Source organism: Ancylobacter tetraedralis, assembly GCF_014195655.1.
In the GTDB taxonomy this organism is placed as follows: domain Bacteria; phylum Pseudomonadota; class Alphaproteobacteria; order Rhizobiales; family Xanthobacteraceae; genus Ancylobacter; species Ancylobacter tetraedralis.
Map to the genome: position 1 here is coordinate 1 of NZ_JACICD010000005.1, position 113,286 is coordinate 113,286.

Consider the following 113,286-nt stretch of genomic DNA (forward strand, 5'->3'; position numbering starts at 1 on the left):
CTCCCCCCCCCCCCCCTCGGCGGCGGGTGGGGGTGGGGCTCGGGCCCCCCCCCCCGCCCCCCCGGGGGGCGCGCCCCCCCCCCCCCCCCCCCCCCCCCCCCCCCGACGCGCTACGACGATGGAGCGCGCGCCCCCCTCACCCCAGCCCTCTCCCCCTCGGGGAGAGGGAGCATGTCCTTCTCCCTCGCAGCCTCCCTCACAGCGCATCGAACGCCCCCGTCTTCTTGGCGAGGGTCAGGAACAGCGCCATGACGAGGATCGGCACCAGCGAGAAGGCGGCCGCCAGCGGGATGTTCCCGGCCGTGCCCTGCTGCATGTAGACCGCCTGCCCCAGCACCAGCGCCGAGGTGCCGATGATCTGCGGCACGATGTAATCGCCCAGCGTCAGCGAGAAGGTGAAGATCGCCCCCGCCACCACGCCGGGCATGGCGAGCGGCAGGATCACCGTGCGGAACACCAGCCCGGGCGCGGCACCCAGATCCCCCGCCGCCTCGATGAGATGGGCCGGCACCCGCTCCAGCGCCGCCTGCAGGGGCAGGATCATGAAGGGCAGCCAGAGATAGGTGAAGGTCAGCACCATCCCGGTATAGGAGACCGAGAGCGAGGGCCCTCCGACCACCGGCAGCGCAAGCCACGCCTCCAGCGCGCCCGCGAGGCCGAGCCGTCCGGCGAACCAGCCGATCGCCCCTTCCTTGGCCAGCAGCAGCTTCCAGCCATAGACCTTGACGAGGTAGCTCGACCAGAGCGGCATCATCACCGCGAGGTAGAACGCCGCCTTGGCCCGTGGCCCGGCATAGCGGGCGGCATAATAGGCGATGGGAAAGGCCAGCAGGACGCAGAGCAGCGTGACCGCGCCCGCCACGGCGACGGTGCGCAGCACGATGTCGAAATTGGCCGGGCGGAACAGTTCGAGCAGCGTCGCCGTCGTCGGCTCGCGAATGAGCGTGCCGGCGAACTCGTCGACCGAGAAGATCGACTGGCCGAGGAAAACGAACAGGCTGCCGAGATAGACGATGCCGAGCCAGAGCAGCGGCGGCACGAGGAGAAGCAGCGCCAGCAGCTTCGCCCGGCGCACCAGGAGGTCGGACAGGCGGCGCAGCCGGCCCTCGCGCGGCGGGGCGAGTTCGAGAGTGGCGAGGCTCATGCCGGAACCCTCCCCGCCGTCCGGTCAGAGGCCGCCATCCCGGCCGTCGCGACGCGTCGCGACGGGATCGCCCGCGACCCGGCACGCCTTCGCCGGCCCACGATCACGGATCGCGTCGCCGACGCGCCCGGAATGACGACGCCTGAGGAAAGACGGACGATGGAAGCTCTCATCCCTCGTCCTCCATCGGGTGGAGCGCGGCGCGGGGAATGGCGAGCCGCACCGCCTCCCCCACCGTCGCCGAGCTGGCACTGGCCGGCACCGCGGCGACCAGCTGGAGACCGGCGGATGCGCGCACTGCCACCCGGCGAACCGGCCCCTGATAGGACACGTCCTCGACGATGCCCTCGACCACGGCCGCTCCCGTCGGCGCCGGCGCCCCGCCGGCCAGCAGCAGGATCTTCTCCGGCCGCAGGCTCGAGGGCCGCTCCGCCCCGCCAAGTGCCGCCGCCTGCGCCGCACCCAGCACATTGGCCGAGCCGACGAAGCGCGCCACGAAGCGCGTGGCCGGGCGCTCATAGACCTCCTCGGGAGGCCCCACCTGCACGATCCGCCCTTCGTTGAACACGGCGACGCGGTCCGCCATGGACAGCGCCTCGCCCTGGTCGTGGGTGACGAACACGAAGGTGAGGCCGAGCGCCCGCTGCAGGCTCTTCAGCTCCACCTGCATCTCCTCGCGCAGCTTGAGGTCCAGCGCGCCGAGCGGCTCGTCCAGCAGCAGCACCTTGGGCCGCACCACCAGCGCGCGGGCCAGCGCGACGCGCTGGCGCTGGCCGCCGGAGAGCTGGGCGGGTCGGCGCGCCGCCAGCCCCGCCAGCTTCACCATGGCGAGCGCCTCGCGCGCCAGCCGGTCGCGCTCCGCCCGCCCCACGCCGCGCACGCGCAGGCCGTAAGCCACATTGTCGCCGACCGAGAGGTGCGGAAACAGCGCGTAGTCCTGGAACACGGTGTTCACCGCGCGCCGATAGGGCGGCAGGCCTTCCACGCTCTCACCGAAAATCGCGATATGGCCGGCATCGGGCTGCTCGAAGCCGGCAATGAGGCGCAGGCACGTCGTCTTGCCCGAGCCGGAGGGTCCGAGCATGGCAAAGAACTCGCCGGGCGCGATGGACAGGTCCACCCCATCGACGGCCCGCACCGCCCCGAAATGCCGGGTCACGCCGGCAAAGCGGACGGCGGAGATGACGGGCGCGGGGGTGGAGGAGGGCATGAAACGGCAATCCGAGGATTAGTCAGCGAAGGGATAAGGACGCTGCGCGGATTCGTGCGCTGGGTCCCGGATCGGCGCTGCGCTCTGCGCAGCTTGTCCGGGAAACAGCGTGACGTCGTGTCCCGGACCAGCGACGCCAACGGCGGAGCGCCGATCCGGGACCCAGCGCAAAGCTGCGCCGCAGGCGCCCTCACCCCACCCCTCTCCCGCTGGCGGTAGTGGGAACCCGTGGCGCGGGGCGCGGCTATCGCCCGCCGAGCACGGCGATGTAATCCGACACCCAGCGGTAATAGGGCACGCAGCCGGCGGCTTGGGTGGCGCATTTGGCCACCGGGGTGCGCCAGAACTTGATCTTCTCGAACTCCTCGGCGCCGTTGGTCTTGCAGCCATCGGCCCCGAGCAGCTCATTGCCCTTGCACGCCGCGGGAACCGAGGGCACCGAGCCGAACCAGGCCGCGAGGTCACCCTGCACCTTGGGCGAGAGCGAATGCTCCATCCACATATAGGCGCAGTTCGGGTTCTTGGCGTCGACATGCATCATGGTGCTGTCGGCCCAGCCGGTGGCACCTTCGCTGGGAATGGTCGAGGCGATCGGCTTCTTCTGGCTGACCAGCAGGTTGACCTGAAACGGCCAGGAGGACGAGGCGACCACGCCCTCATTGGTGAAGTCGTCCACCTGGATCATCGCGTCGTGCCAGTAGCGCTGCACGATCTTGCGCTGGCCGCGCAGCAGGTCGAGCGCCGCCTTGTACTGCTCCTCGGTCAACTCATAGGGATCCTTGATGCCGAGTTCGGGCTTGTGCGCCATCAGATAGAGCGCGGCGTCGGCGATGTAGATCGGCCCGTCGAAGGCCTGCACCCGCCCCTTGTTGGACTTGCCGTCCGGCAGGGTCTGCTCCTCGAACACCACGTTCCAGCTCTTGGGCGCCACGCCCTTGAAGGCCTCGGTATTGTACATCAGCACATTGGAGCCCCACTGGTAGGGCACGCCGTAATTCACGCCGTTCACCGTGTGCCAGGGCGCGTTCTGCAGGCGGTCGTCGACGGTCTCCCAGCTCGGGATCAGCTTGGTGTTGATGGGCGCGACCTTCTTGCCGGCGATGAGGCGCAGCGAGGCGTCGCCGGAGGCGGTGACGAGGTCGAAGCCGCCCTCGTTCATCAGCGCCACCATCTCGTCCGAGGTGCCAGCGGTCTTCACATTGACCTTGCAGCCGGTCTTCTTCTCGAAATCGGAGACCCAGTCATAGGCCTTGTCGGTCTCGCCGCGTTCGATATAGCCGGGCCAGGCGACGATATCGACCTGCCCCTCGCCCGGGCCGATCGCGGTCATCTCCGCGGCGAGCGCGGGCTGGAGGGTGAGCGAGGCGCAGGCGACCAGCGCCGGCAGATGCAGATAGCGGCTGTGCATGTTCTGTCCCTCTGTTCTGCGGGCGCTTTCGGCCCTTTGAAAACGAGTGTGCCGCTGCGTCCGGTATCGCGCCACACCAAAGATCAGAAGCGAGCCATCGGAAAAAGCGATGAGTAAAAGATCAGCGTCTCGCACCGCGAAATGTCGGTTGATTATACCACCAAAAGTAGCATCCTCAGGCTTGAACTACCTTTCGCAGGGAAGCGACCATGTCTTTCGAGCGCCAGATCCATATCCAGATCGACGACATGGCCGCCGTCCGTATCACCGCCGCGTTCACCGAAAGCGACCGCCAACCCGATGATTTCTCGATAACCGTGCGCGATGTGCGCGGGTACGAGCCGGCTTATGTGGCGCGGTGGACGCTCCAGCAGGTGGACGGCACCTTCACCCTCGTTCCCGCGATGGGGATCGGTACGGGATTGTGCCTTGCCGGCTGCTTCGCCGATGTGGTCACCGGCGACCTGGTCGGCTGCCTGGCCGCGGCGCGCAGCCGCGCCGACGCGCGGGCCTGCATCTCCCAGCATGGCTTCGGGCAAGCCTTGAAGTCGCTGGCCTGCGTGCTCGGATGCCTCGGCATCGTTTGACTCACCGCCCCCGTCCGCCATGCCGGGTCGCGGCGACGGAGACGAAGCCGGCCGCGGCCGGGGATAGCGGCGAGCCGCGCCGCCAGGCGGTCGCCACCTCCACCGCCGGCACGTCGTCGATCAATGTGCGGGCCTCGATCTTGTCGCCTTCCAGCGACCACGGCCGATAGGTCAGGTCCGGCAGCACGGCGACGCCCGCCCCGGTCGCCACCAGCGAGCGCACCGCCTCCACCGAGCGAGTGCGGAACGCCACGGGCGGGCGGATGCCGAGCCGGCGCCAGACGATCTCGGAGGCCTCGGCAATCTCGTCAATGGTGAGCAGCACATGCGGCTCGCCCGAGAGATTGGTGAGGCTCACCCGCTCCTCGGCGAGCGCGGGATGGCCGAGCGGCAACCATACGCGATAGGGCGAGACCTCCACCGCCTCGGTCTGCAGCGCCGCCGAGCGCCGCCCCGGCGGCAGCACCATCACCGCCACGTCGAGTTCGCCGCCGACCAGCAGGTGCTCCAGATAATCCGCCGCGTCCTCCACCGCCTCCACGGCGACGCCGGGAAAGGCGCGGCGGAAGCGGGCCATGAGGTCGGAATAGATGTAGCCGGCGACCAGCGGCGTCACCCCGACCGAGAGCCGGCCGGTCAGCGCCGTCGCCTCGGTGCCGGTCAGCGCACGGCGGGCATCGGCGACATCGGACAGGATCTTGCGCGCGTGGCGCAGGAAATGATGACCCTTGAGGGTGAGGTCGACCCCGCGCGCATGCCGCTCCAGCAGCTGGAAGCCGAGATCGAGTTCCAGCTGGCGCAGCGCCTCGGTCACGGTCGATTGCGAGATGGACAGCGTCTGCGCCGCCGAGGACACCGAGCCATTCTCGGCGACGGCCACGAAATACTGAAGCTGGCGGAGCGAGAAGGCCATCGGGAGATCCGTGATGAGACGGGTTTTCCGATGATAGCACGAGCGAGGACGCCGGCGAGGGCTTGGCGGCGGCTACGCCTGCCAGCGCGAACCTTTCCGCCGTGTCCCGGCCCAGCGGGGCGAAGCCGGAGCGCCGAGCCGGGAAACGCGGTGGCCTGCGGGGGCCCTATCGTCCCAGCAGGCTCTTCAGCTCGAAGCTCTCGTCGCCCGCCTGCTCGGGGGTGAGAACAGGTGTGCCGGCGAGAAGGCGGCGGCCGAGCATGTGGTCGGCCGGGCGGTTGACGCTCTCGATCGCCGTCAGCACACCGTCGCGGAAGCGGAACACCGAGAAGCGCCGCGTGGCCGGATCGCCGCGCAGCACGGCGCTGTCGGTCGGCCCGGCGAGACCCACCATCTGCAGCTTGAGGTCGCCCTGGTCGCTCCAGAACCACGGCACCGCCTCGAACGGCGCCGACTTGCCGGTGAGCCGCGCGGCGAGGCAGCGCGCCTGGTCCACCGCGTTCTGCACCGATTCCAGCCGCACCATTGCGGGTTCATCTTGGCCGCCGGCGAAACGGCTGGGATAGGCCACCGCGTCGCCCAGCGCCGAGATCGCGGGGTCGCGGGTGGCGAGATGATCGTCGACCACGATGCCGTTCGCCACCTCGAGCCCCGCCTCGGCCGCGAGTTCCACATTCGGCACCACGCCGATGCCGACCAGCACGAAATCGGCCTTGTGCACCACGCCGTCCGTCGTCTTCACGCCGGTGACGCGGCCGTCCACGCCCTCCAGCCCGACGACGCCGGCCCCCAGCAGCAGGGTCGTGCCCATGTCGCGATGCGCCTGCGCGAAGAAGGCGGACATTTCCGGCGACACGGCGCGCCCCAGCGGGCGGGCGGCGGCCTCGATCACCGTCACCTCGTGCCCGAGCGCGCGCGCGACGGCGGCGAATTCCAGCCCGATGAAGCCGGCGCCGATCACCACGACATGGCGCGCGCACGCCAGCGTCGCCTTCAGCGCGTCGGCATCCGCGCGGGTGCGCAGGTAATAGACGCCCGAAAGTTCCCGTCCCGGCACGGGGAGCGGGCGGTTGCGCGCGCCGGTGGCAAGGATGAGATGGGCGTAGCCAAGGCGCGCCCCGCCTTCCAGCATGAGGTGCCGGGTGGCGCGGTCGATGCCGGTGGCGCGCGCCTCGATGAGCTCGATGCGGTGGTCGGCATAGAAGGCGGCGGGGCGCAGTTCGATCTGCTCGATGCCGGCATCGCCCTTCATATAGGCCTTGGAGAGCGGCGGGCGCTGATAGGGCAGGCCCGGCTCGTCGCCCACCAGCGTCAGCGGCCCGGTGAAGCCGGCTTCGCGCAGCGAGGCGGCGGCCTGAAAGCCCCCCTGGCCCGCGCCGAGAATGACGATACGCTCTTCCGCTCTCTCGTTCATGCCGTCCTCGGGTTCCTGCTCACGACGCCCTGCGGGCCTTGGCGACCAGCCGGTCGCGCTCGTCATAGATCGCCTCGCGGATGCGCGCCATGAACTCGGCATCCGGCAGGCCGGGTGGGATGGGGCGCAGGAAGGAGACGTTGATGGTGCCGGGGCGGATGAGGAAGCTCTTGGCCAGCCAGAACAGGCCGGCATTGTGCACCATCGGCACGACCGGCACGCCCAGCGCCTTGTAGAGCAACAGCACGCCGCGATGAAATTCCGCCCGCTGGTCCACCGGCTGGCGCGTACCCTCGGGGAAGATGAGCAGGCTGCGCCCTTCCGCCACCGCGGCGCGGCCCTCGCGGAACATCTTCTTCATCGCCGCCCCGCCCCCCGCGCGGTCGATGGCGATCATCGGCGAATGCCGGAGGAACCAGCCGAACACCGGGATGCGGTACAGCTCCTCCTTCAGCACGATGGCGACGTCCGGCACCAGCGTGGCGGCGGCGATGGTCTCGAAGGTGGACTGGTGGTTGGCGACATAAAGCGCGGCCCCCGCCGGCCGGTTGCCCTCGCCCATGGTGCGGCAGGCCACGCCCACGAGGCGCAGCAGCGCCAGCACCCCGCCAGCCCACATCCGCGAGAAACGACGCGTCGCCCTCGGCTCCTTGCGCAGCGCGTAATAGGGGATCGTCAGCGCCAGCAGCGCCGTCCACAGGACCAGCAGGAAGAGGAAGAGGGAGGAGCGCAGGCGGGACATCGGGGCGTGGATCTGGGAGCAGCGGAGAACAGGGGCGAGACAGTGGGGAGGATCTAGCAGATCCGCGCGCGCTCAGGGAGAGCCCGCCAAAGGAGAGCCCGCCAATGCCCGACAGCGGGCCGCGAACCCCTGAGCGGCGGCACGCTCAGCCGCTGCGCCCCGGCGAGCCCTGCGGCTCCAGCAGGGCGAAATGATCGACATCGAACATGCCGAAATCGGTGATCTTGAGGTGCGGGATCACCGGCAGCGGCAGGAAGGCGACCTGCAGGAAGGGCTCCGCCAGCACCACGCCCAGCGCCTTCGCCGCCGCGCGCAGCGGGATCAGCGCGTCATGCACCTCCTCGAAACTGCCGGTGGACATCAGGCCGGCGACGGGCAGCGCCAGTTCCGCCGTTACCTTGCCGCCCTCGGCGACGACGAAGCCGCCCTTCAGCTCGATCAGCCGATTGACCGCCACCGCCATGTCGGCGTCGTCGGCGCCGACCACGCAGATATTGTGACTGTCATGGCCGACCGAGGAGGCGATGGCGCCGCGCTTCATGCCGAACCCGTGCACGAAGCCGCGCCCGATATTGCGGTTCTTGCCGTGGCGCGCGACCACGCAGACCTTCACCGCGTCCTTGTCGAGATCCACCCGCTTCTCGCCATCGACGATCGCGAGGTCCAACGCGACGTCCTCGGTGATGATGCGGCCGGGCACCACGCCCATCACCCGCGTCGCGCTCGACGTGGCGGGGATGCGGAAGTCCGACGCCGCGACCGGTTCGGCCTTCATCGATTCCAGCCCCACCGGCGCGATGGCGGTGCGCGTGGCGAAGAGTTCCTCTGTGACCAGCCGCCCGGCCGAAATGACATGGCGGACCGAGCAGGCCTCGAGATTGTCGAGCAGCACGATATCCGCCCGCCGGCCGGGCGCCACCAGCCCGCGATCGGTGAGCCCGAAGGCGTTCGCCGCCGACCAGCTGGCCACGCGATAGACATGATGCAGCGGCGCGCCATGGGCGATCGCGGTGCGGATCATGAAATCGAGATGACCTTCCTCGGCGATGTCGAGCGGGTTGCGGTCGTCCGTGCAGAAGGCGAGGAAGGCGGAGGTGTCGGGCGTGATCAGCGGGATCAGCGCGTGCAGGTCCTTGGAGACCGAGCCCTCGCGGATCAGCACGGTCATGCCCTTCATCAGCTTCTCGCGCGCCTCGGGCAGCGTCGTCGCCTCGTGCTCGGTGCGGATGCCGGCGCTGATGTAGCCGTTGAGGTCGCGCCCGACGAGCAAGGGCGCGTGGCCATCGATATGCCCGTCGGAGAAGGCTTCGAGCTTCTCGAGGCAGCCCTCGTCCTTGAACAGCACGCCGGGAAAATTCATGAACTCGGCAAGGCCGATCCCGGAGGGGTGGCCACGCAAGGCGACGAGGTCGGCCGCGCTCAGCTCGGCCCCGGAGGTCTCGAACGCGGTGGCCGGCACGCAGGAAGAGAGCTGCACGCGCAGGTCCATGATGGTCTGCTCGGCGCAGCGCTGAAAATACGCGATGCCCTCCGCGCCCAGCACATTGGCGATCTCGTGAGGGTCGCAGATCGCCGTGGTCACGCCATGCGGCAGCACGCAGCGGTCGAATTCCAGCGGGGTGACGAGCGAGGATTCGACATGCAGATGCGTGTCGATGAAGCCCGGCACGGCGAACAGCCCCGTGCCGTCGATTTCGCGCGCGCCCTCATAGCGACCATAGGTGCCGACGATGCGCGGACCCACCATGGCGATATCGGTCTCGGTGATCGTGCCGGTGATCACATCGAGCAGCTTCACGTTCTTGACGACGAGGTCCGCCGCGGCGACGCCGCGCCCCGCGTCGATGTAGCGGCCGAGGGTCTCAGCGTCGATGGTCATGGCGAAACTCCGGTGAGGCGCGGGCGCGCCCTTTATGGCAGGCGGACGGGCCGCGCCGCCACCCCCAATTTCCCGCTCACAGCAGCACCCCGTCCACCGGACGCGGCAGGTCGGGCAGGTTGGTTTCGCCCAGGGCTTCGCGCAGGTTGATCTCGATCATGCCGGCGATGGCGCCGATCGGCACGGCGCTGGAATGCAGGCTGAACGGCTCTTCCATCTCGTCGCCCAGCGCGTCGAGGCCGAAGAACGTGTAGGCGACGAGCCCGGCCACGATGGGCGTTCCCCAGCCGATCACATCGGCAAAGCCGAAGGGCAGCAGGAAGCAGAAGATGTGCGCCGTGCGGTGCAGCAGCAGCGTGTAGCCGAACGGCACCGGCGTGGTGCGGATGCGCTCGCAGGCCGCGGCGGCGTGGCACAGCTCTTTCAGCGAGCCGTCCAGAATGGAAAATTCGATATCCGAAACCAGCCCGCCAGCGCGGGCCACCGCCAGCCGCATGCCGGCCTCGCGCAGCCGCGCATCGGCGGGAAAGCGCCATTGCGAGACGGGCGCCACGCCGCGCAGCAGATCGACCAGTTCGCGGACATAGGCGATCACCGCCTCGATGAGGCCGCGCCGCAGCGCGTGCCCCGCCTCCCCGCGCGCCTCCAGGACGAGGCTCTGCCGGGCGAGGTCGCGCGCCGCCGCCACCATCGCGCCCCATTGCTTGCGCGCTTCCCACCAGCGATCGTAGCAGGCGCTGTTGCGGAAGGCGAGAAACACCGAAAGCGCGATGCCGACCAGCGAGAACGGCGTGCCGTCGAGCGTGGGCACCAGCCCCGGGCGCCACGCATGGCCGCCCACCACGGCCGCGGACAGCACCATGACGAACAGGCATTGCGGCCATACCCGCCGGATCACCGAGCCCTTGAGGGTGAAAAACAGTTCGAGATAGCTCGGGCGTTCGCGGACGATCATGCCGGCACCGGATCGGGATGTCCCGCGCGGTGGGCGGCGCCGAGCGGGGACGGGAGCGCGATCCTAGACCATTCGCCACGCCTCCGGCGTCGCGAACGCACGCCGGACCGACCCGCGCCGGGCGCATGACGACCCGCGCGGATCCGATGCCGGCGGGACCGGCTCACGCCGTCGCCGCGCTCGCGGCATCGAGGCGGGCCATGTCGGCCGGCGCCAGCGTCAGCGACGCCGCGGCGAACAGGTCGGCCAGCTGCTCGACGCGGGAGGCGCTGGCGATCGGCGCGGTGAGGCTCGGCCGCGCCATGATCCAGGCCAGCGCGACCTGGGCCGGGCTGGCGCCGTGCGCCGCCGCCACCTCGTCCAGCGCGGCGAGGATGCGCAGGCCGCGTGGGTTGAGATAGGTCTTCACCACATCCTCGCCGCGCACGCTGGCGGCGGCGTCCGCGGGCGTGCGGTATTTGCCGGTGAGGAAACCGGCGGCGAGCGCGTAATAGGCGACGACGCCCAGCCCGTTGCGCTGGCAGATCGGCTCGATCTCGGCCTCATAGCCCTCGCGGGCATAGAGGTTATATTCCGGCTGGACCACCTCGTAGCGTGGCAGGCCCTCGCGCGCCGAAACCGCGAGCGCATCGAACAGACGCGAGGCGGTCAGGTTGGACGCACCGATGAGGCGCACCTTGCCGGCCTTGATCAGCTCGTCATAGGTCGCGAGCACGTCCTCGAACGGCGTTTCCGGGTCGTCCCAGTGCGAGAAATACAGGTCGACATAATCGGTCTGCAAACGCTTCAGCGACGCCTCGATGGCGGTGCGGACATAATCGGGCTTCAGGCAGCGCTTGCCGAGGCCCATGTCGCTGCCGACCTTGGTGGCAAGCACGATCTTCTCGCGATTGCCGCGCGCCTTCATCCATTTGCCGATGATGGTCTCGGATTCGCCGCCCTGATTCCCGCTCGCCCAGCGCGAATAGACGTCCGCCGTGTCGATGAAGGTGAACCCCGCCTCGAACAGCCCGTCGAGCAGGCGCAAGGAGGTGGCCTCGTCGGCGGTCCAGCCGAAGACATTGCCCCCGAAACAGAGCGGCGGGACCAGGATATCGGAGCTGCCAAGGCGGCGAAGTTCCATGCGTCATTCCTCCGGCTTCATGCGCAGCAGTCCGTGATGCGCAAGAGCGACTCTATGCCAGCGCGCGACGGCGGCCAGCCACCCTTCAGTTGAAACGTCGTGTGTGTCGATCGCGTGTCCCGGATCGACGTCAGCCCTCCGGGGAGCCCCGGGGCCCAGCGCATCACGATCAGAAACCATCCTCGTCGCGATTGCCGACCTCGATCAGTTCCACCGCGTGGCGCTGGCACACCTCGCGCAGCGAGGGCGAGGAGACGACGTCGGTGACAAAAGTGTCGACCTCCTGCATCGCGCCGATGCGCACCGGCGCCGAGCGCTCCAGCTTGGAGCGGTCGGCCACCAGGATGACCTGGCGGGCATTGTCGATGATGGCGCGGGCGACCTGCACCTCCCGATAATCGAAGTCCAGCAGCGTGCCATCCTCCTCGATCGCCGACGCGCCGATGACGGCATAGTCGACGCGGAACTGCCGCACGAAATCGACCGCCGCCGAGCCGATCACCGCCCCGTCGGCATGGCGCACCGGCCCGCCGGCCATGATCAGCTCGATCTTGGGGTGGCGATAGAGCAGCGTCGCGACATTGAGATTGTTGGTGATGACCAGCAGATCCTCGTGGTCGCCGAGCGCGCGGGCCACCTCCTCGGTGGTGGTGCCGATATTGATGAACAGCGACGCGCGGTTCGGAACCATGGCGGCCGCCGCCTCGGCGATGGCGCGCTTGGCGCCCTGCGCCATGGCCCGGCGCGCCTCATAGGCGACATTCTCCACGCCCGATGCCACCACCGCCCCGCCATGCACGCGCGACATGAGCCGGCGCACGCACAGGTCGTTCAGGTCCTTGCGGATGGTCTGGGGCGAGACTTCGAAACGCGTGGCGAGATCCTCCACGCTCACGCGCCCCTGCGCGCGCGCCAGCACCAGAATGTCCTGCTGGCGTGAGGATATGGCGTTCATCCCGTGGCCCGTTCCTGCCCCCGCGCCGGCGGGACGTCCGAGAGAATGATTCTGTCACAATCCTGCACAATGGCGGGGCGAGCGCAAATCATCGCTTAGCTGCGCTGCAGCATGGATGCCGGCGCCAGCAGGGCCTCCACACGGCGTTGCAGCGCCGGCAGATCGACCTTGCCGCCGGAGGTGCGCGGCCAGTCCTCCAGCGCGAGAAAGCGGCGCGGCAGCTTCGCCGCCGGCAGGTGGCGGCGCGCATGGGCCCGCAGCACCGCCTCTCCTGTCGCGCCCGGACCGCGCAGCACCGCGACCAGCTCGACCCCGCGCAGCGGGTCCGGCAGGCCCAGCACGACGGCCTCCTCGATGCCGGGCGCGAGCGCCAGCACGGCCTCGACCTCCTCGGGATAGACGTTCATGCCGGCCGTCACCAGCATGCGCCGCTCGCGGCCCGCCAGGGTGAGATAGCCCGCCGCGTCGAGCCGGCCGTGATCGCCGATGGTGAGGAACTCGCCCTCGCGTCGTGTCTCCGCCCCGCCCCCGCAGGCATAGGCGTCGAACAGCATCATGCTCGCCACCCAGATCGCCCCCGTCTCCCCGGCCGGCAGGTCCCTGCCCGCGCCGTCGCGAATGGCGATGACGACCCCGGGTGCCGCCCGCCCCACCGAGCCGGGCGGGGGGGTCTCGCCGGGGCGAACCAGCGTGATGAAACTCATTTCGGAGGCGCCGTAGAACTCGGCGATGCCGGCGTGCGGAAACACCGCCGCCACCGCCGCGCGCGTCTCCGGCCGCCATTTGGCACCGCTGATCAGGATGCGGCGCACCGTGGGGCAGGTCAGTCCCTCGGCCGCCGCCACCTTGGTGAGCATCTGCAGCTGCGTCGGCGTGGCATAGAGCGCGGTAACCTCATGCCGGGCGATGAGCTCGAGCGCCCGGAGCGGGAGAAACTGCCGCAGCATCACGGCAGTCGCACCGATATGCAGCGCATGCACCACGCCATAGAGGTGCAGCGAGGCGGACAGCCCGCCGGGCGCCAGGATCACGTCCCCGCCGGAGAGGCCGAACACCTCCTCGCTCACCGCGAAGCTGTCGATCCAGGAACGGTGCGATCGCCGGTAGCCCTTCGGCACACCGGTGGAGCCCGAGGTGAAGCCGACATAGAAGGGCTGGTCCGGCGATACCTCGGCCACCGGCTCGGGCACAGCATCCGCGGCATCGCCCTCGGCCAGCGCGAGCGGAGAGCCGAGCGCGCCATCGATGCTCGCGCGATAGGTGGCGGGCCAGGACGGATCATAGACCAGCGCGGCCCGCCCGCCGGTCGCGCAGGCAAAGAAGGCGGCGACCAGATCGGGCGAATTGCCCATGCCGAGCGCGACATCCTCTCCCGGCGCCACACGGCTGGCGATCCGGCCGCGCCAGCGCGCCACATGCGCGGAGAAGGCGGCACGGGTGACCATCTCCTCGCCGCAGATGAGCGCCGGGCGGGTCGGGTCTTCCTGCGCGAGCGTGTCGAGCCGGTCGCCGATGCGGCGCGCCACGGCGTCAGCGGGCGCGCGAGAGCAGCGCCTCGGGCAGGCCGCGCGCCACCGTCTGCGCGATCAACGCGGTGAGCACCGCCTTGATGGCATCGCCGGGAATGAAGATGAGGCAGGCCTTGGTGGCGTCGAGCAGCGACAGCTGGGTCTTCAACGCCATGCCGGCAATGCCGAAAGCATACATGACGAGGATCCCGCCGACCGCCGCGGCCACCAGCGCCGCCGGAAACACCGGCGCCTTGCGCAAAACCTGCATGATCCAGCCCGCGACAAAGGCCGCCGCGATGAAGCCGAACAGGAAGCCGACCGACGGCCCGAAGAACACGCCCAGCCCGCCGCGCCCGCCGGCCAGGATCGGCGCGCCGAGCGCGACCACGAACAGCATCAGCACCATGGCCAGCGCGCCGCGCCAGGCGCCGAGCATGACCCCCGCCAGCATCGCCCCCATGCTCTGGGCGGTGATGGGCACGCCGGCCGCGAAAGGAATGTCGAATCGCGGCAACAGCCCGAGCACCGCGAAAATGGCGGCATAGAGGGCGACCTGCACAAGCGAGCGGTCCTTCATCGGCGGGTTCCTCCGGGTGCGCCGCCCCGCGCGGCCAGCGCCTCGGCGGTATGATGCGACAATCTCAGCGTCTGGATACAGAAAGGCGCCAGCAGGCGCCAGCCGCCGCGCCGGCCGGCGCGCGCACGGTAGCTTTCGCCCAGCGCCTCCCACAGCGCGAACAGCAGCGGCACGAAGCGGATCATCATCGCCACCGCCAGCGCCACCGCGCGCGGCGACACGCCGACAAGGCGCAGCGGGCTCAGGATCGGCTCCACCGCATCCATCATGTCGTCCATGCGGGTGGTCATCGTCACCGCATTGGCGAGCAGCACCATCGCGAGCAGCCGCGCCAGCACCGCGAGGCCGAAGACGATGTCGCCGTTCCACGCATGGAAGGCGAGCAGGATGGCGAAGATCGGCCACATCGGCCGCACCAGCGCGACCTGCCGCAGCGCGGCACGCCCGAGCGCGACATAGAGCGCCAGCGTGACGGCCAGCAGACCCGCCATCACGGGCAGCGAATCGAACGGCCCCGCCGCGAGGCTGAGCAGCGCCAGCGCCAGCAGCTTGCCGCCCGCCGGGAGGCCGTGCAGCCACGTGCGCTCGGGCAGATAGAGCGAGATCATGCCAGCGTCTCCGCGAAGGCGCGATAGGCGGCGATCACCTCGGCCGGCGGACCGTCGCCGCGCACCCGCCCCTCGTGCAGCCAGACCACGCGCTCATAGGTGGCGAAGGCGTCGAGTTCATGGGCGATCAGCAGCACCTGCTGCGGCAGCGTCGCGATCAGCGCCTCCAGCCGGCGGCGGGTGGGCAGGTCGAGGCTGGAAAAGGGCTCGTCGAACACCAGAACCGCGGGCTCCATGACCAGCACGGCGATGATGCAGAGGAACTGCTTCTCGCCTTCCGAGAGCGCATGCACCGGCCGCTCCGCCCAGTGCGCGCGGCCAAAGCGGGCGAGTGCCGGCACCGCCTCGCGCCGGGCCTCTCGGCGGGGGTGGCCGGCCTGCTCCAGGCTGAAGGCGATTTCCTCGGCGACGGTGGGAAAGATGATCTGGTGATCGGGGTTCTGGAAGATGAAGCCGACCGTGCGCGGCAACTGCTCGCCCGCCTCGCTCGCATCGATCCCATGCACGACCACGCGACCCTCGTCGGTCGCCAGAAGCCCGTTCAGCAGCCGCACCAGCGAGGACTTGCCCGAGCCGTTGGTGCCGATCAGGCCGATCCGGCGTTCGCACAGCGCGAGCGACAGCCCGTCGAGCACCCGCCGTCCGCCGCGAACGAGGGTGACGTTGTCGAGCAGGATGGACGAAGCGTTCGGCACAGGCGGGGTCCGGCGGCAGATGACGGTGAAACGGTCGGGCGGCGATGCGTCGCCGTACCGCTGCTTATTGGCGCCGGAATGCCGTCCTGTCGATACGGCGATGGTCAGGTTCCCCGCTCACCCGACCGCATCGGCGCGTGCCGCCCCGCCCCGCAGGGTCGCCAGCGTGAACCGGCGGAAGCGTGCGAAGGCCGCCGGCGCATCGCCGGCGCGGGCCCGGATGACCGCGCCCTCATAGGCGTCGATCACATAAGCGGCCGCCTCCCGCGGGTCGAGCGCGCCATCGGCCTCGCCGGCCTGCTGGGCCTCGGCGATGACGGCGGCGAGATCGCCCTCCCATGCGGCAAACACCTCGCCCAGCTGGCCGCGCAGTTCCGCGCCAAGCCCCGGCGCGGCCAGCGCCAGCACGCCATAGAGACACCCCGCCACGCCCTCTTCCGACATGGTCTCCCGTTCGAGATGCTCAAGATGGCGCTCCAGCCGGATCATCGGGCTCAAGCCCGCATCCGCGAACAGTGCCTGCCGGATCTGCCGATAATGGTCGGCATAGGCGGCGAGAACCGCGCCGGCGAACGCCTCCTTGCTCGCGAAGAAATGGTAGAAGGAGCCCTTCGGCACGGCGACCGAGGCCAAAAGCGGGCCGATGCCGGTGCCCTCATAGCCCTGCTCCAGCATCGCCTTGCGGCCCGCCGCGACAATCCTGTCGCGCGTGGGGATTTTGGCTTCCATAACTAGACGACCGGTCTACTATGATCTAATCATCGATGGATCCGAACACAGCGAGGCAGCCATGTCCACCGTTCATGCGCGCTCCTTAGGGCTCGCCACCGTGCTCCTCGCCACGCTGCTGTTCAGCCTGGTGGGCCTGCTGGTGCGCATGGCGGGCCTCGATTCCGGGTCCATCGTGCTCTGGCGCTCGCTTTTCGGCGCGCTGGCCCTCGGGCTGATCTGGCGGGTCTGGGGCCGCGACAGGGTGGGTGCCCTGCGCAGGGTCTGTTCGAAGGCCGGCCTCGTCACCGTCGCTCTCGCGGTGGGCGGCAACATCGCCTATATCGCCGCCCTCAAGCTCACCTCGGTGGCGACGGTGATGACCGTCTATGCCTCCCTGCCCTTCGTCACCGCCGCCATGGGCTTCCTCGCGCTGGGCGAGCCACTGAGCCGGCGTTTCGCCGCGGCGGCCGCGCTGGCGGCGATCGGCATCGTCATCACGGCGGGCGCGGCGATCTCGGCCGGCGACATCGCGGGCATCGTCGTTTCGTTCGTGATGACGGCGAGTTGGGCCGGGCTGCTGGTGCAGGCCAAGAAGCACGCCGCGCTCGACCTGACGCTGGTCAGCCTGCTGTCGTCGCTCGGCGCGATGATCCTCGTCCTGCCCCTCGTGCCCCTGAGCCTGCCCTCGCTCGATTCCCTGCTGGTCTGCGCCCTTCTGGGCGTGCTGACCTCGGGCCTTGCCACGGTGCTCGCACTGGTCGGCGGACGGCATATAGGCTCGGGCGAAACCGGGCTGCTGATGCTGCTGGACGTCGTGCTGGCGCCGCTCTGGGTATGGCTGGCCTTCGGGGAGACGGTCACGCCGCCCGTGCTCCTCGGCGGCGCGCTGGTCGTCGCGGCGGTGGCCGGTTATCTCGTCAGCGGCACCGCGCGCCGCCCCGCGAGATGCACGGCCCCATAGGCGGGCCGCAGAGCGTCCTTCTCACAGCATTTCCAGCGCGCGCTTGCGGCTTGGCGGCGGAAAGGCGGCGTCAAGCGCGGCGAGATCGTCGGCATCGAGGCGGATATCCCGGGCGCGCGCGTTCTCGCGCATATGCTCTGGATCGGACGCTTTCGGGATGGCGATGTTGCCGGGCTTGCGCAGCACCCAGGCCAGCGCGATCTGGAACGGCTTGGCGCCGTGCTTGGCGGCAATATCGCCCAGTACGCCGCGCGTCTTGATGCGGCCCTGCTCGATCGGGCTATAGGCCATGAGCGGCATGTCGTGCTGCCCCAGCCACGGCAGCAGATCGAATTCCGGCCCGCGCCGGGTGAGGTTGTAGAGCACCTGGTTGGTGGCGCAGCCCTCCCCGCCCGGGGTCTCGGACAACTCGACCATGTCGTCGGTGTCGAAATTCGACACGCCCCAATGGCCGATCTTGCCCTGTCTCCTGAGCTGCTCGAATCCGGCAAGGGTCTCGGCCAGCGGCACGCCGCCCCGCCAGTGCAGCAGATAAAGATCCAGATGGTCGGTCTTCAGCCGCTTCAGGCTACGCTCGCAGGCGGCCACGACGCCCGCGCGGCTGGCATTGTGCGGATAGACCTTGCTGACGAGGAACACCTTGTCGCGCAGGCCGGCCAGCGCCTCGCCGAGAAAGCTCTCGCAGGCGCCCTCGCCATACATTTCGGCGGTGTCGACGAGGGTCAGGCCCAGCTCGATGCCGAGGCGGACCGATTCGGTCTCCGCCTTCCGCGCGCCGGCGCGCTCGCCCATCATCCAGGTGCCTATGCCGAGCGCGGGAACGCGCGTCCCGCCGGGAAGAACCACGCTGCTCATCATCCGACCTCCCTTTCACACATCCTGCGCAGTGCCATTGCCGCGCGCGCCGCGCAAGCATGCTATCAAGTGCGCCGCAGGAAGTCCCCGCGCCGTGGAGCCCGATGACCCCGTCCCCCGGACCCGACGCATCGCACAGTTCCGAGCCCGGCCTCGCCATCGGCCTGTCCGCCGTCATCGTCGCGGTGACGGGGGATGATCCGAAGGTGCTGGCCATCCGCCACGCCAATGGCCGCGAGGGGCTGCCCTCCGGCCCGCTGGAGCGCGGCCACCGCACGCTGGAAATGGGGCTGCGCTCCTGGGTGGAACGGCAGACGCTGCAGGAACTCGGCTATGTCGAGCAGCTCTACACGTTCGGCGATCGCGACCGGGGCGAGGATGGCGCGCGCGCCCTCTCGCTCGCCTATCTCGCTTTGGTGCGCGAGGCGCGGCCGGCGGGCGACGCCGACGCCGCCTGGCAGAGCTGGTACCGCTATTTTCCCTGGGAAGACTGGCGCGAGGGTCGCCCCGCCGTGCTCGACCGGCTGGAGCCGGGCCTGCGCGCCTGGGCCGCCGCCGCTGTCAATCCGCGCATGGCGGAAACGCGCGCCCAGCGCGTGAGGCTGTGCTTCGGCAGCGCGGCGGGCGGGCAGGAAGCGGGCTGGAATGAGACCGGCTGGAACGAGGAGCGCGTGCTGGAGCGCTACGAACTGCTCTATGAGGCGGGGCTGGTGGCCGAGGCCCTGCGCGAGCGTGGCGCAGCCCGCACCGCCGGCACGCCGTCCGGCATCGAAATGCGCGAGGATCACCGGCGCATGCTGGCGCTCGCCATTGCCCGATTGCGCGGCAAGATCAAGTATCGGCCGGTGGTATTCGAGTTGATGCCGCCCAGCTTCACCCTGCTGCAATTGCAGCGCACCGTGGAGGCGCTGTCGGGCGGCCGCCTGCACAAGCAGAATTTCCGCCGGCTGGTGGAGCAGCAGCGCCTCGTCGAGGAAACCGGCGAGACCACCAGCGAGACCGGCGGGCGCCCGGCCCGCCTCGTGCGCTTCCGCCGCGAGGTGCTGCTGGAGCGCCCCGCACCCGGCGTGCGGCTGCCCGGCAGCCATGGGCGCCGGGGATAGGCCGGATTCTTCCGGCAACGGCTGCCGGTAGGCCGCTCGTCCGTTTCTCGGACAAGCGGCACCGCGCCGTGGAGAGCCGAGCGCGCCCCCGCGATCCCGGATCGGCCTGTGGCCGTCCGGGATGACGAATGGGGAGGAGGGCGCGCCGACGCCTACCCTTCCGGCGCCTAATCCTCCATCGCCTCCAGCTCGGCGATCATCCGCTCGATCAGGCCGAGGCCCGTCTGCCAGAAGGCCGGATCGCGCGCATCGAGCCCGAACGGCTTGAGCAACTCCGAATGATGCTTGGTGCCGCCCGCCGCCAGCATGGCGAGGTAGCGCTCGGCGAAGCCTTCATTGGCATTCTCGTAGACCGCATAGAGCGAGTTCACCAGGCAGTCGCCGAACGCGTAGGCATAGACATAGAATGGCGAATGGATGAAGTGGCCGATATAGACCCAGTAATTCTCATAGCCGGGGCCGAGATGAATGGCCTCGCCAAGGCTCTCGCCCTGAACTTCCAGCCAGATCTGGCTGATGCGCTCGGCGGTCAGCTCGCCATTGCGGCGTTCGGTGTGGATGCGGCGCTCGAAGGTGTAGAAGGCGATCTGCCGCACGACCGTGTTGATCATGTCCTCCACCTTCGAGGCGAGCATCGCCTTGCGCGCCTTGGCATCGGGCGCGGCCGCCAGCAGGCGCTGGAAGGTGAGCATCTCGCCGAACACCGAGGCCGTCTCCGCCAGGGTGAGCGGGGTCGGCGCCATCAGCGCGCCATTCGGGGCGGCGAGCACCTGATGCACGCCGTGGCCCAGTTCATGGGCGAGCGTCATCACGTCGCGCGGCTTGCCCATGTAATTGAGCAGCACATAGGGATGCGCCGAGGGCACGGTGGGGTGCGCGAAGGCGCCCGACGCCTTGCCGGGGCGCACGCCGGCATCGATCCAGCTCTTGTCGAAGAAATCGCCGGCAATGGTCGCCATGCGCGGGGAGAAGGACGAATAGGCGCCCAGCACCGTGTCGCGCGCCTCGTCCCAGCCGATCGTGCGGGTCTCGACCTCCGGCAGCGGCGCGTTGCGGTCCCAGTATTCCAGCTTGTCCTTGCCGAACCACTTGGCCTTCAGCTTGTAATAGCGGTGCGCGAGCCGCGGATAGGCCTCGTGCACCGAGGACACCAGCGCATCCACCACCGACCGCTCGACGCGATTGGCGAGGTGGCGGGAATCGGCAATGTCCTGGAAGCCGCGCCAGCGGTCGGAAATTTCCTTGTCCTTGGCCAGCGTGTTGGTGACGAGCGTGAACAGCCTGGCGTTCTCGTTGAACACCTTGGCAAGCGCCTCCGCGCCCGCCCGGCGCTTCTCCTCCTGCGATTCCGCGAGGAAGTTCAGCGTCTGCTCCAGCGGCAGCTTCTCGCCCTCGACCTCGAAGCGCAGGCCGGCAATGGTCTCGTCGAACAGGCGATTCCACGCCCCCCGCGCGGTGACGCCCTTCTCGTGGAACAGCTGCTCGATGCGGTCGTCGAGCTGATAGGGCTTCTCGGCCCGCACATCCTCGATCCACGGCCGGTACCGGCCGAAGGCGGGGTCACCCAGCGCCGCTTCCATTCCGGCGTCGTCGAGCCGGTTCAGTTCGAGCGAGAAGAACAGCAGGTGGGTGGAGGCGTCGGTCAGCTTCTCCTGCACGTCGCCGTAGAATTTGGCGCGCACCGGATCGGTGGTATCTCCGGAATAGACCAGGCCCGCATAGGAATAGAGCCGGCCCAGCCGATCCTCGATCGCCTCGTAGCGCGCGACGATATCCGCGAACTGGCCTCCCGCGTCGGCAGCCTCGAGAATGCCGGCAAGCTTGCCCTTGTAGGCTTCCTCGAAAGCCGCGGTCTCCGCGGCTGCGCGTTCGAGATCGGCGGAAAGTTCGGGCGAATCGAGCCCGGGATAGAGATCGCTGAGGTCCCACTGGGGCAGCTTGCCGAGAGCGGTGGCGGCTGCGGAATCAGGCGAGCGGGTGGCGAAGGCGTTCAGATCGAAACGGCGCAGCATGATCACTCCGGCGGGGAAACGTTCCTCTTGTCCTGAATATCGTGTGTACCGGCGCGCTATCAACCACGCGGGCGTCATTCATTATCGCCGTCCCGCCGCCGTCCCACGCCTCGCCGCGCTTGCCGGCACCCACGGGTATCTGCATGCTGTCGCCCGGGACAGGGCATTGGGGGCACACATGGCGCCGAAGCTGGCTGGAATCTTCGTTGCAATCGTCGTTGCAATCGTCACTGCGCTTGGCAGCGCGCAGGCGGCGCCTCAGCGCATCATCATCGTTCGCCACGGCGAGAAGCAGGCGCCGCTCACCCTGTGCAGCATCGGCAAGGAGCGCGCGCGAGCGCTGGCGGCGCAATATCTCAGCCCCACCAGCGACATGAGCCTGCTGAAGGGCGTGAAGCCCGCCGCCATCCTCGCCATCACGCTGCACACGCTGGAAACCGCCCGCCCGGTCGCGGCGGCGTGGGACATGGCGATCGCCACCAATTCCCTGATGCTCATGCCCATTCGCAACACGCCCTACTTCAACGGACTGATCAATGTGCAGAACCGCAAGGTGGTGCGCGACCTCATGGAGAACCCGCGCTGGCATGGACAGACGGTGGTCATGGTGTGGGAGCATTTCCACATTGCCAGCGCGGCGCTGGAAAAGGAATTCGCCGGCCAGCAGGTGACGCTGCGCCAGCTGCTGAACCTCGACAAGGTGAAGGGCGTGCCGGGCGGCGTTCCCGAGACCTGGCCGAACGACAACTATAATTTCTTCTGGATACTGGACTATGACAGCGTGAACGCAACGATCCCGGCCAAATTTACCGTCATACGTCAGTTTTTCGCGCCACCCTTCGCGAACCTGCCTTCAAACGACTGGGGAGCGCCGGAGGTGCTGCCGGCGGGGACCGGCTGCACCTGAGGCACTCTCACGTTTCGACATGGCGAAACGAAGCTCTGCTCGGTATGGCTCCCCCGCGTCAGTCGAAGGTGCGCTTCACCTTCTGGCCGGGCGAGTTATAGCCTTGGAAAAGCGGCGCGAAGATCGGCTCGAACAGGCCGTTGCGGCGGTTGTCGCGCACCTGCTGGCGACGCACCTTCTCGCGGCCCAGCACGTCTTTCTGCTCTTCGCTGCCGATCGTCGGCAGCGGCCGGGTCGAGGTGGACGTGGCGTGCGCCGGCAGGGCGGCCGCCACGACGAAGGACGCGGCAATCGCGACGGTCGCGGTGACACCGAAAGTTTTCGATAACATTTCCGTCTCCCGTTTAAGTTGAACTGAAGTCATAACGCCGCCCTCGCGTCCAAAGTTCCCCAGACCGCTGCGCCAGTCCCCGGCAAGGCTGTACGCCTGCCCTCGCAAGCGTCGGGCTCCGCCGAGGACCGCCCTAGCTCCGCCGGGCGCCCGGCGGCCACGCCTTGCGGAAACGTCATCCGTGGGAACTTGCGGGCGGCTGGAGCATTGAACCGGCATGTCCCATGCGTCGCCGCCCGCTTTCACTCCGCCCGCGCTCATTCCCCCGCTGCGCCTGCGCACGGAAGATGGCGTGGCCTATGTCGGCTCGCTCGACGAGGCTCTCGCCTTCGCGCTGACCCACACGCTGCCGAAGGGCGATTATGAGGGGCTGATCCGTCGCCTTGAGGTTGCGCGCGAAAGGGAAGACGTCATCGAGGCCGGCAATGCGTTCCGCTGGTGGGCGCAATCGAACGGAATTCTCGTCGAGAACGGCACCGCGGGCTGATCGGCGGGCACAGTCCCACGCCGCACGCTCGATTGGCCGCGCGCCGTATCTGAAACGCACGCCTTGGCCCGGAGAAACCCAGGGCCCGGAGAAACCGAGCCGGCCCGTCGCCGCCGACCGAAGGCGCGCGCTTGGGCGGCTGCGGCGGGCGTCGCGTGCGCGTGTGATCGTGGCGTCCCGGCTCCACGCCGGCACCTTGCCGAAACCCCATCACCATCTTGTTACCTGTCGATGGATCCGTGCGCGCCCCGCCGCGACCATCCTCACCGGCACGTATTTCGGAAATGAACGAATTGTGCGAGAAAATGACGAGAAATCATTTCGACCCTTGAGACGCATGAGTTACGGCCGAATGCTTCTGGATACCGTCGAACATCGCGTTGCGGCGCGGGTTTCAGGTTGGCCGACATGAAGCCAGCTGTCCGAGACATCCTTGTTCTCGGCGTCATCGGAGTTTGCGCCTATGGTCTGGGGCTCTATTTCGATCTTCATGAAGCGCTGCATGCGGCTTTCGAGCGCAGCGAAGGCTGGCAGGCCGACGAGCTGATCCTGGCCATCCAGATCTCGGCGCTGTGTGGCTTCGGCTATGGCGTGATGCGCCTCAAGGATCTGCACGCAGAGGTCGCACGGCGCGGCGCGGCCGAGGCCAAGGCGGAGTATCTCGCCTTCCATGATCTCCTGACCAATCTGCCCAACCGCCACTTCGTCGAGCAGCGTCTGCCCACGCTCTGCCGGTCGCGTCGATTGAGTTCGGTGTTCCTTATCGACCTCGACAATTTCAAGCGGGTGAACGACGTCGCCGGGCATCGCGGCGGCGACGCGACGCTGCAGACCATCGCCGAACGCCTGAGCGCGGTGCTCCCACTGGCTGTCATCGCCCGAATGGGCGGCGACGAATTCCTCCTCTCCCTCCCGCTCGACCGGCCTGAGGAAGCGCAAACCTTCGCCGAGACGATCCGCGAGACGATCGACCGGCCTGTCTCTTTCAACGGCATGACGCTGCACGTGACCGCCTGCATCGGCTTCACCACGCTGACGGCCACCGGGGACATCAAGGATGCCGTCACCAGCGCGGACCTTGCCATGCACGAGGCCAAGCGCAACGGCCCTGCCAGTTGCTGCGCCTACACGCCCGAACTGCGGCGGGCACTTGCGGCCCGGCTGGCGACCGAAAGCTGCCTCCGCGAGGCCGTGGCCGCCGACCGGATCGACGTGCACTTCCAACCGCTGGTGCGCCTCACCGATGGCGGCATTCACGGCTTCGAGGCGCTGGCGCGCTGGAGGCTGGAGGATGGCTCCAGCGTGCCGCCGGATGTGTTCATCCCGATCGCCGAGGAAGCCGGCCTGATCAGCGATCTCTCGACGCACCTACTGCGCCGAGCCTGCAAGACCGCGCTGGCCTGGCCGAGCGGCCTGATCCTCGCCTTCAACATTTCGCCGCTGCAACTGGTCGACATCCTGCTGCCGGAACGTATTCTTGCCGTGCTCGCCGAGACCGGCTTTCCCGCGCATCGGCTATCGGTGGAAATCACCGAATCGGGGTTCGCGGCCGATCTGGAACGGGCGCTGGACATTATCGGCCGGCTTCGTGAAGCGGGCGTGCGCATTGCCATCGACGATTTTGGCACCGGCTATTCCAGCCTGTCGCAACTCGCCAATTTCCCCGTCGACAAGCTCAAGATCGACCGCCAGTTCATCGCCAACTTCCTCACCAGCGACAAGCAGATGAAGATCGTCCGCGCCATCGTGCAGATCGGCCTGGGGCTAGGGATCGCGACACTCGCCGAAGGGGTGGAAACCGAGGAGGAGCACCGCCGCCTGCGCGCGCTCGGCTGCCAGCTCGGACAGGGTTACCTCTTCGCCGCACCCATGCCGGCCGACGAGGTGGCGACCTATCTCGCGGGACTGTCCGATCCGGGCGCGCCGTAGCGGGCGGCGTCGAAGCCGTGGCATTCGGCGCGAGACGTTCCGAGAAGAGACGTTCCGACGGGAGACCCGCTGTCGGGAGACCGGCTGTCGGGTCACGGTCGGGCGCAATGCCCCACAGGCACGCGGCCGCCCTCCCCGGCCGATAGAGTTGCAAGCAAAGCCGAGCCGATTGCCTGTCGCGCAACGAAAAGCGCGTCGGAGCCTGACCTGGAACGCGCGGGAAGACCGCCATCCCGATCGCGCCGGAGGCAGAGAATGGCCAGACCCCGGGATACCGTTGCGATCCCGCGCATGGCCTGCGGCCATTTCAGGATGACGCTGGCGAAAGAGTTTCCCGACGGGCTCCCGGAGACAGACACTTGCCCCAGCCAAACAGAAGGGCCGCTCCATGGAGCGGCCCTTCTTCACAAACGGATGTGGATGATCGCTCTGCCTACCCCCTGCGATCGACGCCGAAGGCCGGGTGCCGGACCTGTTTTCAGAACTTGTAGTTCACGCCGGCCCGGACAACGCTGAACGCGGTGTCCAGCGTGACGCCGCCGACTATGACCGGGTCGGTGACGCTGTAGACGACCTGGCTGCCGAGATCGACATAGAGATATTCCGCGCGAAGGGTCCAGTTATCAGTCAATGCGTACTCGGCGCCACCGCCCACGGTCCAGCCCCACTGCGTCTGCGAGGTGCCCTGCGTGGTTGCCATGGTGTAGCCCGTGAGCGAGCCGGACACCGCGACATCCGTGTTGACCGAGCCATAGGCGACGCCGCCCGTGCCGTAGACCAACAGGCGATCCCAGGCATAGCCCAGACGCGCGCGCACCGTTCCGAACCACTCGACCTTGCTGCCGATGCTGTATTGCGTGCCGCCAATGGCCACCAGAGAGCTGAGCGGGCCGTAGAACAGGTTGCTGCCGCCGGCGCTGTCGCTAAGGTCGGCCCACTGGAAGTCGGCCTCGGCGCCGATCACCCAATTATTGTCGAACTGATAGTTATAGCCAATCTGGGCGCCACCGGTGATGCCATCGGGACTGAGCGAGGCCGAGTCGCCATAGTAAAGCGACATTGCCGACACGCTGTAAGAATAGTCCATGTCGCCCCAAGCATAACCCAGATTGCCGCCGACATAGAAGCCGGTCCAGCTGAAACTCGGAATGACGATAACGGGCTCGGCCTTTACCGGCATGGGCATGTCGGCGGCCTGGACGCTCCCGGCCATCATCATGCTTCCCGCAACGAGCACGGCACAGCTCAGCTTGTTCATGACATTCCCCCGCCTCTGGACTGCCTCCATGAATATCGATCAAACCACGACACGACTAGTGCAGAATCGCAACACAGGGTTGCCGTATTGAGTTATCGCGAGTCTTCACTCTTTTCTCGCAAGTATCCCGCTGCCGTACAACGAAGCGATTTGCTCGATAGCGGTATCAAGATATAGAATAACTCTGCGTCATGGGCGCGATATGCGGCTCTGCGCGACGGAACCGGTCGCCCGCGCCATAAGGAAATCCGCGATGCGCGAGCGGCATGGCCGACGCGCGGAACCGGCCGGGGCGCGGGCGGGGACAGTTCTCGACGGAGGCCGGCGGGGAGTGCTCTTTATGGCATATTGACGCCGCCTTTATGCAGCTGTTATCCATCTGTATAACAATCGCTCGACGTATTGCCGCGCAGCGCTGGCAACCGGCGAGGCGACGGTGGAGGCAGCTTATGTCCGCGCGCGAAGCCCGGGAGATGGCGCCACGGCCCCGATGCCGGACGCAACGGGTTCGCGGATGGGACAGGGTCGGCACGCCCGGCGCCTGCAACGCCACATCCGCTTCCCGCGGCCTGCCCCGATCCGTCGCGTGGCGCGCGACATGAGCCGGCGCAATTTTCATCGCTGCACCGAGGCCGAGCGTCGACACGACCTGATCGAGGCGACGCTGGACTGCATCTCCGAGGCCGGCCTGCCGGGCGCCACCGTCCGCCAGATCGCCATCAAGGCCGGCGTGACGGCGGGGCTGATCCGCCACTATTTCGATTCCAAGGAGATGATCCTCCAGGAAGCCTACAAGGTGGTGATCGCGCGGCTGACCGAGCGTGCCAAGCTGGTCAGCGGCACGCCCGAGGAGCGCCTGCGCGCCTTTATCCTCATCAATCTCACCGAGCCGGTCGCCAACAGCCGCAGCCTCTCGCTATGGGCGTCCTTCATCAGCCGGGTCGGCGTCGATCCCGCGCTGGCCGCCATCCACCAGGAAGGCTATCTCAGCTTCCGCCTGTCGCTGGAGGGCCTGCTGGGCGACTTTCTCGCCGCCCGGGGCGAGGCCCCCGACCCCGCACGCCAGCGCGCGCTGGCCATCGCGATCAGCGGGCTGCTCGACGGCCTGTGGCTGGAGGGATGCCTGGCGGGCGAACTTTTCGAGGAGAGCGAGCTCATCGCGATCGCCTTTTCCTCGATCGAAGCGCTGATCGGCCACCCGATCGGCGCGCCGAGCGCGATAGAGCAGGACGGGGAGTAGACACGATGCATTACGCATCCATCACGGACAGGCTCGCCAGCCTCGGCTCCGAGAAATGGGCCGTTCACATGGAGGCCCGCCGCCGCCGGGAACTCGGCGAGCCGATCATCGAGCTGACCATCGGCGAGCCGGACCTGCCGCCGCACGCGGCGCTGATCACGGAAGCCATCCGCTCCATGAATGCCGGGCGCCACCGCTACTCCAACGGGCGCGGCGAACAGACGGTGATCGACGCGCTGGTGCGCAAATATGCGCGCCGCCGTCCCGGCGTGACCGGCGACAACGTGCTGTGCTTTCCCGGCACGCAGACCGCGCTCTTCGCCGTCATGCTCGGCCTTGTCGAGACCGGCGACGCCGTGCTGGTCGGCGATCCGCTCTACGCCACCTATGAAGGCGTGATCCGCGCCACCGGCGCCGATTATGTCACCGTGCCGCTACGCCCGGAACACGGCTTCCACCTGCAGGCGGCCGATCTGGAACGGGCAATCACGCCACAATGCCGCGTGCTGCTGCTCAACACGCCGCACAACCCGACCGGGGCCGTGCTGACGGCGCAGGAGATCGCCGCCATCGGCGAGGTCTGCCGCCGGCACGACCTGTGGATCGTCAGCGACGAGGTCTATGAGGAACTGATCTTCGACGGCGCCTTCGCCTCGCCCTTCGACGATCCCGCGCTGGCCGAACGCACCATCGTGTGCTCGTCCATCTCCAAGTCGCATGCCGCCCCCGGCTTTCGCAGCGGCTGGGCCATCGGCCCGGCGGAATTCGCCAGCCGCCTGCTCGCGGTGTCCGAGACGATGCTGTTCGGTGGCCAGCCCTTCATCGCCGACATGACCGCCTATGCGCTCGACACTTCGCTCGACACTTCGGCGCAGATGCGCAGCGCCTACAAGCGGCGCGCCGACCTGATCACCGCCAGCCTCGCCGGCGCGCCGGGGCTGGAGCCCATGCCGCCGGAAGCGGGGATGTTCATCCTGGTGGATGTGAGCGGCACCGGCATGAGCGGGGAGGCCTTCGCCTGGACCCTGCTCAATGAGGAGCAGGTCGCCGTCATGCCCGGCCACGCCTTCGGCGCCGGGGCCGGCAATTTCGTGCGCATCAGCCTCACCGTGCCGGACGACAAGATCGAGGAAGCGTGCCGCCGCATGGTCGCCGTGGCGGCGCGCAGCCGGCTTCGCGAGGCCAAAAGAGCCTGAGCGAACAATCCGCCGGCGGCGAGGGATGCCGATCGCGGGAGCGGCATCCCTCGCCTCAGCTATCTTCGCCTCAGCCATCCTGCCTCAACCATGCGCACCGAGGCGCAGGCCCTTCACCCAGTTGCGGCACAGCTGCACACCCTCCTCCGGCCGGAAGGAAGAGGGGTTCAGGCACCAGGCGAGCCACAGCCCGTCGAGCAGCGCGGTGAAGGCGATGGCGGCGAGGCGCACATTGCCGATGGCGAACTCCTCGCTGGCGGCGAGGTCGCCGAGCAGGCGCTCGACCGCCGCGACATAATCCGAATACTCGCCCTGCTGGGAGGCGCTCATGCGCGGCGAGTGCAGCACCAGCCCCCAGAACACCACCCACACGCCCAGCACGTCGCGGTCGAACAGCACGGGCGAGAACGACGCCTCGATGAAGGCATCGAGCCGCTTCTGCGGGGTGGGCTCGGCCGCCGCCACGGCGTCCATCAGCGCCTGCAGCAAGCTCCCCGACATGATGTCGAAGGCATAGGCGACCAGTTCGCTGATCTCGCCGAAATGATGCGTGACCAGTCCCTGCGTCACGCCCGCCTCGGCGGCGATCTGGCGGACCGAAACGCCCGCATTGCCGTGCTTGAGGATGCAGCGCAGCGCCGCCTCGCCCAGCTGGCGGCGCCGATCCTCCGGCGCCTGCCGGCGGAAACGCGCCCGCTCCTTCCTCTCGCCACCTGCGTTCACGCCCGCCATGCCTCGCCGCCTCATGCCATTGACGGCCACTCTGGCCCGGCAGCACGAGGCGCGCAAGAGGGACGCAAGCAGACCAGTATCCATAAGTCATTGATTATAAGTGATCTTTCTTTGTTGTTATACGATCTTATAATTTCTCTTGCGCGCGCCATGCCGCCATGCCTATCCTTTCAACCAATGACCCGCCCTCGATGGCGGGCGGGGAACGGGGTTGAGCCATGGCGCGGGATTCTCGCTACGACGTGCTGTTTGAACCGGTGCGCATCGGCCCGGTGACGGCGCCGAACCGCTTCTACCAGGTGCCCCACGCGAGCGGCATGACCAACGCGCTGCCGCGCGTGCGTGCCGCCTTCCGCGAGACCAAGGCCGAGGGCGGCTGGGGCGTGGTGTGCACCGGCGCCTGCTCGATCGACGAGAGTTCCGACGACGCGCCGCTGCCTTTCGCCACGCTGTGGGACCGCAACGACATCCATGCCCACGCGCTGACCACCGAGGCCGCGCACCGCCACGGCGCGCTGGCCGGCGTCGAGCTCTGGCACGGCGGCGCCTCGGTGATGAACCGTTCCAGCCGCCTGCCGCCGCTCTCGCCCTCCGGCATTCCCTGGATGGCGACGCATGTCGGCTTCATGGGCAACCTGCGCCCCAGGACCATGGACAGGGCCGACATTCGCGAGGTGCTGCGCTGGCAGGCCGAGGGCGCGCGCAAGGCCCGCACCGCCGGCTTCGACATCGTCTATGTTTATGCCGGCATGGGCTATCTCGGTTACGAGTTCCTGCTGCCGGAATACAACCACCGCACGGATGAATATGGCGGCCCGATCGAAAACCGGGTGCGCTTCGTGCGCGAGATGCTCGACGTCACGCGCGACGCTGTCGGTAAGGATTGCGGCGTGGCGCTGCGCGTCAGCCTGGAGGAATTGCGCGGCCGGCCGGGCCGGCACCACCCCTCCGAGGCGCATGAGCTTGTGGCGCAGCTATCCGACCATGCCGACCTGTTCGACGTGAAGATGGATTCGAGCCCCACCGACTGCTCGCCCTCGCGTTTTTCCGGCGAAGGCAGCCACGAGCCGGTGATCGACTTCGTGAAGACGCTGACCGACAAGCCGGTGGTGGGCGTCGGACGCTTCACCTCGCCGGACATGATGGTGTCGCAGATCCGCCGCGGCGTGCTCGATTTCATCGGCGGCGCGCGCCCCTCGATCGCCGACCCGTTCCTGCCGAACAAGATCCGGGAAGGCCGGATCGAGGAGATCCGCGAATGCATCGGCTGCAACATCTGCATCTCCAGCTGGCATGACGGCGTGCCCGTGCGCTGCACGCAGAACCCGACCGCCGGCGAGGAATGGCGCCGCGGCTGGCACCCCGAGCGTGTCGCGCCCGCCACGCGGCCGGGCAAGGTGCTGGTGGTGGGCGGCGGCCCGGCGGGGTTGGAATGCGCGCTCACCAGCGCGCGCCAGGGCCATGAGGTGACGATCGTCGACGCCGGCACCAGCTGGGGCGGCCGGCTCACCTTCGAGAAGACGCTGCCGGGCCTCGCCGCCTGGAACCGTGTCGCCGACTATCGGCTCGGACGGCTCAATGACATGCCCAATGTCTCGCTCTATCTCGATAGCCGGCTCGGCGTCGACGACATCATCGAATTCGCGCCCGACCACCTCGTTCTCGCCACCGGCGCGCGCTGGACCCGCTCGCTCTATTCCTCGATGGAGATTCCGGTCGGGAAACTGGAGCATGAAAATGTCTTCACGCCCGACGACATCGCCGCCGGCCGGCTGCCGGAAGGGCCGACGCTCGTGTTCGACTTCGACAATTACTATTATGGCGGGGTGCTGACCGAGCATCTGGCCAGCCGGGGTATCGAAGTCGCCTATGTTACCCCCGCCGGGCAGGCCTCGGCCTGGACCATCATGACCAACGAACTGCCGCTGGTGCACCGGGCGCTGGCCCGTCGCAACGTCCCCGTGACGACGCTGCACCGGCTGAAGGACTTTGACGGCGACACCGCGACGCTGGCGCATCTGTTCACCGGCGAGGAGACGAAGGTGGCCTGCCGCGCGGTGCTGATCGTCGGCCTGCGTGCGCCGCGCACGGAGCTGGAGGAGGCGATCGCGGCACGGCGCGGCGAGATCGATGCCGCCGGCATCCGCAGTCTGGTCACCATCGGCGACGCGCTGGCGCCCGGTGCCATCGCCCATGCGGTGCATAGCGGCCATCTGGCCGCGCGCGAACTCGGCCGGAGCGGCAGCCGCGCCCATTATCTGCGCGACACGCCGATCACCGACCGCGAACCGGCATTCGATCGGGCGGAAGCCGCCGAATAGGGGGAGTGCCATGACCGTAGCTCCCGCCGCCACGCCGCCGCCCCCTCCGCCTGCCGGTCCTCCCTCCGGCATGTCGCGCTTCTCCATCGCCTCGCCACTGGCCGGCGGCGCGTTTCACGCCATGGGCTCGGGCCTCTTCCACACTATATTGCCTCTTCGGCTGGTGGCGTACGGCCATGGCGCGGATGCGGTCGGCCTTGTGGTCGGCGCGGAAGGCGCGGGCTTCCTGCTGGGATGCATCGGCTCGGTCCGGCTGATCCGCTCAGTCGGCGAAGTCCGTGCCTATGCCGCGCTGTCGGCGAGTTCGGCCGTGCTCATCCTCTCGCTGGGCACGCAGCCCCCGCTCCTCGCCTTCATGGCGATACAGGCGGTAGTCGGCTTCTCCAATGCCGGCCAGTCGGTGGTCATCGAGAGCTGGATGAATGCCATGGTGCCGAACCGCAGCCGCGGCCGGATGCTCACGCTCTATGTGGTGCTGCTCGGGCTGTTCTACGGGCTCGGCCAGTTGCTGGCGACCGACATCGATCCGGCCGGGCTGCCGCTGCTCATGCTGACGGCGGCGTTCTACCTCGCGGCCATCGTGCCGGTGACGGCGATCTGGGTCGGCGAGCCGCAGTTGCACGTGCCAATGGGCATCCGGCTGTTCCACACCTTCAGGGTCTCGCCCATCGGCGCGCTGGCCTGCCTGATCACCGGCCTGATCTCCTCCACCTTCTCCTCCATCGGCCCGCTTTACGGGCTGGACATGAATTTCCCGCAGAAGACCATCGTGCTCCTGATGGCCGCCACCCAGCTCGGTGCGCTGTTCCTGCAATTCCCGCTCGGCTACCTCTCCGACCGCACCGATCGCGGCGTGATGATGCTGTGGCTGGCCATCGCGCTGGCGCTGCTGTGCGCGAGCTTCCTGCTGGTGGACGGAACCACGCCGATCTGGGTGTTCCTCATTCTGTTTTCGGTTTTCGGCGGCATTTCCGAGATCTTCTATCCGCTCGGCGTCGCCCATGCCAACGACGCCGCCGAGCCCGGCGAATTCGTGCCGCTCTCGTCGAACCTGCTGCTCATCTGGGCCTTTGGCGGCATGGTCGGGCCGGCCGTGGTGACGATGGGGATGCCGGCTTTCGGCTCGGCGATCTTCTTCGTCTACGCGCTCGCCATCGCCGTCCTGTTCGCCGCCCTCACCGCCTGGCTGCGCTATGGCCGGCCGCCGGCGAAAGCGCGCGAGCAGTTCGTGGCGTATCCGCAAACATCGCCGATTGTCTACGAATGGGGCCCCCACGACCCGCCGGACGAGACCGGCAACGGCCGGACGTGACGCCCCGCATTGCCTGCCGTGCCGCATAACGCGCCCATCGCGTGACGTGCCTTCCGCGTGACCTGTATCCCGCGCAAGAGCCCCCGGTGGGCGGTGCGGCGGGCTGCGGATTTCCTGTCCACCGACACGCTGCGCCCCGGAAAAGGGCCAGCCTCGTCCCGCCGTGGAGGTCCTGGTCCATGCCTGGCTTCATCCTTCGCCGAACCGCAATCGCGCTCGCCATCCTGCTCCTGGTGGCGCTGCTGCTCTTCGCGATGATGCACATGATTCCGGGCGACCCCACCGTGGTGGCGCTCGGCCCGCGCTCCACGCCGGAAATGCGCGAGGCCTTCCGCGCCATGATGGGGCTCGACCGGCCGGTGCTGGATCAGCTCGGCCTGCTGCTCGTGCGCCTCGCGCAGGGCGACCTGGGACTGGACGTGTGGAGCCGCCGCCCGGTGCTGACCATGGTGCTGGAAGTGCTGCCCTACACAGTGGCGCTGGCACTGGCGAGCTTCGTCTGGGCGCTGGCGCTCGGCCTCGTGCTCGGCTGCGTCGCCGTGGTGCATCACGGCAAATGGGGTGACTGGCTGATCGGCGCCGTCTCGGTCTCCTTCGTCGCCGTGCCCTCCTTCGTCGTCGCGCTCTATTCGCTCTTGATCTTCGCGGTCTGGCTCAACTGGCTGCCGGCCATCGGGGCCGGCGAGCCGGGAGATATCGGCGCCCAGCTGCGCGCGCTGATCCTGCCCTCCTTCGCCGTCGGGCTCGGCTGGGTCGGGTATATCTCGCGGCTGGTGCGGGCCGCCATGATCGAGGCGATGAGCGAGGATTACGTGCGCACGCTGCGCGCCTATGGCGTGGGCGAAGGCCGCATCATCTATCGCTATGCGCTGAAGCAGGCCCTGCTCGCCATCCTCTCCGTGATCGCCATCGGCTTCGGCAGCCTGCTCACCGGATCGATCTTCGCCGAAATCGTGTTCACCCGCCCCGGCCTCGGCAAGATGACCTATGACGCGGTGATCTCGCGCAACTTCCCCCTCGTCATGGGCACCGTGCTGGTGACCTCGGCGCTCTACGTCACCTGCATGATCCTCGCCGATGTCGTCAGCGCCTGGCTCGACCCGCGCGTGCGGAGCGCGATCTGACCATGGCGATGCTGACCGACACGGCGACGCCGGACACCCCGACCGAGGCCGCCGGCTCGCACGAGCCGCGCGCTCTCGCGCGGTTCGCCACAACCCTTGCACACATCCTGTCGACGCCGCTCGGCGCCATCGGCCTCCTTCTCGCGATGCTGATCGTGCTCACCGCGCTGCTGGCGCCGTTGATCGCGCCCTATGACCCCACCGCGATCAACGTGAAGGATCGCCTGGCCGATCCCTCGCTCACCCATCTGCTCGGCACCGATCAGCTGGGCCGCGACCTGTTCTCGCGGGTCATTCTCGGCACGCGCACGGCGATGACGGTGGCGCTCACCGCGCTGGCCACCGCGCTGGCACTGGCGCTGCCGCTCGGGCTCGTCGCCGGCTATGGCCCGCGCTGGCTGGACGGGCCGATGGTGCTCCTGTTCGACAGCATCAGCTCGCTGCCGATGATCATGCTGGGCCTTGCCGTGGTGGTGCTGATCGGGCCGGGCGTGCCGACCGTCATCCTGGTGATCGTGCTCTACTCGGTGCCGTCCTATGCCCGTCTGGTGCGCACGCAGACGCTCAGCCTCAAGTCGCGCGATTTCATCAAGGCGGAGCAGGCGATGGATGCCGGCACGGCGCGCATCCTGTTCCGCCACCTGCTGCCGAACGTCATCGGCCCGCTGCTGATCCTCGCCTGCCTCGACATTTCCACCGTCATCACGCTGGAGGCGGGCCTCTCCTTCCTCGGTCTCGGGGTGAAGCCGCAGATCCCGAGCTGGGGCAACATCCTCAGCGACGGTTTCGCGGTGATCCGCAAGAGCGCCGTGCCTGTCGTGGCGGGAGGCGTGCCGCTGGTCCTCGCCACGCTCGGCTTCACCTTCTTCGGCGAGGCGCTGCGCGATGCGCTCGACCCCAGGCTCGCACGGGAGCGCCGCCCATGAAACCGCCATCGCTTGAACCGCCCTCCGCCGAGCCTCCCTTGCCTGCGCCGGTGCTCGACATGCGCCATGTTTCGGTGTCCTACGGCGCCCATGTTCCCGCCGTTCTCGGCGTCGACCTCACGATCCGCCCGCGCGAGATCGTCGGCATCATCGGCGAGAGCGGCTCGGGCAAGTCCACGCTCGCCCATTCCGTGCTCGGCCTGCTGCCGAAGACCGCCCGGATGAGCGGCACGCGGTTCAACCTCGCCGGCACCGACATTCTCAAAGCCGACCGCACGGCGCTCGCCGCCCTGCGCGGTCCCGCGGCGGCGATGATCTTCCAGAACCCGATGACCGCCTTCAGTCCCATTCACACGCTGGGGCGCCAGCTCACCGATCTGCTCTGGCGCGATCGCGACCCGTCCGGCGCGCAGAAGCGGGCGCGCATCGTGGCCGCGCTGGCGGAGGTCGGCATTCCCGATCCGGTCGGGCGGCTGGATGCCTTTCCCTTCCAGCTCTCGGGCGGCATGCTGCAGCGCGTGGCGATCGCCGCCGCCCTCTTGATGCAGCCGGCGCTGCTGATCGCCGACGAGCCGACCACCGCGCTCGACGTGACCATGGAAGCGCAGATCCTCCATCTCATGCGCTCCCTGCGCGAACGGGCCGGCGTGTCGATCCTGATCATCTCGCATCACCTCGGTGTCATCGCCGAGATCTGCGACCGCGTCGCGGTGATGTATGCCGGGCGGATCGTGGAAGAGGGAACCGTGGAAGCGATCTTCCGCGCTCCCCGCCATCCCTATACGCAGGCCCTGTTCGCCTGCGAGCCCGCGCTGGTACCCACCGGCATGCGCCGCCTCCCGGTCATTGCCGGCGAGGTACCCCGCCCCGGCGCCAGCCTCTGCGACTTCGCCTCGCGCTGCGCCGTCAAGGCCGCGCGCTGCGTTGAACAGGCGCCACCCTGGACACGCTCCGGCGAGTTCCCGGGGCATCATGTCCGCTGCCACGGGAGCGCGCTGTCGGGGAGCCCACCTTCGGGGCGCACGCCATGAGGGAGCAGCCACCCCTCATCGAGGCCGACAGGCTCTCGGTCGACGTGCCGGGGCGCGGGCTGCCGTTCCTGCGCCGCGCGCCGCTGTCGATCCTCGCCGAGGTCTCGCTCACCGTCCGCCCCGGCGAGATTGTCTGCCTGATCGGCGAGAGCGGCTCGGGCAAGACCACGTTCGGCCGTGCGCTGCTCGGCCTCGTCCGGCCCTCTTCCGGCCGAATCGAGGTCGACGGCGTGCCCTTGCCGGATTTCTCCGCCCGCAGCTTCCGGGCGCTGCGCCGGCAGGCGGCCCTGCTGTTTCAGGATCCGGTGAGTTCGTTCAACCCGCGCCAGCGCATCGGCGCGATGATGGCGGAGCCTCGCGCCATCGCCGGGGTGGGCTCCACGCGGCTGGCCGATATCGTCGCGCTGGCCGGGCAGGTCGGGCTATCCGAGCGCTTCCTCGCACGCTTCCCCCATGCGCTGAGCGGCGGGCAGGCGCGGCGCGCGGCGGTGGCGCGGGCGCTCTCGGTGACACCGAGGCTGATCGTCGCCGACGAGCCGACCGCCGGGCTGGACGTCTCGGTGCAGGGCGGGGTGCTCAACCTGTTCCTCGACATACGCGAGCAGCACGACACCGCGTTCCTGCTCATCACCCACAACCTCTCGGTGGTGCGCCACATCGCCGACCGCATCGTCATTCTCTATCTCGGCCGGGTGGTGGAAAGCGGGCGCGCGGACGATGTGCTGCGCGCGCCCCGGCATCCCTACACGCGCGCGCTGCTCGATTCCGAGCCGGTGCCGGACCCGACCCGGCGGCGGGCCGAGCCGCCGGTGATCGGCGAGGTCCCCAGCATCGCCCGGCGCCCGGCCGGCTGCGAGTTCCACACACGCTGCCCTCGCGCCCAGCCCAGATGCAGGAGCGAGGCGCCGGTTCTGGCCGACGAGGCGGGCGGGCGCCAGGTGGCATGTCACTTTCCGCTACCCGGGGCGGTCAGCATCCCCGCACCGGGCCGGCGGATGGCCAAGTCCTGACAGTGCCGACACAACGCGTCAAAAACACAGAGGGAAGACCAGCATGCTCCACCTTTCCGTCAACCGGCGGCGCTTCCTCACGGGCGCGGCCGCCGGCGCCGCCGCGCTCTCGCTGCGGCCCGGCCTGTCCTATGCCGTTGAGGGCGACACGCTGTTCGTCCGCGCCGCCTCCGATATCGAGATCCTCGATCCGGCCTTCCAGAACGGCCTGCTGGAGGAGGAGATCGGGCGCTGCCTGTTCGTCTCGCTCAACCGGCTGGACGACATGCGCACGGGCGTGCACCTGCGCCCCTATGCGGCGCGCAGCCTCAACCAGACCTCGCCGACCGAAATCGCCTTCGAGCTGAACGACTGGCTGGTGTGGACCGGCGATTTCGGCCCGGTAACGGCCGAAGACGTGAAATATTCCTTCGAGCGCGTCGCCAACCCGGCCAATGGCTCGGCCTGGGCCTATGCGTTCGACGCGCTCCGGGAGGTGGAAGTCACCGGCACGCGCACCGGCATCATCCATCTGAAAGCCCCGTCGGCGCCATTCCCGGCGACCTCGCTGCCCTATTACATGGGACACATCGTCTGCAAGAAGGCGGTGGAGGCCGCGGGCGGCAAGTTCACCACGGAGGTTCCCGCCAGCGCCGGCCCCTATCTGATCGACAAATGGGTGCCCAAGCAGAGCGTGGCGCTCACGCTCAACCCCGCCTGGAAGGGCGAGCCGCCGGCGTTCCCGCGCGTGCAGTTCCAGATCATCACCGATGACGAGGCGGCCGCCCTCGCCTATGAATCCAGGGCGACCCACTATTCCCGCATCAGCCTCAACACGCTGTCGATCTACAAGGACAAGCTGCCCGAGCGCACGACGCTGATCCAGCACAGCGGCAACCGCTTCGCCTGGATCGCCATCAACATCAACAACCCCAAGCTGGCCGACCCGAAGGTGCGGCGCGCCATCCAGTACGCGATCGATGTCGGCCAGATCATGGACGGTTCCTATTCCGGCCTTGCCGCGCCCGCCACCGGGGTGGTGCCGCCAGCGCTGATCGGCCATCGCGAGGCCATTCTCTATCCCACCGACGCCGCCAAGTCGCAGGCGCTACTGGCGGAGGCCGGCGTTTCCGGGCTCAGCCTCGAACTGGCGGCGATGAACGACAAGACCAGCCAGCTGACCTGCCAGATCATCCAGGCGCTGCTCGGCTCGGTGGGCATCACGGTCGATATCAAGCCCTATGACGAGGGCGTCTACTGGACGCTCGGCGACAAGAGCGCCGGCGATACGTGGAAGACCCTCGATCTGGTGCTGATGAACTTCGCCGGCGGTGTCGACCCCTCCGAGAACCTCACCTGGTTCCGGCCCAAGCAGATCGGCATCTACAACTGGTCGCAGTTCGACAGCCCGGAATTCGAGGCGCTCTACAATGAGGGCATGGCGCAGACCGACCCGGACAAGCGCGGCGCCATCTACCGCAAGATGCAGGACCTGATGGAGGAATCCGGCGGCTTCGTCTTCATTACCCACGAGACCTTCGCGGCGGTGGCGCGGCAGGGGCTGGAGCCCTGCATCCTCGCCGACGGCTATGTCGACGTGACGCGCTTCCGCAAGGACTGAGGCGGCGGCGACCGCGCGGGCGAACAGGCCGGTCCGGGGTGCTCCCGGATCGGCCGCGACGTCATCCGTGATCGCGCGCGATCCAGCGCTCGCCGGTGCGCTCGAACACCGTTTCGCGGCCCTCGCGGGCGGTGAGCTGCCAGCTGAGGTGAAACCGCGTGGCGTCACAGGTGAGCCGGACGCGGGAGCGCGTCTCCACATCCGCTTCGCCGCTGACGAAACCCATCTCCCAGCCGGTCTCCAGCGCGGCCGAGAGCGGATCGCCGCCGGCGATCTCCATCCGGTCCACCGCGCGGGCGGCGGTGACGATCTGCCGGTCGGGGAGACCGACGCGCCCGAAATCGCTGGTCAGCACCAGCGTCTCGCGGCCCGAGCCGACATTGATGGCCATCTCGCGCCGGTGCTGCTCCGGCACGATCTCCACGGTCTCGACCGGCGGGGAAATCTCCACCGGCGGAAAGGCCGGCGACACCTCCCCCGGCACGGGCGTGCGCACCGGCAGGGACAGCGTCGCGCTGCCGGCCGCGAGCCGGATCACCGGCGGCTCCGGCGAGGGCCACAGGATCGGCCACAGCCCGGTCGACAGCACCAGCCGCAGCCGATGCGTGGGAGCAAAGCGCCGGCCGACATGGTTGAGCGCGATCCGCGCGGTGAAATCCTCCCCCTGCGTCAGGGCCTGCGGCTCGGCGCTGCCCGCGCGATGCGCAAGATTGAGGCATCCCCAGGTGACGAGGGTCGAGGTGCCGTCGGGCGCGACATCGCAGATCTTCGCGACCAGCTGGGCCAGGGCGACATTGCAGCGCCCGCGCAACTCCACCACCGGCGCCCCCAGCATATCGAACGATGCGTCGAGCGGCTCGGTATCGAAGCTCAGGCCGAGACCGTCGTCGCGCCGCTGGTCGAGCGCCATGTCGGGCACCGTGCCGCCATAGCCGCCATAACGGCCGAAGGCCTGCGTCGTCGTCACCGGCGACGCGATCACCAGTTCGCCACCCGGACGGGCGTCGGGCGCGAGCGCTCCCGCGTTGAGACGCAGCACCTGTGCCGCGATGTTCGGCGAGGGCCAGCCGGGCTCCGCGACCCAGCGCCCGGGGTGCTCGGGATAGAAGGGCGCCGGCGCGTGCGGCTCGGTGATCCAGGCGGTATAGGCGGGCTCGTCCATGATGCCGGTATCGACGCCGCAGAGCCAGTGCCGCCACCAGCGGATCGCCTCCTGCAGATAGCCGATTCCCGGCCCCGGCGCGCCGAGAAAGGGATAGGCATGCGTCCACGGGCCGACCAGCCCCTTTCGCGGGCCAGACAGGCCTTCGAGCAGCCGCGGCACCGCATTGGAATAGGTGTCGTCCCAGCCGCTGATCGCATAGACCGGGACCCTGATGCGGGAAAAATCCTCGCAGACCGAGCCGCGCCGCCAGTAATCGTCGCGACGCGGGTGCTGAAGCCAGCGCTCGGACCAGCAGGTCGAGGCCTCCAGCCGCTCCCGCCACATCGCCCGCCAGCGTTCTCCGACGATCTGCGGATCCGGCGGAAGGGCTCCAAGGGCGAGCATGAAGGACGACCACATGGCGTCCTCCGTCAGCAGGCAGCCGCCGGCATAGTGCACGTCATCGGCATAGCGGTCATCCGAGCAGCACAGGGCGATGATCGCCTTCAAGGCCGGCGGCTGGCGCGCGGCGACCTGCAGCGCGTTGAAGCCGCCCCAGGAAATCCCGGTCATGCCGACCGCGCCGCTCGACCAGGGCTGCGCCGCCAGCCAGGCGATGATGTCCTCGGCATCGTCGAATTCGAGCTCGGTATATTCGTCGGTGAGCACGCCCTCGCTGTCGCCGGAGCCGCGAATGTCGACCCGGCAGCAGGCGAAGCCGTGCCCGGCGACATAGGGGTGCATCTTGGCGTCACGAAACACCGTGCCGTCGCGCCGGCGATAGGGGATGAGTTCCAGGATCGCCGGCACCGGGTTCTCGCCGGCATCGGCGGGAAGCCACAGCGTCACCGCCAGCCGCACGCCGTCCCGCATGGGGATGAAGACCGGATCGAGACACGTTACCGCGCGCGGAAAGCGGTCAACGACGGACATGAGGGCGGCACTCCTGGGCTGCGGCCCGCGGGCGGAACGCCGGCCGACGGCAATGGACGGGGTTCAGGCGGCCGCCCCCGCTGGCCATCGGCCAGGGTCGGCGGCAGAAGCCGGCGAGGGACATCGTGGCGGGTGGCAAGCACAGGGGAGGATCGCCTTCGCCAGCCTGACGACAGCGAAGGCGATCATCGCCCGACGCCGCGCATAGCCAGCGCGCTCCTTGGGCGGCCTCGTCGCGATATAACTGAGCCGGCTACAACCATGTCGGCCGCACCGCCACCGCCGGCGGATTGCCGGCATGGGTGCCCCCGATGCCGGCATGTCCGGTTATGGCAGGGAGCGGCGCGGCGCGCCGGCTCAGCTCTCGAAATCGGGGGCCACGTCGCGGATCAGCCGCACGAAGGCGTTCCATTCGGGATCGTTCAGCCCGCTTTCGGCGTGCAGCGAATCCCAGCTCTCCGTCTGGCGGGCGGTGAGCTCGGCGATCTCGGCCGTCGGCAGTCGCAGCGCACGCCCGGTGGACAGCGCCGCCAGCTGCGCCTGGCAGGCGCGCTCCAGATAGTACATCAGGATGAACGCCTCGCCGACCGTGCGCCCGCAGGTCATCAGCCCGTGATTGCGCAGGATCATCGCGTTCTTGGTGCCGAGGTCGGCCACCAGCCGGTCGCGCTCGGACATGTCCAGCGCGATGCCCTCATAGGCGTGATAGGCGACGCGATCATAGAATTGCAGCGCCCACTGGTTGAGCGGCAGCAGCCCCTCCTCCATGCAGGAGACCGCGACGCCGGCCACGGTGTGAGTGTGCAGCACGCAGGCCGCATCGGGACGGGCCGCGTGCACCGCCGAATGGATGGTGAAGCCGGCGGCGTTGATGCCATGGCCCAGCGGGTCGTCGACGATGCTGCCGTCAATGTCGACCGTGACCAGTTCCGATGCCTTCACCTCGTTGAAGCGCAAGCCGTAGGAATTGAGCAGGAACAGCTCGCGCCCGTGCATCGCCGCCGCCTGGGGCGCCTTGGCGGAAATATGCGTGAAGATGCTGTCGTCCATCCTGAAATGGGCGATCAATCGATAGGCCGCCGCCAGATCGATGCGCTCCTTCGAAAGATTGCGGTTGTCTGCCTGAGCGGCCAGCACACCCATGTCGAACTCCCTGCGATGGTCTTGTGTTTCACGGTTCGCGACGCGCACCCGCGCGGGCGCCGCCCTCTGGAGGTCACGTGCTCGAACGTCATGCTCAAACGTCTCTTGCCTGCGGGAGCGCCCTCCTCGGCGCTCCCCGTTCCGTCCGGATCAATGCGCGTCGGCAATCACCAGCGCATTGGCGGGGATTTCCTCAAGCTCGGCCTGGCGCCGTGCCGCCGCGGCCCGCGCCACTTCGCGCCGGCGCATGATCTCGTAGCCCACAGCGCCGACAATGGTCAGCGTGATCAGGATCACGCCCAGCGCGTTGACCGCCGGAGTGAGGCCGGTGCGGACCTTGGAGGCGATGTAGATGGTCAGCGTGATGTCCGTGCCGCGAGTGAACAGCGTGGTATTGTAGTTCTCGAAGGACTGGAAGAACGCCAGCACCCCGCCCGCTACCAGCGAACTGCGCAGATAGGGCAGCAGGATCTTGCGGAACACCTGCGGATGCGAGGCGCCGAGATCGAGCGCCGCCTCCTCCTGGCTGCGGTCGAGGCGCTGCAGCCGCGCCAGCACCATCAGCATGATATAGGCGGTGATGAAGCTCGACTGGCCGATCACCGCCAGGTGCAGGCCGCCCTTCACGCCCAGCCGATCCCAGAACACCAGCGTCGAGATGCCGATGATCACGCCCGGCGTCAGCAGCGGCGAGACCATCACCGCGTAGACGAAGGTGCGGGCCTGCCGGTGCAGGTTGTCCAGCACCATGGCGGCGGCAGTGCCGAGCGGCACCGATACCAACACCACCGCCACGCCCACGATGAGCGAATTGACCAGGCCTTCCCACATCTGCGGGTCGTTGAAGAGGGCGTCGAACCACTTCGTCGTCGTGCCGAGCCACGGCGTTACGGTCGGGAAGCGGCTGGAATTGAAGGTCGCGATGACCATCACCCCGAGCGGCGCCAGCAGGAAGAAGAAGAACAGCACCAGATAGGCACGGATGAGGATGTCGCTGCCGGTCAGTTTCCGCATCGACCCGCCCTCACTTCGCGATGTCGGTGAGGCCGACGCGGAAGATCCGCATGACCGACAGGATGAACACGACGCAGAGGCCGAGCAGGATGAAGGCATAGGCCGAGCCGCGCGGCCAGTCCTGGCCCTCGAAGAACCAGATGTAGATGGTCTCGGTGAACCAGCGCGTGCCGGGCGAACCCAGCACGGCCGGCACGATATAGCTCGACGCCGCCAGCACGAACACCATGATCGAGCCGACCGCGATCCCCGGCTTGGCGTGGGGAATGACGATGCGGCGATGGATCTGCCATTCCGGGGCGCCGAGATCGCGCGCCGCCTCCACCTGGCTGATGTCGAGCGTCTCGATGGCGTTGATCAGCGGGAACATCATGAACAGAATGAAGGCATAGGTCATCCCGATCAGCACGCCGCCCGAGCCCGACAGCCAGCGATACGGCTTGTCAAGCAGCCCCATCCCCAGCAGCGCGCTGTTGAGCGGGCCGTTATAGGCCAGGATGATGTACCAGGCGAAGGTGCGCAGGATCTCGTTGATCCAGAACGGGATGATGAGCAGCAGGATGAGCAGGCCGACCTGCTCGGGCTTGGCCGCCTTGGCGAGATGCCAGGCCACGGGATAGCACACGACCAGCGAGATGAAGGTGACGAGTGTCGACCCCCAGATGGTGCGCAGGAACACCCGGAAATCATCCGGCAGTTCGCCGTTCAGCAGGTCGATTCCGGAGAACAGCGAGGCATAATTGGAGAGCGTGTAGACGTCGTCCGGGCCGCCCTGCTGCATCATGGGCAGATTGGGGTGGAACGAATATTCCGCCATGACCAGATAGGGCAGCACCACCATCATCAGGACCCAGATGGCGGTCGCGGCGATCAGCAGCGTGGCGAGCAGCGCGCCGTAGCGGTGATAGAGTTGCACCATGCCGGTCAGGCTCCGTTGGCCGCCAGGACCAGCGCGTCCTGCGGAGCAAAACCCACGGTGAAGATACGGTCGCCAACAAGATCGGTGAGCGACCCGTCATTGGAAATGTGCATCGACAGCGGCTTGGCGCCGTCCGGCTGCTTCAGGTGGACATTGGCGAAGGCGCCCTCGAAATCGATATGGTCAACCGAGCGCGACAGCACGTTGGGATTTTCCGGCGTCGGACCGGCCACCGTGAGCGGCTTCAGCCGCTCGGGCCGCACCAGCATCACCACCTGCGTGCCGACGCGGATGCCGCGCGGATTGCGCCCGACGAAGCGCCCCGCGCCGGTCTCCACCACCGCCTGGCCACCCGCCACCTCGGTGATGCGGCCGGTGAACACGTTGTTCTCGCCGACGAAGCCGGCGACGAAGGCGGTGGCCGGCTCGTTATAGATCTCGGAGGGCGGCCCCACCTGCTCCAGCTGGCCGCGCGACATGACGCCGACGCGGTCGGACATGGTGAGCGCCTCGCCCTGATCATGGGTGATGTAGATGAAGGTCAGGCCGGTGCGGCGCTGGATGGCGCGCAGTTCGGCCCGCATGTGCTGGCGCAGCTTCAGGTCGAGCGCGGAGAGCGGCTCGTCCAGCAGCATCACCTGAGGCTCCACCGCCAGCGCGCGCGCAATGGCCACGCGCTGCTTCATGCCGCCCGACAATTCGTCGACCCGCTTGTCGGCGGCGTCGGGCAAGGCGACCAGTTCGAGCAGTTCCTCGGCCCGGCGCCGGCGCACGGCCTTGTCGACGCCGCGCATTTCCAGGCCGAAGGCGATGTTGTCGGCCACCGACATCATCGGGAACAGCGCGAGATTCTGGAAGATCAGCGCCGTCGGCCGCTTGTTCGGGCCGTTGCCCTTCATGTCCTCGCCGCCGATCAGGATGCGTCCCTCAGTCGGGTTCATGAACCCCGAGATCATGCGCAGGATCGTCGTCTTTCCGCAGCCCGACGGGCCGAGGAAGGAGAAGAACTCACCCGCCTTGATGTCCAGAGACACATTATTGACGGCGACATAGCTGGCGAACCGCATCGTCACGCGGTCGAGTGAAACGTCCCGGCTCATCGGCACTCCCAGCGCTGGGAACCGGTCGACCGTCGATCGGCCGACCGGCTCTGCGTCAATCAGGCGGACATGAACTTCTTGGCGTATTCGGTGCGCCGCGTGACGAACCACGAGGCCTGGCCGGGCTGCCACCACAGCTTCTTGAGCGCGTCGCCGGGATAGGCCGCCTTCAGGAAGGCCTTTTGCGAAGCATCCGCCAGTTCAACCGCGCCCTTGGCGCAGGGGTTGGAGCCGAACGCCTTGGCCCACAGCGCCGAGCCTTCGGGCGAGTTGACCCACGATACCCAGGCATAGGCCTGGTCGAGATTCTTCGCGCCCTTGAGCAGCACGAAGTTCTGCAGCCACGACATGGCGCCTTCGGCCGGGGCGAGATAGGCGACCGGGAACTTCTCGGCCTGGAGCGCCGCCGCCGAGGTATCCCAGCAATGGCCGATGACGCAGCCATTGGTGCGGAAGGCACCCTGCGCTTCGTTCTCGTTGGACCAGAACTGCGCGACATTGGCGCGCTTGGGGGCAAGGAACTTCAGGATGGCGTCGTAATTCGCCACCATCTTGGATTCGTCCTTGTACGAATCCAGGAACTTGTGCGGCAGTTTGCCTTCGGCATCGAGCGCGCGCCCGGCCGCCACGAGGCCGGAATGGCCGCGCAGGGTCAACTTGCCGGCATAGGCATTGTCGAACAGGTCCATGAGCTTGGCCTTGCCATACTCAAGCTTCACGTCGTCCGTATTGAAGGTCAGCGCCTCGGTGCCCCACACGGAAGGCAGGGAGATGCGCTTGCCCCCCATCGAGGTCATCTCGCCGGCCATGCCTTCGAGGAAAGCCGGCTCGATGCCCGCGGCATTGGCCTTCTTCTCGTCCCAGGGCTGGAGGAAGTCGTTGTCGGTCCAGCTCGCCAGACGGTCGGCGGTCGGCTCGCTGATGTCGAAGGCGCCATTGGTGGCCGCGCCGGTCTTGGCCTGGGCGACGAACTCGTCCTGGCTGCCGAGGCCGGTGAACTTGACCTTGATGCCGGTCTTCTTCTCGAATTCGGCGAACACGGCCGGGAACTGGTCGTAGCCGGCCCAGCCGAGGAAGTTCAGCTCGCCCGAAGAGGCGAGCGCGCTCTTCACGAAAGCGGGGGCGGCGACCAGCGCCGCGCCCGCGGCGGCGGTTCCCTTGAGCAGGCTGCGCCGGGTCAGTCCGGAAGTGGAAATGCGCGACATCGTGTTTTCCCTCTGTGGAGTTTCTGCCTGCGGTAGTTTCGACGTTCAGCGAACCGAGGTCGTCTCTCCGTCTGTTCGTTTGTGACGCACGGTGCCGGCAGTGCCGGTTGTCATGCGATTTTCTTGCCAAGATCCTTCAGGATTTCGCGCGCCGCATTATGGCCGGGGATGCCGGACACCCCGCCACCCGGATGCATCGACGAGCCGCAGATATAAAGGGAGGCGATCGGCGTGCGGTAATCAGCATAGCCTGATATCGGCCGCTGGAAGAAGAGCTGATCGGGCGATAGTTCGCCGTGGAAGATATGGCCCTGTGGAAGGTTGACCACCCGCTCGATATCGGGAGCGACCAGCAGCTGCGCCTCGATCACGTCGTTACGGAAGCCCGGCGCGAAACGTTCGATGGCCTTGAAGACGGTGTCCTTGAAATTGTCCTTCTCGGTCGCCCAGTCGCCCCCCTTGAGCGTGTAGGGCGCATGGCCGCCGAACAGGTTCACCACATGCTTGCCGGGCGGCGCCAGCGTGTCGTCGACGATGGTCGGCACGACCGGCGTGATGAAGGGCTCGCTCGAATACCAGCCATATTTCGCCGCGTCATAGGCGCGCTCGAGATAGTCGATGTCCGGGGCGATGTGCATGTAGGTTGGATAGGAGAACGAACCGATGGCGCCCTCGCGCTTGACCCGCTCGAGGATCTTGTATTGCGGCGGGCGCTCGCAGGCGATGTTCATCTTGAACGCGGTGCCCATGGTCCGGTAGCCCTTGATCTCGCGCACGACCTCGTCGGGCAGATTTTCCGCGCCGACGAGGTCGAGATAAAGATGGGGGGCTGACGCATTCGAGGCAAAAATCTTGGCGCGGTAGGTCCGCCCGTCGGCGGTCGCCACTTCGGTGGCGCGCCCGTTGCGGGTGCGGATTTCCTTCACCTCCGCCCCGGTGATGATCTCGACGCCGAGCGAGGTGACGGACGACGCCAGTGCCTGGGTGATGGATCCCATGCCGCCCTTGATGAAACCCCAGCCGCCGGCGCCCTCATGCTCGCCCATCACATGGTGCATGATGACATAGGCCGAGCCCGGCGATTTCGGCCCGGCAAAGGTGCCGATGGACGCATAATAGGCCAGCACCGCCATTACGCGTTCATCTTCGAACCATTCGCGCAGGAAGTCGTAGGCCGACATGGAAAGCATGTCGACGATGCGATACATCTTGCGGCCGACCTTGCGGTACTTCCACAGGAGCTTGCTGGCATCCCTGAAGGTCTTCCAGTCCCGCCGCGCGGGATCGATCGGCGTTTCCCACAGCACCTGCCGGACGATGCGGGTCGCCTCCTGCAGATAGGCGTCGAAGGCGGGATAGATCTCCGCGTCGTGCTTGGAGAAGCGGGCGAAGGACGCCTGCGTCTTCGCCATATTGTCGGAGAAGGTGATGTAGTTGTCGCTGTCATCGACGGGCGACACCATGTCCGAGCAGGGCAGCACCACGAGCCCGTGCTTCTTCAGCTCGAAATCGCGGATGACGCGCGGGTGCAGCAGGCTCATCAGATAGGAGAAGATCGAGGCACGGAAGCCCGGCGCGATTTCCTCCGTCACCGCCGCGCCGCCGACGACGCCGCGCCGTTCCAGCACGGCCACCTTGAGCCCGGCGCGGGCGAGATAGCCGGCGCAGACCAGGCCATTATGGCCGCCACCAATGATAACGGCATCGAAATCGCGCGCGAGCGCGTTCGGAACCACGGACATGGTTTCACCATCGAGAAAGACGAAATTACAGGAGAAGCGGCGGAATTTCTACACGATTGCTAGTAGGAAGGCGGCGTGATCGCCCAGATCACCACCGTCTCCTGGGTCGAGATATTGCGGTATTTGTGGGGACGCACGGAAGCAAAGCCGAAGCTGTCGCCCGTGTTCAGCAGGTGCGTGACGCCGTCGACGGTGAGTTCCAGGGAGCCGGCCATGACATAGCCGGCTTCCTCGCCGATATGCGTATAGGCTTCGCTGCCGACACTGGCACCGGGCGCGAGACGGCAGAGCAGAAGCTCGAGCTGGCCGTCCAGCGAGGGCGACAGCAATTCGTCGACGATGCCCCCGCCATAATCCAGCGTCTTGCGATGCCCGCGCCGGACGGTGATGCCGTCCGCCGCCGGCTCGACAGGCCCTTCCTCGCGGAAGAACCAGCCGATCGAGACGCCGAGCGCCGTGGCGATCAGGTGGATGGCCTTGACCGAGGGTTCGGACAGCCCGCGCTCCACCTGGCTGAGCAGGCCCACGGACAGGCCCGTCTGCTCGGCGAGCGCGGTCAGCGTCATGCCCTTGTCGTGCCGCAGCACACGGATCGCATTACCCAGCCGCGCGCTGATCAAATCGGCCTTCTTCGGCGAAACCGACGAATCCTCGACCGTCGCGGCGCTGCGACTCATCCTGCGTCCTCACTCTGCCGCCGCGGCGATCGGTCCATCGAACCGAAGCGCATCCTCGCACATGCGATCGAAGGCGATCACCGCATATTCCTCGGACTTCGATAGCGGGGCCCGCGGGAAGACGCCACCATTAATATTCTTCTGTACCTTGGTGATCACTTCCAGATCTTCCGTGATGATCTGGGCTGACCAGTCCGCCGTCTTCTGGTTTTCTTCGGCCTTCTCGGGCGAGATGTCCTCGAAGAAATACCAGTTGATATGCTTGAGCTTGCCGGGGCCGAGCGGCTCGACCGTGGCGATCGAGGAGCCCCAGTCGTAGAGGTTCAGCATCAGGAAGGGGAAGCGGTAGAGATAGCAGCCCTGCGTGTCGTCCATCGAACGGCCGGGCGCCTGCAGGTGGAAGTATTTCTGCTCGGGAAAGACGTTGATCTCATAACGATCAATGTCGAGCGTCGCACAGAGGCCCGGATGCATCGCCCGGCAATGATAGCATTCGAGGTAGTTTTCGCCGTAGATCTTCCAGTCGACGTCGACGACACGCTCTTTCTTGTTGAAATAGTGCTGCCGCTCCAACGGGAAAGGCGCGGCGAGATCGACCACCGGGCCGAGCCATTCGACCAGCGAGGGACCGCCTCGGTCCAGGCGCACGAAAACGAGGCCGCGCCACTCCTCGCAATCGGCCGCGATCAGCCCCCATTCCGAGGCGTCGAACTTGGTTTCCGTGCCGAAATTCACCGCCTTGAAAAGGCGCCCGTCCCGGCGATAGCTCCAGCTGTGATAGGGGCAGACGATCAGTCCGCCGCAGGAGCCGGTCTCGCCCGACACGAGCTGGGCGGCGCGGTGGCGACACAGATTGTGAAAGGCCCGCACCTTGCCGTCATCGCCGCGGATGGCGAAGATGCCATGGCCCGAGAGCTCTCCGGTCACATAGTCGCCGGGGTTCGGGATGCGCTCGGACCACGAGAACAGTAGCCAGTTCTTCGCAAAGATCTGTTTGCGCTCGGCCTCGAAGCGGGCGGGATCGCGATAGGCGGATGCGGGAAGGGACCATTCGGCGTCATTGCCAAGTATCATCTTAATTCCCCGGCTGGATTGTTGTTATCTTCATGCTAGTGAAAATGGGACGTGTTGCAAGGTGGTTTTTTTTGAGATATGAAATTTCATGTCGACGGCCCGCATCCCTCGGCCGCATGGCCCTTGCGCCTGCCGTTGGAAGTCGAGGCCTCCTGATAAGATCGCGCATTTCTCGCGAGAATACTGTCGATGACCTCTCCAGTCGCGACACTAACCATCCCATCGAACAGGAGTTTCACTCCTGCGCGACCCATCAGGTTGTCTCTTCATGAAAAGCGCAGGCATCTATCTGTCGCAGCTGCTCGAGATCTACGGCGTCGACACCGTTTTCGGCATTCCGGGCGTTCACACGGTTGAACTGTATCGCGGGCTGGCGGGCAGCTCCATCCGGCATGTGACGCCGCGTCATGAGCAGGGCGCCGGCTTCATGGCGGATGGATACGCCCGCGTGACCGGGCGCCCGGGCGTGTGCTTCATCATCACCGGCCCGGGAATGACCAATATCCTCACCGCCATGGGGCAGGCCTATGGCGATTCCGTCGCCATGCTGGTCATTTCCACGGTCAACGCGCATGGCCGGATGGGCTCGGGCGAAGGCTGGCTGCATGAATTGCCCCAGCAGCAGGCGCTGGTCTCCGGCGTCTGCGCCTTCAGCCGCACCCTCCACACGGTCGAGGAAATCGCCCCGGCGCTCGCCCAGGCCTTCGCCGTGTTCGGTGGCGAGCGGCCGCGCCCGGTGCATCTCGAATTGCCGATCGACGTGATGCTGGCCTCGGCGGACCACCTGCCGCTGCCCGCCGCGGTCAGCCGGCTCGCCCGGCCCTCGCCCAATGCCGCGTCGCTCGATGAGGCGGCGCGCTGGCTCACCGCCGCGCGGACGCCGCTCATTCTGGCGGGTGGTGGCGCGGCGCGGGCGGCCGTGGAGGTGCGCGCGCTGGCCGAACGGATCGATGCCCCCGTGGCGATGACGATCAATGCGCGTGGCATCCTGCCGCCGGAACACCCCCTCGGCGTTCATCTCACCGCCAGCCTGCGCGCCACACGCGAACTCATCGCCGAGGCGGACGTGGTGCTGGCGCTCGGCACGGAATTCGGCTCCACCGATTACGATTTCAATGTCGATGGCGGCTTCGCCATTCCCGGCCAGCTTATCCGCGTCGACATCGACCCGCGCCAGATCATGCGCACCATTCTGCCGCAGCTCGGCATTGTCGGCGATGCCGGGGCGGCGGCCCGCGCGCTGGCGGCGCTCATTCCGCCCCGCCCGCGCGGAGCCGGCGCGGCCCGCGCCGAGGCGGTGAAAGCTCGCTACATCAGGGACATCGCGCCCGACATGCGCGGCGATCTCCTTCTGCTCGACACGGTGCGCGAGGCCCTGCCCGGCGCCATCATCGTCGGCGACTCCACGCAGCTGGTCTATGCCGGCAACATCGCCTTCGTGGCGGAGACGCCCTCCAGCTGGTTCAACTCGGCCACCGGCTACGGCACGCTGGGCTATGGCCTGCCGGCGGGCATCGGCGCCAAGATCGCCGCGCCCGACCGCCCGGTCGTCGTGCTCTCCGGCGATGGCGGCCTGCAATTCACCCTTGCCGAACTCGCCAGCGCCGTGGAAGCGCAGGCGCCGATCATCCTGCTGCTGCACGACAATGGCGGCTATGGCGAGATCAAGTTCTATATGACCGCGGCGCAGGTCGCCCCGCTCGGCGTCGATCTCGTCAATCCGGACTTCCTCGCCGTGGGCGCCGCCTTCGGCTGGGCGGCGCAGCGGATCCACGATCCCGACCACCTGGCGCCGGCCCTGCTGGCGGCGGCGGCCCGCACGCGCCCGACGCTGATCCTGTTCGGCGACGACCTCCGGCAGATCGCCCGGGAGCGCGCGCCCGCGTCCGGATAGACGCCGGCGCCCCCCACCCCTCGCCACAGCCGCCCCTCTCCCCCGGTCGCCGCGCCCGGGTCGATGACGGCTGCCCTTCTCACGACCCGAAATGGAGACTGTCCATGTCCAAATTTGTATTCCGCACCGGCGAAGCCACCGTCCTCGCGGCCAAGGGCCAGTACACCGACGCGATGCCCGAAATCCTGATCGGCTCGGTCGACGGCCCGGTCGGCGTCGGCTTTGCCAGCATGCTCGGCCAGGTGCAGGGCCACACGCGCATGTTCGTCATCCGCGATCTCAACCAGCTGGTGCGGCCGGCCACCATCATGACGACCAAGGCCACCATCGAATCGGCGGCCTATGTCGGCCTGCTCGGCGGTGTGGTTCAGGGCGCGCTGGGCGATGCCATCGTCGATTCGCTGGCCGAGGGCGTGTTCCCCGGCGACGCGACCGAAGAGCTGTGCATGATCGCCACCGTGTGGCTCGATCCGCGCTGCGCCACCCATGCCGAGCTCGACAAGCGCGACCTCTACCGCACCAACTATGAGGCGATGAAGCTCGCCATCAGCCGAGCAATGCGGGGCGAGCCCACGCGCGAGCAGCTCATCGCCAATCGCCAGACCATCCAGCACTACGCTCTGAAGGGCGTGCTCGGCTGAGCGGAACGCGCGTTCAGGCTCTCCCCTCCCGCGAGCCATTGCACCGGAGGGGAGGCCCCGCAACCCCCTGAGGCAAACAGGGCCCGGCGATACGCGAGGGCCCTGTTTGATTCGATACGCCATCCGCTGCCGATGACGCGACAAAGGCAAAGGACGCGGCCGTGCTACGGCGCCATGATCTGCGGCACGCCGCAATTGGGCGGCACGCAATCAGGCAGCTTGATGTCGGCCGCCTTGCCTTCCGGCGGCGGGCCCGGCAGCGGCACCAGTTCCCCGGTCAAGGGTTGAGGTCCATCCGGGCCGGGACTGAGATTGTCCGAGTTGCCCGGCTGCGGCGGAGGCGGATTGATGATGCTGTTCAGCGGCGGGTTCGCCTCCTGGGCCAGCGCCGGCAGGCCCAGCGCTGCAAACAGCAGCGCGACGGCTAAACAGGTAGCAGAAACGATCATCTTCATTGCGAGTCCCCCCGGCACGAGCCCGCGAGGACATTATCACCGGCAATGCCTGTGAAGAAGCCGCACCGGTGAAGAGGAAACTGCGCACACGTATGTTCTTGAGATTTCACTGCCTTCGGAAGCGCCAGGGAACGGGTCCAAGCGCCATTTCGAAATCTGCGTGCCAGCCGGCACGTCTACGAGCCTGTCCGGCTGGATCGTGCTCTTCGGTCTCGTTCGAAGCCCTCGCGCTCCGCCATTTCGGTTCCAAACTGGACACGCCGATTGCCGCCGGTTTCCCGCCTTGGGCAGCCGAAGAAAGCGCTCTCAGCAAGTCAGCCTTCGATCCCATGATGCGAATCTCGTCGTCGGCGACCTCGACGCGCTGCGCCAGCGCGCGTAGGTTAAAGGGCGCATCAAATCCATGGCACGGGTTTCACTTATCGAGTTGGGCGATCAGCGATCGCACCCGGTCGGCGTCCGCGCTGGATGCGGGATTGTAGATCACCATGCCGAGTTCGGGGCGGCCATCGACGGCGAAGGCTGAGAATTCCAGCACCAACAGGCCGACCTCGGGATGGTGAAGGCGCTTCAGCCCTTCGTGATGCGCCGCGATCTCGTTGTCGCGCCATAGCCTCTCAAACGCGGCACTCGTTCGAGAGAGGTCCTCCACCAGCTGCGTGATCTCCGCGGTGGCGCCGGCGCGCGCCACGTCAGCGCGGAATGACCCCACGACATACCGCGCGACGCTCTCCCAATCCTCTTGTATGGCGCGGATTCGCGAATTGCCGAACATGAGCCGGAGGATATTGCGTTGTTCGCGGGGAAGCTGGCCGTAGTCCGTCAGCACGGCCGCTGCCGCCCGATTCCAGGCGACCACATCCCACGTCGCCGTCTTGATGAAGGCTGGACTGGTGTCGAGTGCATCCAGCACGCGTTGCAGCCTCGGTGTCACGCCGTCGACCGGCTTGTAGCGCACCTCCGGCGGGCGGCCGAGTCCGAGCATGAAGAGATGTTCGCGTTCGGGCTCTGTCAGCATCAGGCCCTTCGCAATACGATCGAGCACATCGGCGGACGGCGTGCCGCCGCGCCCTTGCTCAAGCCACGTGTACCAGGTTGGGCTGATGTTCGCGCGCTGCGCGACCTCCTCTCGACGCAGTCCCGCCGTTCGGCGGCGACCGCCGGTGAACCCGAATGCGGCAGGGTCGAGCCGGGTGCGGCGATCTCGCAGATAGAGGCCGAGCGAATTGCCGATATCCGACACCATGAGTATCCTGTTGATGTTTATACCCTGATAAGGTCACTACTTTAATAGGAAATCACATAGGTCCACTTGGCTGGTCGAACAACCAGAAAGGTGTTTCCGATGCGTGTCTTCCTGACTGGCGCGACCGGCTTTATCGGCTCGCGGATCGTGCCCGAACTCATCTCCGCCGGCCATCAGGTTCTTGGCCTGACCCGCTCGGACGAAGGTGCTGCGACGCTCGCCCGGGCCGGCGTCGAGGCGTACCGCGGGACCCTGGAGGATCCCGAGACCCTGGCGCGGGGTGCGGCGGAAGCCGACGCAGTCATTCACACGGCCTTCGACCACGACTTCACAAGGTTTCTCGCGAACTGCGAGAAGGACCGACGCGTGATCGAGGCGATTGGCGCCGCCCTTTCTGGAACGGGCAAGCCGTTCCTGGTCACGTCCGGCGTCGGAATGGGGAGTGAGGCCCCGGGTCAGATCGCGATCGAGCAGCGGTTCGATCGCGACAATCCGAATCCGCGAAGGTTGTCCGAACTGGCCGGCGAAGCGGTGGCGGCGAAGGGCGTGAGCGTTGTCGTTGTCCGCCTTCCGCAGGTCCACGACACGGAGAAACAGGGCCTGATTACGCCGATGATCGAGATCGCCCGCGCCCGCGGGGTCGCGGCCTATGTAGGTGAAGGCAAGGAGCGCTGGTCCGCAGCCCATGTCACCGACGTCGCTCGACTGTTCCGCCTGGCGCTCGAGCGGCATGAGCCTGGCGCGCGCTACAATGCGGTCGCCGAGGAGGGAGTTTCCGTTCGCCAGATCGCCGAGACGGTGGGACGAGGCCTTGGTCTTCCCGTGCGCTCTCTGTCGCCAGAGGAGGTGGCGGAGCACTATGGGCCGCTTGCGCACTTCGCCACTCTCGACATGCCGGCGTCGAGCGAATGGACACGCAGGACGCTGGGTTGGGAGCCGACCGGCCCTAGCCTCCTCTCCGACCTGCAGCACATGAATTACAGTGCGGCAGGAACGCACTGAATAATGGCGACGCGGCATCCAGTCGGTGTCGGCGTCGCCCCTTGATCCGCGGAGGGTTTCGTCTCGGAAGGGGTTCTTTGCTAGAAGTCGGCGGTACTTTTCCAAGATGCCGGCATTGACGGCGCCGGCAGGAATTTCGCCCAGGAACGGCGATTGGTCCCGATAGATAGCGGAGCCCGCTTTCGATTGACTACGAGTGATCCGTTCGGGCGCGGATGCATCGTCAGCCAGAAGAGCAAGCTGCCGAGGCGATCCGCTACGCTCTCTCACGCTGGCAGGGCCTCTCCCGCTTCCTCGACGATGGCCGCGTCGAAATCGACTCCAACGTGGTCGAGCGCGCGATCCGGCCGATCGCGCTCAATCGCAGGAATGCGCTCTTCGCCGGATCGGACGGCGGCGGCGGCGAGCGCTGAGCCGTCATCGCCTCTCTCGTGGAGACCTGCAGGCTCAACGCCGTCGATCCCCAAGCCCATCTCGCCCAGGTCATCGCGCGCACCGTCGCCGCCCATCTGCAAAGCCGGATCGACGATCTGCTGCCCTCGGCCTCCGCAGCCCAGCCGCTCAAGGCCATGGCCTGAAAACAGCGGTTAGGGGGGCATCCGCGAGCCGGCTTGATGCGGACAAGCTTGCCCGCTTTGGGCAGATCATGCGCTCAAACATCAGCGGGGCGAGGTGCGCTTCCGCAAAGCCTATCTTCGCTCGCGGATCGACGCCGTCGAACTGGACCAGCGCGTCGCGCCCATCCACGGATCAAGGACGGTGCTGGAGCGAGCCGGACTCGCCGACCAAGCCACCCATCCGGGTGTCCGCGGTTTTGTACGGAAGTGACGCGGCAGGCGGGAATCGCGCACTGATTCGGTTGCCCACGGGCGGAAATGCCGATGCCGCGCGATCGGCAGGATGGCGCCATCCCGCCCCCGTGTCGCCATATCCGACAAAGCCGCGTCCTCGCACCCGCCATGCGCCAAGGATGGGGCAAGACTTCGCGGCCAAACGCGATACCGGCGCACCGGCGCCTGGTGGATCGGCGTGAGGAGGTAGAGGGCCTTTGGGAATGGTGGGCGCGACAGGGATTGAACCTGTGACCCCCTCGATGTCAACGAGGTGCTCTCCCGCTGAGCTACGCGCCCATTCCGTGGTCTCTTGCGAGCGGGATTTCCCTATATCCATAACCCCGTCGCGGCGCAAGCGGTCCTCGGCGACTCGATGGCCGCCGTGGATAACTCATGCCGCGAGCATCTTGCCCACCTCGTTGACGAGGTCGCGCAGGTGGAACGGCTTGGACAGCACCTTGGCATCCTTCGGCGCCTGATTGCCGGCATTGAGCGCGACCGCGGCAAAGCCGGTGATGAACATCACCTTGATGTCGGGGTCGAGCTCGGTCGCCTTGCGCGCCAGCTCGATCCCGTCCATTTCCGGCATGACGATATCGGTCAGCAGCAATTCGAACGGCTCCTCGCGGAGCCGATCATAGGCCGAGCGGCCATTGTCGAACGAGACGACCTCATAGCCCGCGTTCTCCAGCGCCTTCACGAGGAACCGGCGCATGTCGTGGTCGTCCTCGGCGAGCAGGATCTTCAGCATCCCTTGCACCCTGATTCCCCGGGGCCCCTCCCCCGTCGACCGGCAGTGCCGGTTCAACAGGAAAGCGCCCTGACTTCAATGAACTGAGCGGAGACGAGCCGTCCGGATCGCTTTCATCCGGCGCGGGTCACGCCCAGGCGACGGGAGCCGGCGAACCGGTGCACGTCGACACATTCCCAACCGGTACTCCCGCGGCTGTTAGCACATCGTGAATCCGGGCCGGATCGGGGCGGCAAATCCCGCATTCGGCCTCCACGCCCGTGCATCTGTGGCTTCGTCCCCACACACCTCGCGCTGGCGCACGCTCATCGCGTGGGGCATGCGGCCCGCGTTCACATGTTTGCAAAGGCACGTCCGCCGGCGAGTTGAGCGTTTCCGCCGGGAAAAGCTCATGTTAGACAGGCCGATCAGTTCAATGCCTCGGGTCGCGGTGTCGCATCGCCGGCACGCCCGGGATGCACGGCAGGCGGGCGGGTCGAAGGGGCATGATGGCCGTCATAGCGGACACGATCGACCCGGCATTCGAGGTCGTGCAGCCGAGCCAGCCGACGGCCCTGCCCTTTCTGTTCAATTCTCCCCATAGCGGGGTGGTCTATCCGCGCAGCTTCGTGGAACAGGCCCGGCTCAAGCTGCCCATGCTGCGCCGCTCGGAGGACACGCTGGTCGACGCGCTGTTCCGGGACGTGACCGGATTCGGCATGACTTTCATGCGCGCGCATTTTCCGCGCTGCTATCTCGACGTGAATCGCGAGCCTTATGAGTTGGACCCCCGCATGTTCGAGGGCCGTCTGCCGGCCTATGCCAATACGCGCTCGATGCGGGTTTCAGGTGGGCTCGGCACCATTGCCCGGATTGTCGGCGAGGCGCAGGAAATCTACGGCCGGCGCATCCCGGTGGACGAGGCGATCCATCGCATCGAGACCCTGTACAAGCCCTATCACCGCACGCTGCGCCAGCTCATGGCGCAGATGCAGCGCCAGTTCGGCGTGGCCGTGCTGGTGGATTGCCATTCCATGCCCTCCAGCTTCCAGCAAGAGCGCTCGCGCATCGATTTCGTGATCGGCGATCGCTACGGCACCAGTTGCGCCACCATCATCACCGATGTGATGGAGACCGAGCTGCGTCGGCGCGGCTATTCCGTGGTGCGCAACAAGCCCTATGCCGGCGGCTTCATCACCGAGCATTACGGCAATCCCACCTCGGGCATGCATGCCATCCAGATCGAGATCAATCGCTCGCTTTATATGCATGAGCCTAGCTATCAGGCGTCTGCTGCCTTCGATGATGTTCGTCGCGACCTGCTCGACATGGCGGTATCGCTGACGAAAATCGCCCAGATCGAGCTCGCCGGCATCCGCACCGCAGCGGAATGACCAATCATCTCAAGACGATAGCTCGATCCTGACGAAAATTTTATCGGGTGATGCAAAAGGCCGCATAAGAGCCTTGCATTTTGGACATGAGACCTATACCAATTCTGCACGCTCGGTTCCGGAGCGCCATCCCCCTCCCTTGTCGAGGCCGACGCCGCGAAGTGCGGAGGGGATAGGTTGACCCGGAAAGCCGGATGCCCTCTTGGGTCTCGGGACGCCAAGCGAGGACTGCCCTAAAGAACGGCTCTAGCCGTCTCGGGTAACGTCTCGCCCCGATACAAAAGAAAGAGGCCGCTCACGCAAGGCGGGAGCGGCCCAAGTCTAGGGAGGAAACGCCCAAGGAGGGCTGTACGGAGCGACGCCAATCGCTGCGTACGAGAAGCAAGATGTAGGTGCATTGCGGAATAATCAAGGCGAACAGCCGATTTTCTGGCATACCAGATACACCTTCCACCCCGTTGTGGCATTAATGTCGCGAAAGGGGTAACAGAGAACCGCTCACCGCACCCGATTGACGCCCGACGCATGCCGGCAAGGCATGGCTCACGCGCCTCACTGGCTTGAGCCCTGCCCTCCTGAGCGCGCGTCGGGTTTGTTTTTGCCGGAATCCCCCCCGCGCATCGCCCGCCCCTCCCTCGCTGGATGACCCTATCTCGCCGGAGGGCGGCCGCGGACGCGTGCGACATTCGCCGCCAGCCCGTCGGAATAGGCGCGCGCAGCGGCGGCGCTCGCGAAGGCACGCGGCCATGCCGTCGGGCCGGCAAGCGGTGACTGACGCAGCCACGGCGGGAACTGAGGGGAATGGATGGCCCGGATCGGAGCGTCCGGGGGCGCCGCCTGCGCGTTGGGCAGGCCAGAAAAGAAAGAGGCCGCTCACGTTGGGCAGGCCAGAAAAGAAAGAGGCCGCTCACGTTGCCGGAGCGGCCCAAGTCTAGGGAGGAAACGCCCAAGGAGGGCGGCAGAACGGCAACGCCAATCACCGTACTGCACTGCAGCAATATATACCCCTGCGCCGCACAACAGACAAGAGCCAAAGCGAAAGAAACGAAACCAAAAAGCCGGGATCAACGTGCGAATGTCGAAATTCGCGCCCTCGACGCGCCTCGACGCTTGATCCATATCAGATCGCGATGACGGACGGATCACGGTCCGGACCGCGCCGGCGGCGCACAGGTCCTCATGCCGGCAGGCTCACGCAGCCGGTGGATCAAAGCGTTGATTTTCAGAGGGTTATAAAAAGAAAGGGGCCGCTCACGTTGCCGGAGCGGCCCAAGTCTAGGGAGGAAACGCCCAAGGAGGGCGGCGGAAGGGCAACGCCAATCACCCTGCCGCGCTGGAAATAATATGGCAGCTTCACTTCCCGAGTGCAACAGCGGGCAGTGCCCAATCCTTGATCCTGCCAGAATAGCAGCCATGCGCTGAACGCAGGCCGCCGCAGCCCGTCCCGGTGCGCAGAGGCGTGCCGGGCGCAGGGCTGGCCCTGCATGGCGCCCCGCGTGCCGGTCGCCGCGAATGCCTCGTTCGGAGGCCCGCCCGCTTTTGCGGCGATGGCGTCGCGCGGCCGGTCCCGCTGCCGCCAGCGTGTCATTGCCGAGCGGCGCGCCGGTCGATATGCGTGTGCTGCGGACGGCTTTGGCCGGCGCGCGCAGACCAGCATGGAGTGGGCGGCTATGGGTGCGGTGGATTTCGAGAACTTCGTGCACGAACTGGCCAGCGTGTCGGGCCAGGCCATCCTCCCCTTCTTCCGCACCGCGCTCGGCGTGGAAGACAAGAGCCGGGGCGCGGTGTTCGATCCCGTCACCGCCGCCGACCGCGCCGCCGAACAGGCCATGCGCACGCTGATCCGCCGTACCTTTCCCAGCCACGGCGTGCGCGGCGAGGAATTCGCCGACGAGAGCCCCGACGCCGATTACGTCTGGGTGCTGGATCCGATCGACGGCACCAAGTCCTTCATCGCCGGCATGCCGGCCTGGGGCACGCTGATCGGCCTCACGCATGAGGATCACCCGGTTTATGGCATGATGCATCAACCCTTCATCGGAGAGCGCTTCTACGGCGATGGCGCGCAGGCCCGCTATCGCGGCCCGGCCGGCGACCGGCGTCTCGGCGTGCGGGCCTGCCCGGCGCTGGAGGAGGCCGTGCTCATGACCACCAGCCCGCTTCTGATGGGCGAGGCGGACCGCGCCCTTTATGTCGAGGTCGAGAAGCGCGCGCGCCTGCCGCGCTATGGCGGCGACTGCTATGCCTATTGCATGGTCGCCGCCGGCCATGTCGATCTCGTCATCGAGACCAATCTCAACGAATACGACATCCTGCCGCTGATCCCGATCGTCGAAGGCGCGGGCGGCCTCGTCACCAATTGGGAAGGCACCGGCGATCTCTCGGGCGGCCGGGTCATCGCCGCCGGCGACCGGCGCGTGTTGGAGGCCGCGCTGAAGGTGCTGCAGGGAGGCTGAGCCCCCTCGCCCACCGGCAATAGGTCAGGCGTCGCTGCCGGGAATGAAGGCATCGAAGGCGGCGAAGAGCGGCTCGCGGAAAATATCGCGCTCCTGCAGCAATTCGTGCCGCGCGCCGGGAATCACGATGTGCGAACCGGCAATCAGCCGCATCGCAAAACGCTCGATCGCCGGTGTCGAGACGATGCGGTCGTCGCCGGCGGCAATGATCAGCAGCGGTTGGCGGATGGCTCGCGCCGTCGCGGGATCGTTGAAGCGCTCCATCAGTTCGAAGGCGCTCGCCATCCAGCCAATGGTGGGCGGGCCGACATCGAGCTGGGGCTGCTCCAGCGTGATGGTCAGGTTGCGGGCGAAGCGCGCGGGGTCGGAGGTGAGTCGGTTGCCCTCGAAATGCAGTTCGCTGAGGCGCTTCACCTTGCCGGTCGGCACATAGGCCCGCGACAGGCCGATGCCGTTCAGCACGCGCGCAAGCCGGCGCGCCGCCACATCATGCTTGAGGAGCGACAATTCCAGCATCGGCGCGGTGAGGAACATACGGTCGAACAGCCGCTCGCCGAGCCGCGCGGATTCGAGCAGGATCGCGGCGCCCATGGAATGGGCGAGCGCATAATAGGGCGGCGGGCACTCCGGCAGCACCACCTCGCGCATGAAGGCTTCCAGATCGAGCTGGTAATCGGCGAAGTCGCCGACATGGCCCTTCATGGCGTTGCGTAGCAGGCGATCCGAGCCACCCTGCCCGCGCCAGTCCGGCATCGCCACCGAAAAGCCGCGCCGCAGGAGATCGCGCGCCGTCTCGTAATATTTCTCGATCTTCTCGGTGCGCCCGTGGAAGACGCAGACCGTGCCGCGGCTCGCCCCTTCCGGCCGCCAGCGGGCAAAGCGCAGCCCGAGGTCGTCCTCGGTTCTGAAGACGCCGCTTTCCGCGCCCTCGGGAACCGGATTGTCCTTGGTGCTGAACAGCGTCATCCGTGCGGCATCTTTCAGTCTGCGCGTGGGCTCGGAGGCCTTACACCGGAGCCGATGCGCTTCACAAGGCGCACGGGCGCTTATGTCCCGCGCGCCGGACAGTAAGCGCGGCTCAATAGCGCTGGTCGCCGAAGCCGATCACCTTCATGCCGTTAATGGCCCCCGACAGGGCATCGACGATCACCTGAACCCGCTCGCCGCGCGGTCCGTTCGCCTCCAGCACCAGCGTCGGCCCCCGGCGGCGCACCACCGAGACATTGTTGAACCCGCGCGCGGTAAGCATGCGGATCGCCGCGCCGTCGTCGACCGGGCCACCCCCGCCCCCGCGCGGCGGCGGCACCTCATAGGGCGCATAGGCGCCCGGCGCGGGACCGTAGGGACCGGGCGCAGGTCCATAGGCGCCCGGTGGCGGGGCCGTCTGCGCACGCGCCATTCCCCCGCCCGGAACGCCGGCCAGGATCGCAACCACGGCCCCGGCCGCGGCTGCGGCCACGCCCAGGGCAACCCGCCTTGCAGAGATGCGCGAGACCACGCTGTCGCACTCCACGCGCTTGGGGAACGTACAGCCCCCTCCCTATACCGCCGGCACTGAATAGCGCCCGATCCGCCTGTTCATCTGCCGTTCATGTTGGCGATCGTCGCGGAGGCAATGATTGCGCGGGCGCCCCTCTTGCGCGCCTGCGCGGCCTTCCTATCTCGAACCTGTACCGGCCCTGAGGCGGTACATCCAACGGGTTCGGCTCAGACGAGAGGACCCGCCCCTGCATGTCGCTTTGAACTGAGGATATGCCATGCGTACGTTCGACTTTTCCCCCCTCCACCGTTCCACCGTCGGCTTCGACCGGCTGTTCTCGCTGCTCGACCAAGTCGGCAACGTGGATACCGGCACGACCTATCCGCCCTACAATATCGAGCGGACGGGCGAGAATGCCTATCGCATCACCGTCGCGGTCGCCGGCTTCACCGATCAGGATCTCGATCTCGAGGTGAAGGAGAATACCTTGTCCATCCGCGGCGAGCGGCGACCCGACGTCTCCGCCAAGGGCGGCGAGGTGCTCTATCAGGGCATCGCCGCGCGCGCCTTCGAGCGCCGCTTCCAGCTTGCCGACCATGTGGAAGTACGAGGCGCCAGCCTTGCCAACGGCCTGCTGCATGTCGATCTCGTGCGCGAGATTCCCGAGGCGATGAAGCCCCGGTCGATTCCGATCACGGTCGGCGTTTCCGCTCCCCGCGCGATCGAGGCCAAAACGGCCGCGGCGAAAGCGGCAGCCTAGCATTGACGCTCCAGCCGCGGCGAAAGCGGCGGCCGGCCGGGCATCGACGCTGCCGACCTGTCGCCCGCGGTCACCTCGCCTCCGCACGAGCGGGGCATGTCGAGGGCGACCATCCACACGGCGTCCCGGGAAACCGGGGCGCCTTTTCCGGTTTCACGGAGCCAGGACAGGCGTACCGGGCGGAGCGGTGTCCTGCGGCGCCGTCTCCGTGGCCGCCGTGCCCCGCACCACCACCGAGGCCGTGCCGGCAGAAGGCTGACCGCCACCCGTCCCGGTTCCCACACCCGTCTTGCTGGTCGTTGCCGTGGGCCCAGCGGCAGCGGGGGCCGGCGTCGCGCCAGTGCCCGGCGGCACGGCAACGCCCGGAATGACCCGCACGCCTCCTGCCGGCGCCACCGCATCCTCCGCGGGCTTGGAAGCCTCCTGTTTGCCCGCCTCCTGCTTTGCCGCCTCGGGCGGGGAACCGGGGGGCGCTGAAGCGGGCAGCGATTGAGCGGAAGGCGGCGCGGAAGGCGGCGACGGATCCGGCGCGATGACCGGCGTCGCCGGCGCGACGGACGGCTCGATGGGCGCCGAGGCGGGAACGGTGGCGACCTCCGGCGGCCGGGCCGGGGGGCGTGGCACGGCGCGCGGCACGTTCGCGACCGGCGGCGCGGAAACGGCCGGTGGGGGGGCATAGCGGCGCTCATCCGGCGCGGGGCCGAGCGGCCGCATCGCCAGGATCTGGCCGGAGCCGATATCGATGCGCACGCGCTGCCGGGTTCCACGGGGGTCGGTGGCATCGACCACATAGGTGGGACCATCGGCGCGCACACGCCCGATCGCCCGCATGCCCATGGAGCGCAGCATCGGCTCGACATCCTGCGGCGGCAGCCCCCCCCGCGACCCGTAAGCCGGCGGCGGGCCATAGATCGGCGGGGGACCGTAGACTGGCGGAGGGCCGTAAACAGGTGGGGGGCCGGGATAATAGCCGGGCGGCGGGCCATCGTAGCGATCGACATAGACACCGCCGAAGGGCCGGAAATAGACCTGCGCGCCGGCGGGCGACACGGCCAGCCCGGCCATTCCCGCGGCCAGCGGCAGCAACAGGGCACAAGGCAGGCGCCGCACCCGCCGCGACCGGCGGAAGATCGCGATGGCAGACGAAAGGACTGGCTTCATGGGCAGCGTCCAGGCTGAATCGTTCCGAAAGGTCATTGAAGGCAGCGAATGCGGCGCGGGCGAGACCGCGGCTCCGGCCGGCACTCCCCGCCGGGACACCCGCCGATCCGGCGCCGCGCGGCGCCCGCCCGGCGCGGCACTGTGCCTCAATTACGCCCAATCCAGACAGCGCCGGCCGGGCAATGGCGTTGCGCCAACGGGCATATCCCCTTAACGTTCATTGCGCCGGGATCGCCGCCCTCGCAACAAGTATGAAAATTCGCCGGGCTGGGATGCGCGGTGCCGCTTGTCGGCACGCGTCAATTCTGGCATCTTCGCGATTGATAGGGAAGCGATGCTGTCCTATAATCGCGACAGGCCGAAGCCGGGCACCGCCATGGCACGGCCGATGCAGATCTGAAACGACGACCGCGTGCATCTTCGTGCAGCAAAGCTCTGCGAAGCTGGGCAAGGTCCGGGACGCCGATGGACAGACCCGAAGGGAGATACGGGGATGAGTGAGGAATTTGGCGGCACTGCCGCGCGCATGATCGGCGAGGCTGCGGTTCGTCCGGCCACGACGGATCGCGCCGCCAAAACCATTACCCATCTCGATCCGGGCCTGCCGCGCGCGCAGGGGCTCTATGACCCGCGCAACGAGAAGGATTCCTGCGGCGTCGGCTTCATCGCCGACATCAAGGGCCGCAAGTCGCACGCCATCGTGCAGGACGGGCTGAAGATCCTGCTGAATCTGGAGCATCGCGGCGCGGTGGGTGCCGACCCGCGCGCCGGCGACGGCGCCGGCATGCTGGTGCAGATCCCGCACAAGTTCTTCGCCAAGGAAGCGGCCAAGCTCGGCTTCGTGCTGCCCGAGCCGGGCAAGTACGCGGTTGGCCACGTCTTCCTGCCGCGTGACGCGGAAGGCCAGCAGATCGTGCGCGAGACCTTCGAGCGCGTGGTCGCGGCCGAGGGGCAGGTTCTGCTCGGCTGGCGCGACGTGCCGACCGACAACACCTCGCTCGGCCACACCGTGCTGCCGACCGAGCCCCGGCATGTGCAGGTGTTCGTCGCCCCCGGCGAGGGCAGCGTGGATGAGGCGGCGTTCGAGCGCCGCCTGTTCATCCTGCGCAAGGTGGTGTCGAACGCGGTCTATGCCGCCAAGGACCCGCGCACGGCGGGCTATTATGTCGTGTCGCTGTCCTGCCGTACCCTCGTCTACAAGGGCATGTTCAACGCCGACCAGCTCGGCGCCTATTATGCCGACCTGCACGACGAGGATTTCGAGAGCGCGGTGGCCCTGGTGCACCAGCGTTTCTCGACCAACACCTTCCCCGCCTGGTCGCTCGCCCATCCCTACCGGATGGTGGCGCATAACGGCGAGATCAACACGCTGCGCGGCAACGTGAACTGGATGGCGGCCCGCCAGGCTTCCGTCGACTCAGAGCTGTTCGGCAACGACATCTCCAAGCTCTGGCCGATCTCCTATGAGGGCCAGTCGGACACCGCCTGTTTCGACAACGCGCTCGAATTCCTCGTGCAGGGCGGCTACGAGCTGCCGCACGCGGCGATGATGCTGGTGCCCGAAGCCTGGGCCGGCAACCCGCTGATGGACGAGGAGCGCCGCGCCTTCTACGAATACCATGCCGCCATGATGGAGCCGTGGGACGGGCCGGCCGCCATCGTCGCAACCGACGGGCGCCAGATCGTCGCCATGCTCGACCGCAACGGCCTGCGGCCGGCGCGCTACATGGTGACGACCGACGACAGGATCGTGCTCGCCTCGGAAATGGGCGTGCTCACCTTCCCCGAGGACGAGATCATCACCAAGTGGCGCCTGCAGCCGGGCCGGATGCTGCTGGTCGACCTTGAGGAAGGCCGCCTTGTCCCGGACGAGGAGGTGAAGACCGCGCTCGCCCAGGCTCACCCCTACAAGGAATGGCTCAAGCGTACCCAGCTGGTGCTGGAAGACCTGCGCGCGGTGGAGGCGCGAGAAGTCCGCACCGACGTGTCGCTGCTCGATCGCCAGCAGGCCTTCGGCTACACGCAGGAAGACCTCAAGCTCTTGATGGCGCCGATGGCGACCACCGGGCAGGAGGCGGTCGGCTCCATGGGCACCGACACGCCCATCTCGCCGCTGTCGAAGAAGTCGAAGTCGCTGTTCACCTATTTCAAGCAGAACTTCGCGCAGGTGACGAACCCGCCGATCGACCCGATCCGCGAGGAGCTGGTGATGAGCCTCGTCTCCTTCATCGGGCCGCGGCCGAACATCTTCGATCTGGAAGGCAATTCGCGCCGCAAGCGGCTCGAGGTGCGCCAGCCCATCCTCACCAATGCCGACCTGGAGAAGATCCGCTCCATCGGCTTCATGGAGGAGCGCTTCGACACCCGCACGCTGGACATCACCTACCCCTCCGACAAGGGCGCGGCGGGCATGGGCGATGCCGTGGAGCGGCTGTGCGAGCGCGCCGAGGCGGCGGTGCATGGCGGCTACAACATCATCATCCTGTCCGACCGCCTCACCGGGCCGGACCGCATCCCGATTCCCTCGCTGCTGGCCACCGCGGCGGTGCACCATCACCTAATCCGCAAGGGCCTGCGCACCTCCGTTGGCCTTGTGGTGGAGACCGGCGAGGCGCGCGAGGTGCATCACTTCGCCTGCCTGGCCGGCTATGGCGCGGAAGCGATCAACCCCTATCTCGCCTTCGAGACGATGATCGACATGCGCGTCGACATCCCCGAGGAGGTCGACGAGTACGAGATCGTCAAGCGCTACATCAAGTCGATCGACAAGGGCCTGCTCAAGGTCATGTCCAAGATGGGCATTTCGACCTACCAGTCCTATTGCGGCGCGCAGATCTTCGATGCGGTGGGCCTGAACAGCGAGCTGATCGCGAAGTATTTCTTCGGCACCGCGTCCTCCATCGGCGGCATCGGCCTCAATGAGATCGCCGAGGAAACCGCGATGCGCCACCGCGACGCCTTCGGCGACGCGCCGGTGTACCGCACCTCGCTGGATGTCGGCGGCGACTACGCCTTCCGCCTGCGCGGCGAGGAGCATGCCTGGGACCCCGAGACGGTCGCGGTGCTGCAGCACGCCGTGCGCGGCAACGCGCAGGACAAGTATCGCCACTTCGCCAAGCTGGTGAACGAGGCTGGCCACAAGACCCTCAACATTCGCTCGCTGTTCCGCGTCCGCCACGCGGAGGAACTCGGCCGCCCCGCCATCGCGCTGGACGAGGTCGAGCCGGCGGTGGACATCGTCAAGCGCTTCGTCACCGGCGCCATGTCGTTCGGCTCCATCTCGCGCGAGGCGCACACCACGCTCGCCATCGCGATGAACCGCATCGGCGGCAAGTCGAACACCGGCGAGGGCGGTGAGGAAGCGACCCGCTTCAAGCCGCTGCCGAACGGCGACAGCATGCGCTCGGCGATCAAGCAGGTGGCCTCCGGCCGCTTCGGCGTGACGGCCGACTATCTCGTCAATGCCGACATGATCCAGATCAAGATGGCGCAGGGTGCCAAGCCCGGCGAAGGCGGCCAGCTGCCCGGCCACAAGGTGGATGCGGTCATCGCCAAGGTGCGCCACTCCACCCCGGGCGTCGGCCTCATCTCGCCGCCGCCGCACCATGACATCTACTCGATCGAGGATCTGGCGCAGCTGATCTTCGACCTGAAGAACGTGAACCCTGAGGCCGACATCTCGGTGAAGCTGGTCTCCGAGGTCGGGGTCGGCACGGTCGCGGCCGGCGTCGCCAAGGCGCGCGCCGACCACATCACCGTCTCCGGCTTCGAGGGCGGCACGGGCGCCTCCCCGCTCACCGCCATCAAGCATGCGGGTTCGCCCTGGGAGATCGGCCTCGCCGAGGCACACCAGACGCTGGTGCTGAACGGCCTGCGCGGGCGCATCGCGCTGCAGGTGGACGGGGGCCTGCGTACCGGGCGCGACGTGGTCATCGGCGCGCTGCTGGGGGCGGACGACTTCGCCTTCTCGACCGCGCCGCTCATCGCGGCCGGCTGCATCATGATGCGCAAGTGCCACCTCAACACCTGCCCCGTGGGCGTCGCCACGCAGGATCCGGTGCTGCGCAAGCGCTTCAAGGGCACGCCCGAGCACGTCATCAACTACTTCTTCTTCGTCGCCGAAGAGGTGCGCGAGCTGATGGCGCAGATGGGCGTGGCCAGCTTCAACGAGCTGATCGGCCGCTCCGAATGGCTCGACAAGCGTGTGGCCATCGAGCACTGGAAGGCCAACGGGCTGGACTTCTCGCGCATCTTCGCCAAGCCGGAGGTCGGCCCGGAGGTCGCCATCCGCCACACCGAGCGGCAGAACCACCCGATCCAGCACGTGCTGGACCGCACCCTCATCCACCAGGCCATGCCGGCGCTGGAGAGCGGGGAGAAGGTGGTGCTTCACACCCCGATCAAGAGCATCAACCGCTCGGTCGGCGCCATGCTCTCGGGCGAGGTGGCCAAGCGCTATGGCGATGCCGGCCTGCCGGACGACACGATCGACATTCATCTGACCGGCACCGCCGGCCAGGCCTTCGGCGCCTTCCTCGCCGGCGGCGTGTCGATGACGCTGGTGGGCGAGGCCAACGACTATGTCGGCAAGGGCCTGTCGGGCGGGCGCATCGTGGTGCGCCCGGCGGACAACGCCATCATCGTGCCGGAGAACTCGATCATCGTCGGCAATACCGTGCTTTACGGCGCGACGTCGGGCGAGGCCTATTTCCGCGGCGTCGGCGGCGAGCGCTTCGCGGTGCGCAACTCGGGCGCCATCGCGGTGGTCGAAGGCACGGGCGACCATGGCTGCGAGTACATGACCGGCGGCGTGGTCGTCGTCATCGGCCAGACCGGGCGCAATTTCGCGGCCGGCATGTCCGGCGGCGTGGCCTATGTGCTGGACGAGGATGGCACCTTCAAGAAGCGGTGCAACCTCTCCATGGTCGACCTCGAGCCGGTCGAGGAAGAGGAAGACCTCCTGGAGCGCCTGCATCACCATGGCGGCGACCTGGAGTTCAAGGGCCGCATCGACATCATGGCGGACATGGGCCACCATGACGAGGAGCGCCTGCACCAGCTCATCGCCAAGCACCTGCACTATACCGGCTCGAAGCGGGCGCAGACCATTCTCGACAACTGGACCGAATATCGCGGCAAGTTCGTCAAGGTCATGCCGGTCGAGTACCAGCGGGCACTGCGCGACATGGAGAAGATGCGCGGCCTGCAGGCGGCCGAATAGGCCGCCGCCTCGCCCGCGCGGGGTTCGACGCGGGACGGCCCGGAGGGGCCGTTGGCGCGGCCGTGTGCCGCGCCGTCATTTCCCAACTGGCATGATTGATGTATCTGCACCGGGGGCTGGAACGCCTCCAAGGTGGCGGTGCTCCGCGAATAGAGGGCGCAATGGGTAAGGTTACGGGCTTTCTCGAGATCGATCGGCGCGAGGCGAAGTATCAGCCGGCGTCCGACCGCATTCGCCATTTCCGCGAGTTCACCCTGCCGCTGCCCGATTCCGAGGTCGTCAACCAGGCCTCGCGCTGCATGGATTGCGGCGTTCCGTTCTGCCACGGGCCCAATGGCTGCCCGATCCACAACCAGATCCCGGACTGGAACGACCTCGTCTATAACGGCAACTGGGAAGAAGCCGCGCGCAACCTCCATTCCACCAATAATTTCCCCGAATTCACCGGCCGCATCTGCCCCGCGCCCTGCGAGGAAGCCTGCACGCTGAATCTCGAGGACGTGCCCGTCACCATCAAGACGGTGGAGCAGGCCATTGCCGACAAGGCGTGGAAGGCCGGCTGGATCAAGCCCGAGCCGAACCCGCACAAGACGGGCAAGAAGGTCGCCGTGGTCGGCTCCGGCCCGGCCGGCATGGCGGCCGCCCAGCAGCTCGCCCGCGCCGGGCACGAGGTGCATGTCTATGAGCGCGAGCCCAAGGCCGGCGGCCTGCTGCGCTACGGCATTCCCGACTTCAAGATGGAAAAGCACTATATCGACCGCCGCGTCGCACAGATGGAAGGCGAGGGCGTGACCTTCCACTACGGCGCCAATATCGGCGTGACCGTGCCGCTCGACGAGTTGCTGGCCAGCCACGACGCCGTGCTGATGTGCGGCGGCTCGGAGGCCCCGCGCGACCCCGGCCTGCCCGGGCACGAGCTGGAAGGCGTGCACTATGCCATGCCCTATCTGGTGCAGCAGAACCGCCGCGTCGGGCGCGAAAAGGAGGGCGACGAGCAGCCTATCCTTGCCGCCGGCAAGCATGTCGTGGTGATCGGCGGCGGCGACACCGCCTCCGATTGCGTCGGCACCGCCTTCCGCCAGGGCGCGCTCTCCGTGCACCAGCTCGACATCCGCCCGGTGCCGCCGATCAAGGAAGACAAGCTGGCGGTGTGGCCCTACTGGCCGACCAAGTTCCGCACCTCCACCAGCCAGGCGGAAGGCGCCGAGCGCGAATTCGCCGCCGCCACCCTGTCCATCGAGGGCAAGAAGGGCCGTGTCACCTCGGTGAAATGCGCCCGCGTCGATGCCAAGCGCCAGCCGATTCCCGGCACCGAGTTCCACATCAAGGCCGACCTGATCTTCATCGCCCTCGGCTTCGTGCACCCGCTGCATGAGGGCATGCTGGAGCAGGACGGCCTGTCGCTGGACAAGCGCGGCAATGTCGCGGCCACGGACAACGACTACGCCACCAGCGTGCCGAAGCTGTTCGCCGCCGGCGATATGCGCCGCGGTCAGTCGCTGGTCGTGTGGGCGATCCGCGAGGGCCGGCAGGCCGCGCAGTCGATCGACATGTTCCTGATGGGCGCCTCGGTCCTGCCGCGCTGAGCCGTCCAGCCGTCCGCGCCTCGACCACCGCGCATTCTCACGGCGCCCTACGGGGCGCCATTTGCTTGGTGGCCTGATGGCCCTACGGAGCGCCGGTTGCCTGTGAGCCTGATGGCCCTATGGGGCGCCGGTTGCCTGTGAGCCTGATGGCCCTACGGGGCGCCATTTGCCTGTTGGCCTGATCGCCCGGATCAGGGCGCCACAGCCGTGCTGCCCGAGGCGGGCGTGCCGGGCGCGGCGATGGCCGGCACCGGGCCGGACGGCAGCGGCGCGTCGGCCGGCATGGGCCCGACCAGCGGCGCGCTGGTCGCCGCCGGTTGCCCGGCCGGCCAGCGAAAATCATCCGTCCTCCCCGTGACCGGAGGCAGCGCCGCGCCGCTGACCAGCACGCGGGCCGGCTCGGGCGTCGCCTCGGCAACACCCTCCGGCCCCGCCGGCGTCACCACCGGAGTGGCGGCAGCCCCCCCGGCCGCCAGAGGCGCCGCCCCCGGTGCGCCTGCCAGCGTACGCGCCCCGCTCACCGCCCCGCCCGTAAGCAGGATGATCGACGGGCGGGCATCGGCGGGATTGGCCGCAGCCGCCGGCGGCTCGCCCGGCCGGGCGAGCAGATCGTCGAGCTCGCGATCGACGAAGAAGGCCAGCTTGCGCCCGCCGGCCCGCGTGAAGCCGAGCCCGTCGGAGCTGCGCAGACGCCGGCGCTGACCATCAACCGCCGGTCCCGACATCATGAACTTGCCATTCTCATCGACGAAGCCGTCGGTCACGTCCACGAAGATCAGCCCGGCGCGCTCCACATGCTCCTTGAGCAGCACGTTGAACTGCGTGCGGCGCTGGTTGGCTGCGTCGTCCTCCACAGGCGGCAGGCCGACCACGACGACAGGGCGTCCCGCGAGCTTGAGACCGAGCAGCACGTCGTCGAGGCGGCGGCCATAGATCTCGCGCCAGCGCTCGTCCAGCGGCTCGGCGCGCCCGGCAGGATCCTCGATCGGCACCAGATCATTGGCACCGGCGAACAGCACGGTCACATTGGCCTGCTCGCCGCCGGGTAACTGGCGGGCGGCACTCCGCCAGTCGAAGGCGCTGCCCGGCCCGAGGCCCGAGCCCGCCTCGCTCTTGCCGACCACCACCACGCCCTCGCGGTCGGCGGCGAAGGCATCGGCCAGCCCCTGCGCCAGCGACGCGGCATAGTCGTCGCCAAGCACCAGCACGATCTCGGACACTTTCGCATCGACGCGCGCGGCGGCCGCATTGTCATAGACCGCGCCGCGCGGCTCGGCCGGTGGCGCGATCACCGGCGCGCGGGCGACCGGCGGCGCGGGCGCCGCGTCGCGCGGCACGCGCGGGGCCTCCGCGCGCGGCGGGCTGTCGCCTCGGAACAGGTCAAGGAGCGGCTGAAACGGCGACCAACTGCGCGGCTCGGCCGGCGGCGCCTGGCGGGCCTGCGGGCGCTGCTGCGGCTGAACCTGGCGCGAGGGCTGCTGCTGGCGCGTCGGCGGCGGCTGTTGCTGCCGGGTGGGTTGCTGGCGCTGCTGCGACGGGGCGGGACGCGTGGCCGGCTGACCCACATCGCCCGGCGGGCGGAACCAGTCGCTCTGCGCCCGCGCCGGAGGGCTCGCGGCCGACAGCAGGGAACTCAGCAGCGCGCCGGCGAGGAGCGTCCTGAACGCCTGCCGGATCCCTCGCCCCTGCCCGAAGCCGCATGCACGCATGAACTGCCCTTGCCTGACGTCACCCGCCGGTCCCGTGAACCATTATAGCGGTTCTTTCAAGACCCGCATCGCGGACCCGGGATCGGGACGGGGCGCTCAGGTGCCGTTGCGCAGCGAAGCGAGCACCTCGTCGGAGGCAAGCCCATCGGGCACCAGACCAGCGCTGACCTGATATTCGCGCACCGCGTCACGGGTCTTCTGGCCGAGCGCGCCATCATGGGTGCCGACATCATAGCCGCGCGAGGCCAGCCGCTGCTGCAGTTCCGTGCGCTCCAGCCGCGAGAGCGCCCGCGCATCCTCCGGCCAGGGCTGCACGAAGGGCCCGCCGCCGCGAATGCGATCCGCCAGATGCCCGATCGCCAGCGCATAGGCATCGGCCGGGTTGTAGGAGAGGATCGCCTTGAAATTGTCGGTCATCAGAAAGGCTGGCCCCTTGGCGCCCGCCGGGAGCAGCAGGAAGGCCATCTCGTCGCCGCCGGGCATCGGTCGCCCATCCGGGCGCCGCACGCCCAGCGCCCACCATTCGCGCATCGGCTTCTTCAGCTTCTTGTCGGCCAGCAGATAATTGAAGCCGCGCGGCAGATCCACCTCATAGCCCCAGCTGCGCCCCGCCACCCAGCCGCCGCGCTTGAGCTTTGCGGCGGTCGACCCCATCGCATCGGCGACCGAATCGACCACGTTGCGATGCCCGTCGCCGTCGAAGTCCACCGCGTCGCGCTGGAAGGCGGTGGGCATGAACTGGGTGAGCCCGAAGGCACCCGCCCACGAGCCGCGCAGGTGGCTCTCGGGAATGTCGCCCTTGTCGAGAATGCGCAGCGCGGCGACGAACTCGTCGCGGAAATAGGGCTGCCGCCGGCCGACGCAGGCCAGCGTGCCCGTGGCCTGCAGCACGGGATAGGACCCGCGCGCGCTGCCGTAATTGGTCTCGATGCCCCAGATGGCGGCGACGACATAGGGGTCGACGCCATAGGTGCGGCCCACCGCCTCGAACACGGCAGCATTCTGCGCCATGGCTTCGCGACCGCGGGTGATGCGGGTTTCCGAGACCAGCATGGTCACGTAGTCGCCCGTGGTGCGGGTGAATTCGGGCTGCGTCTGCAGCTTGTCCATGATGCCCATGTCGGGCTTCAGCCCGGCCGTGTAGCGGCGGAATCCGGCCGGGGAGACGCCCTGCGCCCGCGCCATCGGCTCCAGCGAGGCGATGCAGCGGTCGAAATTCGCTTCGGCACGCGCCAGCGCCTGGGGGGTCATTTCCGGATGGGTCGACGCCGCCGCCGGTGCAGCCGCGCGGGCGGGCGCGGCCGGACGGGGCGACGGAGCATTGGCAACCGCGGCGGCGCGCATGGGGGAAGGCGAAGCGAGCGCTCCCGTCACCTCGTCGGGCGAAGCGCAGCCGGCGAGGCCCAGACATAGCAGCACCGCCCCCGCGAGCTTCGGCCCGGCAAGCTTCGGTCCCGCGAATCCGTCGGCGGGCTGGCGGCCGCGTACGAATGTCGCCGATGCCGGGATCCCGGATGCCGCTGTGCCTTTCGTCATGACGCCTACCCTTACGCAAACCGCAGGGCGGGATTAGGAACCCCTCAAGGTTTCATCGATCTTAACGGCGCGGCGATTCGCGCGCGAACATGCCCCTGCGGCAGGCGGCATCCCCTCCCCTGCGCCGCAGCCCGACGACGCCAGCGTGCCACGCATGGCAGGGATGGCGGTATCGCGGGGTGCAAACGGCATCTTCGTCACAATGCGTTTACCGAGCCTGTGTGAAACGCGGGGGTAAGGCGTTAAGTTGAACACAGGCAGGCTCCTGCCATCCCGTCACCGGTGTCTTAGGCTCCCCAAGGCAGTTTCCCCGTCATATGGCTAAAAAGATCCGCAAGGCGATCCTCCCCGTTGCCGGTCTCGGCACGCGCTTCCTGCCCGCCACCAAGGCGGTGCCCAAGGAAATGCTGACCGTGGTCGACCGACCCGTCGTCCAGCATGTGGTGGACGAGGCCCGCGCCGCCGGCATCGAGCATTTCGTGTTCGTGACCGGGCGCAACAAGGGCGTCATCGAAGACCATTTCGACCGCCAGTACGAACTCGAGGCAACACTGTCCGAGCGCGGCAAGCATCAGCTGCTCGACACGTTGCGCGAGGAGACGCTCGGCCCCGGCAAGACCAGCTTCACCCGCCAGCAGCTGCCGCTCGGCCTCGGCCATGCGGTGTGGTGCGCGCGCGACATCATCGGCAACGAGCCCTTCGCCCTGCTGCTGCCGGACATGCTGCACAAGCCGCGCAACGGGCGCGGCTGCCTCGCGCAGATGGTGGAGGCCTACGAGCACACCGGCGGCGGCAACCACATCGCCGTCTACGAGGTGCCGCCGGAGCAGACCGACCAGTACGGCATCGTCGGGCTCGGCGACGAGGTCACCGAGGGCGTGCACAAGATCGGCCGCATGGTCGAGAAGCCGAAGAAGGAGGTCGCCCCCTCCAACCTCGCCATTTCCGGCCGCTACATCCTGCAGCCGGAGATCTTCGACCTGCTCGCCACGCAGGAGCGCGGCGCCGGTGGCGAGATCCAGCTGACCGATTCCATGCTCAAACTGGCCAAGAAGCAGGATTTCTACAGCGTCACCTTCGACGGCGCGATCTATGACTGCGGCTCGAAGCTCGGCTTCCTCACGGCCAACGTCGCCTATGCGCTGGCCCGCCCCGACATTGCCGAAACCTTCCTGCCCGAACTGCAGGCGCTGCTCTCGCGCAGCTGAGGCGGAACCTCGTCCCGGCCGGTACGGCGACAGCCACGATCGGCCGGGGCGATCCGAAAATACCGGCGCGCTCCCCTCACGGCCTCCAGTAATCCGCGGCACCCTCGGGCAATGTCGCCAGCAGCCGGTCGAAGGTATCGCCGTCGATATGCCGGCGGAGCGCCCTCGCCACGTCGGCCAGGCAGGTGTCGGGCGCGAAATTGTGGTGCTGGCGCAGGGCCTGGACCTCGCGCGTCATCGCCACCCGATCGGAAAAGGGCAGGACCGGCGCCAGCGGGTCCCAGTCCGCCACGAAGATCGCCCGCAGCACCGGCGGCAAGACACCGGCGAAGCGGATCGCCTCGGCCAGGGTGAGCCGGCGCCGGAAGACCCGCAGCACGCCCTCGACCATCGTGTAGGTCTGGTTGCGGGTCGTCAGGCCCGCCTCATCGCGCGCCGCCGCGAGAAATCGCTCGAACTCCTCGCTGGCATGCTGAAGCTCCATCGGCATCGGCACGTAAGGTTCTCCCTCACCACGCAAAAGAAAGGCCCTCCCGCGGGAGGGCCTTCCACATCTGTCAGCGCGACGCCGCGCCCGTGCCGAGCGGTCAGGCCGCTTCGTCCACCGCACCGGGATGGGCGTCGAACAGCAATTCGCCCGCCCCGCGCTCCACCCGCACGACATCGCCGTCCTTCACCGTGCCCGCGAGGATGCGGCCGGCCAGCGGGTCCTGCAGCAGCTTCTGGATCACCCGCTTCAGCGGGCGCGCGCCATAGGCCGGGTCGTAGCCCTTCTCGGCGAGGAAGTCCCGCGCCTCGGGGGTGATCTCCAGCGCGATCTTGCGCTCCTCCAGGAGCTTGTCGAGCCGCTTGACCTGGATATCGACGATCGCGCCCATCTGGTCGCGCCGCAGGCGGTGGAACAGCACGATCTCGTCGACGCGGTTGAGGAATTCCGGGCGGAAGTGGCCGCGCACCACCGCCATCACCTCCTCGCGCACGCCTTCCGAATCCTCGCCGTCCTTCTGGTTGACCAGATATTCGGCGCCGAGATTCGAGGTCATGATGATCAGCGTGTTGCGGAAATCGACCGTCCGGCCCTGCCCGTCCGTCAAGCGCCCGTCGTCGAGCACCTGCAGAAGGACGTTGAACACGTCCGGGTGCGCCTTCTCCACCTCGTCGAACAGCACGACCTGGTAGGGCCGCCGCCGCACCGCCTCGGTGAGTGCCCCGCCTTCCTCATAGCCGACATAGCCGGGAGGCGCGCCGATCAGCCGGGCCACGGAGTGCTTCTCCATGTATTCCGACATGTCGATGCGCACGAGCGCGGTATCGTCGTCGAACAGGAAGGACGCCAGCGCCTTGGTCAGCTCGGTCTTGCCGACGCCCGTGGGGCCGAGGAAGATGAACGAGCCGATCGGCCGGTTGGGGTCCTGCAGGCCCGCCCGCGCGCGGCGCACCGCGGTCGAGACGGCCTCCACGGCCTCCTTCTGGCCCACCACGCGGGAGGACAGCACTTCCTCCATGCGCAAGAGCTTCTCCTTCTCGCCGGTCAGCATCTTGTCGACCGGCACACCGGTCCAGCGCGAGACGACGCCGGCAATGTGATCGGGCGTCACCGCCTCCTCCATCATGGAGCCGGACGCCACCTCGGCGGCGAGGTCCTTTTCCTCGATGGCGGCGAGCTTCTTCTCCAGCGCCGGAATGGTGCCGTAGGCGATCTCGCCGGCCTTCTGGTACTCGCCGTTGCGCTGGGCGATGGCGAGGTCCGCGCGCGCCTTTTCCAGATCGCTCTTGATCTTCTGCGCGTCGCCGAGCTTCTCCTTCTCCGCCTTCCAGCGCGAGGTGAGCGAGGAGGACTGCTCCTCCAGATTGGCGAGTTCCTTCTCCAGCTTCTTCAGCCGGTCCTTCGAGCCCGCATCGGTTTCCTTCTTCAGCGCCTCCTGCTCGATGCGCAGGCGCACGATCTCGCGATCGATGCTGTCCAGCTCCTCGGGCTTGGAATCCACCTGCATGCGCAGGCGCGAGGCCGCCTCGTCGATCAGGTCGATCGCCTTGTCGGGCAGGAAACGGTCGGTGATGTAGCGGTTGGACAGCGTCGCCGCCGCCACCAGCGCACTGTCGGTGATGCGCACGCCGTGGTGAAGCTCGTACTTCTCCTTGATGCCGCGCAGGATGGACACCGTGTCCTCCACCGACGGCTCGTTGACGAAGACGGGCTGGAAGCGACGGGCGAGCGCGGCGTCCTTCTCGATATATTTGCGGTACTCATCCAGCGTGGTGGCGCCGACGCAGTGCAGTTCGCCACGCGCCAGCGCCGGCTTCAGGAGGTTGGAGGCGTCCATCGCCCCCTCGGTCTTGCCGGCACCGACCAGCGTGTGCAGCTCGTCGATGAACAGGATGATGCCGCCCTCGGCCGCCTGCACTTCCGAGAGCACGGATTTCAGCCGCTCCTCGAACTCGCCGCGATATTTCGCGCCGGCGATGAGCGAGCCCATGTCGAGCGACAGAAGGCTCTTGTCCTTCAGGCTCTCGGGCACGTCGCCATCGACGATGCGCAGCGCGAGGCCCTCGACGATGGCGGTCTTGCCGACGCCGGGCTCGCCGATGAGGACGGGATTGTTCTTGGTGCGGCGCGACAGAACCTGGATGGTGCGGCGGATTTCCTCGTCGCGACCGATCACCGGGTCAAGCTTGCCCTCGCGCGCCGCCTCGGTGAGGTCGCGAGCATATTTCTTCAGCGCGTCATAGGCATTCTCGGCGGTGGCGCTGTCCGCAGTCCGGCCCTTGCGCAGCGCCTCGATGGCGGTGTTGATCTTCTGCGGGCTGGCTCCCGTCTTGGCGAGGATCTTGCCGGCCTCGCTGTCCTTCTCCAGCGCGAGCGCCAGCAGCAGCCGCTCGACGGTGACATAGCCGTCGCCCGCCTTCTTCGCCGCCTGCTCGGCCGCGTCGAACACGCGCGCCGTAGCCGGGGCCAGATAGACCTGCCCGGCGCCCGAACCCTGCACCTTGGGCAGCTTCTTCAGCGCCGCTTCGGTATCCGCGAGCACGATGCGCGGATCGCCACCGGCGCGCTGGATCAGCCCGGCGCACAGGCCTTCCGGGTCATCGAGCAGCACTTTGAGCAGGTGCTCGGGGGTGAATTGCTGGTTGCCTTCGCGCAGCGCAAGCGACTGGGCGGACTGCACGAATCCCCGCGCGCGCTCGGTATAGATCTCGAAATTCATGGTTCTCGCCTCCTGCCCCACGTCCGCCCTGTTGAGGCACGGACGCTCTTCCGGGATGACGGCGCCCGTATCCCGGCCGCCGCGGCGGACCCCGATCCGGCGATCCGCTCAAGCTCATGTAGTGTGGCGAAACGGCAACGGAAGAGCCTTGATCCGGGTCAAGCGGCGAATTTTCAGCCGGGCACGGCGCCGGGCGGCACGGCCGGGCGCGCGGCGGCCTCGCCACCCGGCGCCCCGCCCGCGAGATAGGCGGCCGCCGCCACCAGCGCCACCCCGCCCAGCGTCAAGAAGGCCGCGGGATAGCCGGCATATTGCGCGACGAAACCGGCCAGCGTGGTGGACAGCGCGGCGCCCACACCCTGCGCGGTCATCACCACGCCAAGCCCGACATTGAACCGCCCCGACCCCTGCAGGATGCGGGCGACGATGCCGGGCGTGGCGACGCCGAGCAGGCCGGCCCCGACACCGTCCAGCATCTGCACCGGAAACAGCGCGATGGAGAGGTCCCACTGCGCCGCCGCCGCCGCGATCATGCCGCGCAGCGGCAGCGCCGCCAGCGCCATCAACAGCACCAGCCGATAGCCGCGCGAACGGGCGAGATGGGAGGCGATGAGCGCCATCGGGATCATGGTCGCCTGCGCCACGACGACGGTGAGGGCCGTCAGCGCCGAGGGATCTCCCGCCCCGCGCGCCACCATCCCCTGCCCGAACAGCGGCAGCATGGCGCCATTGCCGAGATGGAACAGCGCCATGGTAAGCGCCACCGTCAGCAGCCGCTTGTCGGACAGCAGCGTGCGCCACCCCTCTGCCTTGCCTTCCGTCTTGTCGCCCGCCGTCGCCGGCGAGGACATGCCCCGCGCCGCCTCGTGATCGATATCGCCCGGCCGGATCGCCAGCACCGAGAGAATCGAGCCGACCGCCATCGCCGCCATCAGCGCGAACACCGCCGGCAGGCCGAGCCACCAGCCGAACAGGCCGGCGAGCACCGCCGCGAGGATGTTGCCCGCGTGGTTGAACGCCTCGTTGCGGCCGAGTTGCCGATCGAATCCCCCCGCCCCGACAAGGCCGAGCGTGATGCCGGCCACCGCCGGGCCGAGCGCGGCGGCGGCGATGCCGTTGACGGCCTGCGCCACCGTCACCACGCCGAAACTCGGCGCCAGCAGGATGGCCATGGACGCGGCGATCACCACCGCCGAGCCGACCACGATGATGGTCCGCTTGGCCCGGCTCGAATCGACCAGAGCCCCCATCGGGATGGTCGCCACCATGCCGGCGAGACCGCCAAGGGTCATCACCAGCCCGATCTCGCCCGGCGTCCACTGCTTCTGCTGCAGGAACACCCCGAGAAACGGCCCGAGCCCGTCGCGGACATCGGAAAGGAACAGGTTGAGCGAGGCGAGAGCGGCAAGCGAGGAAACGGCGGCCATGCGGTGCATTCCGGTATGAGAGTCTCGCCGCGTCATCGCCGGGCGCGTGCCGGCGCCTCTCGCCAGAGACCCGAATCAGGCCGGCCGCTCGGCCAGCATCAGGTAGTTGACCGCCGTGTCGCTCGAGCGACGCCACTGGTCCGCCAGCGGATTGAACACCACGCCCTCGCGGTCGATCACGCGCAGGCCACCGGCCTCCAGCGCCTGCGCCAGCTCGTCCGGGGTGACGAAGCGATTCCAGTCATGCGTGCCCCTGGGCAGCCAGCCGAGCACATATTCGGCTCCGACAATGGCCAGCGCGAAGGATCGTTTGGTGCGGTTCAGCGTCGCGGCGAACAGCAGGCCGCCCGGCTTCACCAGCTCGCTCGCGCGGGCGAGGAACAGGCCGACATCGGCCACATGCTCCACCACTTCCATGGCCAGCACCACGTCGAAACGCTCACCCGCATCGGCGAGGTCCTCGGCTGTGACGGCGCGGTAATCGACGGGAACGCCGCTTTCCTGTGCATGCAGGGAGGCGACGCCGATATTGCGCTCGGCCGGATCGATGCCCACGACCTCGGCGCCCATCCGCGCCAGCGGCTCGCTCAGCAGGCCGCCGCCGCAGCCGATATCGAGCAGGCGCAGCCCTTCCAGCGGGCGCATCTGCCGCGAATCACGGCCGAAATGCTGGGTGATCTTCTCGCGGAGATAGCCGAGCCGCACCGGATTGAACTTGTGCAGCACCCCCATCTTGCCGCGCGGGTTCCACCATTCGGCGGCGAGCGCGGCAAAACGCTCCACTTCGCGGGGATCGACAGTGGTTGCGGTCTCGGACATCGACACTCTCTCGGCACAGGACGCTTCAGGCGGAGCGGGCCGTGGCCCGAACCGTTCCAACCTCGCGGCCGGGCCGTTGCGGGCGGGACGCGAGGTGGATATGTATACGCGCCTTTTCGGCCGGGGGCCCATCTCTCCGGCTCGACCCCGACAAAAGAACACGAATACGGTTTCCCAGAATGGCACGTCTTGTGATGAAGTTCGGCGGCACATCGGTCGCCAACATTGACCGCATTCGCAATGTGGCGCGCCATGTGAAACGGGAGATCGAGGCCGGCCACGAGGTCGCCGTCGTGGTCTCCGCCATGGCGGGCAAGACCAACGAGCTGGTCGGCTGGGTGCGCGAGACCGCCGTGCTGCACGACGCCCGCGAATATGACGCCATCGTCGCCTCGGGCGAGCAGGTGACATCCGGCCTGCTGGCCATCGCTCTGCAGGAAATGGGCATCCCCGCCCGCTCCTGGCAGGGCTGGCAGCTGCCGATCTCCACCGACGACGCGCATGGCTCGGCCCGCATCCTCTCGGTGAGCGGCGACGAGATCGTGAAGCGCTTCAAGGAAGGCGAAGTCGCGGTCATTGCCGGCTTCCAGGGCATCAACCTCGCCACCGGCCGCCTCACCACGCTGGGGCGCGGCGGCTCGGATACCAGCGCGGTGGCGGTCGCCGCCGGCATCAAGGCCGACCGCTGCGACATCTATACCGACGTCGACGGCGTCTATACGACCGACCCGCGCATCGTCCCCAAGGCGAAGCGGCTCGACAAGATCGCCTTCGAGGAAATGCTGGAAATGGCCTCGCTCGGGGCCAAGGTGCTGCAGGTGCGCTCGGTCGAGCTCGCCATGGTGCACAAGGTGCGCACCTTCGTGCGCTCCAGCTTCACAGACCCGGACGCGCCGGAACTGAAGACCGCCGGCGACCCGCCCGGAACCCTGATTTGCGACGAGGAGGAAATCGTGGAGAGTGAAGTCGTCACCGGCATCGCCTTCGCGCGGGATGAAGCTCAGGTCAGCATCCGCCGCGTGCCGGACAAGCCCGGCATCGCCGCCAGCGTGTTCGTGCCGCTCGCGGAAGCCAACATCAATGTCGACATGATCGTGCAGAACATTTCGGCCGAGGGCTTCACCGACATCACCTTCACCGTGCCGACGGCGGATTTCGAGCGCGCCAAGGCCGCGCTCGCCGCCGCGCATGGCGAAATCGGCTTCGAGACCATCGTCGGCGCCACCGATGTGGTGAAAATCTCGATCATCGGCATCGGCATGCGCAGCCACGCGGGCGTCGCCGCCCGCGCCTTCAAGGCGCTGTCGGAACGCGGCATCAACATCCGCGCGATCTCCACCTCCGAGATCAAGATCTCGGTGCTGATCGATGCGGCTTATACCGAGCTTGCCGTTCGCACGCTGCATTCTGTATACGGGCTCGACGCCTGAGCCGGAGCATGTCCCGACCGGATGGAATCATCCGGTCGACGAGGACGTGCTCACGTTTTTGAGTCAGGAGCATTTTGTCCGCGCGGATGGTTCCATCCGGGCGACAAGGGCTCCAGCAGGGCACGGCATGAGTCGCGCCCCTTGACGGATCGTCCGGGTTGCAGCGCCCGGAAACCGAGGACTGCCCATGCGTGGCGCACTCGGCGGCCCGCGCGTATTGTTGCGGCGTCTCCGCGAGGTCATGGCGGAGCCCGTCAGCGCGCAGGACCGCCTCGACAAGATCGTGGTGCTGATCGCGGCCAACATGGTGGCCGAGGTCTGCTCGGTTTATGTGCTGCGCGTCGACGGCACGCTTGAACTCTACGCCACCGAGGGCCTGAACCGCACCGCCGTGCATCTCACGGTGATGCGTATCGACGAGGGCCTCGTCGGCACGGTCGCCCGCGAAGCGGAGCCGATCAGCCTCTCCAACGCGCAGGCCCACCCCGCCTTCTCCTACCGGCCGGAGACAGGCGAGGAGATCTACCATTCCTTCCTCGGCGTGCCGATCCTGCGCGCGGGCAACACGCTCGGCGTGCTGGTGGTGCAGAACCGCGCCCACCGCTCCTATACCGAGGAGGAAATCGAGGCGCTGCAGACCACCGCCATGGTGCTGGCCGAGATCATCGCCTCGGGCGAACTCACCGCCATGGCGCTGCCCGGCGCCGAACCGGCCGCGCGCCGGCCGCTGCACCTGTCCGGGCTCGCCCTCTCGGAGGGCATCGGCCTCGGCCATGTCGTGCTGCACGAGCCGCGCATCGAGGTGACCAAGGTCATCGCCGACGACCTGCCGGCCGAGCTGGCCCGGCTCGACCACGCAGTCGACACGCTGCGCGCCTCCATCGACATCATGCTGGAGGACGAGGGCGTCGCCCGCGTCGGCGAGCATCGCGACATTCTCGAGACCTACCGCATGTTCGCGCATGATCGCGGCTGGATCGGCCGCATGCGCGAGGCGGTGCTCACCGGCCTCACCGCCGAGGGCGCGGTGGAGCGCGTGCAGTCGGACACCCGAGCGCGCATGCTGCGCATGACCGACCCGTATTTGCGCGAGCGCATGCATGATCTCGACGATCTGGCGAATCGCCTGCTGCGCCAGCTCACCGGGCGCGCCGGCGGGCCGGACACGCTGCGGCTGCCGGAAAACGCCATCATCGTCGCCCGCAACATGAGCCCCGCGGCGCTGCTGGACTATGACCGCACCCGCATTCGCGGCCTGGTGCTGGAGGAAGGCGCGGCGACGAGCCACCTCACCATCGTCGCTCGCGCGCTCGGCATCGCCGCGGTCGGCCATGTCGAGAACATTGTCGGGCTGGTCGATTCGGGCGATGCGATCATCGTCGACGGCGTCTCCGGCGAGGTGCAGGTGCGCCCGCCCGCCGATGTCGAGACGGCCTATGTCGAGAAGGTGCGGTTCCGCGCCAAGCGGCTCGAACAATATGCCGCTCTGCGCGACCTGCCGACCCGCACCCGCGACGGGGTGGAGATCGAACTGCATCTCAATGCCGGCCTGCTGGTCGACCTGCCGCATATCGACGAGACCGGCGCCACCGGCATCGGCCTGTTCCGCACCGAACTGCAATTCATGATCGCCTCCGCCTTCCCGCGCACCAACGAGCAGCTCAAGCTGTATCGCTCGGTGCTGGACGCGGCCGGCGACCGGCCCGTGGTGTTCCGCACCCTCGATATCGGCGGCGACAAGGTGCTGCCCTATATGCGGGCCATCGAGGAGGAGAACCCGGCGCTCGGCTGGCGGGCGATCCGCCTCGGGCTGGACCGGCCGGGCCTGCTGCGCAGCCAGATCCGCGCGCTTCTGAAGGCGGCGGCGGGGCGCGAGCTGCGGCTCATCTTCCCCATGGTGTCGGCGGTGGAGGAATTCGACCGCGCCCGCCACATCGTCGAGCGCGAATTGACCCATCTGCGCCGCCATGGCCACGCGCTGCCCGAGCGCGCGCTGATCGGCGTGATGCTGGAAGTGCCGGCGCTGCTGTTCCAGCTGGACCAGTTGTTCGAGCGCATCGACTTCGCCTCGGTCGGCTCCAACGACCTCGTGCAGTTCCTCTATGCCGCGGACCGGGGAAATCCGCGCGTCGCCGACCGGTTCGACCCGCTCGGCCCCGCCTCGCTGCGCGCGCTGAAGCTGATCGCCGACAAGGCGATGGCCCATGGCAAGCCGGTGACGCTGTGCGGCGAGCTGGCCTCCAAGCCGCTGGAGGCGCTGGCGCTGGTGGCGATCGGGTATCGCAAGCTCTCGCTCTCCCCGGCCTCTTACGGCCCGGTCAAGGCCATGCTGCTGGAACTCGACCTCGGCGCGCTGGCCGCGGCGATCACGCCGCTGCTGGAATCGGGAACCGAGCTCTCGACCCTGCGGCCCCAGCTCAAGGCCTTCGCCGAGAAAGCCGGCCTGCCGCTGTGAGGACCCACCCGTGACGGCCCTTCCCGACGCCCGGCTCGACCAGCTCCTCGCGCGCCACGCCGAGATCGAGCACGCTTTGTCCGCCAGCCCGGATGCGGACACCTATGTCCGCCTGTCGCGGGAATTCTCCGACCTCGGCCCGCTGATCGACAGCGTGAAGGCGCTGCGCGCCACCCAGCGCGAGCTGAAGGATGCCCGCGCGCTGGCGGACGATCCCGCGAGCGACCGGGAGATGGCGGCCCTCGCGCAGGAGGAGGCGGCCGAGCTCGACGCGCGCCTCGAGACCCTCGCCCTCGCCGTGCGCCTCGCCTTGCTGCCCAAGGACGCGATGGACGAGCGCGGCGTCATCGTCGAGGTGCGCGCCGGCACCGGCGGCGACGAGGCGGCGCTGTTCGCCGGCGACCTGTTCCGCATGTATGAGCGTTTCGCGGCGCTCAACGGCTGGTCGGTCGAAGTGCTCTCCACCACCGAGGGCACCGCCGGCGGCTTCAAGGAAATCGTCGCCGCGCTGCATGGCAACGGCGCCTATGCCAAGCTGAAATTCGAATCCGGCGTGCACCGGGTGCAGCGCGTGCCGGAAACGGAAGGTTCGGGGCGCATCCATACCTCCGCCGCCACGGTCGCGGTGCTGCCGGAGGTCGAGGATGTCGACATCGCCATCAACGAGGCGGATCTGCGCATCGACGTGTTCCGCGCCTCCGGCGCCGGCGGCCAGCACGTCAACAAGACCGAGAGCGCGGTGCGCATCACTCATCTGCCCACCGGTACCGTCGTCGCGGTGCAGGACGAGCGCTCGCAGCACAAGAACAAGGCGCGCGCCATGGGCATGCTGCGTGCGCGCCTCTACGAGGCCGAGCGCGAGAAGCGCGACAGCGCCCGTGCCAGCGCGCGCAAGCTGCAGGTGGGCTCGGGTGACCGCTCGGAGCGCATCCGCACCTATAATTTCCCGCAGGGCCGCGTCACCGACCACCGGATCGGGCTGACACTGCACAAGCTGCCGGAAATCCTCGCCGGCGATGCGCTGGGCGAACTGGTGGACGCGCTCACCACGGAATATCAGGCCGCGCTGCTGGCCGAGGCCGAGAGCAGCGGCTGGGGCGAGCGGTGAGGAGGGTGCGGTGATCCGCCGCAGCGACCTCCTTGCCAGCCTCGCCCGGTGCTTCGCGGAGGCCGGCCTGGAGGCGCCCGAGCGCGAGGCGCGTGCGCTGCTGCGCGCCGCTCTTGGTCTCTCCGACCTCGATCTCATCGTGCGCGGCACCGAAGAGGTGGCGGAGCGAGATGCGGCCCGCCTCACCGCCCTCGCGCAGCGCCGCGCCGCCGGCGAACCGTTCGCCCGGCTCATCGGCCGGCGGGAGTTCTGGAGCCTCGATTTCGCGCTCACGCCCGAGACGCTGGTGCCACGGCCCGAGACCGAGACGCTGGTGGAGGCGACGCTCGCGCTGTTCCCCGATCGCGCCGCGCCGTTGCGGATCCTCGATCTCGGCACCGGCAGCGGCGCCCTGCTGGCGGCGCTGCTGTCGGAATATGCCAACGCCCACGGCCTCGCCGTCGACCGTTCCGAGGGCGCGGCGCGCGCGGCGCGCGACAATCTCGTGCGGCTCGGCCTCATCGCCCGCGCGCAGGTGATGGTGGGCGACTGGGCGCAGGCGATCGCCGCGCGCTTTGATCTCGTGGTCTCCAATCCGCCTTATATCGCCGCCACGGATATTGCCGGGCTCGAGGTCGAGGTGCGCGACCACGATCCGCGTCTCGCGCTCGACGGCGGCCCGGATGGGCTCGACGCCTACCGCGCCATCGCGCGCGTCCTGCCCCGCCTGCTGGCAACGGGCGGGCGCGCCGTGCTGGAACTGGGCATCGGGCAGGAGCACGAGGTAGCCCTTCTGCTGGCGGACGCAGGCCTGCCGGCGGACGGCGCGGCGCGGCGCGATCTGGCCGGAATTGCCCGCGCTCTGGTGACGGTTCCAGCTTGAATTTCGCCGCGGCAGTGCAAAAAAGCGCTTGGAACAAGGGTTCGAACCGACTAGTGTTTGTCATAGGAATCGACCCGAGACATTATCCGCACATGGCGAACAGGCTTGTGATTGCTCCTTGGAGTGATCGTGACTGGCGCTAGCGGCGAGCACCTGAAGAAGGTGCAGTGCGTGTCTCGTGCGGGCGAATGCTTCACGGTTTTGTCGGTGCGGCCTCGGTTGCACGATGAAGCATGGGAAGGGCAGATGCGCAGGGAAGCGCACGCCTGATTCCGGTCGGGTCCTTTCGACCGGAATCGTTCGCGGCAGGTTTTGCCAGCCGCGGCGCATCCGGAGGATGCACTCCCATGGAATGAGGTCCAACGGTCGGGAGGCGACCTGCGGCACATGCTGGAAACCGGGCCTTCTTTCGCCCTGTTCCGGCCTGAGCCGGGTGTTTGCCGATCGAGGGCTGACTTTCCGACGCTCCCTCCCAAGGCTCCGGCCGGAATGGAAGGGCGACGGACAACCAAGGCGATTGACACGCCTGTAGCCGGTCCGGGATGTCCCCACCGGCGGCGTATGGGCATCAGAGATCCATTTCGATGCGAAATAATAACCAGCAGAAGCGTATGCGTGGCCGCAACAACGGCAACGGCAACGGTAACCGGCGCAGCCAGAACCCGCTTACGCGCGTCTACGAGTCGAACGGCCCGGACGTGAAGGTGCGCGGCACCGCTCAGCATATCGTTGAGAAGTACCAGCAGCTCACGCGGGATGCGCAGGCCTCCGGCGATCCGGTCGCTGCGGAAAACTATCTGCAGCATGCCGAGCACTATTACCGCATCATCCTCGCCGCGCAGGCCCAGTTCGGGGTTCAGGCGCAGCCCTTCATCCGGTCCGACGAGGATGACGAGGACGAGGAATTCGAGGAGGGTGGCACCGAGGGGCAGCCGAGCTTCCAGGGCCGCGAGCCGCAGCCCAATCGCGAAGGCGGCTATCGGGACAACGGTCCGCGCGACAATGGTCCGCGTGAAGGTGGACAGCGCGAGGGTGGAAACCGCGACGGCCAGCCGCGCGACTTCTATCGCGACCGCGACGGCCAGAATCGGCGCGACAACCGCGATCGGAATCAGGACCGTAGTCAGGATCGCAACCAGGACCGCGGACAGGATCGCGGTCAGGATCGGAACCAGGACCGCGGCGGTCAGGATCGCGGCGCTCCCGAGCGGGTGCAGGACCGCGCACCTCGCGAGGAGCGGGGCGAGTATCGCGAGGCCCGTGAAGGACGTGAGCCGCGCGAGGGGCGCGAGAACCGCTGGCAGCGCGACAATAACCGTTCCTTCCGCGAGCCGCGGGAATCCCGTGAGCCGCGCGAGGGGCGCGAGGCGGCCGAGACCGGCTATCGTGATCCCGCCCAGCAGCCGCAGCCCCGGCTCGGCCCCGAGGTCGAGGGTGAGATCGGCCTTCCCGCCTTCATCACGCAGAGCAGCGCCGCCCCGGTGAGCCCCACCGCAACCCCGGCCCCGCGCGTCGACACCGCCCGGGCCGAGGCGCCCAAGGCAGAGGCACCGAAGCCTGAATCGCCGAAGGCTGAGGCCCCCAGGGTGGAAGCCACGAAGGTGCAGGCTCCGGCCGCCCCGATGTCGCCCCCGGCATCCGAAGCGCCCGCCGAGCCGACCCCCGCGCCGAAAGCCCCGCGTAGCCGCAGCCGCGCCGCCGCTACCTCCGCCGCTGTGGAAGCCGCCTCTGTTCCAACCGTGGAAGCGACCGCGGGAGACGAGGGCGAAGCCCGCGCCCCGCGCGCGCGTCGCCGCCGCTATCGCCGCGCCGAGACCGAAGGGGAAGCCGGCTCCGATGCTCCCGAGCCGGCCGAGGCGGGCGAGTGAGCCCGCCCCTCCCCTGCGGGAGGCACGCCTGACGGGCGGGCGGAACATGTGAAACGAGAAAGGCCCGGCAATGCCGGGCCTTTTCATTTTTCGGGGTCATCATCCGGGTCGCGTGCGGCCCGTGTCAGAGCTCGATGCGCACCGGGTCGCCCTCGGCGATCAGGCCGCTCTGCAGTACCTCGGCGAAAATGCCGCAATCGGTATGCCCGAAGCTGCGCATCAGCGTGGCTGGCACGTCCATGTCCCGCTTGGCGCTGACCGGATCGACATTGGTCGCCGCACAGCGGAAAATGCGCTGCGTCACCTTCAGCTTCACATGATTGCCGATCTCGATGGTCTGGCCGACCAGGTCGAACTCCTCCCACGGCTCCATGCCGTCGAGATAGAGATTGGCGCGGAACCGCAGCGGATCGACCGGCTGCCCGATGATGTCACCCAGTGCCCGGCAACTCGCGAGATTGATCAGCGAGATGAAGCCTTCCGTCGTGTCGACGAAACGGAACCCCGCCGGCGCCGCCAGCACCTTGGGCGCGCCGCGCAGCTCGTAGCGGAAATGGCGCTGGAAGAAGAGCTCGATCGCCGCCCGCCCCTCCTCCGTGCCCAGATTGCCGCGCGCGACCTCCGCCCCCTCGTGGTGGATGACCAGTTCGGCGGTCGCGTCGTCATAATGCGCATCCAGCGCGGCGAGCCGCTCGTTGCGCATCAGCATGAGAAACTTGATCTTCGGCTGGAAGCCCGGCGTCTCGGCGCTGAAGCCGGACGGCCCGTTCTCGATGGCGAAAAGCCGGTCGCCGGGGAAATAGTGTCCCGCCTCAAGATCCACCACCTCCATCCGCTCGGGCGTCAGGCCCTTGACGGGATAGCGGAAGATCTGGGCGATGGTGGCAAACGTGACCGGACCGGCCAGAACCGCCTCCGTGGAGGACGGGCCCTCGGCCAGGGCGTCGTCGAAAGTCTCGCCGTTCTCGGTCGATTCGCTCATCAGGATCACCATATAGGGTTCGCCCCGCTCCGTCAGCGGGGAGATAGGGCTGCCGCAAGGTCGACGCCGCGTATTGTACGCGATTGTCGATCTGGGGCGGGCAATGTCGTGGACGCGGGTTTTTGTAGCACGCGTATTGGGCGTGTCTTATTTTCCGCTTTTCCTCAAGGGGCGAATCCGTATCAAATCAAGCCGGTTTCCTTGCGGGGAATTCCTCCTCGCGCCGGAAATTGCAGGAGGCGGCCATGCCAAGGCTCTTCACCGCCCTCGAAATTCCGTCAAACGTCGCGGAAACCCTGTCCATGCTGCGCGGCGGCCTGCCCGGTGGCCGCTGGATCAGCCCGGAATTCTACCACGTCACATTGCGTTTCATCGGCGATGTCGACCATGCGGTCGCGCGCGATGCCGCAGCCTCGCTCGACGAGATCGACCGTTTCGGATTCGATGTGACGCTGCAGGGGGTTGACCAGTTCGGCAATCACAAGCCGCATTCGATCTTCGTCGGCGTCAAGGCGAACGAGGCGCTGTTCGACCTGCAGGCGGAGCATGAGCGGGCGATGAAGCGCATCGGCCTGCCGCCCGAGGGACGAAATTTCCGCCCCCATGTCACGCTGGCGCGCCTGCGCGATGTGGCGCCGCGCCAGGTGGCGGAATATCTCGCGCTGCGCGGCTATTTCCGCAGCCCCACCTTCGAGGTCTCGCGCTTCGTGCTGTATTCCTCGCGCGATTCGGTCGGCGGTGGGCCCTACCGGCTGGAGGCGGCCTACCCGCTGATGTGACAGCGCATGTCGCCGGCCCTATTGCGAAAAAGCCGGGCCGGGGCCATCTCGAATCGCGTGGAGGAGGCAGCATGGCCGCACAGTCCGACCCGATCTTCGACGACCACACCCCGCCCGGCATGGCCGGCGCGGATGAAGCGCGCGTGCGTGCCGGATTCTGGCGCAAGCTCAGCGCCGCCGCCACGCATGTTCCCTTCGCCGAGGACGCCACGGCGGCCTATTATTGCGCGCTCGACACGCACACCCCGATGCGCGTGCGCGCGCTGCTGTTCGGGGCGCTGGCTTATTTCCTGCTGCCCTCCGACGCGGTGCCGGACTTCCTGCCGCTACTCGGTTTCGGAGATGACGCCGCGGTCATCGCCACCGCGCTCAACCTGCTGGCCAGCCATATCACCCCCGCCCATCGCGGCGCGGCGCGCGAGGCGATGGAGCGGCTGCGCCAGCCCTGAGGCGATATCCTCAGCTCTGTTTACCGGTCGTTCACCATGGCCCTCAATTTGCCGCCATGGCTCGCGCATTTGAACGTCAATGGCGCCGCTTTACCGCCGCAAGGGTTCACAGCCGCCGACCGGGCGGATATCCCTTGGGCGGCTTGATCGGCGAATCGCACGAATCCGCACAGCGGCAGCACCTATTGAGGAGGACAGAGACCATGGCACGACATTTCGTGCGCGCGGCACTCGCCAGCTTGGCATTGGTTATCGTCGGCACGGCCGGCGCCAGCGCTCAGGGTGCACCCAAACAGCTCGGCCAGTTTGGCGACTGGGGTGCGTATCTGGACGAAAGCGGCAGCGGAAAGATCTGCTACGCCCTCGCCCAGCCCAAGAGCCGGCTGCCGGCCGGATTGACGCGCGACCCGGCCTATTTCTTCATTTCCACCCGCACGGCGGAGAATGTGAAGGGCGAGGTGAGCGTCGTCATGGGCTTCCCGCTCAAGGAAGGCGTGGACGCCACACTCACCATCGGCACCGAGAATTTCGGCCTCTACACGCGCGGCACCGGCGCCTGGGTGCGCAACGCGGCCGAGGAGACACGCCTCGTCAACGCCCTGCGCAAGGGCCGCGATGTCGTGGTGAAGAGCACCTCGCTGCGCGGCAATGTCACCACGGACAACTATTCGCTCTCGGGCATCGCGGCCGCCATCGATCGCGCGGCGCAGGAATGCCGCTGACGCGGCGCGGTGCTTTTGCGGCGGCGTGAGCGAAGACCGCTGACGCCGCGCCGCTTCGTGCTCTAAGATGCCGGACTGGGTCGCTCTCCCGTTGACACCGGGCGGCCTTCCGCGAGCGTCCGAAGGACCAGCCCCGAGGAACGACATGCCGGTCGAACTGCGTCTCGTCCCCTGCCTCGCCGACAATTACGCCGTGCTGCTGCGCGACACCGTCACCGAGGCCACCGCCGTCATCGATGCTCCCGAGGTCGCCCCGATCGCCGCGGCTCTGGAGCGCGAGAACTGGGCGCTGACCCATATTCTCGTGACGCATCATCACACCGACCATATTGCCGGGGTGATGGCGCTGAAGGAGCGCTTCGGCGCCACCGTGATCGGTCCCAAGGCCGAGCGTGACACCATACCCGGCCTCGACTTCGCCGTGGTCGATGGCGACCCGGTCGCGGTCGGCAATCTGGTGGGGCGGGTAATGGAGACACCCGGCCATACCAAGGGGCATATCGTCTTCCTGTTCGAGGAGGACCGCCTGCTATTCTCCGGCGACACACTGTTCGTGATGGGCTGCGGCCGCCCGTTCGAATGCGATCCGCCGGTCTTGTGGGAATCGCTGCTGCGGCTGCGCGCCCTGCCCGATGACATCGTGGTCTATTGCGGCCACGAATACACGCTTTCCAACGCCCGCTTCGCCCTCTCCGTCGATCCCGACAACGCGGCGCTGGCCGCGCGGGTGACGGAGGTCGAGGCGCTGAGGGCCGCCGGCAAGCCCACCCTGCCGACACTGATCGGCGCGGAGAAGGCGACCAATCCTTTCCTGCGCGCGGACGACCCCGAACTCGCCGCGCGAATCGGCCTCCCCGGCGCGGAGCCGGGGGCCGTGTTCACGGAACTGCGCAGCCTGAAGAACAGTTTCCGCGGCTGACGACGCAGATGAGCGAACCCCCGCGCGAACCGCCCGCCGCCGTCGCCAGCGGCCACCTTGTCGGGCAACCGACGGCCGCGCAACCGACAGCCGCGCAGATCATCGCCCGGCTCGGGCTGCAGCCCCATCCCGAAGGCGGACATTTCCGCGAGACCTTCCGCGACCCCCACGTGTCGGACAATGGCCGGGCCGCCTCCACCTCCATCTATTTCCTGTTGGCGGCCGGGGAAGTCTCGCACTGGCATCGTATCGACGCCGCGGAAGCCTGGCATTGGTATGCCGGCGCGCCGCTGGAACTACGCATCGCCGGCGAAGTACCGGAAACGGTAGAGGTCCATCGGCTCGGCCCGGATGTGCTGGGTCACGAGGCGCCGCAGGCCGTGGTGCCGCGCGGCGCCTGGCAAGCGGCGCGCAGCCTCGGCGAATGGACGCTGGTCGGCTGCACGGTGGCCCCCGGCTTCGACTTTGCCGGCTTCGAACTCGCTCCGCCCGGCTGGTCGCCGCGCTGAGCGATACGCTGGAACGGTGCACGGAGTGGCGTCCCCCCGCGATCAGCGCCGTGCCAGCAGCGTCGCCACCACCGCGCCGCCCACGATGAGCGCGCAGGCAAGGCCGAGCGACCAGCTCGCCGCCGCGAATCCCGCCGCCACCAGCAGCAGCGTCGACAGCACCGGCGCGGCATAGGAAGCGACGCCGAGCAGGCGGATGTCGCCGCGCTTCATGCCGATGTCCCAGGTGTAGAACGCGATGCCGACCGGGCCGATGCCGAGCGCAAGAACGGCAAGCCACTCGCGCCCCACTGGCCAGATGGCGGGCTCGAACAGCAGGTGGCACACGGCGGAAAGCGCCGCCGTGGCGAGGCAGAAGCCGGACACCACTTCGGTCGGCACACCCGCGAAGCGCCGCGAGGCGACCGAATAGACCGACCACACGATGGCGCATACGCCGGCCGCAAGATAGCCCGGCACATAGGCGGCCGCGAAGCCGAAGCCGCCCGCCTTCGCCCCCAGCAGCACCACCGTGCCGGCCAGCCCCATCAGCGCGCCGACAATATGCGCGGGGCGCAGCCTCTCCCCCGGCAGGAAGGCGGAGAACAGCACGATGAGCAGCGGCCAGAGATAGGCGATCAGCCCGGCCTCGGCCGGCGGCGCGAGCTTCAGCGCCGAGAAGTAGAAGAAATGGTAGCCGAACAACCCGCCCACCCCATGCAGCCATACCGGCCAGGGCTGGCGATAGACGGAAAGCCCCACCCCACGCGCAAGCCCGGCCAGAAGGCCGACGCTGCCGCCCACCGTGAAGGTGAGCGCGGTGAGCAGGAAGGGCGGCACGGCGCCGGTCGAGGACGTCGCGAGGGCAAGCGTCGCCCAGAGCAGGATGGCGGTGAAGCCGATGAACGTGGCGGTCGTGCGGGACATGGGAAGCGGCACCAAGGACGGGAAAGCCCGCTTAGCCCATCACGCATGCCCGCGCACGCATCAAGTTGACCGCCGCCGATCTCCGTCGGCCCCATTGCGGATCGGCCGCAGGACGTTCCGGGAACGGTCACCGGGAGCGCGCGTCCCCCGCGCGACCGAGCCGCCCGCAATGGTTCTCAGACGATGTACTGCCCGCCATTCACACTCAGCGTCGAGCCGGTGATGAAGGCGGCCTCGTCAGCCGCGAGGAACACCACACAGCGGGCGATTTCCTCGGGTTCCCCGAGCCGGCCGACCGGAATCTGCGGCAGGATGCGCTTTTCCAGCACCTCCTGCGGCACGGCCTTCACCATTTCGGTGCCGATATAGCCGGGGCAGATGACGTTGACGGTAATGCCCTTATTGGCGTTTTCCTGCGCCAGCGCCTTGCTGAAGCCAATCTCGCCCGCCTTGGCGGCGCAATAATTGGTCTGGCCAAGCTGGCCCTTCTGGCCATTGATCGAAGAAATGCAGATGATGCGGCCGAAACTGCGCTCGCGCATGCCCTCGATGACGTTACGGCACATGTTGAACACCGAATTGAGATTGGTGTTGATCACCGAATGCCACTGCTCCGGCCCCATCTTGTGCAGCATGCCGTCGCGGGTGATGCCGGCATTGTTCACGAGAATATCGATCGGGCCGAGCGTGGCCGTCACCTCGGCGATGCCGGCCTTGCAGGCCTCGAAATCGGCGACATCCCATTTGAAGGCGGGAATGCCGGTCTCCTCGGTGAAGGCGGCCGCGGCGGCGTCATTGCCGGCATAGCTGGCGGCAACCTGGTACCCCGCGGCCTTCAAGGCCCTGCTGACAGCCGCGCCTATACCGCGCGTGCCGCCGGTGACCAAAGCAACACGTGACATCTCACTCACCCCCTCTGGCGTCCTTCCCAAGGAAAAGCACGACGGCTTGTACGTCGTTTTTTCCCGGCGGCAAGACAGGTAGCCCCGTGAGGCGTCCCGTCCTGCCATCCGGCCTTTCACCAGCTGCCCCGGCGTGCTGGACCCGCATCAGCGATGCGCCGGGCGCGCCGGAAGCGCGTCAGTCGCGTTCCACACACATGGCGATGCCCATGCCGCCGCCGATGCACAGCGTCGCCAGGCCCTTCTTGGCGTCGCGCTTCTGCATTTCGTAGAGCAGCGTGGTGAGCACCCGCGCGCCGGAAGCGCCGATGGGATGGCCGATGGCGATGGCGCCGCCATTGACGTTCACCTTGGACGTGTCCCAGCCGAGATCCTTGTTCACCGCGCAGGCCTGCGCCGCGAAGGCCTCGTTCGCCTCGATCAGGTCGAGGTCGGCGGCGCTCCAGCCGGCCTTTTCCAGCGCGCGGCGCGAGGCCGGGATCGGGCCGGAGCCCATGATCGCCGGATCCACGCCCGCCTGCGCCCAGGAGACGATACGCGCCAGCGACTTGGCACCGCGGGCGGCCGCGGCCGCAGCGGTCATCAGCACCAGCGCGGCGGCGCCGTCATTGATGCCCGAGGCGTTGCCGGCGGTCACCGTTCCGTCCTTGGAGAAGGCCGGGCGCAGCTTGGTCATCGATTCGATGGTGGCACCGTGGCGGGGATATTCATCGTCCGCGACGATGATGTCGCCCTTGCGGGTGGAGATGGTGACGGGAACGATCTCGTCCTTGAACCGGCCGGACTTCTGCGCCGCCTCGGCCTTGTTCTGCGAGCCGACCGCGAAGCTGTCCTGCTCGTCGCGGGTGATCTGCCACTGGCGCGCCACGTTCTCGGCGGTGGTGCCCATGTGGTAGCCGTTGAAGGCGTCCCACAGGCCGTCCTTGATCATGGTATCGACCAGTTCAAGGTTGCCCATCTTGGTGCCGTTGCGCAGATGCGCGACATGCGGCGCCTGGCTCATCGATTCCTGGCCGCCGGCGACCACGATATCGCTGTCGCCGTTGAGGATCGCCTGGTAGCCGAGCGCCACCGCGCGCAGGCCGGAGCCGCACAGCTGGTTGACGCCCCAGGCCGGGCTTTCCACCGGGATCCCGGCCGCGACCGAGGCCTGCCGCGCCGGGTTCTGCCCCGCGCCGGCCGTGAGGATCTGCCCCATGATGGTCTCGCTCACCTCGCCCGGCGCCACGCCCGCGCGCTCCAGCGCAGCGGCAATCGCCACCTTGCCGAGTTCATGCGCCGGCAAGGACGACAATGCGCCGTTGAACGCGCCGACTGCCGTGCGTGCGGCGCCGACGATCACGATATCGTCTTTCATCAAACAGACCCTCCCGATCTGGTTCTGAAGGCGCGTTGGCCGGCTCGCCGTCCCATGATGTTCACCCGCGCCATTCTTTTTCTAAATGTGCCCGCATGGTGAGTGGCGCAACTGATTCATGTCAATGGGCCCCCGAATTTGCCGGCCGCAACGGAATGCATGAAGAGGCCGTCCTCGGGAAGCGCCGGATCAGGTTGCATAATCCTGTGGCGGGGCGCCTGGAAACGTCCTAGAATTTTTTAAGGGAAACGATCAAGGCGACTGGATCACAATGGCTAAATCCAACGAACCCGTCACCATCAAGAAATACGCGAACCGCCGACTGTATAACACCGGCACAAGCACGTATGTGACGCTCGAGGATCTCGCACAGATGGTGAAGAACGGCGAGGATTTCGTCGTCTATGATGCGAAGTCGTCTGATGACATCACCCATTCCGTGCTGACCCAGATCATCTTCGAGCAGGAAGGAAAGGGGCAGAATCTCCTGCCGATCAACTTCCTGCGCCAGATCATCCGCTTCTACGGGGACAGCATGCAAATGCTCGTGCCCCGCTATCTCGATATGTCGATCGAGAACTTCACCAAGGAACAGGGCCCCCTGCGCGAGCAGTTTACCAAGACCTTCGGCGTCGGCGGTTTCGGCGTGATGGAGGAGCAGGTGCGGCGCAACATGGAAATCTTCGACCGCGCCTTCAAGATGTTCCTGCCCAATGCCCGCATGGACGAGGCCGCGGCGACGGCCGCCGCCGCCCCCGCCCCCACCCGGCCGGATGATTTCGACGAGTTGAAGCGTCAGGTGGCCGACATGCAGCGGCGTCTCGACCAGTTGGGCGACGACACGAAGAAGGATTGAGGCCGCGCGCCGGCGGCGCATCCACGCGGCAGGCTGGCACCGTGTGTTCAGGCTGGCGCGGGAGTGTCGCCGACGGGTGGTTGCCCCTGCGCCAGACCGATCAGCTGCCCCTGCAGATAGGTGCATCCCCATTCGGCGAGCTGCCGGGCGGTCGGCTCGTCCAGCACCCATTCCGCAACGGTTTCCATGCCGAGATTATGCGCCAGATCGAGCAGCGCGCGCACGAAGTGGCGATCCTCGGCTGATTCCATCAGGGTACAGATGAAGCTGCCGTCGATCTTCAGCAGGTCGACGCCGAGCCGGCGCAGACTGCGGAACGAGGTGTAGCCGACGCCGAAATCGTCCATCGCGACCCGCACGCCCCGCTCCTGAATCCACCTCACGCGCTGGCGCATGACTTCCAGGTCGAGGATGCCGGCCGCCTCGGTGATCTCGATGATCAGCCGCGCCCCGCGCCCCGCGCGCGTGCCCTCATCGAGGATCCGCAGCCAGACATCATCATGGATACTGGTTGGCGAGACATTCACCGACAGGCGCAGATCCGCATCGCGCGCCAGCGCCGCCAGCGCGAGTTCGAGCGAGTGCCGGTCGAGCAGCACGGTCAGGCCGAAGCGATCGGCGACCGGCATGATGGTCGCCCCGTCATACATTCCGCCGTCGCGCCCGCGCACCCGCACCAGCGCCTCGTGAAACTGCACGATGCGGGTTTCTGTAGCGGCGATGGGCTGGAACGCGAGGGAGACGCGATTCTCGCCAAGCGCCGAGAGCATGTCGTCGACGAAGCGCAGATTGGCCCGTTGCTGGACCGCATGGACGCTGGCCGCGTGGAACGTCTCGAAGCTTCCCGCCCCCCGGGCACGGGCGCTGCGCAGGGCGTCACGGGCATGCGCGAACAGTTCCGCCGCCCGGCCGCCATCGCGCGGCGCCACCACGGCGCCGGCGGACACGCTCGCGGTGACCAGCCCCGCGCTGGTGCGGAAGGGCGTGGCGTTCACCCGCGCGAGAAAATGCGGCGCAAGTGCCAGCCTCTCCGTCGAGAGAAGCATGCCGAACTTGCTATCCGAGAATCGCGCCAGCACCTCGCCCGAGCCGCGTACCTCACGCAGGCGCCCCCCGACGGCATCGATGAGTTCGTCGCCGATCTCCGAGCCATAGGCCTCGTTGAGGCGGCCCAGGCGATCGAACCCCACCATGAGAAAGCCGAATTCAGCGTCCCCGCCCGCCGCCTCGGCCAGCTTCCGCTCGACCAGCCGCGTGAGATGGACACGCCCGGCCATCGGGTCGGCCACGCCCTCCCCCGGCGCAGCATCCAGGAACGCTGCCGGCACAAGCCGCACCATGCCGTCAATGCGCAGCAATTCGCCATCCGCGTCGAACAGACCGAGGCCGCAATCCTCCACACGGAGCATGGGCATGAAACTGCCCGGCGGCGGCAGCAGGCAATAGCTCGTCTCGAACAGCCGCGTTCCCGCATGCGGGCCATGGATCGCGCTGGACCGCGCCGCCTCGGCCCGCGACAGGCCGGAGCCGCTGGCGATCCGTCCGTCATAGTCCTTCCCAGTCTTCAGGTGATCGCCGCGCGCGAGGCCCAGCATCGCCTCCGCGCCCGCGCTCCATACCATCCGGTCATCCGGTGGCGTCCAGCGATAGGCCGCCGCGCCGAGGTCGCCGATCACCCGCGCGACCGCGTCAGGCGCCAGAACATCGGGCTCCGCTGCGCCCCGGCGAGACTTGTCGATCATGGTGCGTCGGTCACCAGCCGCGAGACGGGCACATTCATGCAAAACCGCGCCGGAGCTTGGGGCCCGGCGAGGGCCGCCGGATCTATTGCGTCGGGGCCGTGGCAGCCAGCGGCGGGGCCGCGGCAACCGTGGTCGTGGGCAGGTACTGGCCCATGCCGGCGAAGTGGATACCCGTGAGGCCCGGCAGCGGCACTCCCTGCGCGACGCCACCCTTGCGCGCCTGCGCCAGCAGGCTGCTGATCTCCGGCGCCGCCGCGGCCAACTGCGCGAACTTGCCGTGGTTGAAACCGTCCGACGACTTCACATTGGTCATGTCGACCACCACCGCGCCGAGTGCCACCAGGTCCTTGTCGTCGGTGTAGGCGCCCACGCGCGGCTTGTCGCCGGCGATGAAATCGGAGAAGGCGAGCGCCTTGTCGTCGCGCGAGACGATGACGAAGAACGGCTTGTGCGGCGTATTGAACCGCTTGAGCTGCGACTTGAAGACGTCGACATCGATATCCGGCGAGGCCAGGACGATGTTGCCGATCTTCTCCTGCGGCACCGGCTTGCCGGAGATCTGGATCTGGCGGAGCGCCTCGACCGTGACCCAGTTGCCCATGGAATGCGCGAGAATGTTCACCTTCTCCGCGCCGCTGTCGAAGGCGAGACGGATGGTCTCCTCCAGCCGGTCGCGCGCGGCGGTGGCACTGTTGGTGTCGTAGACATAGTCCTGGATGCCGCCGCGCGAGGCCCAGGTGAACAGCACCGGCACGGCGGTCGACTTCGAATCGTCCGCCATCTGCGTGAAGCGGTACAGCGCCTCCGAATACAGCGTGTTGAAGCCGTGCACGAAGATGAAGACCTGCCTCTGCCCCACCGGGCGTTGGGCCAGCTCGGCCTTGAGGTCGCTCGTGAATTCCTGCGGCGTGTCGCGATACACCGCCTCGCGCACCACCATGTCGGTGGCCGGGTTGGGCTTCTCGCGCGGGAACTCGACCATGCCCGGCTTGTGGGTGGGCGGCACGCTCATGTCGACGCGGGCGAAGCTCAGGCCCGGCGTGCGCTCGCCATTGTAGAACACGCCCGGCCGCGGATCCCGCTCTCGCGAGGAGGCGACAAGGATCACGTGCTCACGCGTGCCTGGCACCTGCGTCTCGACCACGGAAAGAGCATCGGGCCCGGGCCGCGAGGCGCAGCCGGCCATCGCCGACAGGCAGATCAGCGCCGCCGCAACCCGCAACAGAGGTTCCGAAATCTTCCCCCGGCGGGGGGCGACATGCCCGACACGCAACACAGCCACTCCCCCAGATCGACACGAACAGTCATAGCATCGCGCAGACCGGTTGAGAAATGACCAATGCGGCCCCGAGCGATTCCGATGCCCTCCCTTGTACGGGGCGAGCCTCTGCCGATACGCAAAGGCCGGCCCCGAAACGAGACCGGCCCCAACGCCAGAGCATATTATGCGACGTCATTCGCCTCGCGATACCCTGCCAGTCCCGGCGCGGGAACCAGCCGACATCGATCAGCGCGGGCGGAGCGAGGCCCCGCCGGCCGGGCTCACGCCTCGACCTTGACCTTCAGCACCTGCCGGCCCTTGTACATGCCGGTCTTCAGGTCGAGGTGGTGCGGACGGCGCAGTTCGCCGGAATCCTTGTCCTCGACATAGGTCGGCTTGGCGAGGGCGTCAGCCGAACGGCGCATGCCGCGACGCGACGGGCTGGTCTTCTTCTTCGGAACGGCCATAGTCTTCTCCTGTGCCGGCTTGGCTCTCGCCCTGTCAGGGGCCGGCGCCGGGTCGTGCGTAATTCGAGTGGCGGCTTATACAGACTCAAGTGCGCGAGCGAAAGGGGGCCCGCACGCCCTTTTCCCCGGCCTCATAGCCCGTTTTGGCGGGCGCGCCAAGCGGGGGCGCCAAGCGGCGCGCGGTTTCTCCCACAGCGTCACGAGCCGAGGCCGAGACAGGCGGTCAGTTCCGGCCCCTCGCGCGGCAGGCGGGCGACCAGATTCCCCGCCAGCCGGTTGAGCCCGGGGCCCGGCTTGCCGGCATCGCGCTTGTAGGGATTGGGCAGCATCACCGCGAGCAGCGCCGCCTGCCGGGCCGAGAGCCGACTGACGCCGCTGCCGAACGCCCGCTGCGCGCCCGCCTCGGCACCGAATTCGCCGGTCGGGCCCCATTCGGCCAGGTTGAGATAGATCTCGATCTGGCGCCGCTTGGACATCACCGCATTGAGATAGAGCGCGAGCGGAAACTCCAGCCCCTTGCGGATGAAGCTGCGCCCCGGCCAGAGGAACAGGTTCTTGGCCAGTTGCATGGTGATGGTGGACGCCCCGCGCGAGGGCTCGCCATCGTCCGAATCGTCCATCGCATTCTGCAGCTCGACGAAATCGACACCGTTATGGGCGCAGAAGCGTGCATCCTCCGAGGCGAGCACGCTGCGGATCAGCGCGGGCGAGATGTTCTCGATCGGCACCCAGATGCGCGTCACCGGCTCCAGCATCGCCTGCCGCCACAGCATGAGCGTGGAAACCGGCTGCACCACATTGTAGAGCAGGGCCAGCAGCAGCGGCGCCGCCACCACGACCAGCGCCACCCGCCAGGCCCACCATATCAGAACGCGCATCCCGATCCCCTTGCCGCGCGACATTACCCAGCGGCGACGCGGCGGTCGACCATCGATCGAGGGTTTCGCCCGCCCGCCGCATTGGCAGCGCCGCACAGCTTTGACGGCGTTTCCCTTGACCGGCCACGCCGGCTCGGGCAGGCAAACCCCGGCTGCAGCCGCAACCGACAGCGAGAGGGTGACAATCGATGAGCATCGCCGCCTCCGAGGACCTCTCCGCCCGTCTGACGCGGGCGCTCGGTGACTGCGCCGCCGCGGTCACCGAGCATATGGACGGCGCCATCTCCCGCGCCGGCGGCCCGAGCCCGCGCCTCATGGCGGCGATGCGGCATGCCGCGCTGGCGGGTGGCAAGCGGCTGCGTCCCTTCCTCGTCATCGAATCGGCGGCCCTGTTCGGCGTCGCGCGCACCGCCGCCCTGCCCGCCGCCGCCGCGCTGGAATGCGTGCATTGCTATTCGCTGGTGCATGACGACCTGCCGGCCATGGACGACGACGACCTGCGCCGCGGCCAGCCCACCGTGCACCGCGCCTTTGACGAAGCGACCGCGATTCTCGCCGGTGACGGCCTTCTCACTCTCGCCTTCGAGATTCTCGCCCGCGAGGATGCCGGCCCCGACGCGCACGCGCGCATAACGCTGGTCGCCGGGCTCGCCCGCGCCGCCGGAGCCGGCGGCATGGTGGGCGGGCAGATGCTGGACCTCGCCGCCGAGGGCCGATTCGCGGCCGGCGCTCGCGGCACCCCGACGGCGGGCGAGATCGAGCACCTGCAGGCGCTCAAGACCGGCGCCCTGCTGCGCTATGCCTGCGAGGCCGGCGCCGTGCTGGGCGGGGCGAGCGCCGCGGAACGCGCCAGCCTCGATACTTATGCCCGCGCCATCGGCCGCGCCTTCCAGATCGCCGACGACCTGCTCGACGTGGAAGGCGATGCGGGCGAGGTGGGCAAGGCGGTCGGCAAGGATGCCGCCGCCGGCAAGGCCACGCTGGTGGACCTGATGGGCGTTCCGGGGGCTCGCGCCGAACTCGCCCGCCTTGTCGAGGAGGCGCGCACGGCGCTGGCCGGCTTCGGCAGCAAAGCCACACTGCTCGCCGAAGCGGCAAACTTCATCGCCAACCGGCGGAATTAGTACTTCTCTCATCTCGACGCGGCGATAAGTTGCGACCATATGTTATCGTGACGTAAGTCGCGTCGTCCGAAGCCGGCGTCGCCTGGAGGTAAAAATGCGCGTCAACCCGATGTTCCTTGCGACCCTGATGGCTGGCGCGGCCTTTGTCGCCGGCACGCTCGCCGCCGCCGCGCCCGCGCAGGCGCAGGAGACGCGCATCATCATCCGCAAGCCGCCCCCGCGCTCCTTCCTGGATCCCGGCCCGGTGGTGAAGCCCGGCACCGCCCGCGACCTCAACTATGTGTTCGCGACGATCCCGCGTTACCCGACCTACGGCGACAACGGCTCGATCACCGGCACGCGCTGGCCGCTGCCGAGCGCATTCGACCTGCCGGCCTATTGATCGCACCGGCCTGCGGAACGGGGCGGGAGGCTGATTTCACGCTTCCCCCTGTTCCGATTGCCGCGCGTCGATTGTCCATGAAAAAAGCCCGGCACGTGCCGGGCTTTTATTTTGTCTGCCGATCCCATCGGCAAGGCCGCCGGCATGAGGATCGCGAGCCCGATGGATCGCCGGCCCGGAAGCCGCCGACCTCATGCCGCCTTGTCGGGTCAGGCCGCCTTGGCCAGTTCGGCGATGACGGCATCGCCCATGCCCGCCGTGCCGACCCGGGTCATGCCTTCCGACCAGATGTCGCCGGTGCGGTAGCCGTCCGCCAGCACGCCGGCAATGGCGGCCTCGACGCGATCGGCCGCCTCGATGAGGCCGAAGGAATAGCGCAGCGCCATGGCCAGCGAGCCGATCATGGCGATCGGGTTGGCGACGCCCTTGCCGGCAATGTCGGGGGCGGCGCCGTGCACCGGCTCATAGAGCGCGCGGCGCTTGCCGCTGATCTCTTCCACCGCGCCGAGCGAGGCGGAGGGCAGCATGCCGAGCGAACCGGTCAGCATGGCGGCCACGTCCGAGAGAATGTCGCCGAACAGGTTGTCGGTGACGATCACGTCGAACTGCTTGGGCGCGCGCACCAGCTGCATGCCGCAGGAATCGGCAAGCTGGTGTTCGAGCGTCACGTCGTTGTAGTCGGAGCCGTGAACCTCGCTCACCACCTGCTTCCACAGCACGCCGGTCTTCATGACGTTGTGCTTCTCGGTGGAGACCACGCGGTTCTTGCGGGTGCGCGCCAGCTCGAACGCGACACGGGCGATGCGCTCGATTTCGTAGGATTCATAGACCTGCGTGTCGACGGCACGCTTCTGACCGTCGCTGAGATCGGTGATGGTCTTGGGCTCGCCGAAATAGACGCCGCCGGTCAATTCGCGCACGATCAGCACGTCGAGACCCTCGACCAGATCGCGCTTGAGACTGGAGGCGTCGGCGAGCGCGGGATAGCACATGGCGGGGCGCAGATTGGCGAAGAGCTGCAGGTCCTTGCGCAGCCGCAGCAGGCCCGCCTCCGGGCGCGCCTCATAATGGACATTGGCCCATTTCGGCCCGCCGACGGCGCCGAGCAGGATGGCGTCCGCGGCGAAGGCCTTGGCCATGGCCTCCTCGGAGATCGGCTGGCCGCAGGAATCATAGGCCGCGCCGCCGACGAGATCCTCCTCGATGGCGAAGGAGGCGAGCCCCTGCGCGTCGAGCCAGCCGATGACCTTCTTCACCTCCGCCATCACTTCGGAGCCGATGCCGTCGCCGGGGAGGAGGAGGAGCTTGTGGGTGGCCATGAGTTCCCTCGCTTGCGCCTGTAGAGAATGCCGATGCTGCGATCAGTCATAGGGCCAGCGAGTGCTAATGGCTGGCGCGAGGACTGGCAAGCGGCGGCAAGGCCCCACCGGCAAAAGAACACCGCCAGCGCACAGACCGGCGGTGGGAGGGAGACAAATCGGATGGGTCGGCGTCGGCGAGGCTGGAGGCCGAAGCGTCCGGACCCGCCGGTCCATCCTGCCAGGCTCGCTCCGCGCACGCCCGACGAACGGCACGAAGGTCGTATCCCGGCGCGCGGAAGAACGGCTGCGCCTCCGCCGTGGAAAGGTGGATTGCGGCTCACCCGCCGAGACCGGGGATCGAGGGCGTCCGCTGAACATGGGCTCAACGGACGCTCCCCCGCGTCGGCGGTCAGATGGTCTTCTTCGACATCTCGCCGGCGATGAAGTCGGCCTGCCGCAGCGCCAGCGCCACGATGGTGAGCGTGGGGTTCTCCGCGCCGCCGGTGGTGAACTGGCTGCCGTCCGAGACGAACAGGTTCGGGATGTCGTGCGTCTGCCCGTGCTTGTTCACCACGCCATCGCGCGGCTTCTCGCTCATCCGGTTGGTGCCGAGATTATGCGTCGAGGGATAGGGCGGCGTCGGCATGGCCCGCACCGCGCCGACCGCCTCGTACATCGCCGTGCCCTGCTTGTAGGCGTGGCTGCGCATGGCGACGTCGTTGGCGTGGTCGTCGAAATGCACGTCGGCGACCGGCAGTCCGTACTGGTCCTTCACGCCGGTGTTGAGCGTGACCCGGTTGGTCTCCTGCGGCATGTCCTCGCCCACGATCCACAGGCCGGCCATGTTGACATAGCCGTCCATGGCGGAGGTGAACGAGCGGCCCCAGCCGCCCGGATCGAGGAAGGCGGCCATGAAGGGCAGGCCGAGCGAGAGCGTCTCCATCTCGTAGCCGCCCACGAAGCCGCGCTTGGTGTCGAAACCCGCCTCGTCACGCACGATGCCCGCCATGGTGGTGCCGCGATACATGTGCACCGGCTTGTCGAACACGGCATAGACCGAGCCGGTCATGTGGCGCATGTAGTTGCGCCCGACCTGGCCCGAGGAATTGGCCAGCCCGTCCGGGAACATGTTGCTCGCCGAATTGAGCAGCAGGCGCGGGCTCTCGATCGAGTTGCCGGCCACCGCGACGATGCGCGCCTTCTGCCGCTGGGTCTTGCCGTCCTTGTCGACATAGACGACGCCCGTCGCCTTGCCGGAGGCATCGTGCTCGATCTTCTGCACCATGCTCTGCGGGCGGACTTCGAGATTGCCGGTCGCCTCGCCGCGCGGGATCTCGGCGATCAGCGTCGACCATTTCGCGCCGGACTTGCAGCCCTGGAAGCAGAAGCCGATCTGCTGGCAGGAGCCGCGATCGGCGCGTGGCTCGCTATTGATCGCCATGCGCCCGGTCGAGACTTCCTTGTAGCCGATCTTCTTGGCGCCGGCCTCGAACACCTTGAAATTGTTGTTGCCGGGCAGGCCGGGAATGCCGTTGGTGCGCGTCACGCCCATGCGGTCCTCGGCCTTGGCGTACCACGGCTCCAGGTCTTTCAGAGTGATCGGCCAGTCGAGCAGGTTGGCGCCCTCGAGGCCGCCATAGGTCGAATGGGTCTTGAACTCGTGCTCCTGCAGGCGCAGCGAGGCGCCCGCCCAATGCACGGAGGAGCCACCCACCGCCTTGACGATCCACGCCGGCAGGTTGGGAAAGTTCTTGTGCACGCGCCACGAGCCGGACGTGGTGCGCATGTCGGTCCAGGCCAGCTGGGCGAAGCTGTCCCACTCGTTGTTGATGAAGTCTTCCATGTTGTGGCGCTGGCCGGCCTCAAGGATCACCACCTTGATGCCCTTGAGCGCCAGCTCGGTGCCCAGCGTGCCGCCACCGGCGCCGGAGCCGACAATGACGACGACGGAATCATCGTTCAGATCGAAGGGTGCAGACATGTTCCCACTCCCCTCACAGCCAGGCGAGATCGTTGAAGCCGCGGTCGATGTAACCGCCCTTGTCGGCCGAGGAGCCCTCATAGCCGAAGATCGGCCACACCTCCTCCTGGTTGTAGAGGCCGACGACGAGCCCGGAGCGCACCTTCTCGAAGAAGGCGCCGCCCTCGATCTGCTTCACGACCGCGACGCGCTGGTCCTCCCAGCCGAGATCGGCATAGGCGGTGCCATGCTTGGCCTTGGCCAGCGTATCGAGCGTGACCACGCCCTCCTCGATCAGCGTCTTCGTCGCGGGATCCTTGGCCGCGGCGGCCTCGTAGGGCTTGACCGCGATGGCGTAGAAGCGGTCGGGCACGCGGTCATGGGGGTAGATGTCGCGCGCCATGACGATGAGGGTGCGCATGGTCTCCGGCTTGAGCGCGGAAACCTCCAGTCCCCACGCCTCGCGCGGGTTGAGCACCGCGGCCCCGCTCACCATCAGCGCGCCGGCGGCACCGATGCCGCCGAGCACGGCGCGGCGGGACGGACCTCGCCTGTCGATCAGAGTTGGCATTCTATCCTCCCAAGATTTTTATATGTTCTTTGAGTCTTGTTTCAGTGCAGCGCGCCGTCTGGCGTTGCGGCGCGCTGTAGGCGTCGTCAATCAGCGATAGCGCCCGTGCTTCTGCAGCACTTCGATCTTGTAACCGTCGGGATCGGTGACGAAGAAGAACTTGGCGAGCAGCGCGCCTTCGCGGAAGAATTCCTTGACCGGATTGGGATTGAGGCCGGCTTCAACGAAGCGGGCATGCTCGGCGTCGAGATCGTCCACCACGAAGGCGATATGCCCATAGCCGTCGCCAAGCTGGTAAGGCTCGGTACGGTCGTGATTGATGGTCAGCTCGACCTCAAAATCGGCTTGCGCGTTGCGCAGGTAGACCAGCGTGAAGCCGTCGAATGCGAAGCGATCGGCAATGTCGAGCCCGAAGGCGCGATGATAGAAATCGACCGAGCGCGCCTCGTCGAGCACGCGGATCATCGAATGAATGGCCTTCGCCACCTTTTCCTCCGGCCTTGAGCCTCGATGCGGCGCCGCTGCGCCGTCGAAGGAGGATGCTAGGCCCCGCGCGGGGCGGGAGGTGGTAGGCAGCTAACACATCACCACGATGTGCATTCTGGCGCGAGCGGTGGGCTTGAGCCGGGGGTGTGAGCATCCCGGCGCCAGCGCCTCCCCTCGCCCCGGCGGGTAGAGGTGGCCCGCTATTCCGCCGCCTGGAGCTGCAGCGTCACGCTCTGGCGCAGATAGCGTTCGCGCGCCGCGGCCGCGGTCATCGGCACGGGACCGACCGCCCCCGGGCGCACCTCGGCGAGATAGATCAGGCAGGAGCAGCGCAGCAGCGAGGCGAAGTTGCGCACCTCGCCATGCAGGTCGAGCACTTCGTCATGCAGCTTGGTGACGAACTTGCCGAGACTCATGCCCTGATGCGCCGCGACATCCTCCAGCACGGTCCAGAACGCGGCCTCCAACCGAATCGACGTGGAGTGGCCGCCAATGCGCACGGAGCGCGTCTGGCCTTCATAGGTCTCGGGCGCCTGGCCCGCGAAGATACGGCACATTGGGCGTCTCCCGGAACGTCCATTTATATTTTGAACGATTCCACCCCGGGAAGGCGGCGCTGTAAAGGACGAAATTGCGCCGCCCGATGTCTCGCCCGTCCCCGTGCGCCGACACGCGCGCCAATCACGGCATTTCCCCCCCCCGGTCCGGCGGGTGGGCCGAGGGACGAGTTGCTAGCGGCGCCGGCGCGCCGTCACCTCGATCTCGATCTTCATCTCCGGCTGCAGCAGGCCGGCGACGATCAGCGTGGCCGCGGGGCGCGCCGTGCCGAAATACTGGCCGAAGATCGGGAACACCTCGTCGGCATATTCCGCCCGCGTCACGATGTAGCGCACGCGCACCACGTCATCGAGGCTCGCCCCCGCCTCGCCGAGCGCGCTCGCGATGTTGCGGAAACAGCCATGGGTCTGCTCGATCAGACCCTCGGGCAGTTCCATCGCCCCGTAATCATAGCCCGTCGTTCCGGAGACGAAGATGTCGTCCCCGTCCACCACCGCGCGGGAATAGCCGGCAATCGCCTCGAAGGACGAGCCGGAGGAAATCAGGCGACGCGTGCTCATGGAACGATGCTTCTCATGCTCATCGTGGCCGCCGGCTCACGCCCACGGACGGTCCTCGGCGAGCTGGGTCTCATAGGTCTTGATCTTGTCCGCCTTCACCTGGGTGAGGCCGATATCATCCAGCCCGTTCAACAGGCAGTGCTTGCGGAACGGATCGAGGTCGAAATGGATGGTGCCGCCATCCGGACCGGAGATGGTCTGGCTCTCCAGGTCGACGGTGACGCGGGCATTGGCGCCGCGCTCGGCATCATCGAACAGGGCTGCGAGCTGCTCCGGCGTCACCACGATCGGCAGGATGCCGTTCTTGAAGCAGTTATTGTAGAAAATGTCGGCGAAGGACGTGGAAATCACGCAGCGAATGCCGAAATCGAGCAGCGCCCACGGCGCGTGCTCGCGGCTGGAACCGCAGCCGAAATTGTCGCCGGCGACGAGGATCGAGGCGCCTTTGTAGGCCGGCTTGTTGAGCACGAAATCGGGATTGTCCGAACCGTCATCCTTGTAGCGCAGCTCGGAGAACAGGCCGGTGCCGAGCCCCGTGCGCTTGATGGTCTTCAGGTACTGCTTGGGGATGATCATGTCGGTATCGACATTGACCAGATGCAGCGGCGCGGCGATGCCGCTCAGGGTGGTGAACTTGTCCACGGCCAAGATCCTCTTCCGGTCCGGGAGCCCGGCCCATGGCAGGCCCCGGAGATTTTCCCGCCCTCAATACCAACGCGCCGGCCCGATGCCCAGCTTTCCCTGCATCAGTGCCGGGGCAACATGCGGCGCAGCACGTCGTCCTTGAGGAGGAAATGGTGCGCGAAGGCCGCCAGCGCATGGACCAGCGCGAGCAGGACCAGCCCATTGGCCAGCCATTCGTGAATTTCCTGCACCTGCCGCGCCGCCGTGCGATCGACGGGGATGGGCGAGGCAATCGTGAACAGGCTGAAGAACGACACCTCGTTGCCGCGCAGGAAGGCGAGATAGATGCCCACGAGCGGCGTGACGACGAGCAGCGCGTAGAGCAGCACGTGAACCGCGACCGAGGCGAGGTGAACCGGCCGCGACAGCGCCGCCGATGGCGGCGGCACGGGACCGACCGCGCGGAACACGACGCGCAGCACGACGAAGGCCAGGACGAGCAGCCCCACCGATATGTGGGTCCACCACACCAGCGTGCGCCCCAGCGAACCGCGCTCGAAGAGCGGCTCGGTATAGGTAACGCCGTACACGATGAGGATCGCCACGACGGTCAGCCAGTGCAGGGCGCGCAGCGACAGGGGGTAGTGATGGGTGAGCGTCGTGGGGGCGACCGATAGCGACATGACACGCGTCTCCTTAGTTAGATTTATTCTAATCAAGGAAAGACGCCCTTGCCAATCGGGTGGCCTACGTATCCGCCTGCTCCTCCAGCCGCTCCATGTCCTCGTCCGACAGCCCGAAATGATGGCCGATCTCGTGCACCAGCACATGCGTCACGACATCGCCCAGCGTGTCCTCGTGCTCGGCCCAGTAGTCGAGAATGGGCCGGCGGTAGAGGAAGATCATGTTCGGCAGCATGCCGGCGGCAGTCTCGTAGCCCTGCGCGAGGCCGATGCCCTGGAAGAGGCCGAGCAGGTCGAACGGGGTTTCCGCCTCCATTTCCTCCAGCACGTCGTCGGTGGGGAAATCCTCCACCCGCACGACCAGATTGCCGCACATGGCGCGGAAGGCCTCGGGCAGCCGCGCATAGGCGTCCAGCGCCATCGCCTCCATTTCGGCCAGTGTCGGCGCGCTCAGCTTCAGCCACTCGGCCGCTGGCCGTCCTCCGTCAGCGCTCATCCGTTCAGCCTCCGCCTGTGGGGGATTATCCTCAGCGGGCCCGCGAGAATCGGGGCGCCGCTCATCAGCTCTTGCTGAACATCATCGCGAAATGGCGGCAGCCGAGCGCCGAATGATCGGAAACGACTCGGTAGCCGAGACGCTCGAATATGACAACGTTCTGGTCGAGCGTGGTTTCCAGCCAGAATTCCGTGCCCTGCTTATGGGCCTCGGCGAAGAGTTGCGAGGCAATCCCGCGACCTCGATGCTCCGCCAGAACTGCGACGAACTCGATGACGATGGGCTTTTTCGTCGGCCAGCTACCGCGGCGCTGCCATTCGGCCATGAGCGATCGAAAGACCACCTTCAGGCCGCAGCCCAAGCCGATCGTCCAGAACCAGCCCCAGGCGACGGCGAGACTCAGCTTTTCGCGGCCCGACAAGATGATGGCGCCGACGATGCTGCCGTCCTGCTGCGCGATTATGGCCTGATTGGGGGCTCCACTTGTCCACACCGAGAGCGCGGCCACGAACCAGACCTGCAAGGCTTCGGGCGGCAAGGCTCCGAGAGGCAAGGCTCCGGGCGGCAAACCTCCGGGTATGGCGAAAATAGCCTGCATGCTCGGCTCGGACAGGAAGTTCTGCGCCAGAAAAGACGCGAGCGCCTGCCTGTCGGACGATTCCGCCGATCGGATTGTAAGCATGTTCCGCCGGCCGCCCCCGTTGCTGGCGCAGACACAGCATCACGTCTTCGCGGCTAAACTCCGGCGCATCCCAGTGCGGACGGAAAACGCATCGACATGGCACCCGTGGAAGGCGGTATAAAGCCTGAACCCTCCGCAAATATGACGGCTGGAAATGGCCCGCGAGCACCCGCGCGAGAACGCCGATCTCGCGTTGTGTCATCGGCTTCCCATAGGCTCACCCGCGCCGTGCGGCCCCGAGGCCGCCATTGCTCATCCCGGTAGCCGGACATAGGTCGTCAGGAGGTAATAGGCCAGCACGAGGCACGCCACGACGGCCAGCCCACGGCCGATCCGCCGGCCCCACATTTCCATGGGGTCGTCATCCGGCGAAGGCTCGAAGGGCGAGCGGCTCATGCCATCCCCTTTCCAACTCGCATGTTTCTCCACCCGTCAGGCAGCGTCAGAAGGGCTGGCTGCCTGCGCCGACGTCCCCACCTCCCCCGTGGGCGACGTCCTGCTGAATTTACTGAACGACGGCGAGGGTGACCACAATCACGTCTCGCGCGGCCCGAGCGCTGAAGGCCGAGCGTCTCGCGCTTTCTCTCGTCGGTGTCGGTGCCGGCGCGGCTTCCGCGCATGGTTTCGGCGGCGGTGGCGGCCATATGGGCGAGGGTTTCGGCGAGCACCTGGACAGCGGCGAATTCCACGGCGGATTCCATACCGCCCCGGCGTTCCACGCGCAGGGCGATGGCAGCCCGCGGTTCGTGGCCCACGCCCTTCATGTCCACGATGCCTTCCACGGCGTTTCTGGCCATTGCGGCTTTCAACTCTTCCGTTCGGGCTACGCCTTTGCACCCTGTGACGTGTTTCGCGACGACGCCGGGCCGAACGGCTTCGACCGGGTCGTGCAGCTCGGAACGCGCGGCCATTGCCACTATGCCCGCGAGGACAGCTGCGGCGGAGCAACGGCCGGCGACGCGGCCCGGTGCCTCAAGGAGCCGGGCCGCGTCCATCCGATCAGCGCGAATAGGGCCACTGGCGGATGTCGACGAAGCGGCCGGCAATGGCCGCCGCCGCCGCCATGGCCGGCGAAACGAGATGCGTGCGCGCCTTATGGCCCTGCCGCCCCTCGAAATTGCGGTTCGAGGTGGAGGCGCAGCGCTGCCCGGGGCCGATCTTGTCGGCATTCATGCCCAGGCACATGGAGCAGCCCGGCTCGCGCCAGTCGAATCCCGCCGCCCGGAAGATGGCGTCGAGCCCCTCGGCCTCGGCCTGCAGCTTCACCAGGCCCGAGCCCGGCACCACCATGCCCGATACGCCCTCGCGCACCGTGTGGCCGGCGATCACCTTCGCCGCCGCGCGCAGATCCTCGATGCGGGCATTGGTGCAGGACCCGATGAACACCTTGTCGATGGTGATGTCGGTGATCCTGGTGCCCGGCGTCAGCCCCATATAGGCGAGCGCCCGCTTCTTGGCGTCGCGCCGGCCCTCGTCCTCGATCAGTTCGGGATCGGGAACCAGCCCCTCGACCGAGATGACATCCTCCGGGCTGGTGCCCCAGGAGACGATGGGCGGCAGAGCCGAGCCGTCGAGCCGAATTTCCTTGTCGAAGAAAGCGCCGTCATCCGTGCGCAGCGTGTCCCAGTAGCGCAGCGCGGCCTCCCAGGCCGCGCCCTTCGGCGCGCGCGGGCGGTCCTTCACATAGGCATAGGTGGTCTCGTCGGGCGCGATCATGCCGGCCCGCGCGCCGCCTTCGATGGACATGTTGCAGACCGTCATGCGGCCTTCCATCGTCAGGTTGCGAAACACCTCGCCGGAATATTCGATGACATGGCCGGTGCCGCCGGCGGTGCCGGTGGCACCGATGATGGCGAGCGTCACGTCCTTGGCGGTCACGCCCTCGGGGAGCGTGCCGTCGACGCTGACGCGCATGTTCCGGGCCTTGCGCTGGATCAACGTCTGGGTGGCCAGCACATGCTCGACCTCCGAAGTGCCGATACCCTGCGCGAGCGCGCCGAACGCGCCATGCGTCGAGGTGTGGCTGTCGCCACACACGATGGTCGTGCCCGGCAGGGTGAAGCCCTGCTCCGGGCCGATGACGTGGACGATGCCCTGGCGCCGGTCGAGCTCGTTGAAATACTCGATGCCGAAATCGCGCGCGTTCTCGGCCAGCGTCTCGACCTGGGTACGGCTTTCCGGATCGTCGATGCCGAAGCGGCGGTCGGTGGTGGGCACGTTGTGGTCGACCACCGCCAGCGTCTTGGTGGGCGCGTGCACGCGGCGTCCGGCGAGGCGCAACCCTTCGAAGGCCTGCGGGCTGGTCACCTCATGCACGAGATGGCGGTCGATATAGAGCAGGCAGGTCCCATCTTCCTGCTGTTCAACAACGTGGTCCTCGAAAATCTTGTCGTACAGGGTACGGGGGGCAGACGTGCTCATGTCGGCGTCTCTTGAAGGAGGGTGTCATGACGGGGCTCGCAAGCCGTCCGGTGTGCAATCACCTGGCTCGCAGGCGCGGCCGGGGGCGCGATCGCCCCGGGCCGCGCTCAGCTAAGCCCCGCGACCGCGCTGGCGGTGAAGCGGCCGAAAAAGCGCGACGGCAGGCGGACATGGTCCGGCACGGCGGCAAAGCCGATGGTGGTCGGCAGGCGACGGCGGACTTCCGGGCGCACGCCACCGCAAGCCGCGGAATGCTCCGCGTCCCGGCTCGCCCCTGCCTTGATGTCCGGCATGCTGATCATGGAACTCTTCTAGCAAGTCTCATCGCCGCGAACAATCGGGCGGCAATCGGTCGCGCCCCGGGACGATCAGATGCGGAGCTGAGAGATGGGAATGCCCGTGGGCTCCCGCAAGATCACGGGCCCCTTAGTGAAATAATGTATTACGGAATGATTTCCGCTGCTTGCGGCGGCTACTTCCACAAATGCCGCTACGTCATTGATA

General features: G+C 67.7%; 99 protein-coding genes, 1 tRNA gene and 1 pseudogene. 38 read left to right on the top strand and 63 right to left on the bottom strand.

All coding sequences use genetic code 11. The features are described 5' to 3' along the window. Positions 1-196: 196 nt before the first annotated feature. From FHS55_RS13600 to FHS55_RS13610, 3 genes are all read right to left on the bottom strand, one after another. Positions 197-1,144 carry an ABC transporter permease gene (locus FHS55_RS13600; RefSeq protein ID WP_183190324.1) on the bottom strand — a complete coding sequence of 316 codons (948 nt, stop codon included), beginning with the start codon at positions 1,142-1,144 and terminating at the stop codon, positions 197-199. A gap of 169 nt (positions 1,145-1,313) precedes the next feature. Beyond that, entirely contained in the window at positions 1,314-2,354 is a 1,041-nt protein-coding gene (locus tag FHS55_RS13605) for an ABC transporter ATP-binding protein (RefSeq protein ID WP_183190325.1), read from the bottom strand. A gap of 244 nt (positions 2,355-2,598) precedes the next feature. Beyond that, positions 2,599-3,762, bottom strand: a complete 1,164-nt coding sequence (locus FHS55_RS13610; protein WP_183190326.1) for an extracellular solute-binding protein — start codon at positions 3,760-3,762, stop codon at positions 2,599-2,601. Positions 3,763-3,971: 209 nt separating this feature from the next. Between FHS55_RS13610 and FHS55_RS13615 the strand changes: the two genes are divergently transcribed. Beyond that, positions 3,972-4,349 carry a hypothetical protein gene (locus FHS55_RS13615; RefSeq protein WP_183190327.1) on the top strand — a complete coding sequence of 126 codons (378 nt, stop codon included), beginning with the start codon at positions 3,972-3,974 and terminating at the stop codon, positions 4,347-4,349. A 1-nt stretch (position 4,350) separates the two neighbouring features. Here the strand turns inward: FHS55_RS13615 and FHS55_RS13620 are convergent, their stop codons facing one another. From FHS55_RS13620 to FHS55_RS13675, 12 genes are all read right to left on the bottom strand, one after another. Beyond that, entirely contained in the window at positions 4,351-5,262 is a 912-nt protein-coding gene (locus tag FHS55_RS13620; RefSeq protein ID WP_183190328.1) for a LysR substrate-binding domain-containing protein, read from the bottom strand. A gap of 166 nt (positions 5,263-5,428) precedes the next feature. After that, positions 5,429-6,676 carry an NAD(P)/FAD-dependent oxidoreductase gene (locus FHS55_RS13625; protein WP_183190329.1) on the bottom strand — a complete coding sequence of 416 codons (1,248 nt, stop codon included), beginning with the start codon at positions 6,674-6,676 and terminating at the stop codon, positions 5,429-5,431. A gap of 19 nt (positions 6,677-6,695) precedes the next feature. After that, positions 6,696-7,418, bottom strand: a complete 723-nt coding sequence (locus tag FHS55_RS13630) for a lysophospholipid acyltransferase family protein (protein ID WP_183190330.1) — start codon at positions 7,416-7,418, stop codon at positions 6,696-6,698. 145 nt (positions 7,419-7,563) lie between these two features. After that, positions 7,564-9,297 carry an adenine deaminase gene (ade, locus tag FHS55_RS13635; protein ID WP_183190331.1) on the bottom strand — a complete coding sequence of 578 codons (1,734 nt, stop codon included), beginning with the start codon at positions 9,295-9,297 and terminating at the stop codon, positions 7,564-7,566. Between the two features lie 76 nt (positions 9,298-9,373). Continuing rightward, the gene (locus tag FHS55_RS13640) at positions 9,374-10,252 is read right to left on the bottom strand and encodes a bestrophin family protein (protein ID WP_183190332.1); all 879 of its coding nucleotides are present in this window, start codon (positions 10,250-10,252) and stop codon (positions 9,374-9,376) included. A 163-nt stretch (positions 10,253-10,415) separates the two neighbouring features. Next, positions 10,416-11,375: an aldo/keto reductase gene (locus FHS55_RS13645; protein ID WP_183190333.1), complete on the bottom strand. Its 960-nt coding sequence runs from the start codon at positions 11,373-11,375 to the stop codon at positions 10,416-10,418. Between the two features lie 169 nt (positions 11,376-11,544). Then, a complete protein-coding gene (locus FHS55_RS13650) occupies positions 11,545-12,330 on the bottom strand; it encodes a DeoR/GlpR family DNA-binding transcription regulator (RefSeq protein ID WP_183190334.1) in 786 nt (261 codons plus the stop codon). 95 nt (positions 12,331-12,425) lie between these two features. Next, positions 12,426-13,856: a class I adenylate-forming enzyme family protein gene (locus FHS55_RS13655; RefSeq protein ID WP_343056149.1), complete on the bottom strand. Its 1,431-nt coding sequence runs from the start codon at positions 13,854-13,856 to the stop codon at positions 12,426-12,428. 4 nt (positions 13,857-13,860) lie between these two features. After that, positions 13,861-14,418, bottom strand: a complete 558-nt coding sequence (locus FHS55_RS13660) for a biotin transporter BioY (RefSeq protein ID WP_183190335.1) — start codon at positions 14,416-14,418, stop codon at positions 13,861-13,863. Then, positions 14,415-15,026, bottom strand: coding sequence for an energy-coupling factor transporter transmembrane component T family protein (locus FHS55_RS13665; RefSeq protein ID WP_183190336.1), 612 nt, complete (start codon positions 15,024-15,026; stop codon positions 14,415-14,417). Before FHS55_RS13665 ends, FHS55_RS13660 begins: the two co-directional genes overlap by 4 nt. Then, a complete protein-coding gene (locus FHS55_RS13670) occupies positions 15,023-15,721 on the bottom strand; it encodes an ATP-binding cassette domain-containing protein (RefSeq protein ID WP_183190337.1) in 699 nt (232 codons plus the stop codon). The genes FHS55_RS13665 and FHS55_RS13670 overlap by 4 nt, the downstream gene beginning before the upstream one ends. Before the next feature lie 117 nt (positions 15,722-15,838). After that, positions 15,839-16,450, bottom strand: coding sequence for a TetR/AcrR family transcriptional regulator (locus FHS55_RS13675; RefSeq protein WP_183190338.1), 612 nt, complete (start codon positions 16,448-16,450; stop codon positions 15,839-15,841). Positions 16,451-16,511: 61 nt separating this feature from the next. On the opposite strand from FHS55_RS13675, the gene FHS55_RS13680 reads away from it, so the two are divergent. After that, on the top strand, positions 16,512-17,393 hold the full coding sequence (locus FHS55_RS13680) for a DMT family transporter (protein ID WP_183190339.1): 882 nt from the start codon (positions 16,512-16,514) through the stop codon (positions 17,391-17,393). Positions 17,394-17,414: 21 nt separating this feature from the next. Here the strand turns inward: FHS55_RS13680 and FHS55_RS13685 are convergent, their stop codons facing one another. Continuing rightward, complete coding sequence (locus FHS55_RS13685) at positions 17,415-18,251, bottom strand: aldo/keto reductase (protein ID WP_183190340.1); 837 nt, start codon at positions 18,249-18,251, stop codon at positions 17,415-17,417. A gap of 101 nt (positions 18,252-18,352) precedes the next feature. On the opposite strand from FHS55_RS13685, the gene FHS55_RS13690 reads away from it, so the two are divergent. Continuing rightward, positions 18,353-19,351 (top strand): NUDIX hydrolase, encoded by a 999-nt coding sequence (locus FHS55_RS13690; RefSeq protein WP_183190341.1) that lies wholly within the window; start codon positions 18,353-18,355, stop codon positions 19,349-19,351. A 167-nt stretch (positions 19,352-19,518) separates the two neighbouring features. Here FHS55_RS13690 and FHS55_RS13695 read toward each other — a convergent pair whose 3' ends face one another. Continuing rightward, positions 19,519-21,363: a M3 family oligoendopeptidase gene (locus FHS55_RS13695; RefSeq protein WP_183190342.1), complete on the bottom strand. Its 1,845-nt coding sequence runs from the start codon at positions 21,361-21,363 to the stop codon at positions 19,519-19,521. 178 nt (positions 21,364-21,541) lie between these two features. Between FHS55_RS13695 and FHS55_RS13700 the strand changes: the two genes are divergently transcribed. Next, positions 21,542-22,270 (top strand): histidine phosphatase family protein, encoded by a 729-nt coding sequence (locus FHS55_RS13700; RefSeq protein WP_183190343.1) that lies wholly within the window; start codon positions 21,542-21,544, stop codon positions 22,268-22,270. Between the two features lie 58 nt (positions 22,271-22,328). On the opposite strand, the gene FHS55_RS13705 is transcribed toward FHS55_RS13700, so the two are convergent. Further along, positions 22,329-22,601, bottom strand: a complete 273-nt coding sequence (locus FHS55_RS13705) for a hypothetical protein (RefSeq protein ID WP_183190344.1) — start codon at positions 22,599-22,601, stop codon at positions 22,329-22,331. Positions 22,602-22,818: 217 nt separating this feature from the next. Here FHS55_RS13705 and FHS55_RS13710 point away from each other — a divergent pair, with 217 nt between their 5' ends. Both FHS55_RS13710 and FHS55_RS13715 read left to right on the top strand, forming a co-directional pair. After that, positions 22,819-23,088 carry a hypothetical protein gene (locus tag FHS55_RS13710; protein ID WP_183190345.1) on the top strand — a complete coding sequence of 90 codons (270 nt, stop codon included), beginning with the start codon at positions 22,819-22,821 and terminating at the stop codon, positions 23,086-23,088. Between the two features lie 408 nt (positions 23,089-23,496). Then, positions 23,497-25,017: a putative bifunctional diguanylate cyclase/phosphodiesterase gene (locus tag FHS55_RS13715; protein ID WP_183190346.1), complete on the top strand. Its 1,521-nt coding sequence runs from the start codon at positions 23,497-23,499 to the stop codon at positions 25,015-25,017. Positions 25,018-25,495: 478 nt separating this feature from the next. Here FHS55_RS13715 and FHS55_RS13720 read toward each other — a convergent pair whose 3' ends face one another. Beyond that, a complete protein-coding gene (locus FHS55_RS13720) occupies positions 25,496-26,275 on the bottom strand; it encodes an outer membrane protein (protein ID WP_183190347.1) in 780 nt (259 codons plus the stop codon). A gap of 598 nt (positions 26,276-26,873) precedes the next feature. On the opposite strand from FHS55_RS13720, the gene FHS55_RS13725 reads away from it, so the two are divergent. Together FHS55_RS13725 and FHS55_RS13730 are read left to right on the top strand one after the other, a co-directional pair. Next, the gene (locus FHS55_RS13725) at positions 26,874-27,515 is read left to right on the top strand and encodes a TetR family transcriptional regulator C-terminal domain-containing protein (RefSeq protein ID WP_183190348.1); all 642 of its coding nucleotides are present in this window, start codon (positions 26,874-26,876) and stop codon (positions 27,513-27,515) included. Positions 27,516-27,520: 5 nt separating this feature from the next. After that, entirely contained in the window at positions 27,521-28,711 is a 1,191-nt protein-coding gene (locus tag FHS55_RS13730; RefSeq protein WP_183190349.1) for a pyridoxal phosphate-dependent aminotransferase, read from the top strand. Between the two features lie 84 nt (positions 28,712-28,795). Here FHS55_RS13730 and FHS55_RS13735 read toward each other — a convergent pair whose 3' ends face one another. Then, positions 28,796-29,443 carry a TetR/AcrR family transcriptional regulator gene (locus FHS55_RS13735; RefSeq protein ID WP_183190350.1) on the bottom strand — a complete coding sequence of 216 codons (648 nt, stop codon included), beginning with the start codon at positions 29,441-29,443 and terminating at the stop codon, positions 28,796-28,798. Positions 29,444-29,661: 218 nt separating this feature from the next. Between FHS55_RS13735 and FHS55_RS13740 the strand changes: the two genes are divergently transcribed. From FHS55_RS13740 to FHS55_RS13770, 7 genes are all read left to right on the top strand, one after another. Further along, complete coding sequence (locus FHS55_RS13740; RefSeq protein ID WP_183190351.1) at positions 29,662-31,764, top strand: oxidoreductase; 2,103 nt, start codon at positions 29,662-29,664, stop codon at positions 31,762-31,764. Between the two features lie 10 nt (positions 31,765-31,774). After that, positions 31,775-33,076 (top strand): MFS transporter, encoded by a 1,302-nt coding sequence (locus tag FHS55_RS13745; RefSeq protein WP_183190352.1) that lies wholly within the window; start codon positions 31,775-31,777, stop codon positions 33,074-33,076. Between the two features lie 179 nt (positions 33,077-33,255). Continuing rightward, complete coding sequence (locus tag FHS55_RS13750) at positions 33,256-34,200, top strand: ABC transporter permease (RefSeq protein WP_183190353.1); 945 nt, start codon at positions 33,256-33,258, stop codon at positions 34,198-34,200. A gap of 2 nt (positions 34,201-34,202) precedes the next feature. Further along, complete coding sequence (locus FHS55_RS13755; RefSeq protein ID WP_246340150.1) at positions 34,203-35,126, top strand: ABC transporter permease; 924 nt, start codon at positions 34,203-34,205, stop codon at positions 35,124-35,126. Next, on the top strand, positions 35,123-36,157 hold the full coding sequence (locus tag FHS55_RS13760; RefSeq protein ID WP_183190354.1) for an ABC transporter ATP-binding protein: 1,035 nt from the start codon (positions 35,123-35,125) through the stop codon (positions 36,155-36,157). The genes FHS55_RS13755 and FHS55_RS13760 overlap by 4 nt, the downstream gene beginning before the upstream one ends. Further along, entirely contained in the window at positions 36,154-37,167 is a 1,014-nt protein-coding gene (locus FHS55_RS13765) for an oligopeptide/dipeptide ABC transporter ATP-binding protein (RefSeq protein ID WP_183190355.1), read from the top strand. Before FHS55_RS13760 ends, FHS55_RS13765 begins: the two co-directional genes overlap by 4 nt. A gap of 43 nt (positions 37,168-37,210) precedes the next feature. Beyond that, positions 37,211-38,767, top strand: coding sequence for an ABC transporter substrate-binding protein (locus FHS55_RS13770; protein WP_183190356.1), 1,557 nt, complete (start codon positions 37,211-37,213; stop codon positions 38,765-38,767). Between the two features lie 61 nt (positions 38,768-38,828). On the opposite strand, the gene FHS55_RS13775 is transcribed toward FHS55_RS13770, so the two are convergent. The 9 genes from FHS55_RS13775 to FHS55_RS13815 form a co-directional block, all read right to left on the bottom strand. Further along, positions 38,829-40,844, bottom strand: coding sequence for a CocE/NonD family hydrolase (locus FHS55_RS13775; RefSeq protein ID WP_183190357.1), 2,016 nt, complete (start codon positions 40,842-40,844; stop codon positions 38,829-38,831). 357 nt (positions 40,845-41,201) lie between these two features. Further along, positions 41,202-41,987 carry a class II aldolase/adducin family protein gene (locus FHS55_RS13780; protein WP_183190358.1) on the bottom strand — a complete coding sequence of 262 codons (786 nt, stop codon included), beginning with the start codon at positions 41,985-41,987 and terminating at the stop codon, positions 41,202-41,204. A 150-nt stretch (positions 41,988-42,137) separates the two neighbouring features. Next, a complete protein-coding gene (locus FHS55_RS13785; protein ID WP_183190359.1) occupies positions 42,138-43,001 on the bottom strand; it encodes an ABC transporter permease in 864 nt (287 codons plus the stop codon). A 10-nt stretch (positions 43,002-43,011) separates the two neighbouring features. After that, a complete protein-coding gene (locus tag FHS55_RS13790; RefSeq protein ID WP_183190360.1) occupies positions 43,012-43,920 on the bottom strand; it encodes an ABC transporter permease in 909 nt (302 codons plus the stop codon). A 5-nt stretch (positions 43,921-43,925) separates the two neighbouring features. Next, positions 43,926-45,020: an ABC transporter ATP-binding protein gene (locus FHS55_RS13795; protein ID WP_183190361.1), complete on the bottom strand. Its 1,095-nt coding sequence runs from the start codon at positions 45,018-45,020 to the stop codon at positions 43,926-43,928. 59 nt (positions 45,021-45,079) lie between these two features. Further along, entirely contained in the window at positions 45,080-46,225 is a 1,146-nt protein-coding gene (locus FHS55_RS13800; protein ID WP_183190654.1) for an extracellular solute-binding protein, read from the bottom strand. A 110-nt stretch (positions 46,226-46,335) separates the two neighbouring features. Beyond that, positions 46,336-47,967, bottom strand: a complete 1,632-nt coding sequence (locus tag FHS55_RS13805) for a phytoene desaturase family protein (protein WP_183190362.1) — start codon at positions 47,965-47,967, stop codon at positions 46,336-46,338. 59 nt (positions 47,968-48,026) lie between these two features. Continuing rightward, positions 48,027-48,644: a helix-turn-helix domain-containing protein gene (locus tag FHS55_RS13810; RefSeq protein ID WP_183190363.1), complete on the bottom strand. Its 618-nt coding sequence runs from the start codon at positions 48,642-48,644 to the stop codon at positions 48,027-48,029. Between the two features lie 9 nt (positions 48,645-48,653). Then, the gene (locus FHS55_RS13815; RefSeq protein WP_183190364.1) at positions 48,654-49,718 is read right to left on the bottom strand and encodes an aromatic ring-hydroxylating oxygenase subunit alpha; all 1,065 of its coding nucleotides are present in this window, start codon (positions 49,716-49,718) and stop codon (positions 48,654-48,656) included. Between the two features lie 268 nt (positions 49,719-49,986). On the opposite strand from FHS55_RS13815, the gene FHS55_RS13820 reads away from it, so the two are divergent. Both FHS55_RS13820 and FHS55_RS13825 read left to right on the top strand, forming a co-directional pair. Further along, positions 49,987-51,612: a 5-guanidino-2-oxopentanoate decarboxylase gene (locus FHS55_RS13820; RefSeq protein ID WP_183190365.1), complete on the top strand. Its 1,626-nt coding sequence runs from the start codon at positions 49,987-49,989 to the stop codon at positions 51,610-51,612. Positions 51,613-51,716: 104 nt separating this feature from the next. Continuing rightward, positions 51,717-52,253: a formaldehyde-activating enzyme gene (locus FHS55_RS13825; RefSeq protein WP_183190366.1), complete on the top strand. Its 537-nt coding sequence runs from the start codon at positions 51,717-51,719 to the stop codon at positions 52,251-52,253. Between the two features lie 164 nt (positions 52,254-52,417). Here FHS55_RS13825 and FHS55_RS13830 read toward each other — a convergent pair whose 3' ends face one another. After that, complete coding sequence (locus FHS55_RS13830; protein WP_183190367.1) at positions 52,418-52,708, bottom strand: hypothetical protein; 291 nt, start codon at positions 52,706-52,708, stop codon at positions 52,418-52,420. A 415-nt stretch (positions 52,709-53,123) separates the two neighbouring features. Beyond that, the gene (locus FHS55_RS13835) at positions 53,124-53,954 is read right to left on the bottom strand and encodes a helix-turn-helix transcriptional regulator (protein WP_183190368.1); all 831 of its coding nucleotides are present in this window, start codon (positions 53,952-53,954) and stop codon (positions 53,124-53,126) included. A gap of 99 nt (positions 53,955-54,053) precedes the next feature. On the opposite strand from FHS55_RS13835, the gene FHS55_RS13840 reads away from it, so the two are divergent. Together FHS55_RS13840 and FHS55_RS13845 are read left to right on the top strand one after the other, a co-directional pair. Beyond that, positions 54,054-54,956 (top strand): SDR family oxidoreductase, encoded by a 903-nt coding sequence (locus FHS55_RS13840; protein WP_183190369.1) that lies wholly within the window; start codon positions 54,054-54,056, stop codon positions 54,954-54,956. 219 nt (positions 54,957-55,175) lie between these two features. Then, positions 55,176-55,534 (top strand): annotated as a pseudogene (locus tag FHS55_RS13845) (IS66 family transposase); the annotation flags it as partial. Positions 55,535-56,011: 477 nt separating this feature from the next. Here FHS55_RS13845 and FHS55_RS13850 read toward each other — a convergent pair. Further along, positions 56,012-56,086: transfer RNA gene (locus FHS55_RS13850), tRNA-Val, on the bottom strand. Between the two features lie 94 nt (positions 56,087-56,180). Further along, positions 56,181-56,540 carry a cell cycle two-component system response regulator CpdR gene (cpdR, locus tag FHS55_RS13855; RefSeq protein ID WP_183190370.1) on the bottom strand — a complete coding sequence of 120 codons (360 nt, stop codon included), beginning with the start codon at positions 56,538-56,540 and terminating at the stop codon, positions 56,181-56,183. 485 nt (positions 56,541-57,025) lie between these two features. Here cpdR and FHS55_RS13860 point away from each other — a divergent pair, with 485 nt between their 5' ends. After that, complete coding sequence (locus FHS55_RS13860) at positions 57,026-57,913, top strand: N-formylglutamate amidohydrolase (RefSeq protein ID WP_183190371.1); 888 nt, start codon at positions 57,026-57,028, stop codon at positions 57,911-57,913. 1,670 nt (positions 57,914-59,583) lie between these two features. Then, positions 59,584-60,369: a histidinol-phosphatase gene (gene hisN, locus FHS55_RS13865; RefSeq protein WP_183190655.1), complete on the top strand. Its 786-nt coding sequence runs from the start codon at positions 59,584-59,586 to the stop codon at positions 60,367-60,369. A gap of 24 nt (positions 60,370-60,393) precedes the next feature. Here hisN and FHS55_RS13870 read toward each other — a convergent pair whose 3' ends face one another. Then, positions 60,394-61,335 (bottom strand): alpha/beta fold hydrolase, encoded by a 942-nt coding sequence (locus tag FHS55_RS13870; protein WP_183190372.1) that lies wholly within the window; start codon positions 61,333-61,335, stop codon positions 60,394-60,396. Between the two features lie 112 nt (positions 61,336-61,447). Beyond that, positions 61,448-61,768 carry a hypothetical protein gene (locus FHS55_RS13875; RefSeq protein ID WP_246340151.1) on the bottom strand — a complete coding sequence of 107 codons (321 nt, stop codon included), beginning with the start codon at positions 61,766-61,768 and terminating at the stop codon, positions 61,448-61,450. 358 nt (positions 61,769-62,126) lie between these two features. On the opposite strand from FHS55_RS13875, the gene FHS55_RS13880 reads away from it, so the two are divergent. Then, entirely contained in the window at positions 62,127-62,609 is a 483-nt protein-coding gene (locus tag FHS55_RS13880; RefSeq protein ID WP_183190373.1) for an Hsp20 family protein, read from the top strand. 153 nt (positions 62,610-62,762) lie between these two features. Here FHS55_RS13880 and FHS55_RS13885 read toward each other — a convergent pair whose 3' ends face one another. Then, the gene (locus tag FHS55_RS13885; protein WP_183190374.1) at positions 62,763-63,770 is read right to left on the bottom strand and encodes a hypothetical protein; all 1,008 of its coding nucleotides are present in this window, start codon (positions 63,768-63,770) and stop codon (positions 62,763-62,765) included. A 493-nt stretch (positions 63,771-64,263) separates the two neighbouring features. Here FHS55_RS13885 and gltB point away from each other — a divergent pair, with 493 nt between their 5' ends. Then, positions 64,264-68,991, top strand: coding sequence for a glutamate synthase large subunit (gene gltB, locus FHS55_RS13890; RefSeq protein WP_183190375.1), 4,728 nt, complete (start codon positions 64,264-64,266; stop codon positions 68,989-68,991). Between the two features lie 161 nt (positions 68,992-69,152). Continuing rightward, positions 69,153-70,577: a glutamate synthase subunit beta gene (locus tag FHS55_RS13895; protein ID WP_183190376.1), complete on the top strand. Its 1,425-nt coding sequence runs from the start codon at positions 69,153-69,155 to the stop codon at positions 70,575-70,577. Positions 70,578-70,768: 191 nt separating this feature from the next. Here FHS55_RS13895 and FHS55_RS13900 read toward each other — a convergent pair whose 3' ends face one another. Next, positions 70,769-72,286 (bottom strand): SGNH/GDSL hydrolase family protein, encoded by a 1,518-nt coding sequence (locus tag FHS55_RS13900; protein WP_183190377.1) that lies wholly within the window; start codon positions 72,284-72,286, stop codon positions 70,769-70,771. 96 nt (positions 72,287-72,382) lie between these two features. After that, positions 72,383-73,822, bottom strand: a complete 1,440-nt coding sequence (locus FHS55_RS13905; RefSeq protein WP_183190378.1) for a lytic murein transglycosylase — start codon at positions 73,820-73,822, stop codon at positions 72,383-72,385. 317 nt (positions 73,823-74,139) lie between these two features. Between FHS55_RS13905 and galU the strand changes: the two genes are divergently transcribed. Then, complete coding sequence (gene galU, locus FHS55_RS13910) at positions 74,140-75,030, top strand: UTP--glucose-1-phosphate uridylyltransferase GalU (protein ID WP_183190379.1); 891 nt, start codon at positions 74,140-74,142, stop codon at positions 75,028-75,030. Positions 75,031-75,106: 76 nt separating this feature from the next. Here galU and FHS55_RS13915 read toward each other — a convergent pair whose 3' ends face one another. The 4 genes from FHS55_RS13915 to ubiG all read right to left on the bottom strand — a co-directional run bounded on the left by FHS55_RS13915 (position 75,107) and on the right by ubiG (position 80,482). Next, complete coding sequence (locus FHS55_RS13915) at positions 75,107-75,520, bottom strand: DUF2267 domain-containing protein (RefSeq protein WP_246340176.1); 414 nt, start codon at positions 75,518-75,520, stop codon at positions 75,107-75,109. 97 nt (positions 75,521-75,617) lie between these two features. After that, positions 75,618-78,236, bottom strand: coding sequence for an ATP-dependent chaperone ClpB (gene clpB / locus FHS55_RS13920; RefSeq protein WP_183190380.1), 2,619 nt, complete (start codon positions 78,234-78,236; stop codon positions 75,618-75,620). Between the two features lie 173 nt (positions 78,237-78,409). After that, positions 78,410-79,663, bottom strand: a complete 1,254-nt coding sequence (locus FHS55_RS13925) for an MFS transporter (RefSeq protein WP_246340152.1) — start codon at positions 79,661-79,663, stop codon at positions 78,410-78,412. 75 nt (positions 79,664-79,738) lie between these two features. Continuing rightward, a complete protein-coding gene (gene ubiG, locus FHS55_RS13930) occupies positions 79,739-80,482 on the bottom strand; it encodes a bifunctional 2-polyprenyl-6-hydroxyphenol methylase/3-demethylubiquinol 3-O-methyltransferase UbiG (protein WP_183190382.1) in 744 nt (247 codons plus the stop codon). Between the two features lie 179 nt (positions 80,483-80,661). On the opposite strand from ubiG, the gene FHS55_RS13935 reads away from it, so the two are divergent. The 5 genes from FHS55_RS13935 to FHS55_RS13955 all read left to right on the top strand — a co-directional run bounded on the left by FHS55_RS13935 (position 80,662) and on the right by FHS55_RS13955 (position 88,205). Continuing rightward, complete coding sequence (locus FHS55_RS13935; protein ID WP_183190383.1) at positions 80,662-81,912, top strand: aspartate kinase; 1,251 nt, start codon at positions 80,662-80,664, stop codon at positions 81,910-81,912. A gap of 187 nt (positions 81,913-82,099) precedes the next feature. Further along, positions 82,100-84,367: a phosphoenolpyruvate--protein phosphotransferase gene (gene ptsP, locus FHS55_RS13940; protein WP_183190384.1), complete on the top strand. Its 2,268-nt coding sequence runs from the start codon at positions 82,100-82,102 to the stop codon at positions 84,365-84,367. Between the two features lie 10 nt (positions 84,368-84,377). Continuing rightward, a complete protein-coding gene (gene prfA / locus FHS55_RS13945; RefSeq protein WP_183190385.1) occupies positions 84,378-85,475 on the top strand; it encodes a peptide chain release factor 1 in 1,098 nt (365 codons plus the stop codon). A gap of 13 nt (positions 85,476-85,488) precedes the next feature. Next, positions 85,489-86,337 carry a peptide chain release factor N(5)-glutamine methyltransferase gene (gene prmC, locus FHS55_RS13950; RefSeq protein WP_425485820.1) on the top strand — a complete coding sequence of 283 codons (849 nt, stop codon included), beginning with the start codon at positions 85,489-85,491 and terminating at the stop codon, positions 86,335-86,337. 611 nt (positions 86,338-86,948) lie between these two features. Beyond that, entirely contained in the window at positions 86,949-88,205 is a 1,257-nt protein-coding gene (locus FHS55_RS13955; RefSeq protein WP_246340153.1) for a DUF4167 domain-containing protein, read from the top strand. 124 nt (positions 88,206-88,329) lie between these two features. On the opposite strand, the gene FHS55_RS13960 is transcribed toward FHS55_RS13955, so the two are convergent. Next, entirely contained in the window at positions 88,330-89,187 is an 858-nt protein-coding gene (locus FHS55_RS13960) for an MOSC domain-containing protein (protein ID WP_183190387.1), read from the bottom strand. A gap of 245 nt (positions 89,188-89,432) precedes the next feature. On the opposite strand from FHS55_RS13960, the gene thpR reads away from it, so the two are divergent. The 5 genes from thpR to FHS55_RS13985 all read left to right on the top strand — a co-directional run bounded on the left by thpR (position 89,433) and on the right by FHS55_RS13985 (position 92,565). Continuing rightward, complete coding sequence (gene thpR, locus FHS55_RS13965; protein WP_183190388.1) at positions 89,433-89,966, top strand: RNA 2',3'-cyclic phosphodiesterase; 534 nt, start codon at positions 89,433-89,435, stop codon at positions 89,964-89,966. Positions 89,967-90,037: 71 nt separating this feature from the next. After that, on the top strand, positions 90,038-90,415 hold the full coding sequence (locus FHS55_RS13970; RefSeq protein ID WP_183190389.1) for a YkvA family protein: 378 nt from the start codon (positions 90,038-90,040) through the stop codon (positions 90,413-90,415). A gap of 203 nt (positions 90,416-90,618) precedes the next feature. After that, positions 90,619-91,137, top strand: coding sequence for an invasion associated locus B family protein (locus FHS55_RS13975; protein WP_183190390.1), 519 nt, complete (start codon positions 90,619-90,621; stop codon positions 91,135-91,137). Between the two features lie 145 nt (positions 91,138-91,282). Then, a complete protein-coding gene (gene gloB / locus FHS55_RS13980) occupies positions 91,283-92,056 on the top strand; it encodes a hydroxyacylglutathione hydrolase (RefSeq protein WP_183190391.1) in 774 nt (257 codons plus the stop codon). A gap of 8 nt (positions 92,057-92,064) precedes the next feature. Beyond that, entirely contained in the window at positions 92,065-92,565 is a 501-nt protein-coding gene (locus FHS55_RS13985; RefSeq protein WP_183190392.1) for a cupin domain-containing protein, read from the top strand. 42 nt (positions 92,566-92,607) lie between these two features. Here the strand turns inward: FHS55_RS13985 and yddG are convergent, their stop codons facing one another. The 3 genes from yddG to FHS55_RS14000 form a co-directional block, all read right to left on the bottom strand. After that, entirely contained in the window at positions 92,608-93,471 is an 864-nt protein-coding gene (gene yddG, locus FHS55_RS13990; protein WP_183190393.1) for an aromatic amino acid exporter YddG, read from the bottom strand. A 176-nt stretch (positions 93,472-93,647) separates the two neighbouring features. After that, positions 93,648-94,373: an acetoacetyl-CoA reductase gene (gene phbB, locus FHS55_RS13995; protein ID WP_183190394.1), complete on the bottom strand. Its 726-nt coding sequence runs from the start codon at positions 94,371-94,373 to the stop codon at positions 93,648-93,650. 178 nt (positions 94,374-94,551) lie between these two features. Then, the gene (locus FHS55_RS14000; RefSeq protein WP_183190395.1) at positions 94,552-95,730 is read right to left on the bottom strand and encodes an acetyl-CoA C-acetyltransferase; all 1,179 of its coding nucleotides are present in this window, start codon (positions 95,728-95,730) and stop codon (positions 94,552-94,554) included. Between the two features lie 271 nt (positions 95,731-96,001). Here FHS55_RS14000 and phaR point away from each other — a divergent pair, with 271 nt between their 5' ends. Continuing rightward, positions 96,002-96,586, top strand: coding sequence for a polyhydroxyalkanoate synthesis repressor PhaR (gene phaR, locus FHS55_RS14005; protein ID WP_183190396.1), 585 nt, complete (start codon positions 96,002-96,004; stop codon positions 96,584-96,586). 47 nt (positions 96,587-96,633) lie between these two features. Here the strand turns inward: phaR and FHS55_RS14010 are convergent, their stop codons facing one another. The 4 genes from FHS55_RS14010 to FHS55_RS14025 all read right to left on the bottom strand — a co-directional run bounded on the left by FHS55_RS14010 (position 96,634) and on the right by FHS55_RS14025 (position 100,934). After that, positions 96,634-98,328, bottom strand: a complete 1,695-nt coding sequence (locus FHS55_RS14010) for a GGDEF and EAL domain-containing protein (RefSeq protein ID WP_183190397.1) — start codon at positions 98,326-98,328, stop codon at positions 96,634-96,636. Between the two features lie 82 nt (positions 98,329-98,410). Next, positions 98,411-99,550: an alpha/beta hydrolase gene (locus FHS55_RS14015; protein ID WP_246340154.1), complete on the bottom strand. Its 1,140-nt coding sequence runs from the start codon at positions 99,548-99,550 to the stop codon at positions 98,411-98,413. A gap of 320 nt (positions 99,551-99,870) precedes the next feature. Further along, complete coding sequence (gene rpmF, locus FHS55_RS14020) at positions 99,871-100,056, bottom strand: 50S ribosomal protein L32 (RefSeq protein ID WP_183190398.1); 186 nt, start codon at positions 100,054-100,056, stop codon at positions 99,871-99,873. 197 nt (positions 100,057-100,253) lie between these two features. Continuing rightward, complete coding sequence (locus tag FHS55_RS14025; protein ID WP_183190399.1) at positions 100,254-100,934, bottom strand: transglycosylase domain-containing protein; 681 nt, start codon at positions 100,932-100,934, stop codon at positions 100,254-100,256. 188 nt (positions 100,935-101,122) lie between these two features. Between FHS55_RS14025 and FHS55_RS14030 the strand changes: the two genes are divergently transcribed. Both FHS55_RS14030 and FHS55_RS14035 read left to right on the top strand, forming a co-directional pair. Continuing rightward, positions 101,123-102,058, top strand: a complete 936-nt coding sequence (locus tag FHS55_RS14030) for a polyprenyl synthetase family protein (RefSeq protein ID WP_183190400.1) — start codon at positions 101,123-101,125, stop codon at positions 102,056-102,058. Between the two features lie 94 nt (positions 102,059-102,152). Then, a complete protein-coding gene (locus FHS55_RS14035; protein ID WP_183190401.1) occupies positions 102,153-102,440 on the top strand; it encodes a hypothetical protein in 288 nt (95 codons plus the stop codon). 209 nt (positions 102,441-102,649) lie between these two features. On the opposite strand, the gene leuB is transcribed toward FHS55_RS14035, so the two are convergent. The 13 genes from leuB to FHS55_RS14100 form a co-directional block, all read right to left on the bottom strand. Next, on the bottom strand, positions 102,650-103,759 hold the full coding sequence (gene leuB / locus FHS55_RS14040; RefSeq protein ID WP_183190402.1) for a 3-isopropylmalate dehydrogenase: 1,110 nt from the start codon (positions 103,757-103,759) through the stop codon (positions 102,650-102,652). 391 nt (positions 103,760-104,150) lie between these two features. After that, positions 104,151-105,722 (bottom strand): GMC family oxidoreductase, encoded by a 1,572-nt coding sequence (locus FHS55_RS14045; RefSeq protein WP_183190403.1) that lies wholly within the window; start codon positions 105,720-105,722, stop codon positions 104,151-104,153. Positions 105,723-105,735: 13 nt separating this feature from the next. After that, positions 105,736-106,272, bottom strand: coding sequence for a twin-arginine translocation signal domain-containing protein (locus tag FHS55_RS14050; RefSeq protein ID WP_183190404.1), 537 nt, complete (start codon positions 106,270-106,272; stop codon positions 105,736-105,738). A gap of 90 nt (positions 106,273-106,362) precedes the next feature. Beyond that, positions 106,363-106,758, bottom strand: a complete 396-nt coding sequence (locus FHS55_RS14055; RefSeq protein ID WP_183190405.1) for a VOC family protein — start codon at positions 106,756-106,758, stop codon at positions 106,363-106,365. A gap of 200 nt (positions 106,759-106,958) precedes the next feature. Next, positions 106,959-107,315, bottom strand: coding sequence for a ribbon-helix-helix domain-containing protein (locus tag FHS55_RS14060; protein WP_183190406.1), 357 nt, complete (start codon positions 107,313-107,315; stop codon positions 106,959-106,961). 174 nt (positions 107,316-107,489) lie between these two features. Then, positions 107,490-107,876, bottom strand: a complete 387-nt coding sequence (locus tag FHS55_RS14065; protein ID WP_183190407.1) for a RidA family protein — start codon at positions 107,874-107,876, stop codon at positions 107,490-107,492. A gap of 36 nt (positions 107,877-107,912) precedes the next feature. Beyond that, complete coding sequence (leuD, locus tag FHS55_RS14070) at positions 107,913-108,518, bottom strand: 3-isopropylmalate dehydratase small subunit (RefSeq protein WP_183190408.1); 606 nt, start codon at positions 108,516-108,518, stop codon at positions 107,913-107,915. 104 nt (positions 108,519-108,622) lie between these two features. After that, entirely contained in the window at positions 108,623-109,183 is a 561-nt protein-coding gene (locus tag FHS55_RS14075; RefSeq protein WP_183190409.1) for a cytochrome b, read from the bottom strand. A gap of 64 nt (positions 109,184-109,247) precedes the next feature. Continuing rightward, complete coding sequence (locus FHS55_RS14080) at positions 109,248-109,679, bottom strand: metallopeptidase family protein (RefSeq protein ID WP_183190410.1); 432 nt, start codon at positions 109,677-109,679, stop codon at positions 109,248-109,250. Between the two features lie 64 nt (positions 109,680-109,743). After that, positions 109,744-110,361, bottom strand: a complete 618-nt coding sequence (locus FHS55_RS14085; RefSeq protein WP_183190411.1) for a GNAT family N-acetyltransferase — start codon at positions 110,359-110,361, stop codon at positions 109,744-109,746. A gap of 252 nt (positions 110,362-110,613) precedes the next feature. Then, entirely contained in the window at positions 110,614-110,757 is a 144-nt protein-coding gene (locus FHS55_RS14090; protein ID WP_183190412.1) for a hypothetical protein, read from the bottom strand. A gap of 603 nt (positions 110,758-111,360) precedes the next feature. Next, positions 111,361-112,782, bottom strand: coding sequence for a 3-isopropylmalate dehydratase large subunit (leuC, locus tag FHS55_RS14095; RefSeq protein ID WP_183190413.1), 1,422 nt, complete (start codon positions 112,780-112,782; stop codon positions 111,361-111,363). A gap of 107 nt (positions 112,783-112,889) precedes the next feature. Continuing rightward, positions 112,890-113,084 (bottom strand): hypothetical protein, encoded by a 195-nt coding sequence (locus FHS55_RS14100; RefSeq protein WP_246340155.1) that lies wholly within the window; start codon positions 113,082-113,084, stop codon positions 112,890-112,892. Between the last annotated feature and the right edge of the window lie 202 nt (positions 113,085-113,286).

Coding starts and splice junctions, on each gene's coding strand:
- FHS55_RS13600 (WP_183190324.1), bottom strand. CDS start 1,144: ATGAGCCTCGCCACTCTCGAACTCGCCCCGCCGCGCGAGGGCCGGCTG.
- FHS55_RS13605 (WP_183190325.1), bottom strand. CDS start 2,354: ATGCCCTCCTCCACCCCCGCGCCCGTCATCTCCGCCGTCCGCTTTGCC.
- FHS55_RS13610 (WP_183190326.1), bottom strand. CDS start 3,762: ATGCACAGCCGCTATCTGCATCTGCCGGCGCTGGTCGCCTGCGCCTCG.
- FHS55_RS13615 (WP_183190327.1), top strand. CDS start 3,972: ATGTCTTTCGAGCGCCAGATCCATATCCAGATCGACGACATGGCCGCC.
- FHS55_RS13620 (WP_183190328.1), bottom strand. CDS start 5,262: ATGGCCTTCTCGCTCCGCCAGCTTCAGTATTTCGTGGCCGTCGCCGAG.
- FHS55_RS13625 (WP_183190329.1), bottom strand. CDS start 6,676: ATGAACGAGAGAGCGGAAGAGCGTATCGTCATTCTCGGCGCGGGCCAG.
- FHS55_RS13630 (WP_183190330.1), bottom strand. CDS start 7,418: ATGTCCCGCCTGCGCTCCTCCCTCTTCCTCTTCCTGCTGGTCCTGTGG.
- ade (WP_183190331.1), bottom strand. CDS start 9,297: ATGACCATCGACGCTGAGACCCTCGGCCGCTACATCGACGCGGGGCGC.
- FHS55_RS13640 (WP_183190332.1), bottom strand. CDS start 10,252: ATGATCGTCCGCGAACGCCCGAGCTATCTCGAACTGTTTTTCACCCTC.
- FHS55_RS13645 (WP_183190333.1), bottom strand. CDS start 11,375: ATGGAACTTCGCCGCCTTGGCAGCTCCGATATCCTGGTCCCGCCGCTC.
- FHS55_RS13650 (WP_183190334.1), bottom strand. CDS start 12,330: ATGAACGCCATATCCTCACGCCAGCAGGACATTCTGGTGCTGGCGCGC.
- FHS55_RS13660 (WP_183190335.1), bottom strand. CDS start 14,418: ATGAAGGACCGCTCGCTTGTGCAGGTCGCCCTCTATGCCGCCATTTTC.
- FHS55_RS13665 (WP_183190336.1), bottom strand. CDS start 15,026: ATGATCTCGCTCTATCTGCCCGAGCGCACGTGGCTGCACGGCCTCCCG.
- FHS55_RS13675 (WP_183190338.1), bottom strand. CDS start 16,450: ATGGAAGCCAAAATCCCCACGCGCGACAGGATTGTCGCGGCGGGCCGC.
- FHS55_RS13680 (WP_183190339.1), top strand. CDS start 16,512: ATGTCCACCGTTCATGCGCGCTCCTTAGGGCTCGCCACCGTGCTCCTC.
- FHS55_RS13685 (WP_183190340.1), bottom strand. CDS start 18,251: ATGATGAGCAGCGTGGTTCTTCCCGGCGGGACGCGCGTTCCCGCGCTC.
- FHS55_RS13690 (WP_183190341.1), top strand. CDS start 18,353: ATGACCCCGTCCCCCGGACCCGACGCATCGCACAGTTCCGAGCCCGGC.
- FHS55_RS13695 (WP_183190342.1), bottom strand. CDS start 21,363: ATGCTGCGCCGTTTCGATCTGAACGCCTTCGCCACCCGCTCGCCTGAT.
- FHS55_RS13700 (WP_183190343.1), top strand. CDS start 21,542: ATGGCGCCGAAGCTGGCTGGAATCTTCGTTGCAATCGTCGTTGCAATC.
- FHS55_RS13705 (WP_183190344.1), bottom strand. CDS start 22,601: ATGTTATCGAAAACTTTCGGTGTCACCGCGACCGTCGCGATTGCCGCG.
- FHS55_RS13710 (WP_183190345.1), top strand. CDS start 22,819: ATGTCCCATGCGTCGCCGCCCGCTTTCACTCCGCCCGCGCTCATTCCC.
- FHS55_RS13715 (WP_183190346.1), top strand. CDS start 23,497: ATGAAGCCAGCTGTCCGAGACATCCTTGTTCTCGGCGTCATCGGAGTT.
- FHS55_RS13720 (WP_183190347.1), bottom strand. CDS start 26,275: ATGAACAAGCTGAGCTGTGCCGTGCTCGTTGCGGGAAGCATGATGATG.
- FHS55_RS13725 (WP_183190348.1), top strand. CDS start 26,874: ATGAGCCGGCGCAATTTTCATCGCTGCACCGAGGCCGAGCGTCGACAC.
- FHS55_RS13730 (WP_183190349.1), top strand. CDS start 27,521: ATGCATTACGCATCCATCACGGACAGGCTCGCCAGCCTCGGCTCCGAG.
- FHS55_RS13735 (WP_183190350.1), bottom strand. CDS start 29,443: ATGGCGGGCGTGAACGCAGGTGGCGAGAGGAAGGAGCGGGCGCGTTTC.
- FHS55_RS13740 (WP_183190351.1), top strand. CDS start 29,662: ATGGCGCGGGATTCTCGCTACGACGTGCTGTTTGAACCGGTGCGCATC.
- FHS55_RS13745 (WP_183190352.1), top strand. CDS start 31,775: ATGACCGTAGCTCCCGCCGCCACGCCGCCGCCCCCTCCGCCTGCCGGT.
- FHS55_RS13750 (WP_183190353.1), top strand. CDS start 33,256: ATGCCTGGCTTCATCCTTCGCCGAACCGCAATCGCGCTCGCCATCCTG.
- FHS55_RS13755 (WP_246340150.1), top strand. CDS start 34,203: ATGGCGATGCTGACCGACACGGCGACGCCGGACACCCCGACCGAGGCC.
- FHS55_RS13760 (WP_183190354.1), top strand. CDS start 35,123: ATGAAACCGCCATCGCTTGAACCGCCCTCCGCCGAGCCTCCCTTGCCT.
- FHS55_RS13765 (WP_183190355.1), top strand. CDS start 36,154: ATGAGGGAGCAGCCACCCCTCATCGAGGCCGACAGGCTCTCGGTCGAC.
- FHS55_RS13770 (WP_183190356.1), top strand. CDS start 37,211: ATGCTCCACCTTTCCGTCAACCGGCGGCGCTTCCTCACGGGCGCGGCC.
- FHS55_RS13775 (WP_183190357.1), bottom strand. CDS start 40,844: ATGTCCGTCGTTGACCGCTTTCCGCGCGCGGTAACGTGTCTCGATCCG.
- FHS55_RS13780 (WP_183190358.1), bottom strand. CDS start 41,987: ATGGGTGTGCTGGCCGCTCAGGCAGACAACCGCAATCTTTCGAAGGAG.
- FHS55_RS13785 (WP_183190359.1), bottom strand. CDS start 43,001: ATGCGGAAACTGACCGGCAGCGACATCCTCATCCGTGCCTATCTGGTG.
- FHS55_RS13790 (WP_183190360.1), bottom strand. CDS start 43,920: ATGGTGCAACTCTATCACCGCTACGGCGCGCTGCTCGCCACGCTGCTG.
- FHS55_RS13795 (WP_183190361.1), bottom strand. CDS start 45,020: ATGAGCCGGGACGTTTCACTCGACCGCGTGACGATGCGGTTCGCCAGC.
- FHS55_RS13800 (WP_183190654.1), bottom strand. CDS start 46,225: ATGTCGCGCATTTCCACTTCCGGACTGACCCGGCGCAGCCTGCTCAAG.
- FHS55_RS13805 (WP_183190362.1), bottom strand. CDS start 47,967: ATGTCCGTGGTTCCGAACGCGCTCGCGCGCGATTTCGATGCCGTTATC.
- FHS55_RS13810 (WP_183190363.1), bottom strand. CDS start 48,644: ATGAGTCGCAGCGCCGCGACGGTCGAGGATTCGTCGGTTTCGCCGAAG.
- FHS55_RS13815 (WP_183190364.1), bottom strand. CDS start 49,718: ATGATACTTGGCAATGACGCCGAATGGTCCCTTCCCGCATCCGCCTAT.
- FHS55_RS13820 (WP_183190365.1), top strand. CDS start 49,987: ATGAAAAGCGCAGGCATCTATCTGTCGCAGCTGCTCGAGATCTACGGC.
- FHS55_RS13825 (WP_183190366.1), top strand. CDS start 51,717: ATGTCCAAATTTGTATTCCGCACCGGCGAAGCCACCGTCCTCGCGGCC.
- FHS55_RS13830 (WP_183190367.1), bottom strand. CDS start 52,708: ATGAAGATGATCGTTTCTGCTACCTGTTTAGCCGTCGCGCTGCTGTTT.
- FHS55_RS13835 (WP_183190368.1), bottom strand. CDS start 53,954: ATGGTGTCGGATATCGGCAATTCGCTCGGCCTCTATCTGCGAGATCGC.
- FHS55_RS13840 (WP_183190369.1), top strand. CDS start 54,054: ATGCGTGTCTTCCTGACTGGCGCGACCGGCTTTATCGGCTCGCGGATC.
- cpdR (WP_183190370.1), bottom strand. CDS start 56,540: ATGCTGAAGATCCTGCTCGCCGAGGACGACCACGACATGCGCCGGTTC.
- FHS55_RS13860 (WP_183190371.1), top strand. CDS start 57,026: ATGATGGCCGTCATAGCGGACACGATCGACCCGGCATTCGAGGTCGTG.
- hisN (WP_183190655.1), top strand. CDS start 59,584: ATGGGTGCGGTGGATTTCGAGAACTTCGTGCACGAACTGGCCAGCGTG.
- FHS55_RS13870 (WP_183190372.1), bottom strand. CDS start 61,335: ATGACGCTGTTCAGCACCAAGGACAATCCGGTTCCCGAGGGCGCGGAA.
- FHS55_RS13875 (WP_246340151.1), bottom strand. CDS start 61,768: ATGGCGCGTGCGCAGACGGCCCCGCCACCGGGCGCCTATGGACCTGCG.
- FHS55_RS13880 (WP_183190373.1), top strand. CDS start 62,127: ATGCGTACGTTCGACTTTTCCCCCCTCCACCGTTCCACCGTCGGCTTC.
- FHS55_RS13885 (WP_183190374.1), bottom strand. CDS start 63,770: ATGAAGCCAGTCCTTTCGTCTGCCATCGCGATCTTCCGCCGGTCGCGG.
- gltB (WP_183190375.1), top strand. CDS start 64,264: ATGAGTGAGGAATTTGGCGGCACTGCCGCGCGCATGATCGGCGAGGCT.
- FHS55_RS13895 (WP_183190376.1), top strand. CDS start 69,153: ATGGGTAAGGTTACGGGCTTTCTCGAGATCGATCGGCGCGAGGCGAAG.
- FHS55_RS13900 (WP_183190377.1), bottom strand. CDS start 72,286: ATGCGTGCATGCGGCTTCGGGCAGGGGCGAGGGATCCGGCAGGCGTTC.
- FHS55_RS13905 (WP_183190378.1), bottom strand. CDS start 73,822: ATGACGAAAGGCACAGCGGCATCCGGGATCCCGGCATCGGCGACATTC.
- galU (WP_183190379.1), top strand. CDS start 74,140: ATGGCTAAAAAGATCCGCAAGGCGATCCTCCCCGTTGCCGGTCTCGGC.
- FHS55_RS13915 (WP_246340176.1), bottom strand. CDS start 75,520: ATGCCGATGGAGCTTCAGCATGCCAGCGAGGAGTTCGAGCGATTTCTC.
- clpB (WP_183190380.1), bottom strand. CDS start 78,236: ATGAATTTCGAGATCTATACCGAGCGCGCGCGGGGATTCGTGCAGTCC.
- FHS55_RS13925 (WP_246340152.1), bottom strand. CDS start 79,663: ATGGCCGCCGTTTCCTCGCTTGCCGCTCTCGCCTCGCTCAACCTGTTC.
- ubiG (WP_183190382.1), bottom strand. CDS start 80,482: ATGTCCGAGACCGCAACCACTGTCGATCCCCGCGAAGTGGAGCGTTTT.
- FHS55_RS13935 (WP_183190383.1), top strand. CDS start 80,662: ATGGCACGTCTTGTGATGAAGTTCGGCGGCACATCGGTCGCCAACATT.
- ptsP (WP_183190384.1), top strand. CDS start 82,100: ATGCGTGGCGCACTCGGCGGCCCGCGCGTATTGTTGCGGCGTCTCCGC.
- FHS55_RS13955 (WP_246340153.1), top strand. CDS start 86,949: ATGCGTGGCCGCAACAACGGCAACGGCAACGGTAACCGGCGCAGCCAG.
- FHS55_RS13960 (WP_183190387.1), bottom strand. CDS start 89,187: ATGAGCGAATCGACCGAGAACGGCGAGACTTTCGACGACGCCCTGGCC.
- thpR (WP_183190388.1), top strand. CDS start 89,433: ATGCCAAGGCTCTTCACCGCCCTCGAAATTCCGTCAAACGTCGCGGAA.
- FHS55_RS13970 (WP_183190389.1), top strand. CDS start 90,038: ATGGCCGCACAGTCCGACCCGATCTTCGACGACCACACCCCGCCCGGC.
- FHS55_RS13975 (WP_183190390.1), top strand. CDS start 90,619: ATGGCACGACATTTCGTGCGCGCGGCACTCGCCAGCTTGGCATTGGTT.
- gloB (WP_183190391.1), top strand. CDS start 91,283: ATGCCGGTCGAACTGCGTCTCGTCCCCTGCCTCGCCGACAATTACGCC.
- FHS55_RS13985 (WP_183190392.1), top strand. CDS start 92,065: ATGAGCGAACCCCCGCGCGAACCGCCCGCCGCCGTCGCCAGCGGCCAC.
- yddG (WP_183190393.1), bottom strand. CDS start 93,471: ATGTCCCGCACGACCGCCACGTTCATCGGCTTCACCGCCATCCTGCTC.
- phbB (WP_183190394.1), bottom strand. CDS start 94,373: ATGTCACGTGTTGCTTTGGTCACCGGCGGCACGCGCGGTATAGGCGCG.
- FHS55_RS14000 (WP_183190395.1), bottom strand. CDS start 95,730: ATGAAAGACGATATCGTGATCGTCGGCGCCGCACGCACGGCAGTCGGC.
- phaR (WP_183190396.1), top strand. CDS start 96,002: ATGGCTAAATCCAACGAACCCGTCACCATCAAGAAATACGCGAACCGC.
- FHS55_RS14010 (WP_183190397.1), bottom strand. CDS start 98,328: ATGATCGACAAGTCTCGCCGGGGCGCAGCGGAGCCCGATGTTCTGGCG.
- rpmF (WP_183190398.1), bottom strand. CDS start 100,056: ATGGCCGTTCCGAAGAAGAAGACCAGCCCGTCGCGTCGCGGCATGCGC.
- FHS55_RS14025 (WP_183190399.1), bottom strand. CDS start 100,934: ATGCGCGTTCTGATATGGTGGGCCTGGCGGGTGGCGCTGGTCGTGGTG.
- FHS55_RS14030 (WP_183190400.1), top strand. CDS start 101,123: ATGAGCATCGCCGCCTCCGAGGACCTCTCCGCCCGTCTGACGCGGGCG.
- FHS55_RS14035 (WP_183190401.1), top strand. CDS start 102,153: ATGCGCGTCAACCCGATGTTCCTTGCGACCCTGATGGCTGGCGCGGCC.
- leuB (WP_183190402.1), bottom strand. CDS start 103,759: ATGGCCACCCACAAGCTCCTCCTCCTCCCCGGCGACGGCATCGGCTCC.
- FHS55_RS14045 (WP_183190403.1), bottom strand. CDS start 105,722: ATGTCTGCACCCTTCGATCTGAACGATGATTCCGTCGTCGTCATTGTC.
- FHS55_RS14050 (WP_183190404.1), bottom strand. CDS start 106,272: ATGCCAACTCTGATCGACAGGCGAGGTCCGTCCCGCCGCGCCGTGCTC.
- FHS55_RS14060 (WP_183190406.1), bottom strand. CDS start 107,315: ATGTGCCGTATCTTCGCGGGCCAGGCGCCCGAGACCTATGAAGGCCAG.
- FHS55_RS14065 (WP_183190407.1), bottom strand. CDS start 107,876: ATGAGCACGCGTCGCCTGATTTCCTCCGGCTCGTCCTTCGAGGCGATT.
- FHS55_RS14075 (WP_183190409.1), bottom strand. CDS start 109,183: ATGTCGCTATCGGTCGCCCCCACGACGCTCACCCATCACTACCCCCTG.
- FHS55_RS14080 (WP_183190410.1), bottom strand. CDS start 109,679: ATGAGCGCTGACGGAGGACGGCCAGCGGCCGAGTGGCTGAAGCTGAGC.
- FHS55_RS14085 (WP_183190411.1), bottom strand. CDS start 110,361: ATGCTTACAATCCGATCGGCGGAATCGTCCGACAGGCAGGCGCTCGCG.
- FHS55_RS14090 (WP_183190412.1), bottom strand. CDS start 110,757: ATGAGCCGCTCGCCCTTCGAGCCTTCGCCGGATGACGACCCCATGGAA.
- leuC (WP_183190413.1), bottom strand. CDS start 112,782: ATGAGCACGTCTGCCCCCCGTACCCTGTACGACAAGATTTTCGAGGAC.
- FHS55_RS14100 (WP_246340155.1), bottom strand. CDS start 113,084: ATGATCAGCATGCCGGACATCAAGGCAGGGGCGAGCCGGGACGCGGAG.